The following is a 113691-nucleotide window of genomic DNA, read 5'->3' on the forward strand; positions in this document are numbered from 1 at the left end:
CCCCCAGCCGGCCCCCTCCACACCGGACGCCACCCCGTCCCCGGCCACCCTCCCGGCCCCGGCGACACCCCCCGCCACGCCGGAGCCGGCCGGGGCGGCGACACCGGCCCCGACCCCGGCGCCCACCACCCCGCAGGCCCCGCACTGCACCCTGCTGGACCTGGAGAAGTGGCTGGAGCAGCAGCTCGGCGGCCGGCTCTCCGCGTGCCTGGACTGGGCGGAGCGCTACCGCTGAGCCGCCGGCTCGGCGGCGTCCCGGCGCAGCACCTCCTTGGCCCGCCGCCGCGCGGCCGCCTCCGCGACCGCGGCCCCCAGGAGCGGGGCGGTGCGCCGCCGGGCCAGCAGGAACCGCTGGTTGACGACCGTCGTCGGCAGCCAGCGGTACTTGTACGGCTCCGCGCCCCGCAGCAGGCTCAGCGTGCGCAGCCCGTCCGACCCGAGATGCCCGGTCGCCCCGTGCAGCAGCATCGTCGCCACGTCCACCCGGCGCTGCCGCAGCTGCGGGTCGAAGCCGTACAGGTACATGCCGGCCAGCGCGCCCGACAGCAGCGAGATGTTGACCGCCACCACCGAGCCGTCCAGCACGAACTCCGTCGTCGCCACCTCCCCGGAGCGGGCCAGCGGGACCGCCGCGCGGACCAGGTGCTCCATGAACCGCGGCCGCAGATGCTCGGGCGACACCTGCCGGCCCTGCCACTGCAGCCGGTGCAGCTCCAGGAGCCGGCGCAGCGCGGCCTCCGTGTCCTCGTGGGGCACGACCCGCCACTGCACCCCGAGCCGGGACAGCTGGTTGACCTTGCTGCGGATCCGCCGGGCCCGGCCCGTCGGCAGCCGCCCCACCAGCTCCTCCATGGGGAGCGCGGGCAGTTCCAGGCAGAGCGAGTCGCGCAGCCGCTGCCGCGGACCGCGCCAGGACAGGAACACCCGCTCCATCGCGCCGCCCGGCCGCACCTCGCGGAAGTCCACCAGGGCCGTACGGGCCAGGTCGGCCAGGGCGTCCGCGAGCGCCGCCGCGGCCGGCGCGCCCGCCGCCTCGTCGACCAGCACGTCGCAGAAGTCCGTGATGGTGCCGCCGAGCGGCACCAGCGCCGGCAGCGGGCCGTGCACCCGCATCAGCGGCGCCGCCGCCACCAGTTCGTCACCCCGGCGCACCAGGACCAGCCGCAGCCGGCCCGGCCTGCCGTACGACAGCCACCACGAGTGCAGCCAGGCGTGGCTCTGGAACGCCGTCGCCGACGGGCAGGCCCGGTGCAGCCGGCCCCACGCCTCGGCGAGTCCCGCGAAGGCGTGCTCGTCGGTGCACACCTCCGCCGTCAGCCGCCGTGCGGACGCCGTCATCCGCGGGTCTCCTGGACGTCGGCGGCCCCGGCGGGACCCGGCACCGACGCCCGGCCCAGGTCCTCCTCCGCGCCCGGCCCACCGGACCGCCGGCGCGGCCGGGCCAGCATCGCCAGACCGCCGAGCAGCCCGCCGGCGCTCGCGCCCACCAGCGCGGTCAGCCCCGGCGACGCCGACGACGGCTCGCCCGGGCGCAGCGCACGGGACAGGTTCTCCAGCCGGATGCCGGTCCGGTCCTTGGCGTAGCCCGCCTCGGTGACCAGCGCGCGGGACACGGCGTTGGCGATGTCGACGGCCTGCCCGGGGCTGGACGAGGTCGCCGAGACCGCGACCATCGGCGCGTCCGGCGACGTGGCCACCTCCACGCTCTCGCGCAGCGTCGACACCGGCACATTCGCCCACATCTGGGCGTCCCCGAGCACCGCGAGCTGGGTGGCGACCCGGCCGTAGGCCTGCGCGAAGCCCAGCGCGTCGGTGCAGTCGGCCTCGGTCGTGCCGTTCGGCACGGCCACCACGGAACTGGTCGCCGTGTACTGCGGGGGCTTCACCAGCCCGTACACGCCACCGGCCAGGGCACCGGTCAGCGCGGTGGCGGGCACCAGCGCCCACACGGGCAGCCGTCCGAGCCGGGCACGGGCCCGGTCCCACAGCGGAGCGCGCTCAGCGGGGTTGTCTGTCATGAGGGACTCACTTCCAGGTTCGAGCCGGCCGAAGCGGCCGTGTACAGATCCATCAGCTGCCGCGCGGTCCGCGCGATGTCGTAGTGCCGCACCACGTCCGGGGCGCACCGCTCGGCGGGCCCGACCGCCCGCAGCGCCAGCAGTTCCCGCGCGTACGCCCCGGCCCCGCCGACGACCCGCCGCGCGCCGGGCACCGCCCGCGCCGGCAGGTCCTCGACGGCCGGGCAGCTCGCGTACCGCACGGGCAGCCCGGCGGCCAGCGCCTCCAGCACCGCCAGCCCGAAGGACTCCTCCGGCGACGGCGACGCGAGCACGTCCATCGCGGACAGCAGGGCGGGCAGATCGGGCGCGCCGTCGTGCGGGTCGGGCAGGTACGGCCGTTCACCGGTCAGCACCAGCCGGGCATCGACGCCCCGTTCCCGGGCGGCGCGGCGCAGCGCCGCATCCTCGGGCCCGCCGCCGACCAGCAGCAGCCGTACGTCGTCCGGGAGCTGGGCCAGCGCCGCCACCAGCAGGTCGAACCGCTTGCCGGGGGCCAGACGCCCCACACCGCCGACGACGTACGCGTCCTCGGGCAGCCCGTAGTACGCGCGCGCCTCCTTGCGGCGCACCTCGTCGTAGGAGAACCGGGACGCGTCGATGCCGTTCGGGATGACCCGGATGCGCTGCCCCGGCACACCCCAGCGCCGCAGCCGTTGCGCCACCGTCGGCGAGACGGCGACCGTGACGCGCCCGAGGCGCTCGCCCGCCAGGTACAGCGCCCGCACCCCGGGGCTGTGCGGGCGCCCCTCCAGCCGGGTCGCGCCGATCGAGTGCTCGGTTGCCACGACGGCCCGCACCCCGGCCAGCCGCGCGGCGAGCCGCCCGTACAGGCAGGCCCGGTACAGATGCGTGTGCACCAGGTCGTAGCCGCCGCCCCGGATCAGCCGGGTCAGCCGGGGCAGGACGTCCAGGTCCCGGTTGCCGCCCATCCCGAGGTGGGCGACCCGGACCCCGTCGGCCGCCAGACCGGCGGCGACCGGTCCGGGGTTGGTCAGCGTCACCACGTCGCAGCGCGCCGGGAGATGCCGCAGCAGCAGCCGCAGCTGCTGTTCCGCGCCGCCGACGCCGAGACCGGTGATGACGTGCAGGACCCTCACGCCGCCTCCAGGGCCCGGCCGTAGACGCGGGCCAGCCGCCGCTTGAGCTCCAGCCGCACCGAGTTGTCGGCCTGCCCCATGTGGATGCGGGGCAGCGCGAAGTCGCCGCGGGCCGGCGGGGAGGGCGCGATCGCGCACGCGTAGCGGTAGCCGGCCCGGCGCACGGCGTCGACGGCCCGCGCGTCGTGGTAGCCGTACGGGTAGCAGAACCCGACCACGTCGTCGCCGACGAGCGCGGCGAGCCGCTGCCGGCTCTCGGCGACCTCGGTGTGCAGCACCTCGTCGGGCGCGCGGGTCAGATCGAGGTGCGTCATCCCGTGCGAGGCGACCTCCATCCCGGCCGCCGCCGCCTCGCGCACCCCGTCCTCGTCCAGCAGCGCCTTGCGAGGGCCCGTCGGCTCCCACACGTTCGTGCCGCCGAGCAGCCCGGGCAGCACGAACACCGTGGCCGTGAAGCCGCGGCGGCGCAGCACGGGCAGCGCCTCGCCGACGAAGTCGGTGTAGCCGTCGTCGAAGGTCAGCCCGACCAGGCCGCGTTCGGTGCCCCGGTCCCGGGCCGCGAGCAGCTCGCGCACGCTCACCCCGCGCAGCCCGCGCCCGGCCAGCCAGGCGAGCTGCCGCTCCAGGCGTGCCGGGGTGACGGTCACGTTGTACGGGTCGTCGGGGTCGGTGGAGACCGAGTGGTACATGGCCACCCAGGCGGCGGAGTCCCGCCTGCGGCGGCCCCCCACGACGGGCTGGGGCACGGGTTCGGCCACGCGCGGCGCGGCGGAGATGTCAGCGACCATGACGGAGCTTTCGTGTGAGAGGGCTGCGGACGGAATGCGGGAGGGAAAGCAGCAGGGAGCGGACGCCCGCCGCGTCGAGGAGCCACGCCAGCGCCACGAACACGGCGCTCGCACAGGCGCAGCCGGCGGCGGCGGACAGCGCGGGGGCGTCGGCCAGACCGGCGCCGAACAGCCCGGCGAGGGTGGCGCCCACGGCGGCAGCCACCGGGCGGGCCAGCGCCCCCGCGACCCGGGGGACCCGCACCGGCACCGACTGCGGGCCCAGCCCGAGCAGCAGGAGCAGCGCGGTCAGGGTGATGCCGGCCGCGTTCGCGGCCGCGATCCCGCGCGCCCCCCACGGCCCCACGGCCCAGGCGCTCAGCCCGATGGTGGCGACCGCGCCGATGCCCATGACGGCCGGCGGGTACCAGCTGGTGCGGCCCGTCGAGAAGTACGACCGCACGAGCGCGCCCACCAGGGTGTGCCCCAGCAGCCCGAGCGCGTACACCCTCATGACCGAGGCGGTCGCGGCGGTGTCCCCGGCGGTGAACGCGCCCCGCTGGAACAGCAGCTGCACGATCCCCGGCGCGCAGGCCACCACCACGCTCGTGCCGAACAGCACCACGCAGGCCATCAGCACCAGGTCCCGCTCGACCCGGTCCCGCGCCCGCCGGACGTCGCCCTCGGCGACGGCCCGCGCCACCACCGGGAAGGTCACTACGCACACCATCATCGCCAGCGACATCGGCAACTGGGCGACCTTCTGGGCGTAGTTGAGGTGCGAGATGGCACCGGCCGGCAGCCCGGAGGCGAAGTACCGCTCGATGAGGACCTGCGACTGCCGGCCCACCGCGAACAGCAGCACCGCGCACACCAGGCCCACCGTGAAGGCCCGCACACCGTCCCGGTCCTGACCGGGTGTGCGCGGGGCACCGGTCCCGGCCGGCCGCCGCGCGAGGCGCCGCCACAGCGACGGCGCCTGCGCGAGCGCCATGGCGCACCCGCCGAGCGCGACCCCGAGCGCCGCCGCCCGCACACCCCAGCGCGCGGCGAGTACGGACATCGTCGCGATGATGACCGCGTTGTACGCGATGTAGATGGCGCCCGGCGCGAGATAGCTGCGGTGCGCGCGCAGCGCCGCGCTGCAGTACCCGGCCAGACCGAAGCTCAGCACACAGGTCCCGGTCAGCCGGGTGCAGTCCACCGCGAGCGACGCGTCGGACAGCCCCGGCGCGAGCACCGCGACCAGCAGCGGCGCCCCGAGCACGAGGAGGGCGGCCGCGCCGGCCAGGGCCAGGCACAGCCGCGGCAGCGAGGCGGCCACCAGGGCCCGCACCGGGTCGGGACCGGCCGGCCCGCGCCCACGCCGCGCGAGCGCCAGGCTGAACGCCGGTACGAGCACGAACGCCATGCCGTCCTCGATCAGCAGCGTCGACGCCATCTCCGGGACCGTCCAGGCCACCAGGAACGCGTCGGTCTCCGCCCCGGCGCCGAAGAGATGCGCGAGCGTCTGGTCCCGGCCGAGCCCGAGCACCGCCGCCGCCATCGACAGCGCGGCCGACAGCAGCGTCGCCCGCGCGAGGAAACGCCCCGACACGACCCCCGCCGCGCGGGGCGCGGCGTCCGGCGCGGGACCGGCCGGCCGCGGGACACCGTCGCCCGCCGCAGCGCCCCCGCTCCCCGCCGGGGCGTCCGAGCGTTCCTCCGCGCGGGACCTCACCGGGCCCCCGCTTCCCGGGCCGCGTCCCCGGACAGCGCCCACCAGCCGGCCAGCCCGAGGCAGACCGCCGTCAGCACGGTCGACGGCCCGCCGATGTCGGCGTACAGGAAGTTGACGAGCTGCCACAGCAGCAGTCCGCAGGACACCAGCGCGCAGTCCCGGACGCGGCCCGCACCGCGCCGCAGCCGGCGCAGCGCGCACACCAGCAGTGCCAGCCAGCTGCCCGCGACCGTGACCAGGCCCAGCAGCCCCTGCTCGCTCAGCAGCAGCAGATACATGTTGTGCGGCGACAGCAGCGGCTGCCGCACGAACGCCTGCCCGGCGCCCTCGGTGTCGCTGCCCGACGACAGCGCCAGCGAGGCGTGCCCGTCGCGGTGCGCGGGGAAGCCCTTCAGACCGACACCGGTCAGCGGGTGCGCGCTCCACATGTCCGTGGCGGCCGCCCACATCGTGTACCGGTCGACGACCGACTGGTCAGGGGCGTCGGTGACCTGCGTGATGCTGGTCAGCCGCTCCTCCAGCGCCGCCGCGCCCACCCCGAACCCGCCCACCAGCACCACGGCCGCCGCGACCACGGCCGCGAACACCTTCGCCGCCCGCCGCACCCCGGCCAGCAGCAGGACCACTGCGCAGGTCACGGCCGTGGCGATCCACGCGCCCCGGCTGAACGACACCGCGAGCGGCACGAGCAGCACCGCCGCGCACCCGGCCGCCACCAGCCGCTGCCGCACCGACCGCGTGCCGAGCGCCAGCCCGGTCGCGGCCACCACGCCGAGCGCCACGACGTTCGCCATCCCCATCACGTCGGACGGCCCGAACGTCCCCACCGCCCGGACGAACGCTCCCTGGTACGACGCCCCGGTGCCGGTCAGGTACTGCTTGACGCCGATCCCGCCCTGCCACAGCGCCAGGCCGACCAGGGACCACAGCAGCAGCCGCGCCCCGCGCCGGTCGCGCACCAGCAGCGTCACCGCGACCGGGATCAGCACGAACACCTGGAGGTGCCGGGCCAGTCCGGTCAGCGCGTCCCCGGAGGTCGCGGCGCCCGTCGCGGCCAGCGCGATGCCCACCACCGGCAGCCCGAGCACCAGCACGGCGGTCCGGGACAGCGGCCGCCGCCCGCGTACCACCGCCTGCCCGACGGCACACAGCACGGCCAGCGCCGAGGCCGCGTCGGCCGGAGTGACGGAACCGCCCGCCCGGACCGGGAGACCGAGCAGCACGACGATCGCCACGACCGGCAGCACCGGCAGCAGCGGCAGGACCGGGCGCAGCCGGGGCGGCACGGGCAGCGTGGGCGTGGTCCGGGTCAGGACCGCGGGGGACGTCGTCATCGTGGGCTCAGCTCCCCGTCGGCCGGACGAACTGGGCCGCCGTGCGCAGCAGGATGCAGACGTCCTGCCACAGCGACCATTCGTCGATGTAGGCGTTGTCGTAGCGGGCCCGGTCCTCGATCGAGGTGTCGCCGCGCAGCCCGTTGATCTGCGCCAGCCCGGTGATCCCGGTGCGCATCCGGTGCCGCGCCGGATAGCCGGGGTGCGCCTGGCTGAACCGGTCCACGAAGTACGGCCGTTCGGGCCGCGGGCCGACCAGGCTCATGTCCCCGCGGAAGACGTTCCACAGCTGGAGCAGCTCGTCCAGGGAGGTGCGGCGCAGGAAGTGGCAGAAGCGGCTCATGTCCTGCTGGTTCGCGACGCTCCAGCGGGTCGCCGCCTCGTGCTCGCTGGCGGGCCGGTGCGTGCGCAGCTTCAGCATCGTGAACGGCCGCCCGTCGCGCCCGATCCGCTCCTGCCGGAAGACGACGCCGGGCCCGTCCATGACCCGCAGCGCCAGCGCGCACCCCAGCAGCACCGGGCCGGTCAGGACCAGCAGCGCGCCCGAGAGCAGCACGTCCAGCAGCCGCTTGAGGCCCGCGCCGGGCCGCCGCCCGTCCTCCTGCCGCAGCGGCCTGCGCGCGAAGCCGGCCAGATGCCCGGTCCGCCCGCCCAGGCCGTACGGCCCGGAGTCGGCGTCCAGCTCCCACAAAGCGCACCCCGACGCGGCCAGCCCCCGCAGCACCGCCGCCTGTTCCACCCGGGTCGCGGCCCCCACGACCAGTACCGCCCCCACCCGGTCGCGGGCCAGCGCCCGGCGCGCCTCCAGAGCCGTCGTGAACACCGGCAGCCCCGTCTCGTCGGCCACGTCACCGGGCGCGTCCATGCCCTCGGCGACCAGCCCGACCGGCCGCACCCCGCACCCCGGGCGGCGCAGCAGTGCGGCGGCCACCTGCCGGGCCGTCGCGACCGGGCCGACGATCAGCGCCGGCGACGGCCGCCGCCGCAGCGCCCGGCGCCGCAGCCCCTGCACCACCGCCCGGCCCGCGCACGCCGCCGCACCGTGCACGGCGACGACGGCGACCAGGGCCGACGGCGACAGCGACCACGGCGACAGCGCCGCCACCACCGCCCAGCCGACCGCGATCCGGCCGCAGACGGCCGGCACGTCGTCCAGCGCCCCGCGTACCAGCGAGGTGTCGTACAGCCCGGCCCACCGGTTCAGTGCGAAGACCCCGACCGCCAGGACGGCGAGGACCAGCGGATCCCGGTGCGCGGCGGGCAGCGCCAGCGCCCCCGCCAGGACCGCGACGCCGTCGGCGAGCCACAGCGACAGCCGCGCGTCCGGCCGGCGGCGGCGCGGCCCGCGCCCGGCGGCCGGCCCCCGTCCGCCGGGGAGCCCGCCGGGGGCCGGAACGGAGAGGGCGCCCTCGGGCGCCCGATGCTGCCCCGCGGGCGAGGCGACGAAGCTTTCCGCGGTCATGAGGTGATGCACTTCCTGCCCTCGTAAGGTCCGACGACCGGCGCGGTGGGACCACCGAGCAGCTCGCGGTACACGTCGGTCACGGCGTCCGTGGCGCGCCGCAGATCGTGGGCGGCGAGCGTGTGCGCCCGGGCCAGCGCGCCGAGTTCCGCGCGCAGCGGCGCGTCGAGCAGCAGCGCCGAGAGCGCCCGGGCCAGCGCGGCGGGGTCGTCCGGCGGCACCAGACAGGCCGCACGCGCCGCGGACGGCAGGCTCTCGCGGGCCCCGTCCACGTCCGTCACCACGACCGGCCGGCCGCACGCCATCGCCTCCAGTGGCGCCAGCGCCATGCCCTCCCAGCGGGACGGCAGCACCACGACGTCGGCGGCCCGGTACCAGGGCGCGGCGTCCGCCACGGCCCCGGCGAACCGCACCGAGCCGGGGGCGCCGCGCCGCAGCCGCTCCCCGTCCGGACCGTCACCGACCAGCACCAGCCGGGCGTCCGGCACCCGCCGCACCACCTCCGGCCAGGCGCCGAGGAGCACGTCCTGCCCCTTCTGACGGCACAGCCGGCCCACGCACACCACCAGCGGCACGCCCTCCGCGTCCGCCCGCCCGCCCTCCGGCCGGAACCTCGCGGTGTCCACCCCGTTGGGGACCACCCGCCACTCGGCCCCGATCCCGCGCCGCCGCCCGGTGCGCCGCTCGGCCTCGCTCACGCACACCACCCGGGCCGCCCAGCGCGCCCCCCACCGCTCCCAGCCCAGCGCCACCCGGTTCACGACGGGACCGGCGGCCTCGAACGACCAGGCGTGCGGCTGGAACACCGTCGGCAGGGCGCCGCGCACCGCCAGCCGGGCGGCGAGCCCCGCCTTCGCGCTGTGCGCGTGCACCAGATCGGGCCGCACCTCGCGCACCAGCCGCGCCAGCCGCCGCACCTCGCCGGGCAGCCGGGGTCCCGGAGCACGGGTCGCGTCCCAGCGGCGTACGGCGCAGCCCAGCGCGGTCAGCGTGTCCGTCAGGGTGCCGCCGGGCGGCGCGGCCACCGTCACCCGCCAGCCGACGGCGAGCTGAGCCGCCGCCAGGTCCGCCACGACCCGCGCCACACCGCCCTCGACGGGCTGGGCGACATGCAGGATGTGCGGCGCAACACGCATGACCGAGGCTGCCCTTCCGCAGAAAAGAGTCCGAACCAGCAACACGATGTGTGGCGCGCGTCCCCGCTGTAAGATTCCGCACCCGTTCACCTGGCTCTGTGGTCCAAACGGCCTTTTGGACACATGAGATGAACAGCACCAGCCACTTATCCATATTTATCGCCGATAGGGTCGGCGATCGTGGAGCGGACCCGTTTCCCGAGTGGTTTCCCCTGCCGGACCACCCGTTTGGAGCCGTGGTCCTGGGTGGTTTCCCGCGTCCACCCGATCAGCAGGCCCCGTGCCCTGTTCGGTATCCCCGAATTCGACAGCCCGGTCGAGGGCGGAGACGGTGATCGCACGACCCGAAACTCGCCGGAGGGAAACTCCATTGCGTGCTCCGACCACACGGCACATCGCCTCCTCGGCCCTGTGCACGGCTCTCCTCCTGGGTGCGGTGGCGCCGGCCCTCGCCGCCGGCCCCGACGACACCCGCCCCGCTTCCCGGACGGCCGCCGCGGACCAGCGGGCGGTGCTCCGGGGCCAGACCGGCGCGCTGGCCGGCCTCGGCACCGTCCTGACACCCGTGACCCGCCTGCTGGACGCCGCGCTCGCCGCGGACGACGACCCGCTCACCGCGGCGGAGGCCAAGAAGCTCGCCGAGGCGGCCCGGGAGGCCGTCGCCCAGGCCCGCGAGGAGGCGCTGGCCGAGGCCGAGAAGGAGCTGGCGGCCGCCAGCGAGCAGGCGGAACAGGCCCGTGAGCAGGCGGAACAGGCCCGCAAGGAGGCCGCGGAGGCGCGCGAGGAGGCCCTCACCGAGGCCGGTGTGGACACGGGGACCACCGCCTCGAACCTCACGCCGGGCGCCCTCGACGGCCTGGGCAAGGCCGTGGAGGACCTCCTGGCCGCCCTGCTGTCGGGAGGGACCGGGCAGGTGGACCCGGCGGCCGACAACGTGGTGAAGAAGCTCGTGGACGTATCCGTCGCCACCCTGCTCGACCGCGGCCTGCCCGCCACGAGTCTGCCCGGCCTGCCGTCCACCGAGACCGGGACCGGTGCCTGAGGCGAAGCAGCCGCCGATTCCACGGCCCGTCGGTCCGGCCCCCGCCGGCCCGACGGGTCTTTTCGTATGAGTTCCGGGAACTTGACGACCCCGGGGTTTCCGGCGAGTTCCCGTGTCGTTAGCCCAGGAGAACGACGTATGGATTCACCTGGAAAGGCACATGATGAAGAATCTGAAGGCCGCTGCCGTGGTCGCCGGATCGCTCGCGATCGCCGGCGCCGCTGTTCCCGCCTCCGCCGTGAGCATGCCCGGGAGCGGCCTCGCCGACAACGGCACGGCGGTCACCCGGAGCCTTCCCTCCGCCACGAAGAACGTGCAGCGCACGGCGGAAAAGGTGAAGGCCAATGTCCAGGACTCCGGCGTCGTGAAGACCCCGGTCTTCGGTGGCACCCTGCCGAACCCGGTCGACGGCAAGTTGCTCGGTGGCCTTCCGATCAACAGGTGACGTCGCCGCGTCGTCCGGCGCGACGCGAAGGGCCGGCTCCGTATCGACGGGGCCGGCCCTTCGGCATGTGCGGGGGTGGTGCGGGCAGCGTCCGGACACGCCGATGGCGGCCCACCGGAGAACCGGGGACCGCCATCGGACGACGCTGTGCTCAGAACGGACCGCTCAGAACAGCAGGCCGCCGAGGTGCACCGAGTCACGGCCCTGCTCGACCTTGCCGGTGTTGCAGCCGACGTACTTCGAGTTCGGGGCGATGACAGCGCCGAGGACGGCACCGTTCGACCACGGGGCGATGCAACGACCGTCGATCAGGGTGCCGTTGACGACGGCGAGGCCCTGCTGGGCGTCGTTCACGACGACCGGGGAGGACGAGAAGCCGCTGCCGCCCTTGACGGCGGTGGTGTCGTTGTCCGCCGCGGCGGAGCCGCCGGTCGCGAGAACGATGCCCGCGGCGATGGCCGAAATGGCCGTAACCTTGTTACGCATGTACTGAGCCTTTCCGGGCTGCGTGTGGGTTTACCTGCTGCGAATTGCTCGGAGCAGGGGTCAGAAAAGGAGGCCGCCCTTGTGGAAGGAGCCGCGGCCCTGCTCGACGGTGCCGGTGTTGCAGCCGACGTACTTCGAGTTCGGGGCGATGACGGCGCCGAGGACGGCACCGTTGGACCAGGGGGCGATGCAACGGCCGTCGACAGCGGTGCCGTTGAGGACGATGACGCCCTGCTGCGGCTCGTTCACGACGACCGGGGAGGACGAGAAGCCGCTGCCGCCCTTGACGGTGGTGGTGTCGTTGTCGGCCGCGGCGGAGCCGGCGGTGGCGAGGACGATGCCCGCGGCGACCGCGGAAATGGCCGTAACCTTGTTGCGCATGTGCTGAGCCTTTCCTGGCTGCGTTGTGGTTTTACCTGCTGCGACGCGGTCGGAGCAGGAGTCAGAAGAGCAGGCCGCCGCCGTGGACGGCCTTGCGGCCCTGCTCGACCTTGCCGGTGTTGCAGCCGACGTAGTGCGAGTCGGGCGCGACGGCGGCCGCGATGACGGCGGCACCGTTGGACCACGGCACGGCGCAGCGAAGGTCGACGAGGGTGCCGTTGGCGATCAGAACGCCCTGCTGCGGCGCGTTCACGACGACCGGCGACGAGGAGAAGCCGCTCCCGCCCTTGACGGTGGTGCTGGAGCTGGTGGAGCCGTCGCCGCCGTAGCTGCCGCCGGCGGAGGCGATGCCGGCGCTGCCGACGACGGTGCTGAGGGCGAGGGCCGTGATGACCGCGAACTTCCTGGGCAACTCGGTTCCTTCCTGAATTCACGGTTGCGCACGCTTACGAAAAGGAAACCCGTATATGCAGGCATAAGTCACGGCGAGAACAATCAAACGCGCAGAGATTCCTTCGGATGGCTCAATGAGCGCGCCGTGCGGCACGGACCGCTTTAGGCTCATTCCGGGGTCGTCCGTGCTATTACCACCGAGGGTCGAATAGCGCTCCGCTCAGGCCCGTCGGGCGGCATGCGTCCGGCCCACCGGCAAGGGGAGGGCCGGTGGGCCGGAGAGTTGGTTCACGGGGTGCCGGTCGGCCGGCGGGCCCGTCGTCCACGGAGCTGGAATTGCGGGTCCGGATCCAGCGTCCGGGCCTGCCGCCGCGCTTCGGCCGCCGAGAACCGGATCAGAGTCTCGGAAATTCCGGAGCCGGCTTTCGCCGGCCTGCCGACGCGTGAGAAGGCCGGGCCGTCACTTCTTGGGGAGCAGGGTGCCGAGACCGGCGGAGGTCGGCGCCTTCAGCGGGTGCACCTCGACGGAGCCGCTGCCGGCCGGGTTCTTCACCGGGATCGTGGGCCGCTTGGCCGCGTTCGGGTCCATGCCGTCCAGGTAGATGCCGGACACCGAACCGGACTTCTGGTCGAACGCGGTGCCATTGGCGACCTTGCCCTCCTTGGCCAGCCGCGTCACTACATCCGTGGCCGGCAGGACCGCCGGGGACACCTTGGTCGGGGACGCCAGCCCCAGCGGACCCGTGGACGAGCCCGCACCCCCCGTGGCGGCCGACGCCGCGACGGCCGAACCGCCCACAAGACCCGCACCGATAGCCAACGCCGCAGTGGTGAAAACTGCCTTCTTCATGATTCACCTCGCATGAAAGTTCCTCTGATCCAACGGTGGGAGAACATAGCAGTCCCTCTGCGGCAAAAATGCGGCCCGTTGCTCCATACGCGTGAAACCGGTCGGGGTGAAGAATGCAATACGCAGAGGCATTCGGAGGGATTGGCATCTGGTCCGCGAATCAATTCATCGTATGGTGCCCCTAGTTCTGGTACACCACGTGCATGATCGGAAAGCTGAATTTCAGCGCGCTCGCCACCATGATCACGGAGGGTGTCAAGTTCGCGGCACCCCGGACCCCCGACCGGACCCTCGTCTGGGCGGAGGAGTTCGACGCCCCCCTCGACTGGGGCGCCCGATGGGTCGGTGACCGGACCAGCGCCTACCGCTACTGCGACCACAACCCGGACGACAACAAGCTCGACTGGCTCGACCCGCACTGCGTCACCGTCTCCGGCTCCGTGGCGACCTTCGCCGCCGCACCGTGCGGACGCACCCTGGAGAACGGCCTCCCCGCCTGGCGCACCGGCCTGCTCACCACCGAGTACTCCCAGGAGGGCTTCCAGGTCAGGACCGGCGACCACATCGAGACCCGGGTCCTGCTGCCCTCCGCCACCGGGGCCTGGCCCGCCCTGTGGACGTGGAAGGACGGCGCCAACGAGGTGGACACCTTCGAGTACCACCCGGACAACCCGCATCTGCTGGAACTGTCCAACCACGTCCGCGACGCCACGAGCTACCACACCGACGGCCGCACCATCGCCCCGGACACCTGGGTGACCATCGGCACCACCTACGGAGAACGCTGCGTCGAGTGGTTCGTCAACGGCGAGCGCGTCTACGCCGACGGCACCGGCGTCGGCCCCGACTGGTCGGCGTACCTGGTCCTCAACCTGTCGCTGTGCGCGGGGGAGCACCACCCGCCGCCCTGCGGCCCCGCGCCCATCACCTTCGGTGTCGACTACGTGCGCGTCCACCGCTGACCCCGGCTTCGCTCGATCGGGCGGCCGGCCCGAACCGGGTCGGCCGGCCGGGTGAGCGCGGGCCGGACCGCCGCCAGGCCGCCGGTAGGGTCGCGCGATGGCCACCGACACGAGGGCGCGCGGCAGCCGCCCGTTCGCCCTGCTGCTCGTCCTGTGCGGAGCGGCCGGGCTGCTCGCCTCCTGGGTCATCACGCTCGACGAGTTCAAACTGCTGGAGGACCCGGACTTCACCCCCGGCTGCAGCCTCAACCCGGTGCTGTCCTGCGGCAGCGTGATGGAGAGCGACCAGGCCCAGGTCTTCGGCTTCCCCAACCCCATGCTGGGCCTGGTGACGTACGGAGTCGTCGTCTGCGTCGGCACGAGCCTGCTCGCCGGGGCCGCGTTCCCGCGCTGGTACTGGCTGACGTTCGGGGCGGGCTGCCTCTTCGGCGTCGGGTTCGTCTCCTGGCTGCAGTTCGAGTCCCTGTACCGGATCAACGCGCTGTGCCTGTGGTGCTGCCTGGCGTGGATCGCCACCATCACGCTGTTCTGGTACGTCACGTCCTTCGTCGTCCGCGCCGGCCTCCTGCCCGCCCCCGCCCCGGTGCGGTCCTTCCTCGCCGACTTCACCTGGGTCCTGCCGGTCCTGCACGTCGGCGTCGTCGGCATGCTCGTCCTCACCCGCTGGTGGGATTTCTGGACAAGCTGACCATTGCTGCACTCGGGGCGACACGGCCCCCCTCGGGCGCCGGAGGTGACCGCGCGGCGACCCGGACTGTTACTCGTACGAACAGCCGACCAGTACGAGGGGTGAGCCATGGACTTCAGCGCGGGCCGGGAATCGTCGAGGGCACGGCGGACGGACACCTGCGCGACCGGTGAACCGGTGTCACGGACCCGCAGGGAGGCGGGCCGCTGGCTGCTGGCCTCCGCCGTCGTGACGCTGGCCCCGTTCATCACCGCGTCCCGTCCGCACCCCACCGGCCCCGACGCCCCCGTGCCCGGCGCCGACGCCCCCTTCGACGAGACCTACCTGGGCCGCCGTATCCGCGGCGCGCCGGTCGCCCTCGGCAGCCGGGCCGCCCCCGTCCTCGAATGGCGGGTCACCGTCGACGGGCGGCCCCTGCACCTGATGCGCCGCGCCGACGGCTCCTGGCTGAGCATGGTCGACCACTACGGCTGGTACCGGACCCCGCTGGAGGCGACCCGCGCGGCCGTCGACGAACTGGGCCCGCGCGGCCAGTTGCGCGACCTCGCCCCCGGCCCCCTCCACGGCGGGCACCCGCACGGGGAGGGACAGCATGGCGTACGTGCGTAAGGACGTCAGCCGGCTGACCCGCGCCGAGCGCCGCCGGTTCGTCGAGGCGCTCCTCGAGGTCAAACGGCGGGGCGTGTACGACGAGTTCGTACGGCTGCACATCACGCACTTCGTCGGCGACGGCGACCGGGGCCTGCGCGCCGCCCACATGACGCCGTCCTTCCTCCCCTGGCACCGCAGGTTCCTGCTCGACCTGGAGAACGCGCTGCGCCGCGTCGACTCCTCGGTGACGGTGCCGTACTGGGACTGGACGCGCCACCGCGGCACCACCGGTGTGCCCTGGACCGACGACCTGCTGGGCGGGAACGGCCGGCCCGGCGACCGGCAGGTGATGACCGGCCCGTTCGCCTACCGCGGCGGCCACTGGACGATCCGGGCGGGCGTCTCGGACGGCGTGTTCCTCACCCGCGACCTGGGCCGCTCCCGCGGACCGATCGACCTGCCCACGAAGGCCGACCTCCAGCAGGCGCTGGACGACCCGGTCTACGACGTGGCCCCCTGGAACTCCACCTCCCCGCGGGGCTTCCGCAACAAGCTGGAGGGCTGGGGCCGGGGCCGCGACTCGTGGCGCAACCACAACCGCGTGCACCGCTGGGTCGGCGGGCACATGGTCGGCGGCGCGTCCGTCAACGACCCCGTCTTCTGGCTGGTCCACGCCTTCATCGACCTGCAGTGGCAGCGCTGGCAGCAACGCCACCGCAAGCACCGCTACCTCCCCGCCCGCCCGCCCGGCAAGGACAGCGACCAGTACCGGCGGATCGTCTCCCGGAACGAGAAGCTGCCGCCGTGGGACGTGACCCCGGACGACCTGGAGGACGTCTCCACGATCTACAAGTACGCGTAGCGCCTGCCCCCGGTCGCCGGAAATTCGCTCGGCACGGCCCCGCCGGGCGCACTAGCCTCCCCGCATGGCCACCGAACCCGAGTCCGCGGAACAACTCGTCCGGCTGTTCGCCGAGGAGAGCCGGGCCCGCGCCTTCGCGGCCGTGGCACTCGGAGCGGGAACCACCGAACAGGTGGCGCGGACCGCCGCCCTCTCCCCGCGGGAGACGGCCGCGGCGCTCCGGCGCCTGCGCGAGCAGGGCGCGGTCACCACGGGCGACGACGGCGATCTGCGCGTGGCCTACGAGGTGTTCCGCGCGCGGGCCCGGGCGGACACCCGGACCGAACCCGGCACGGGCGAACGGGTGACCGGGCAGACCGACATGGTCCTGCGCGCCTTCGTACGCGACGGCCGGCTCGTACGGCTGCCCGCGCGCTGGACCCGCAAGAAGCTCGTCCTGCGCCACATCGCCGAGCAGACGTTCGAGCCCGGTGTGGAGTACCCCGAGCGCGCGGTCGACGCGAAGCTGCGCGCCTGGTGCGAGGACAGCGGCGAGATCGACCATGTGACCCTGCGTCGCTACCTCGTGGACCTGCACCATCTGCACCGCGGCGACGGCGTCTACCGGCGCCCGCCCGCACCCCCGCGCGACGGGACCGCCTGACACGCCCCCCGGCCGGCCTCAGGGAAGCCGCCGCACCGGAGACCCGTCCAGCCAGGCCCGGATGTCCTCCACGGCCTGCCCGTAGTACGTGGCGTAGTTGGCCTGCGAGACATACCCGAGGTGCGGGGTGGCGAGCAGCCGGGGAGCCGTGCGCATCGGATGATCGGCGGGCAACGGCTCGACGTCGAAGACGTCCACACCGGCACCCGCGATACGGCCCTCGTGCAGGGCGGCGAGCAGGGCGTCCTGGTCGACGATGGCCGAGCGGGACGTGTTGACCAGGTACGCCGTCGGCTTCATCAAGGCGAGTTCGGACGCGCCGAGCAGCCCCCGGGTACGGTCGCCGAGCGCGAGATGCACGGACACGAAGTCGCTGTCGGCCAGCAACTCCTCCTTGGACGCGGCCAGATGGACGCCCACCTCGTCGGCGTACTCCTTGCTGAGGTTCTGGCTCCAGGCGGTCACCCGCATCCCGAAGGCGAGGCCCACCTGGGCCACCCGGCTGCCGATCTTGCCGAGGCCCAGCAGCCCGAGGCGCCGCCCGTGCAGATCGCAGCCGACCGTGCTCTGCCACGGCCCGCCGGACCGCAGGGACCCGCTCTCCTCGACGATCCCGCGCGCGAGGCCGAGCAGCAGCGCCCAGGTCAGCTCGACCGGCGGCGTCGAGGAACTGGCGGTGCCGCACGCCGTGACGCCGTGCGCCTCTGCGGCGGCGTAGTCGATGACCGAGTTGCGCATGCCGGACGCCACCAGCAGCCTCAGCCGGGGGAGCCGGGCGAGGAGGGAGGCGGGGAAGGGGACCCGTTCGCGCAGGGTGACCACGATGTCGAAGTCCGCGAGCGCCGCCGCGAGGCTGTTTTCGTCCGGGAAGTGCGTGGTGAACGGCACGACCTCGACCTCGTCCGCGACCGGCGACCAGTCGGCGATGCCGGTGGCCACGTCCTGGAAGTCGTCGAGCAGGGCACAGCGCAGACGCACGGGATCACTCCTCCATCGGTTCCGATGAGGGGACTCTACGGAAGGGGGTGCCGGGACCGGCGGTTGTACGGTGATCACCGGTGATCGTCAGGGAGGGACACCGTGTCACCACGCGTACTCGTCACCGGGGCAAGCGGCTTCGTCGGAGGCCATGTCGCGGCGTCGCTGCGGGAGTTGAGGGACCCCGGAGGTGGCGGGCCTGAGATCCGGCTGCTGGTGCGGAGCGCGCCGGAACCGTCACCCGGGCCGGAGGCGGTACGGGCTGATCCGGATACGCCACCCGGGCCGGAGGCGGTACGGGCGGACCTGACCGCCCCGGAGACGCTGCGCGGCGTCTGCGACGGCGTCGACGTCGTGCTGCACTGCGCCTCGCACGTCGGCTCCGACGAACGGCTGACGCGGGCGGTGAACGATCACGGCACGCGTGCACTCGTCGCGGAGGCGGTGCGGGCCGGGGTGCGGCGGATCGTGTACGTGAGCACGGCGGCGGTGTACGGCCGGGGCCCCTTCACGCGCGCCGTTCCGGCCGACCTGTCACCGGCCCCGACCTCCCCGACGAGCCGTGCCCGGGCGGCCGCCGAACGGTACGTGCTGGACGCGGGTGGCGTGGTCCTGCGCCCCCACCTGGTGCTCGGCACCGGTGACCGATGGGTGGTGCCGGGTGTGGCGGCCCTGCTGGGGGCACTGGGGGCGCCCTTGAAGGACTGCGAGGCCCGGCACTCGTTCGTGGCCGTGACGGCGTTGGCGAAGGCGGTAGTGACCGTCGGGCTGGCGGAGAGGTCGTCGGTGGGGCTGTCGGAGGGGCTGCCGGACTCCGCCCTGACAGGCGCGCATCACGTGAACCACCCGCGCCCGGCACGCACGTCGGAGCTGCTGGAGGCGATCTCGAGGCACCTCGCCCTGCCCCTGCCGGGCGCGCCGCTCACGGTGGAGGAGGCACGCGCGACCCTGCGGGACCAGCCCCGACTGCTGCACCACCTGGACATGCTGGCGGTGGACCACTGGTTCGCGGACGACGAGTGGTGGGGAGCAGTGCCCGGGACCGGGAACGGGACCGGGACCGCGGACGTCTCCGTGGCTTCCTGCCTGGGAACGCCGTGAAGGCCGCCGTACGCCCGTTGACGGGCAAGGTGGCGCTGGTGACGGGAGCGGGCCGGGGCATCGGCGCGGCGATCGCCCGACGGCTGGCCCGGGACGGGGCACTGGTCGCCGTGCACTACGGACACAGCGAGGCCGCGGCACGGGACGTCGTCGCGGGGATACGCGAGGCGGGCGGGCGCGCGTTCACGGTGAGGGCGGTGCTGGGGGTGCCGGGGGACGCGGAGGCGGTGTTCGAGGCGTTCGACGCGGGGCTGAAGGAAGAAGAGGGCGCCGAGGGCGGTGCGCTCGACATCCTGGTGAACAACGCCGGGGTGAGCGGTTCGGGCCCGGTGGGGCAGGCGGTGCCCGAGATCTTCGACCGCATGATGGCGGTCAACGCGAAGGCGCCCTTCTTCCTGGTGCAGCAGGCCCTGCCACGGCTGCGGAGCGGCGGCCGCGTCATCAACATCTCGTCCCTCGCCTCCCGGCGGGCGTTCCCGGAATCGCTGGCGTACGCGATGTCCAAGGGCGCGCTGGACACGATGACACTGGCCCTGGCGAAGGAACTCGCCCCGCGCGGGATCACGGTCAACGCGATCGGCCCGGGGTTCATCGAGACCGACATGAACGCGCGCCGCAGGACGACCCCCCAGGCCCGCGCGTCCCTGGCCTCCCGCTCCGCCTTCGCCCGGATCGGCACCCCGGCCGACGTGGCCGACGTGGTGGCGTTCCTGGCGTCGGACGACTCACGCTGGATCACCGGGCAGTACGTGGAGGTGAGTGGGGGGACGGACCTGTGAGGACACGCGTGCCGGAGCTTCCCGTCCGCCACCGGCCACGGCGAACCCGGAGGCCTCGTCCCACGGGACCGCCTTCCACAAGCTGCTCAAGCCTCACGGCCGGGTACGACAGGGCAACTTCCCCACAGGGCCCGCGGTCCTTGGACCACCCTCACAACCACGTAAGGCAAGTTGTGCACCCACTACTCGGAGGCGGAGCTGTGGCACTGGTCCGCAAGGGATCACGACGGATCGTCATCGACGGCACGGCCTATCGCTGGAGGCTGCGCGGGAGGCCGACGTACTCCCAGGGACTGGGCTGGTCGCCATGCACGTTCGCGGTCGGGCACGCGGACACCGCGGGCATGACGCTCGTGGTTACCACCGACCAACCCCATCCCAGTAACTGGCTCGACCACGAGGCTCGCCCGGTACTGCCGTCCGCCGTTGCCGCGGCCGTTCGCCTTGCCTTGCGTGCGGGGTGGGCGCCGACGGAACCAGGGCCCCCGTTCCACCTCGACCGGTCCGCCGGATTCGAACCCTCGTCCTGGACGGTGTAGAGGCTTCGGACTTCGCCGGGTAAGGTGTCGATCTTCGGCCGGCGGAAGCCGTACGGAGTCCTCGAAAGCCAGGCACATCATGCGTATGGCCGACCACCCGGCACGCCGCCGTCTCGGCGCCGCCCTGGACAAGCTCTCCGTCACCTTCCGCGGCATGACCGACCGTCCGGACGAGCACAACTGCGAGTGTCACTGGGGAAGTCCGGAGGAACTGTCCCTCCTGAAGACGCCGGACGTGGAACTGGACCCGGACCTCTTGCACCGGACCTGGCGGGCGACCGACTGGTCCGACCACTCGGCCGTGCTGCGTCGCATCCTGCCGCAGTTCGCCAAGGCCCTGGTCGCCGGTCGCGTGGAGCCCTTGTTCGGGCTGGAGGAGGCCGGGTACTCCTTCGCCCGCGCCCGCTGGCAGCAGTGGCCCGACCAGCACGCCGATCCGGTACGGGAGTTCCTGCACGCATGGTGGCTGCAAAGCCTCACCGATCCGGACGCCGCCGTGCCGGCACACCAGGTCTTCGCCATGTGCGCCGAGGCCTCCGGAACGGTCGGCCCCTGGCTTGCCGACTGGGAGAAGGAGACCGGGTACCTCAGCGACCGACGTCTCGCCGAGGCGGCCGCGGAATGGGAGTACGAGCTTCTGGGAGACGGTCTGCCATGGCACGTCGACTGGTACGAGCACGACGAGGAGGCGACGCGCGTCGAACTGGTCGCCTGGCTCCTCGGCCCCGCCACCGTCCGGCTTCGCGAGTCGGGCGCCTCGGCGGATCTCCAGCACCGGATACGGCTGCTCGGCCTCACGGGCATGGACCGCTACATGGATCCGCACTGGCCCGGCCACCGCTACTGACGGCCGGCGGGTGGCGAGGTGTCCGCGAAGCGGTTCAGGCAAGGGACAGCCGGTGATCTTCTGTTCCAGAGGGGTGAGAACGGCGGCATCCTCGCTGGTTCCGTCATGCGCCGCGCCTGGCGGGGCGCTAGCGCGGCAGCACTGCCTCCCCACGTCTTCGAGTCGCCGACCGGTATGCGGGTGTACGACAACCGTCACACTCGCCTGATCAAGCGCCGCGAGGATTGGGTTCCGCCCGCTCAGGTGGCCGAGTGGGCCGGGAACAGCGTGCCTGTGCTGCTCGCCATCTACGCCCGATGCGTGGAACGGCAGCGTGTGGCTGAACCTGCCCTGAACAGCAAAAACGCCCTCCCGAGGGAGGGCGGAGACTGGGCGCCCCCGGCAGGACTCGAACCTGCGGCCAAGCGCTTAGAAGGCGCACTGTCGGTTTAGCCTCGCCAGGCGCCTGAGCTGCACAGTTGTGCAGCCTACCGAGTGCTCGTCGAAGAGCCTCGACACGCATTCGACAGGGCACCCAAACCCTGCCGACGCCCTCGCCGCATGCGGACGAACCTGACTGCCTTGTCAGTGCCGGATGCAACACTGTCTCGCTGCTTCATCATTGGGGAATCGATGGACGAGATAGAACGAGTAGTCGTTGCCGCTGGGCACCTGGCACTCAAACCGCGAGGCCCTCGGTGGGCCCATGCCTCCCTGTGTGTCCTGGACGCCGTCTTCTCTATCAACGCCCACTACGAGCGGCACACGGTCCCGACCTGCCACCGCTACGCGGCCTGGGCTGGCATCTCAGTTCCGCTGTCAGGAAGTGCGCAGCTCCCTGTCCCCGACGAGCAACCGCTTCAGGGCTTCGTTACGCACATCCAGACCCACGGAGCAGCGGCCTTCTCTTCCGAGGTCTTGCAGAACAGGCAGCGCACACGGGCAAACCGCGAAGCCCCACTGAAGGCGGAGGCCGCCCGTCAGTACGCCGAGATCCTGGTATCCCACGGCATCGCAACCCTTGCTGATGCCAACGCGCTACTCGCTGACTTGGATAAGCTGCAGGCCGTTGAGCGTGACCTCGCGGGGGTGGCCGGCCACGGATCAGGCGCACGTCTCGCCTACCTGTGGATGCTCTTGGGAGACGACAGCCGCATCAAGCCGGACCGCATGGTTCTTCGATGGTTGCAAACAGTGCTGCAGCGCACGGTGACCGCGGCCCAGGCGATCGGCCTCATCACTGAGGCTGCGGCACGCTCGAGGTGCACACCGTGGGAGCTAGACCACGCGATCTGGGAAAGCCAGCGGAAGGTCTGACCGCAGCGAGCGTGCGCGTCTCTGGGAGACCCGCTCGACAGCCATTCGCACCCGGCTCCGGAGGGCCTTACGGTCCCAGAGGTATGCGCTGGTCAGGGCTTCGTGGCCGACCAATGCGCGAGCACGGGTCCACAAGTAGTCCACTTCCGTCCGCTCTTGGAGGGCGTCACACTGTTAGGCCTGTGTCCAGCTCTGGGGGAGGGATTATGGACGCGGCGGGGACCTTCTGGGATGGCAGCGGGTCAGCCCTGGTTGGCTCTGCGCTCTCTGGCCTGCTCGCCGTGGGAACGTTCTACGCTACGCGGTGGCACGAGCGGAAGAGCGCGCGAGAGCAGTTGGCTTATCAGGCAGCAGAGGACATCGCGCGAGCCTTGCTTGATCTGGAGGCGGCTCTCAGCCCACCGCCCTGGAACGGGGAGCGCGGCGACTGGATGGCGTTATGGAGGGCTGCCGATGAGTTCGGCGACGTGTGTGTGGTCCGCAACGCAGCCTTGTCGGAAGTGCATCTCCTTCGCGCTGTGGCGGAGATCTACAACATGGTCTACGACGCTCTCTGGATCTTGAGGCGACAGGCAGGTGACAATCCGACGCCTGTGGCCGCTGTGGATGCCGATGAGATCCTCGGGGACACAACGCTGTACCTGGAAGAGGTCGTCAATGCTCTGCTCGAATGGCGACGCAAGGGCGTCGGTCGCATGCCGACAGTCCCTGATCTTCTGTGGCGGCGAGTGCTGGAGGTTGAGTCGCCACGAATGACCGTCTCGGCGCCTCCGCCTCGGCGAAGAATCTTGGGCAGAGGACGGAGGGGGTGAGATACACCCTGCCCGACCGCTACCCCTGGGGGGAAACCCGTATGGTCCGGGGATCTGACCTGGGGCTTCCTGAGTAGCGGCGCGGGCTCACCTGTCACTGTTGCTTGCCGTTGGTCAGCCTCGGGCGACCTCGCACGGCCCAGGGACGGCCCAGCCGTGCATCAGCAGTAGGGGATAGCCTTGCCCAGTGAGCGACCCAGGGTGCTGATCACCCGCCCCAACCGCTCGTTCGTTTCGTGAGGCAGCGGCGGGATGGTCCCGCCGGCGGCGAGGTGCTCGCCCACTAGCCAGAGCACTTCGTGCAGGTCCTCGGCACTGGCGCGGTCCAGTCGAAGCACAACGTCATCCGTCATGACGGCAAACTAGCCGTGCGACCAGGCACTTAGAAGATGCGGGCAAGCCTCGGTGGGGCCGCCTGAACGACCTACGCATGGCGCCATGCTGGGATGCTGAGTGCCGCTACCGTCCGCCGTCGTTGCCGTCACTGCCGTTGACACTGCTGCCGTGCGACACCCGCTTTAGGAGTTCGATCACCGGGGCCTTACAGCAGTTGGAACGGCGGGACGGGAGGCCGTCGTCAGCCGCTCAGGGCTGCTGCTATCCACCGTCGTTGATGTCAGCTGTGGATGTCAGAACGGGAGCTGTTCTGCCTCCTCAGGGATCCGCCGGGCGAACTCGTCGACGACCTGCGGTACGACTCGTTGGGCGTCTTCCTGCCGTAGTGCTTCGAGGAGGGCTTGCCGGACCGTCGCGTACGGCCGCCCGGCGTGAGAGGAACGGGTCCGGCTGACTGCCCGCTCGACCTTCGCCAGATGGGCCGCCACTATCGGCATCGCCTTGTCGTACTCGCTCGGGTCGGTGGCCACGGGACCAGCCGATCAGGGCGTACCCACGAGGTCAAGACGGGCGGTAGACCATCAGCTTGGGAAGCTTGGGGCTTCGGAGGGCGGTTGTGGGGCTGACTAGCGGCGAAGCGGCTGTACGACCTGGCAGGCCGACTTCCTGTTCCCCGCCATTCCCCGTGGTTCCCCGCACGACCTGGCACGGATCTGGCACGCGATTACCGTGTCTCTGGTGGCCTGGGGGCTTCTTTGTCGATCAGCCCGTTAACGAACTCGACTGCGAACCGGTGCGACTCGGTTGAAACGTCCGTGGCTGCACCGGCGTACCAGCGGAAGGTGTCTAGCTCTCGTTCGGCGGAGGTCAACCATCGGGCCAGGCGGTTAAGCCTCCCTTCGCTCAGCCTGATCGCTGCTTGGTGGACCCACGCCTCATCTGGCCCCGTGTAGGTCTCCAGAGCCATGACGGCCAGCTCTACCAGGCCCGGCCCGAACACGGACTGGCAGAGGCCGCGAGTGTCAGGGGAGATCGGCATACGATGAGGATGGTGCGTCCAGGGCTGTAGGACAACGAAGATTCGTCGCTGGCCACCACAACCTGGACTGTGCCACGCGACCTCTTCGTCTCGAAGCAACTTGGATGGGGGCTCTGCCCTGGGCTGGTGTGACCCTCACCTGCGCTGATGGTCCGTAGGCGTCCGCAGTTGTCCGCCGGTGTTCGTCGGCGTTGTCACGCAGTTAGACACTCAGTGCTGCGGCATGTCAGCTGCGGGCTAAGCGACTTGGCCAGGGGCGCCCATCGGGAGACTGGTCCGCATGCCGCCCCGCTCGAACGAAGTCGGCGTACTCGTCCTGGACCATGCCTTCGTTGACCCACCTCCCCGGCACTGCGCCCGTGGCCTCTTTGGCAGCAGTCAGTGCGTTAGACGGTTCCTCAGCCGTGGCAACGAGTCGGCCGAACTCCTCTTCGTCCTGGTCGGCGGCGAATGGTGGGAACTCCACCAGGTCGAAGGACCTCTCATGGCCGACGTCCTCAACGGTATGGAGGTAGACCTCATACGACGCCTTCGTTGGGCGGACCTCGACGTAGCTGACTCCGATCCGACCTGGAGCACCTACCGGACCGAGGAACTGTTCCACCGGACGACCTCGCTTCAGCGCCCCAGCAATGGCAGCCTCCGTCAGGTATCGCACCCTGCAAAGCCTACCCAGCACGCCTGGCCTGCGGTGCTGGCCAACCTCTCAGCTTGGGAAGCTGTGGGCATTTGGGGCCGGTTCGGGCTCTGATCAGGGCGGATGGCCGTTGAGCGGTATCGTCGGGCTGGCCACTTTCACCGTGATTCCCCCCTGTTCCCCGCTCGATCTGGTGCGCTTGTGGTGCGAGCCGCACGGAGCAACGGTCGAACTCGCGGGGACTGTTGTCAGTGCTCACGGCTAGGGTCGCAAGCGCGGCTGGTTCCAGAGGTGTCCAGCTCAACAGAGCAGCTGCATCCCCGACTCTGTCTGGGCGGCCCGGGTACGGCATGGGATCTAAGCGACGTCAGGGCAGTCCCACATGTTCAGTCGGCCCGAGGTGCTATCGCATGTCGGTATCGCGGCTAAAGATGGTCCAGTGCCAAGAGTCCCCGTGGTAGTCGGTGTCGAACTCGGTCACCTCGATCCATCCTGCCTTCCATTGCCCTTGACCGTGATACTTCGCTCGACATGAGCACTGACAGTCGGGCCGTGCTGCGTGACGGCAGGCCCCGTTGCACTTCTCGATCGGGTTGAACTCACGCCCAAGCATGATCACCTGGTCATAGCGCAGCAGGTGACGAGCCAGCTCTAGGAAGTGACGGGTAGGCACACTCCAGCAGCCCCGCTCCTCGTTCCACCTTAGGCCGTGTGTGCTCGGCAGGAAGCGGCCGATGAAACGCCGCTGTTCCCCTCGGGTCTTGCCTGGGAGCCACACATCTGCCGGGCCCGAGCCGGGAAGCATGACGGCCACGTAGAGGCGACCTTCGTACATGGGGAGCAAATCAGGCGCTGGAACCGGGTCGTCATCGTAGGGGTTCATGGCGCGGCGAACAGTGTCGTGGGTGGCTCGAAGCTGTTGGCTGCGACGGTTGGCCTTCCTCGCCCAGTTGAGCTGGTAGTGCTCTAACTCTTCGCCCCTCAGCCAGCGGACCTGGGCGGACTCACGGTAGGACGCAGGACACAGAGAAGAAGAGAAGCCCTCTCTCCAATGCGGGATGATGATCCCGCTCCTGAGTTGGACGACCTGGCGGCAGTAACCGCATATGGGTGCGGTATTCAAGATGCCTAACCTTCCGGCACGGCGGAAGTGGCCAGCCACCCCCTACTGCCACTTAGATATACCAACGCGGGGTCTGACCGCGGGGTACCGACGTGAAAAGATCTACCCCCATCGTGTTTCTGTGCGGGAGCGGTGGCCGCGCTCAACGGTTCCGACGGAGCAAAGCTGTCTGCCTTGTGCGGTGTTCCTAACGACTGTCGGGGCGGCCCGCCACCGTGTTCCTGGTCTGCTGCAAGCCCTAGGTCCGCGAACGCGCGGGTACGAAAGTGAGCGAGCACCACTATTCCTGCGGCACTGGGGACTGCCCAGATGTAGTCGGCTGATGCCAGACGCTGCTTCTTGATGTGCCGGGCCAGGACGGTGGTTTGCGTCCGGAGGATCTGGTGATGGGGGGCGGATCCGGCGTAGGCCTTCAGGGCGCGTGGGCCGGTGAAGCGGGTGTGGTCGTCGCCGAGTTCCGCCAGGACGCGGCCGCCGGTGACGAGGCCGAGGCCGGGGAAGCGGGTGATGATCTCGGCGTCCTAGTGGGTGGCGAAGGCGGCAGTGGTGGCTGCTTCCAAGTCCTCGGCACTGCTGCAGGCCACGTCGAACTGCCGCAGCAGCGCCAGTGTTTGGTGCCCATGCCTTGGCCGCTCTCTGCATCGAACCCCTGTAATGGCACCGCCTGCGGCAGGCGGACGCTCCCGCCAAGGCCGGGGAGAGCTGGCAGGAATCGAACTACGTCTTCACCATCCGGGCCGGTCGCCCGGTCGAGCCGCGGAATGTCTACCGGGTCCTTCACCCGCGTCGTCCGCCAGCCTCCGTGTGATCCGGCTGCACGGCGCTCGCCATGGAACGCCACCTTGCTCACGGCGACCGGAGCCGCGCCCCGCGTTGTGGTGGAGATCCTCGGGCACAGCCAGATCAGCTTCACGATGGACGTCTACACCCACGTCGTCCAGGACACGCAGCGCGAAGCCATGAGCCACATGGACCGTCTGCTCAGGAGACGCCCCATCCGCGAGTGACCGCCCCCGTTGATATCAGAAGTGGATGTCAGAGGCCCCGGACCATGATCGGTCCGGGGCCTCTTGGCCGGTGCCCCCGGTGTGACCTCCGTCCGGCGTTACGAAGCTGGCGCCGGTCAAGAATCGGATCTCGACCTCGGCCCATCCTCCGTGGCCTGCATCTCCCCCTTGGAGGCCGTTAGTTTCGACGTTCACTCGGAGCGCAGATGCTCCCAGAACTCACCCAGTGCGGAAGCCATGCCAACACCGTAGGTCTGTGTGGGAGCGGCAGCTCGGGATGTCGCGGCAGGGCCTTCGGTGACCAGCCATCTTTCATCCCGATAACGCAACCTAGTGACCTGAGTCAGAGATTCGTCGTTAGTCGGGCATGAGTCGTCCGGGGCCGAAGATTCCGCCGTTGTCGGTCACTGATGCCCAGCGGGCTGTGCTGGAAGGCTGGTTCGGCGCCGGACGACGGCCCAGGCGTTGGCTCAGAGGTCGCGGATCGTGCTGGAGTGCGCTGAGGGGCACTCGATCATGGAGGTGTCGCGCCGGCTGCGGATCGCTCCGGACACGGTCCGCACCTGGCGGCGCCGGTTCATCGAGCGCGGCCTGGACGGCTTGTGCGACGACCCCATGCCCGGCGTCCCGAGGAAGATCACCGACGCCGACGTCGAACGGGTGATCATCAAGACGCTGGAGGAGAAGCCGAAGAACGCCACCCACTGGTCGACCAGGTCGATGGCCGCGGCCACCGGCATGTCGCAGTCGGCGATCTCGCGGATCTGGCGGGCGTTCGCCCTGGCGCCGCATCGGTCGCAGACGTTCAAGCTGTCGACCGATCCGTTGTTCATCGACAAGGTCCGCGACGTCGTCGGTCTGTATCTAGATCCGCCGGAGAAGGCGCTCGTGCTCTGCGTGGACGAGAAGTCGCAGATCCAGGCCCTGGACCGCTCCCAGCCGGTCCTGCCGATGATGCCCGGTGTTCCGGAGCGCCGCAGCCATGACTATGTCCGGGCCGGCACCACGACCCTGTTCGCCGCCCTCGAAGTCGCCACCGGCAAGGTCATCGGCTCTCTCCACCGCCGCCACCGGGCGGCGGAGTTCAGGAAGTTCCTGGGCAAGCTCGACAAGGAAGTCCCGGACGACCTGCGGATTCACCTGATCCTGGACAACTACGCGACCCACAAGACACCCGACATCAAGAAGTCGCTGCTGGCTCACCCGCGGTTCCATCTGCACTTCACGCCGACCAGCGCGTCCTGGCTGAACCTGGTCGAGCGGTGGTTCGCCGAGCTGACCCAGAAGAAGCTCAAGCGCGGCGTCCACCGCTCGGTCCAGGCCCTCGAACGCGACATCCGAGCCTGGCTCACCGACTGGAACGAGCACCCAATGCCGTTCGTCTGGACGAAGACCGCCGACGAGATCCTCGACAAAGTCGCCGCATACTGCCGACGAATCTCTGACTCAGGTCACTAGCCGCAGTCACACGAATACCATGCGGCTATGAGTCGTTGTACGGCCCCACGCCAGGGGCACCGGACCGCCAGCGGACGTGCGGCGTGCCCCGCATGCGGCGGCGGAGGCTACGGGTACTCATCGCCCCGGCCCTACTACCCGCCGCCGGTTTACACGTTGCGGAGCAGTGGAGGGGGCGGCGCGACCAGTGGGAGCAGCTCCAGTACCGGCAGAACGCGGGCGCCTTGGTCCCCGAGTACCTCTTCCATGATTTACACGCCTGCCGAGGTGAAGGGGTTGGCTCCTGTTCGCGACGCGGCCGTGTTGCGCGCGCGTCAACAGCCAGACCTTCGCGATGTCTTCCTCTGCCACGCATGGGATGACCGGCGTGGTGCTGCCAAGGAGTTGTGCGGCCTACTGGAAGCAGAGGGCGTTTCGGTCTGGTTCAGTGAGAAGGACATCGCGCTCGGCCTACCGTTCATGCGGGAAATCGACAGGGGCCTGGCGAGGTCGCGTACGGGTCTCGTCCTGGTCACCCCTGCGCTACTGAGACGCCTCGAGCGCGGTGGCGTCTCTGACAAGGAACTCTCGGAGCTCCTTGCGCGTGACCTGCTGCTCCCTGTTATCCACGAGACGACCTACGGCGAACTCCGTGACGTTAGCCCCTTGCTGGCATCTCGAAACGGGTTGGACACGGCGGATGATTCGATGGCAGTAATTGCCACCAAGATTGCCGAGCTGGTTGCCGTTGATGACGACCAGCTCGATGCGAACTACGGGCGGGACGGTCGCTGAGCTCAGTCGGTCGTCCGGGGCCAATGTCGGTCGGCTGCGGTTACGGTGGTTGCTGTGCTTCGCTGTACAGCACCCGAGCCGGCGCTTAGAAGATGCGGGCAAGCCTTGGTAGGTCAATCCGATCGGCCTATGCCGGCGCCGTGCTGGGCTGCTGAGTGTCGCTGCCGTCAGCGATGCTGCCCTGTGACCACCGCATTAGGAGTTCGATCCATCGGCCACCCTGGAGCTTCAACGCGCTCGCCCGTCCGGCGTGTTCGGTCGCTCAAGGCTGCCTGTGTACGCCGTCGTTGATGTCGGGTGGTGATGTCAGGTTGGATGGTGTGATGGAGCGCGTTGAGGCAGAGCTGTTCACTGATGGTGGCAACGATGCTGTGGTTCGCCTGCCCGGCCGGAAGTTCCCGGGTGTGCTGATGCAGGGCGACTCCCTTCACATCCTTCGTAGTGACCTGGCCGAGGTGGTGGAAGCGTGCGAGCGGGGCGACCTGGCCGAAGCGCGGGACTCAGCCGGCCTGCTCCTGGTGGGCCTCGACGCTCTGCTGACGCGTTACGAGGACGCACTGCAGCAGCACGAGATCCCTCGGCCGTACTGATTAGCGGGGTCATGACCTCTTCGTCCCGAAGCAACTTAGGTGGGGGCTCGACCTTGTGATGGTGCGCCTGTCACCTGCTGCGATGGTCCGCAGATGTGTGCAGGTGTCCGCCGCTGTTTGTCGGCGTTGTCACGCAGTTAGACACTCAGAGTGCTTGATCTCAGGCGACCGCTGGACCAGCTCCATGACGTTCATAGAGCTGCTTCACTTGCTTGACCCAGAAGCCGAACTTCTCATCGGCCGACGCGCTCATGGGCAGAAGCTGGAGTTCCTTGGCCAACTGATAGAAGCCGGAGCCAGCGTCGTTGGCACCCAGGTAGTTCACTAGGGCCGAGAGCATGACAGGCGGGTCTGAGGGCGCGACCTCCTGGTCTCGTTCCACGATCAGCCCGAGCAGATGCCCCATCGCGGCCCGTTCGTCAGCACGCTCGAAGTCGAACGGACGGCAGCCTGTTCGCCTGGCCAGAGTCACGTTGAGCTCGGTGTACGAGGTGAGTTTGCCCAGCTTCGCTCGCTCGATGAGGAAGCCACGACCGGCATGTACCAGCTCTTCCCATTCACTGTCCGCGCGGCCGTATCCAGTCATCCCGCCCCCTGAGCTACATCCATCTGTGAGCGGGAACGTACAGCGCCGGCGCAGTGCCCACAATCACTCGATGGACTGAGCACTGCAGCTCGGTGCCAGGGCGAGAAACACCCCATCTTGCCTGAGGTCCACCCTCGGGTGGTAACCCGTATCGGCGCGGGCCCGTGACCTGGGCGTTCGCGGTTGACGACAGTGGCTCGACTGTCACTGCCGGGTGTCACCGAGTGGCCTCGGGAGCCTCGGACGGCCCAGGGACGGCCCGGGATCCCGATCACGTCCGCCACGTCACCGTGGACCCAGCCGCATCCACAGCGCCCTGAAAGGGTGATCGATAGACTCTGCACGGCGGGGGTCGGCCCGAGCCACAACAGCGCTTTAGCCATTTCTTGCCGGTCAGTGGCGCACAGACCCTAGGGTGTCATACATGAGGAACCGTCAGGAGCTGACCGCGGCATTCAATTCCATGCTGGGCAGATATACCGACCTTTGCGGCGAAGTCAGCTATTCCCTAGAACAGGGCATTAATGTCGCCGGAGTAAAGATTCACTCTGTATCCAGCCGCCCTAAAACGCTGGAAAGCTTCCTCGGAAAAGTGGATCGCAAAAAATACACCGAGCCATTTACGCAGTGCGAGGATCTCGCGGCTGCTCGCGTGGTCTGCCTCTTCATGTCAGACTTGGACCGAATCCGCGCCGTGATCGAAAGCCTATTTCAGGTCATTAGTCGCCAAGATAAGGTCCAAGATGGCGATGCCGCCACGTTCGGATACATGTCTCAACATTACATCTGCAAGCTTTCAGACGGGCATTCGGGCCCCCGTTATGACCACATCTCAGATTTGAAGTTTGAGATCCAAGTCCGCACCATCCTGATGGACGCTGGGCCAATATTTCACATTACCTTTCCTATAAAAACGAGGACAGCATCCCTCAGGATGTCACCAGAGATTTCCATGCCATGAGCGGCCTGCTGTACGTGGCAGATCGCCAGTTCGAAACGCTCGCGCGCGCATCCTCGCAGTACGCGGCAAGCGCGGAGAACGACATCGTGCACTCAGGTCAGACCGTATCAGAAATTAACGCCGATACAGTTGCGGCATTGCTCATGAAGCTATTCGGAGATCGCGAAGAAAGCGACGCATACGACATCTCTGACTTCGTTCAAGAGGTCGTCAGTTTCGGATATGCGGATCTCGGGACCCTGAGTGCGGATATTGAAGCCGGGCTAGCAGCTGCCCTGGAGGATGAATCGGAAGATCCTCCCATCGCCCAACCTGGAGAAACAGATAATGGCCTCTACTCGCGAGTAGGGCTCGCTCGAACGAGTTTGAAGCTCAGCAAACCTGAATACTACCAACTGCTGCGCGACAAGTGGGATTCGATGAATTTGTAGAGTGACCGACGCAGCTTGACGCGTAGGTCGGCGGAGCGGCTTTGGGCTGGAGCTGCTTTGGGGCGAGTGATCATGGCCCCTTAAGCTTCCGGCGAGTCGGGCAGTCTGTGGACCTGCCCGTTAAAGCACGACGTTGGGGCCATGATCTTAGAGGCTCGCCCCAAAGTGGCTGCCTAAAGCCGTGGAGCCGACCGCCCCAGCCACAGAGGGTGTCTCCTACCTTCTGCCCGCAGCCGCCGAGCGCGCCGCCGGGCGCGGCCAGCCGGGGCGAAGACAGGAGGCAGGCCGCGCCGCAGAGGCGGCGCGCGCCCGCGCCGTGCGCGGGCCGAGGCTGACGATCAGTGGTGCGAACTGATGATCCACACGGCGACTCCGGAAGTCGGGAAGCAGTGGACCGACACAGGAGAGATCCACGAGGAGCGCGACCTCAAGGGCCGGGCCGAGGGGGACACGCGTACCGTGCCGGGTCATCCCGCGCTGACTCGAATTCTGCGGCAGCACATCGAGGACGAGGGACTCAAGCCGGGTGATCTCCTGTTCCAGGGGGAGAACGGCGGCATCCTGGCGGGTTCCGTCATTCGCCGGGCCTGGCGGAGTGCTCGCAGGGCGACACTGCCTCCCCACGTCTTCGAGTCGCCGACCGGTAAGCGCGTGTACGACAACCGGCACACTCGCCTGACCAAGTGGCTCAACGACGGGGTTCCGCCCGCTCAGGTGGCCGAGTGGGCCGGGAACAGCGTGCCTGTGCTGCTCGCCACCTACGCACGATGCGTCGAAGGGCAGCTTCCGGACCTGAAGAGGCGGCTCGAAGCCGCAGGGGATCTGCCCGACCTGCCCGGCGCCGACTGAGCCGTCCGCCGGCGTAGGACTTCGACACGTATTCGACACAGCGACCCGCAGAAACCCGGTGACAGCCGGACAGCCCCGGAGTCTCCCCATGATCGGCAGGGGAGTGCCCGGGGCTTCGTCATGTCGGGCTGTACCTGCTCTGAACAGCAAAAACGCCCTCCCGAGGGAGGGCGGAGACTGGGCGCCCCCGGCAGGACTCGAACCTGCGGCCAAGCGCTTAGAAGGCGCCTGCTCTATCCACTGAGCTACGGGGGCCGGTTGTGGTGGCCTCGTTCGTGGTGCCCGGGTGTGGGCCGTTCCGTGACGTTGCCGGGGACAAGGATAGGGCTCCCGCATCCGTGTCCCTGTCGCTTCGCCTCCGTGGCTCGATGTGGAGGTTCGGTGAAGCGGTCCTGATAATCGCAGGCAGGTACGAATCGTGCACTGCTTTTGGCCTCTCGCGCACCGGGTGTTGTGCACTCGTTATGCCTGGACTATGCCTCTGTCCCGGTCGTCCCTTCCGTCCCTTGTGTCCTATCGGCACGCAGACATGGCCATATGCTTCAGAAATCCCCTAAAATTGGGCATTCTTCGCATGTGGTGACCTTGGACGTACGGCCTCAGTTGCTCGACGCACTTTCCGCCCTGCGCGACCGTGTCGCGGCCGCACGCTTCCCGCTGCCCCTGGCAGGGGCGCCACGCGCGCGTGCCAACCGTGACGAACTGCTCGCCCAGCTCGACGACTATCTGGTGCCCCGCCTCAAAGAGCCCGAAGCGCCGCTCCTGGCCGTGGTGGGCGGGTCCACCGGCGCCGGCAAGTCGACACTCGTCAACTCCCTCGTGGGCCGGCGCGTGACCGAAGCGGGGGTGTTGCGACCGACGACACGCACCCCGGTGCTGGTCTGCCATCCGGAGGACCATCACTGGTTCAGCGGAATGCGTGTCCTACCCGACCTCACGCGCGTGTGGGCCCCCGAACAGGATCCGGCCGAGGAGCTGATGCCGCCCGGTGAGGAGGCCGAGCGCGTCCTGCGGATCGAGACCGCGGACACGCTCCCGGCCGGCCTCGCCCTCCTCGACGCGCCCGACATCGACTCCCTGATCGCGGACAACCGCGCCCTGGCCGCCGAGCTCATCTGCGCGGCCGACATCTGGATCATGGTGACGACGGCCGCCCGGTACGCCGACGCCGTGCCGTGGCACCTGCTGCGCACGGCCAAGGAGTACGACGCCACCCTCGTGACCGTCCTGGACCGAGTCCCCCACCAGGTCGTCTCCGAGGTGTCCCGGCAGTACGGCGCCCTGCTCACCAAGGCCGGACTGGGCGAGGTGCCGCGCTTCACCGTCCCGGAACTGCCCGAGTCGGCGTGGGGCGGCGGACTGCTCCCGGCGACCGCCGTGGCATCGCTGCGCTCCTGGCTCACCCATCAGGTCCAGGACCCGGCGGCCAGGACGCACGCCATGGCCCGTACGGCCAACGGCCTGCTCGACTCCCTCAAGGCCCGCATGCCCGAGCTGGCCGGTGCCGCCGCCGCCCAGTACGCCGCCTCACTCCGGCTGACGGGCGCGGTCGACGCCGCGTACGACAGCGAGTACGCACGCGTGCGTGGCCGGCTCCAGGCCGGTGCCGTGCTCGCCGGCGACGCCCTGAAGCGGTGGCGGGCCTTCCCCCTCGACTGCACCGCGGGGGAACTCCTCGACTCGCTGGTCGAGAGCCTCAGCACCCTGCTGTTGTGCGCCGTCACCGCCGCCGACGAGCGCGTCGACGACGCCTGGCGGCGTGAACCGGCGGCTGCCACGCCCGAGCTGACGGTCCGGGACCCCCGGCCCGAGAGCGTGGAGCACCGCATCGGCGTGGCGGTACGGCGATGGCGCCGGGAGCTGGAGGAGTACGCCGAGGACGAGGTCGCCGAGCTCGACCGCAGCGTCGCCCCGGACCCCGAGGTCGTCACGGCGCTCGTCGCCACGGCACTGCTCGGCGGGCGGCGGGCACGCTCCGCCGGGGAGGGGCTCGCCGAGCGGATCGGGGCCCACGGGGCGCTGCGGCTCCGCGACCGTGCCGGACGGCTGCTCAACGAGCACCTGGACCGGGTCATGCTCAGCGAACGTGAGCGCCGGCTCGCCCCCCTCGACGCCCTGGAGGTCCATCCCGACCCCCAGGCCGAACTCATCGCCGCGTTGTCCGTACTGCAGAAGGAGAGGTGACCGGTGACTGCCGTCACTGACCAGGACCACACGGAACACGCCGATCAGCAGGAGGACGGCGGCCGCGGCGTCCCCGGAGACAGCGCCCGGCGCGGGGGCTCTCCGGCGGACGGCCTCCCGGCGGGAGGTGTGCGCGCGGTGGACCAGCCCGGTGCGGACGACGCCGTCGGCCACGAGACGGAGCGGCGCAAGCTCTGGAGGAAGCCCCCGAAGCGGGAGGTCCCGGCGGGCGGCGGGCCCGCCGACGACGGCCACACGCGTGTGGCGGCCGACAGCGATCCCGCGCGCGGGACCGCCGCCGAGGCACGGAGTCGTACCGCCGCCGACACGCCGGCGCCCGACGACGCCTCCGGCCACCCCGTCGGCGTACCCGAGCCGGGAGGTCGGCAGGAGGCGGAGACGAGGCCCGCGCGGGGCGGTGGGGAAGCGGGGGAGGGCGGCGGCCCGTCCCGTCGTACCGCCGCCGGTGGCGGATCCTCTTCGGCGCCCGCGCCGGCCGACGGCTCCTCGGCCGACACGTCCTCCGGTGGTACGGAGTCCTCGACGCCCTGGGACGACGGGCTGATCGCGCGGCGTGTGAACGAGACGACCGCCGCGGAGCAGACCGCGATCGTGGAGCCCCGCGTGTCCGTGGCGCCGCACGCCGTGACGCCGCTCGCCTACGACGGCCCGCTGCGCTCCCGGCTCGACGCGCTGCGCGAACTCGTCGGTCTGTCGCGTACGCGGCTCGACCACCGGACGCTGTCCGAGGCCGGACGGGTCCTCGACGAGGCGGCCGCCCGGCGCAGGCTGTCCGGGCAGCACACGGTCGTCGCCATCGCGGGCGCCACCGGCAGCGGCAAGTCCCAGCTGTTCAACGCCCTCGCCGGCGTCACGATCTCCGAGACCGGCGTACGGCGGCCGACGACCGCCTCGCCGCTCGCCTGCAGCTGGAGCGACGGCGCGGCGGGGCTCATCGACCGCCTCGGCATTCCGCCCCGGCTGCGCCGCCGGCCGGCGCAGAACGCGGCGGCGGACGGCCAGCTGCGCGGACTGGTGCTGGTGGACCTGCCGGACCACGACTCGGCTGCCGTCCAGCACCGGGAGCAGGTCGACCGGGTGCTCGGACTCGTGGACGCGGTCATCTGGGTGGTCGACCCGGAGAAGTACGCGGACGCGATCCTGCACGAGCGCTATCTGAGGCCCATGGCGGGACACGCCGAGATCATGTTCGTCGTCCTGAACCAGATCGACCGGCTGCCCGGGGAGGCGACCGACCAGGTCCTCGACGATCTGCGGCGGCTCCTCGACGAGGACGGCATCGCACTCGGCGAGCACGGCGAGCCGGGTGCCGTCGTCCTGGCGCTGTCCGCGCTGACCGGGGAGGGCGTCGGCGATCTGCGGGAGGCGCTCGGGCAGTTCGTGGCCGAACGCGGTGCCGCGGCGCGCCGGATCGCCGCCGACGTGGACTCCGCGGGGCTGCGGCTGCGGCCCGTGTACGCGGCGAGCCGGCGGACGGGGCTCAGCGAGGAGGCGCGGGACGAGTTCTCCGCCCGGCTCGCCGACGCCATCGGCGCGACCGCGGCGGGGGAAGCCGCCGAGCGGGCGTGGCTGCGCCACGCCAACCGTGCCTGCGGGACGCCCTGGCTGCGGCTGTGGCGGTGGTACCAGGACCGGGGCGAGTCGACGACCGGACGGCTGTCCCCCCGTGTGCAGGCGGACGAGGAGGCTACGGCGCGCCAGCGGGTCGAGCAGGCGGTGCGGACGGTGGCGGAGCAGGCCTCGGCCGGGCTGCCCACGCCGTGGGCGCAGGCGGTGCGGGAGGCCGCCGTACGCGGCGCCCAGGGACTGCCCGAGGCGCTGGACGACCTGGGGGCGCGGGCCGGACTGCCGCCCGGGCGGCCGCCGCGGCCGGGCTGGTGGCCGGCGGCCGTGCTGGTGCAGGCGTCGATGACGGTCCTCCAGGTCCTCGGCGGGCTCTGGCTGGGGGCGCAGATCATCGGCGTCATGGCGCCCAACCTGGGTGTGCCGGTGCTGCTGATGGTGGCCGGCATCATCGGCGGGCCGCTCGTCGAGTGGGGGTGCCGGATGGCGGCCCGAGGGCCCGCGCGGCGCTACGGCCAGGAGGCGGAACGGCGGCTGCGGGAGGCGGCGGCCGGGTGCGGGCGTGCCCGGGTGCTGGATCCGGTGGCGGCGGAGCTGCTGCGGTACCGGGAGGTCCGGGAGCAGTACGGGAGGGTGATGGGGGTGGGGTCACCGGCGAGGTGACGCGGCTGAGCGGACCGATGGTGGCGTGAGGGTCACCCACACGAGTGCCGGAGATATCCACAGGTCCGGCCATGGTCCACAGGGCTCAGCGGGCTCGGCCCGACGGAGGCAGTCTGGCTCCGCGGCGATCGCGACGGACGAGTTCGGTCGCGATCGGCCGCGGCGCCGGCCGCGCACCCCGGATGTACGGGGCGCTGCGGCCGGCAGGCCGGACGCAGCCGTACGGGACGGGCCCGTACGCGTTTCGGCCCGGCGCACAGGGGCCGGGCCGGGGAGGGGTTCGAGATGAACGAGACGATCATCTGCGCGGTGGGCAACGTGGCGACGCAGCCGGTGTACCGGGAGCTGCCGACGGGGCCGTCGGCGCGGTTCAGGCTGGCGGTGACCTCGCGGTACCTGGACCGCGCGAAGAACGAGTGGACCGACGGACACACCAACTTCTTCACGGTGTGGGCGAATCGGCAGCTCGCCACGAACGCGGCCGCGTCGCTGAACGTGGGGGACCCGGTCGTGGTGCAGGGCCGGCTGAAGGTGCGGTCGGACGTGCGCGACGGGCAGAGCTGGATGTCGGCGGACCTGGAGGCGACGGCGATCGGACACGATCTCGCGCGGGGCACCTCGGCGTTCCGGCGGGCGTCCAGGCCCGAGCCGGGCGCCGCCGCCGCGACCGCGCAGCCGGAACCGGAGTGGGAGACACCGCCGTCCGCGGTGCCGGAGAGTCAACAGGCGGAAGACACCGTCGCGGTGACGTGAGGTCAGTCACAGGCCCGAGCTGACCGGACTGCGGCTTATCGGCGAATGCGCGCCGAACGACCCCGGTGGATTTGTCGATAAGCCCTGCCCGCAATGGATCTTGGCGATAACGATTACGAGTCGGATCGGCCGTCCGGAGGGATCCCGGGGAAGCGTGGTGCGCCGCGTACCTAGGATGCCGGGCATAGCTCACGGGGCTTCTGATTCTGCTGGTGGGACCGTACCCCCCACGTCAACGGGTCCTGCTCGAAGGGGAATTTAGTGTTTGCTGCGTTCTCCGCGCTGTCGGTGCGCGGGCGAGGGGCGGCCCGTTTCGCCGCCACGACCCTGGTGTCCGGACTGGTCGCCGCCTCCGTCGCGGTCGGCGCCGGCACCGCCGCGGCCGACGGTGCGACGCTGAACCAGGGCGGGGCGATCGCCACCATAGGCGGCCTGAAGACGTACGGCGCCGCGGTCGTGCACACCGACACAGGGGACCAGCAGCTCTCGGCGGGCCTGTTCGAGATGTCCGTCGACGGCGGTGGCGCCCTCCAGACGTACTGCATCGACATCCACAACCCCACGCAGCGCGACGCGAGATACCACGAGACCCCGTGGAGCAGCACCTCCTTGGGCGCCAACAAGGACGCGGGCAGGATCCGCTGGATCCTGCGGAACTCCTACCCGCAGGTGAACGATCTCGCCGCGCTGGCCGGCCGGGCCGGGGTGGACGGTGTCCTCACCCAGCAGGACGCGGCGGCCGGCACGCAGGTCGCCATCTGGCGCTACTCGGACGGCGTGGACGTCGAGGCCGTGGACCCGCAGGCCGAGCGGCTCGCGGACTATCTGGAGGCGAACGCGCGGAACACGGCCGAACCCCGCGCGTCCCTGACGCTCGACCCGCCCGCGGTCTCCGGTCACCCCGGTGAGCGGCTCGGCCCGGTGACGGTGCGCACGGACGCGGCCAGCGTGTCCGTGGCCCCGCCCGCGGACGCCGCGACCAGCGGTGTGCGGATCGTGGACCGGGACGGCCGGGCCGTCACCTCGGCCGTGGACGGCAGCCAGCTGTTCTTCGACGTCCCCGCGGACGCCGCGGCCGGCCAGGCGGAGCTGACCGTGCAGGCCTCGACGACCGTGCCGGTCGGACGTGCCCTGGCCGCGGACAACCGCAGTCAGACGCAGATCCTCGCCGGTTCCAGCGAGTCGACCGTCTCGGCGACGGCGAGCGCGACCTGGGCGAAGACCGGAGCCATACCGGCGCTGTCCGCGGTGGAGAACTGCGACAAGGGCGGCGTGGACATCACCGCGTCCAACAAGGGCACCGAGGCGTTCACCTTCGAACTGCTCGGGATCGAGTACACCATCGCGGCCGGTGAGTCGCGCACGGTGACGGTCCCGCTGCAGGAGGACCAGGCGTACGACTTCACGATCCAGGGGCCGGGCGGCTTCCAGAAGCGGTTCGCGGGCGTGCTGGACTGCATGACGCGGGCCGGCGAGGCCGACGCGGCGGGCAGCACCACCCAGACCCTGAGCGAGCCCAGCCCCGTCACGGTCGGCTCCCCGTCCGACGACACCAACCTCGCCGCGACCGGCGGCTCGGACATGACCCCGCTGATCGCGGGCCTCGCGATCGGCCTGGTCGTGATCGGCGGCGCGGTGCTCGTCATCATCCGCAAGCGGGAAGCCCGGACGCAGGGCTGAGCCCGGGTGCCGGCCTGCGCCCCCAGGGGAACGCAGGCCGGCGGACCGCCGGGCCCAGGTGGACGGGCCCTTCCGAGGACGGATGCGGCGGGTGGCCACCCCGTAGTCACAGTCACAGCGCGTCCTCAGCACACTCCAGAGGCCCCGTACACCTCACGCAGCGTGTTCTGGTCATGCGTGTTCTGGTCATGATCCCCCGGAGTCGACGGGCGTCCTACGCGGCGTGAGCGTCCGCTGTGACGGTGGGGTCGCCTGGGGCGATGGGAAATCCCCAGGTCAGCGGCGCCCCGGTATACGCGTTTCCGCACAGGGGTGGCGGTGCGGCAAGATGGGGTGTATCTGCCCACTGCCTGATTTCAAGCTGCCGGACGGTTTCTCTTGGCTGAGTTCATTTACACCATGCGCAAGGCGCGCAAAGCGCACGGCGACAAGGTGATCCTCGACGACGTCACCCTGAACTTCCTCCCTGGTGCGAAGATCGGCGTCGTCGGCCCGAACGGCGCCGGCAAGTCGACGGTTCTGAAGATCATGGCGGGCCTCGAGCAGCCGTCGAACGGTGACGCGTTCCTGTCTCCCGGCTACACCGTGGGCATCCTCCTGCAGGAGCCCCCGCTGAACGAGGAGAAGACCGTCCTGGAGAACGTCCAGGAGGGTGTCGCCGAGATCAAGGGGAAGCTCGACCGCTTCAACGAGATCGCCGAGCAGATGGCGACCGACTACTCGGACGCGCTGCTGGAGGAGATGGGCAAGCTCCAGGAGGAGCTCGACCACGCCAACGCCTGGGACCTCGACGCCCAGCTGGAGCAGGCCATGGACGCCCTGGGCTGCCCGCCCGGCGACTGGCCGGTCGTCAACCTCTCCGGTGGTGAGAAGCGCCGCGTCGCGCTGTGCAAGCTGCTGCTCGAGGCGCCCGACCTGCTGCTCCTCGACGAGCCCACCAACCACCTCGACGCCGAGTCGGTGAACTGGCTGGAGCAGCACCTCGCCAAGTACGAGGGCACCGTCGTGGCCGTGACCCACGACCGGTACTTCCTGGACAACGTCGCGGGCTGGATCTGCGAGGTCGACCGCGGCCGTCTGCACGGCTACGAGGGCAACTACTCCAAGTACCTCGAGACCAAGCAGACCCGTCTCAAGGTCGAGGGCCAGAAGGACGCCAAGCGGGCCAAGCGCCTCAAGGAAGAGCTCGAGTGGGTGCGGTCCAACGCCAAGGGGCGCCAGGCCAAGTCCAAGGCGCGTCTGGCCCGCTACGAGGAGATGGCCGCCGAGGCCGACAAGATGCGGAAGCTGGACTTCGAGGAGATCCAGATCCCGCCGGGTCCGCGCCTGGGCAACGTCGTGGTCGAGGTCAACAACCTCACCAAGGGCTTCGGTGACAAGCTGCTCATCGACGACCTGAGCTTCACGCTGCCGCGCAACGGCATCGTCGGCGTGATCGGCCCGAACGGCGCCGGCAAGACGACGCTCTTCAAGATGATCCAGGGGTTCGAGACGCCGGACTCCGGCAGCATCAAGGTCGGCGAGACCGTCAAGATCTCGTACGTCGACCAGAGCCGCGAGAACATCGACCCGAAGAAGACGCTGTGGGCCGTCGTCTCCGACGAGCTGGACTACATCAACGTGGGGCAGGTCGAGATGCCGTCGCGGGCGTACGTCTCCGCGTTCGGCTTCAAGGGCCCGGACCAGCAGAAGCCGGCCGGTGTGCTCTCCGGCGGTGAGCGCAACCGCCTGAACCTCGCGCTCACCCTGAAGCAGGGCGGCAACCTGCTGCTCCTCGACGAGCCGACCAACGACCTCGACGTCGAGACGCTCTCCAGCCTGGAGAACGCGCTGCTGGAGTTCCCCGGCTGCGCCGTGGTCGTCTCCCACGACCGGTGGTTCCTGGACCGTGTGGCCACGCACATCCTCGCTTACGAGGGTGACTCCAAGTGGTTCTGGTTCGAGGGCAACTTCGAGTCGTACGAGAAGAACAAGATCGAGCGGCTCGGTGCGGACGCCGCCCGTCCGCACCGTGCCACCTACAAGAAGCTGACCCGGGGCTGATCGATCTTGCGGCACCTCTACCGCTGCCCGCTGCGCTGGGCGGACATGGACGCGTACGGCCACGTCAACAACGTGGTGTTCCTCCGCTATCTGGAGGAGGCCCGTATCGACTTCCTGTTCCGCCCGGAGAAGGACTTCAAGCAGGGGTCCGTGGTGGCGCGCCACGAGATCGACTACAAGCGGCAGCTCGTCCACCGGCACACCCCGGTGGACATCGAGCTGTGGGTCACGGAGATCCGGGCCGCGTCCTTCACCCTCACCTACGAGGTGAAGGACGGGGACGTGGTCTACGTCCGGGCGTCGACGGTGATCGTGCCGTTCGACTTCGAGGCGCAGCGGCCGCGCCGGATCACCGCGGAGGAGCGGGAGTTCCTCCAGGAGTACACGGACGACGGCCGGGAGAAGGCCGGCGAGGAGGAGGCCGTCGCCGCATGACGGTGCTCCAGCTCGCCGACGAGGGGGAGGCGGCGGATCTCGCGGCCTTCCTCTCCCGGCTGCTGCACTACGACCGCGGCGCCGCCGTCCGCCTCCAGGCGGCCGGTACGGCCCTCGCCGTGTTCGGGCGGCCGCCCTCCTTCGAGGTGCTGGCGATCCGCGCGGTGCGGCTGGCCAAGCCGTACGAGAACGGCCTGGACGTCACGCTGGACGTGACCGTCTCGGCCGGTGAACTGCTGGAGTGCGTCGACGAGTCGGCGGCGACGGCAGGCGTACCGGCGGCGGTCACCGGTCCGCCCTGGGCCGGGGTGCTGCCCCCGCGCGGCGGCTGGCGGCGCGAGCAGGGGCTGCCGGCGCCGGACGCGCTGCACGCCCTCGTCGGCGCGGCGGTCGCCGAGTTCCGCTCCCGCACCGGGGAGTTGCCGCCCGAGCGGCGCACCCGGGCCGAACTCGACCGCGTCGGGCGGGAGATCTGGTCCCGCACGGTCGGCGACACCGGGCTGCCGGTGCGGGCCGTGCACGCCGCGCAGTCGCTGGGCTTCCTGCGCGGCCGCGCGGGCGCGTCGCAGACCGACCAGCGGGCGATCGGGCTCTTCTCGTCGGGCGCCTGGCTCCGGCTGCGCACACCCTTCGGATCGGTCGCCGTACGACGGGCGGGACTCGGGGCGCTGGACGTGAGCGTCCGCTGATCACGGGGCCGCTGGCGCAGGCGTCCGCTGATCACGGGCACAGGGACGAGGTCAGCCAGCCGTGTTGACCATGGACGCCGCCGCGTACGTCAGGTAGTTCCACAGCGTCCGCTCGTGCTCCTCGGAGAGGCCGAGCTCGTCGACGGCGACCCGCATGTGCTTCAGCCAGGCGTCGTGGGCCGCGCGGTCCACGGCGAACGGGGCGTGGCGCATCCGCAGCCGGGGGTGGCCGCGGTTCTCGCCGTACGTGGTGGGGCCGCCCCAGTACTGGATCAGGAACAGGGTCAGACGCTCCTCGGCCGGACCCAGGTCCTCCTCGGGGTACATGGGCCGCAGCAGCGGGTCCTCGGCCACACCCTCGTAGAAGCGGTGGACGAGGCGGCGGAAGGTCTCCTCCCCGCCGACCTGCTCGTAGAAGGTCTGCTCCTGAAGCGTGCCGCGCCGAATCTCATTCACATCGTCCATGGTCTCAGACGCGGAGACGGAGGACTCCAGGCTTAGGACCAGCCGTCCCGGGCGGGCCCGGGGCGGTCGCCGCGGGGCGGCTTCCGCAGGACAGTGGACGTATGAGCGCGCAGGCTTCGGACCACGACCCGGACGACTTGGACGACTCGGCCGACCTCGACGGGCTTTCCGTCCCGGAGCGGGCCGCGCTGGTGCGCGTCATCGAGCGCAGCGGGGCGTGGGACGCCGACCCGGTGTGGCGGGACGCCTTCGAGCAGGTGCCCCGGCACCTGTTCGTGCCGTACTACTACGTCGGTGTCGCCGGCGGCTACGAGCGGCGCTGGGGCGAGAGCCCCGACCCGGCCGCGCGGACCCGCTGGATGCGCGGGGCGTACGCCGACATCCCACTGGCCACCCGGCTGCGCGACGGCGAACTCCTCTCCTCCAGCAGTCAGCCGTCCCTGATGGCGATGATGCTGGTGGCGCTGGAGGTGGCGGACGGGCACCGGGTGCTGGAGATCGGCACCGGCACCGGCTACAACGCCGCCCTGCTCGCGCACCGGCTCGGCGACGACGGCCTCGTCACCACCATCGACCTGGAGCCCGAGATCACCGAGTCGGCGCGACGGCATCTGGAGGCCGCCGGCCACCGTCCCGTCGTGGTGACGGGCGACGGGGCGCGCGGGGTGCCCGGACGCGCCCCCTTCGACCGGATCATCGCGACCTGCACACTGCCGTCCGTCCCGCGCGCCTGGCTGGACCAGTGCCGCCCCGGCGCGCGCGTCCTGACGCCGTTCGCCACCGGACTGGTCGTGCTGACCGTGGCGGACGCCGGGCACGCCGAGGGCCGCTTCCTGGCGACGCCCGCCTACTTCGTTCCGCTGCGCGGGGCGTCCCGGCCCGAGCCGGAGCCCGTCCAGGTCGGCGGGCTGCCGCGCGGCGCCCGGGACCACGAGCTGTTCCGCTTCCTGCTGGCGCTGACCCGGGGCGGCCTGGATCCCCAGGAGGCGTACGCGCTCTGGGAGCGGGAGGGCCGGCCGCCACGGGAGCGGTACGGGATCACCGTGCGCGGCGAGCGGGCGTGGGCCTGGCTGGACGATCCCGAGGGACCGTACGCCTGGCCGCTGCCCGGCTGACCCGGGTACAGGGCGAAGGGGCGGCCGTACGGCCTCCAAGCCGTACGACCGCCCCTCTAAGCGCTGGGCGCGCGAGCTAGCCGCGCCGGATCGTGATCGTCGTCCAGGCCCCGACGTGCACCCGGTCGCCGTCCTGGAGCGGGACGGGGACGAAGGGCTGGATCGGGTCCTCGGAGTTGTTCACCGTGGTGCCGTTCGTCGAGTTCTGGTCGACGACCGCCCAGGTGCCGTCCGGCTGCTGGACCAGTACCGCGTGCTGGTGCGAGACGCCCGGGTCCTCCGGCGGCACCGACAGGTCGATGTCGGGGGACTCGCCGGTGGAGTGCCGGCGGCGGCCGATGGTGACCTGGTTGCCGGTGAGCGTGCGCTGCTGCTCGGGCGAATACGCGGGCAGGTTCAGACCCGCGGCCTCCGGGCCCGACCGCTGCATCATCGCCATGAAGTACTCACGGTCCGGACCGATGGTCGCCGTCCAGGTCGCCGGCTGCTGCTGGTAGCCGGGGCCGGGCGGCGGGGCCTGGCCGGGGCCCGGCTGCGGGTAGCCGTAGCCGCCCTGTGCGGGGCCGCCAGGAGCGCCCTGCCCGGGACCGCCCGACGGAGGCGGGATCACCCAGTCGTCCCCGCCGCCGCCGAAGGACGGGCCGCCCTGCTGGGGGCGGTTGCCCTCCTGCGGGAAGCCGGGCGGGGCCTGCGGGGCCGAGGGGCCGGGACCGGCCGGGTGGAACGCCTGCGGGGCGCCGGCGCCGGGACCGGGCTGCGTGGGAGCGGGCGGCGGGGGAGCCTGCCGCGAGGGGTCGCCGAAGCCACCGGGACCGCCCGGACCGCCACCGGGGCCACCGGGACCGCCTCCGAAGCCGCCGGGTCCACCATGGCCGCCAGGACCGCCCGGTCCACCCGGTCCGCCAGGTCCGCCCTGGCCGGGTCCGGGACCGCCCGGGCCCTGCGGGTCCGCGCCGAACGGCGGGATCGGCTCGGCCGGGCGGTTCACCTGGGACGGGCGCGAGCCCTGGTAGTCGTAGGAGTCACCGCCGCCGAACGACGGCGGGGGGCCCTGCTGGAAGTGCGAGGGCAGGCCGGGGCCGCCGGGCGCCGGGGGGCGCGGGGCGGCGGGCGTGTACGAGGTCGCCGTGTTGGTCAGGAAGTTCCACCGGCACTCCTCGCAGAAGGGCGCACCGCCCTCGCGGGGCGTGCGGCACTGCGGGCAGAGCTCGGGCTCCCGGCCGCCGGGCATGGGCGGACGCCCACCCTGCTGGCCGGGGTGACCACCGGGACCGCCATGGCCGCCGGGACCGCCGGGCGGCGGGAAGCCGTAGCCGCCGGCGGGCGGGGGCGGCGGCGGAGGGGGAGGTACGGCACCGGCCATGCGGTGACCGCAGACCTCGCACCAGTCGTCGGAACCCGACTGGTGTCCGTTCGGGCAGGTCGGCATGTCGGCGCTTCCCCCTCTCCTTTCCGGTCGTTCCCGACCGGATTTCTTCCCACCCCGAGGGGCCAGGCTCGATGCTTCTACTGGGTCCTGCTGGTCACTTCTTTACACGAACAGTCTTTGTCGACCGCGTCTCGAGTGTCATCTCGTCGGCCTCCGCGACCTTCGCCTTCAGTCGCACAGTACCCGCCGCGACATCGACCACGTCCACCACCTTCGCAAGGAGTTTCGCCGTATCCGCGTTTCCGGAGGCCCCGGCGAGCTGAACGGCGCGGCCCAGTTTGGCCGTTGCTCCATCGATATCGCCCGCTTTGCGGAGATCCAGCCCTTCTTGGATGGCCTGGGCCAGTTCGGCCTGGCCGGTGTAGTGGGCGACTTGGGGGTTGATCGACGTCGAAGCGGTCATGTCGTCGGTCCATACGGCCCGTACGAGACCTTGTGCGCCCAGGTTCTGAGCACTTCCGTCCGGTTGTGGCACGACCAGGGAGACCCGGGCGGCGAGCATCTCCTGACCGAGGCCGGCCGCCGGGACCTCCACGCATACGTGGTAGTCACGGGACTCGTCGCCCCAGGAACCCGTGGGGTAGTCGCCGGCGCGCGGTCCCGCCTCGGTGCGGCGGCCGGTCAGGTCCTCGACGGTGGGCGCGACCTGCTTCACGAACCTGATCGTGGTGCCGACCGGGGTCCACACCCGCAGGGCGACGTCCGCGACCTCCTTGCCCATCGCGTTCTCCATCATCCGCGTGAAGTCGGCGGCGAGACCGGCCGGGTCGGCGACGATGTCGGCGCTGCCGAGGAGGGCGGATGCGATCGATGTGACTTCTTTCACTTCCCAGTCGGTGCCCACGCCCCGTGCGTCACACGTGAACCGCCCGGCACACGCGTCCAGCGCGGCCTTCAGGTCCTCGGCCGACTCGTGCTCGTTGCGGCCGTCGGTCAGCAGGATGCCGTGCCGGATGGCGACGTCGGCGGAGGAGAGCAGCCGGTCCGCGAGGCGCAGCCAGGTGCCGATGGCGGTGCCGCCGCCGGCGCTGAGCCTGCGCAGCGCCTGCTTGGCCTGCTCGCGGGTGGTGGCGTCGGCGACGGCGAGGCGGCCGCCGCCCGGGTACACCTCCTTGGCCACGTGGGTGCCGCCGATCACCGCGAAGTGGACGCCGTCGCGCAGGGTGTCGACGGCGGCGGCCGTGGCGTCGCGGGCGTTGCGCATCTTGGTCGGCGGATAGTCCATCGAGCCGGAGCAGTCGACCATGAGGGCGACGGCCGCGTCCGTGTCCGGTCCGGCGGAGCGGGTCGCGCCGGGCGCGCCGGCGAGGGTGCCGCCCCCCGTGGAGGTGACCGTCACGATCGCGTTGACCTCGCTGCCGCCCTCCGGCAGGTACTCGTTCTGGTACACGTCCACCGAGAACCGCGGCACGCTTGGCTTCGAAAAATTGGCCATTTCTATTCAAATCCCCCTGGACGACCCCGCACTGGGGTCATGGCTGCCGACGGACCGGTCCCCTCCGGTCCGTTGAGGCCGTCCCCGCGGCAGGCCTCAGGCCGATCCTGCCCCTGCCGGCGGTGCCGGGAACGGCAGGACGGCCACTGTTACGTTGTCGTGCCCGCCGCCGTCGAGGGCGTGACCCACGAGCACCCGGGCGGCGTGCAGGGGGCGCGCGGCGGCGTCGGCCGGGACGATCTCGGCCATGTGCTCGGCGGCCTCGGCGTAGTTCCACAGGCCGTCCGTGCAGACCACGGCGACCCCCGGGCGGTCGGGTTTGAAGGACGCGGTGTGCGGCTCCAGTTCGTAGGCGTCCGCGCCGAGCCAGCCCGTGATGGCGTGGGCGCGTTCGTCGGCGTACGCCTCGGCCTCGTTCATCAGGCCCGCCGCGACCATCTGCGCGGCCCAGGAGTCGTCCTCGGTGAGCCGGGCCGGGGGAGCGGAGCGGTCGGCCGGGACCCAGTAGACGCGGCTGTCCCCGACCCAGCCGACGACCAGCAGGTCGGGGGTGACGACGGAGCCGACGATCGTGCACGCCGGGGCGTTCTGGTGGGGGGCCTGCTCACGGGCCGTGGCCGGTTCGGCGGCGAGGGCGTTGACCGCGTTGGACGCGGCGACGATCGCCTCGTGCAGGGCCTGCTGCGGATGGGTGCCGCGGGGCAGCGCGGCCAGCAGCGACTCGATGGAGGCGCGGGCCGCGGCCAGGGAGGCGTCGTCGGGGCGGGTCGCCGAGGACACCCCGTCGCAGACCATCGCCAGGGTCGCCGGACGTCCGTCGGGCAGGGTGGTGCGGGCGACGGCGAACGCGTCCTCGTTGCGGTGGTGGCGCAGGCCGCGGTCGCTGACGGCGGCGACCGGGCCGGCCTCCTGCTCCATGTGGTCCCGTTCGCGGGGCTGGGCGTGGCCGCAGTTCTCGCAGTAGCCGTCGCGGTCGACCCGGCCGGCGCGGCAGGCGACGCACAGTTTGACGCCCTCCGGCGGGGTGGGCGCTCCGGTGCTCACCCGGGGGTCGGGGGCCTGCAGGGCGTACGCGTCGGGCTCGGCCGGCCGGTCGAGGCGTACGCCGGAGGACGGCGCGTCGGGGGACTCCGCCGGGACGGGGACGCCGTCCGGCACGGTCGGGGTGCGCGGTGCGGGGTCGCTCTCGCCGGCCTGTGCCGGGAACGGGGGCGGGCCGGGCTCGGGCGCGGCGGGAGCCGGGATGCCGGGCGGCGGCACCGGCGGCGGGGGAGGCGTGCCCGGGGGCAGGCCGTGGCCGCCGGTCCCGGTGCCCTGGGCGGCCGAACCGTTCAGGGCGATCGTGGGGTGGTCGTCCGGCCGTGCGGGCACGGTGGACAGGTCGTATCCGCACGCACCGCAGAAACGGTCACCCGAGTCGAGCGGCCAGGCGCAGCTCGGGCAGGCGGACAACTGGGGCATCTGCGACATCAACTACACCCACGTCCGGGGGCGGTAACGGTTTGCACGTTCCACCAGGTCGATCCTCTCCTCGCCGCCCGGGGCCAGCCGGGCCAGCATGCGGTACGAGCGCTCCAGGCCGAACCGCAGTCCCCGTTCGTCCAGGCCACTGCCGAGCAGCGTCCGTCCTCCGGGGGCGGACGGGGCGGAACCCTGGCCACCGGAGAGTATCCAGTCCAGCGCCGCACCGAGCACTTCCGCCGACAACTCCTCCCGGCGCGCCGGGTCCAGGCCGTACGCGTCCAGCGCCTCCACCTGCCCCGCCGCGGCCGTCAGGTCGTCCAGGAACGGTACGTCGCCGGCGACCGCCGTGCGTTGACGCAGCCGGGCCCGGACCGCCGCGACGCGCGCCGCCGTGTAGTGGATCGAGCTCTCCGGGACGGATTCCAGGGTCGCCACGGCCCCCCGGCGGTCGCCCGTCGCGAGCTGGACGCGGGCCAGGCCGAAGGCGGCGCTGACATGGCTGGGGTCGGTCGTCCAGACGAGACGGTAGTACTCGGCGGCGTTGTCCAACTGGCCCAGCACCTCGGCGCACAGACCGAGCGCCAGCTTCGGGGCCGGCTCCCCGGGAAAGGCGTCGTAGATCGCGTCGAAGGCGAGCGCGGCGCCCTCGTGGTCACCGGTGACGAGCGCGACCACACCCCGGTACCAGACGACCCGCCAGTCGTCGGGGCGTTCGTCCTCCAACTCCAGCAGGGCCTCGTGCGCGGCACCCGGGTCGCCGCCCTCCAGCCGGGCCCGCACCTGGCGCAGCCGGGACTCCGTCGACGGCGCCGGCACCGCGGCGAGCGCGCCGAGCAGCTCCGCCGGGGCGGTGGTCAGCAGGCCCGCGAGGAAACCGGCGTTCGGGTCCGCGGCGTCGACGTGGGGGACGGGCAGCGCCAGCGCGGCGGCGGGGGCGTCGGCCTCCTTGACGATCCGTGCGGGGGGCGGCGCGGTCACGGCCGGCGTCCGGCGGGCGGCGCCCCCGCGAGCCGGCACCGGGCGCGCCCCCAGCCGGGAGACCTCCCCGGCGGACGCCGGGAACAGCACCGTGTCGGTGACCCGCAGCTCCGGTCCGAACAGCGTGGACAGCGCGGGCCGCGCCCGGCCCGACTGGAGGGAGACGACCTCGCGCAGCACCCCCGTCAGCTGCTCCGCCATCTCCTGCGCGGAGGCGAACCGGCGGGCCGGCTCGGGGTCGGTGGCGCGGACCAGAAGCCGGTAGAAGGACTCGTACCGGCGGAACACCTCGATGTGGTCCGGGTCGGGCAGCGATCCGGCGTAGACGTTCGTGTAGCCCTGGAAGTCGAAGGCCAGCACGGCGAGGGTGCGGGCGACCGTGTAGAGGTCCGAGGCGACCGACGGGCCGGCCTCCGCGACCTCCGGCGCCTGGTAGCCGACCGTGCCGTAGACGGCCGACTCGTCGTCGTCCATCCTGCGCACCGCGCCCATGTCGATCAGCTTGAGCTGGTCCTCGGTCTGGATGGCGTTGTCGACCTTGAAGTCGCAGTACAGCAGGTTGCGGCTGTGCAGATGCCCGAGGGCCTCCAGGGCCTCGATGCCGTACGCGCACGCCTGCTCCACCGGCAGCGGATCGCGCCGCCCGGTCTCGGTGCGGCGCGCGTTCGCTATCTCCTTCAGGGACTTGCCGCCGACGTACTCCATCACGATGTAGCCGTCGAGGGAGCCGGTGCGCTGGTCGAGGTGCTCCACGAAGTTGTAGATCCGCACGATGTTGGCGTGCTCGATCTCCGCGAGGAAGCGCCGCTCCGATATCGCCGCCGCCATCGCGTCCTGGTCGCCGGTGTCGAGCAGGCCCTTGAGCACCACCCAGCGATCCGAGACGGCCCGGTCCACGGCCAGGTAGATCCAGCCCAGCCCGCCGTGCGCCAGACAGCCCACGACCTCGTACTGACCGTGCACGATGTCCCCGGCGCGCAGCTTGGGCACGAACGAGTACGGGTGCCCGCACTTCGTGCAGAACCCCTCGGTACGGCCCGGCCGGTCGCCGCGCGCCCGGCCGACGGGCGCGCCGCAGTCGGAGCGGGAGCAGAACCGCTTGCGCTCCGGCACCTCCGCGTTCTCCAGCACCATCGCGCGCGGGTCGGGACGTGGCACGTCCGGCACCTGGACCAGCCCGGCGCCGAGCCGGCCGCGCCCGCTGGAGCCGGCCGTGGAACCCGAGCTGCGCACCGACACCGAACGGCCCGTGGACCGCCCGGACACCGACCGCGACAGCCGCCCCGACACCGAGCGCCGGGACCGCGAGGACCGCGACGACTGCGAGGACGCGCGCGAGCTGCCCCGGCCCGTGGAGCGTGAACCACCGCTGCCCGAGGCGCCCTTGCCGCCCGCCGCGGCCCCGGTGGGCGGCGAGCCGACCGTGCCGGTCGCCGAGACGACCGGGGCCAGGCCGCAGGTGTCGCAGTACAGCTCGCCGCCGCCCATGTCCTCGTACGACCCGGTGCAGTCCGGGCGCTGACAGGTCTGCCCCGCCTGGCTCATGTCCTCCCCCTGCCCCTCATGCCCCGCTCCCCGGCCCGTCCTCGGGGGTGCGCGGACCCGGGATGCGGCCACCGCCGCCGCCGAGCAGCTCGGCCGCCGCCTGCTGGTAGCGCAGGACCGCCTGCTCGGCGACGCGCAGGTCGCAGGGCGCGCTCCACAGCATGCGGCGCGCCGCGTCGTAGCGCTCGACCAGCAGCGGGTCCTCCGCGAGGCCGTGCCGGGCCACCTTCGCCTTGTACGCGTCGAGCCGGCCGCGCAGCTCGGCGCGGACCGCCAGCGGCGCGGTGACCGCCGTCAACGACTCGCGCGCGCGCAGCAGTTCGTCCTCCGCCTTCTGCTCCAGGGACTCGAGGAGTGGCGACAGCCGGTGCCACTGGGCCTGCCGGCGGTACTCGGCGGCCGTCGCCAGCTGCTCCTGGAGCACCGTCGGGGGACCGCTGACGACCGGGACCTCGGTCGCGGCGATCTTCGCCAGCACCTCGCCGCGCGCGGTACGGGCCTCGGCGAGCGTGCGGTCCGCGCGGGAGAGCACGTCCCGAAGCCGCACCAGGCGCTGCTCCGCGTCCTGACGGACCGTCAGTACCGCGTCGATCTCCCGGCGCACGTCCTCCAGTGCGCGCGCCTCACGGTCGTACACGGTGGTGTCCGGACGGCCGCCGCCCGGCGCCGAACTGCCCTTCGTGGGCACCCAGTAGGCCAGCGGGTCCGACACCACCTCGGCGCGCAGCCGGGTCAGCGTGCGGGTGATCCGCTCCAGGTCGTCGCCCGCCGGATGCTCGCCGGGGCGCACCCCGACGGAGTGCGCGAGCCGGCGGGTGCGCTGGAGCTCGGCGGCGAGTAAATCGATCCGGGCGGGCAGCGCGGACCAGACGGCGTCGGCGGCCACGACCATGTCCAGCGAGGTCGCGTACAGCTCGTTCATCCGGTCCACGAGCGCGGCCAGCGAGAACCGCTCGCTCAGCCGGCCCGGACCGCCGTGCGGGGTCGGCGCGCCGGCGGCCGCGGCGGCCTGGCCGGCCACCGTCACGCACTCGCCGCGCAGCAGCTCCGTCAGCTCCGCCAGGTCCTCGCGGCTGGACCAGCGGCGCCGGGAGCGGATCTCCCGGGCCGAGCGCAGCGCTCCCGTGTAGGCGTCGAAGTACGCCCACAGCAGCGTGATCGACGCCTCCGCGGACGTCCAGCGCTCCTTGGTCACGCCGGTCAGCTCGGCCCCTTCGAGGAGTCTGCGGCCCGCGTGGTCCTGGAGTGCGAGCAGCGAGGTCTCGATCGCCTCGTGCTCCTGGCCGAGCCGCGCCAGCGCACGGTCCACCTCGTCCCGGTCCATCACCGGCCCGGCGGGGTCCGTGACGCCCATCGATCACCTCTCGCTGCGTTGAGTTCCGTCAGTCGCTCGTCCGTGCCGTCCCGCGCCGCGGGCCGCCTACGCGTAGTGGGCCTCCGGCGGGGTCGCCGACGCCGACTTCCTGCCGTCCGTGTCCATGGTCGGGTGGAGCCACTTCTCGTACGACGCCGCCCAGCCGCCGTCCTCGACGTAGTCCTCCAGGATCCGGTTGACCCGGCGGACCAGATCGTCGGATCCCCTTTTCATCGCCACTCCGTAGTATTCGTCGGTGAACAGCCCGCCCTTGAGCTCGACGGCCGGGTCCTGCGCCGCCTGGCTCGCCGCGAGCGCGCCGTCCGTGACGACCGCGTCGACCTCCCCGAGCTGCAGCTTGACCAGGCAGTCGAGCTGGTTGGGGACGGTGGTGCGGATGTCGGTGGAGGCGGGCAGGACGCCTTCCTTCCTGCCCGCTTCGAGGTTGTCGTACGCGGTCGAGCTCTCGGCGGAGCAGACCTTGCGGTTCGCCAGGGACTTGTCGAACCCGGTGATCTGCGAGGCCTTGGGCGCGAGGACCTGCTGGCCGGTGACGAAGTAGGGCGCGGAGAAGGCGACTTCGTCCAGCCGGGCACAGGTGATCGTCATGGTGCGCACGACCATGTCGACCTCGCCCTTCTGGACCGCCTCGATCCGCCGGCTGGTCGGGATGGCCTTGAACCGCACCGCGTCGCGGTCGCCCAGGATGTCCTCGGCGATCCGGTGGACCAGGTCGATGTCGAACCCCTCCAGCTCGCCCGAGGGGTTGTTCGGGTCGAGGTAGCCCCAGCGGTAGCTGTTGGTGTCGACGCCGACGACCAGACGCCGGTCCTCGCGGGCCTTGATCGCGTCGACGACCGGGCTCTTCCCGCCGCCGGACGGCGACAGGCTCCGGTCCTGCGGGTCCTCGCAGCTCTCCGCCCTGGCCTGCCCGGCGTGGGTGACGCGGTGCCCGGCCGGGTCGCTGTCGCCCGCAGGCTGGGACAGGGGCAGCAGCAGCGCCACGGTCACCGCCAGGGCGCACAGGAGGGCCATCGCGCCGACGCCGCCCCAGCCGCGCAGACCCGCCCGCAGGCGCCGCCACGGCTGCGCGGAGCCGTCACGGGCGCCGGCGTGTGCGTTCATCGTCCCGCCCCCTCTCACCGGTACTCCGACAGCCTGCGGCCGATGCCGAGGACCGCGCCCGCCGTGCCCAGCACCGCGAGGACGGCGGCGCCGGCCGGAACGCCCGTCAGCGCGTCCAGGCCGCCGCCCGCGGCCCGCCGGAACTCGCCCTGCTCGTGGGTGAGCGCGGTCGCCAGTGCCTTGTCGACGTTGTCGAAGCACACGCTCGTCGGCTCCTTCGCGGCGCCGATGACGCGGTCGCGGGCCGCCTGGTAGTTCCCGGAGTCGTTGTCCGCGCGCGCGAGGTCGTGGCGGTCCTTCCAGACCTTCATGAAGCCGTTCGCGTCCCGGACGGGCTTGCCGCCCGCGGCGTCGTCGGCGAGGTCCGCCGCGCGCGCGAGCGCCGTGCGCAGGGCGTCGATCTGATGGTCGTAGCCCCACTCGTAGGCGTCCGCCACGCTGCCGTCCTCCAGGGCACGGGTGTCGGCGCCGCGGCGGACCAGGGTGAGGTTCTCGTCGCTGCGGGCGGTCAGGGAGGCGATCCGGGCCTCGTGCAGCACCGTCAGGGAGCGCACGCCGTGCTCGTAGGAGTCGTCCAGGCCCGCGCGGGCCACGGTGTGACTCACCGTCAGCCACAGCAGGCCGACCGTGGCGGTCGCCGTCGCCGTGACGAGACCGTGGTTGAGGACCCGGTTGGTGCGCCGGTAGGTGCGGTGCTGGGCCCACCCCAGGGCGGCCAGCGCGAGCACGCCGAGGCCGAGCGAGGCCCACGGGAAGGACCGCGCGTCCGCGTAGTCGGCGCCCAGGCGCTGGTTCTCCGTGCGGTACAGCTTCTCGGCGGCCGGCAGCATCCGCTGCTGCATCATCTCGTTCGCCGCGCGCAGATAGGCGCCGCCCACGGGGTAGCCCTGGCGGTTGTTGGCCCGCGCCGTCTCCACCAGGCCCTTGTACTCGGGCAGCAGCCGGCTCAGCGAAGCGATCGTCCCGGCCGAGGCCGAGCCCGGTTCGGAGTTGGCGGCGGCGGTGACGAGCTTCGCGGCGGCCGTGCGGATGTCCTTCTCGTAGGTCGCGCGCGTCGCCGGCTTCTCCTGGAGGCCCGCGAGATAGCCGCTGGCCGCCGCGGTGTTCGCGTCGGCCAGGGAGCGGTAGATGTCCGCGGCGTCGGAGCTGAGCGGCTGGCTGCGGTTCAGGACGTCGTCGGCGGCGGCCGTACGCTCCGTCATCTGCCAGGCGGCGACGGCGCCGAACGCGACCACGAGCAGCGCGAGGACGGCCCCCAGGATGCGCAGCCGGCCCGGCTCGGTCGTCGCGGCGGCCCGGAGCTGGTCGAAGCCCTCCGCGAACGCGGTGCGGCGGGCGCGCGGGACGGACGCGGGCGCGGCGGGGGCGGGCGCCGACTCGGGCGCGGGAGGCCCCGGTTGGGCCGGCACGGACGGCAGCGTCGGCACGCGCGCGGCCGGGTCCTTGCCCGGTGGTGGCGGCGCGCTGCCGCCCGGTGTCCGTGTCATGCTGACCTCCCCCATGGCCATCCGTCGCGGGCCAGTATCGCCGCCCGGAACGGCATCCGCACCGGCCTCGCCCGATCTTGGTCCGGTCACGGCGGCGGCCCCGGCTCCCGGCACCGCCGAACACGCCCCCGCACCACCCCCTGCCCATGAGAACGCCGTGGGAATCGGTTCGGTTCCACCTCGTCGCGCCGGGCGGCCGGGGAGTGCGGGGGCGTGCCCCGGGAGCGCTCGGGGGAAGCGCCCCCCCCGGAACACGGGCTACCGCTCGAAGTGCCGCCGCAGCCGGGCGTGCACCTCCTCGGGGGCGCCCACCGCGTCCAGCCCGAGCAGGGCCGCGCCCAGCACCGGACGCGCCGCCACCACCCGAGGTACGGCCTTGGGGGCGCGGGCAGCCAGCAGGTCCCGTACGCCGTCGTCCAGTTGGGGGTGGCGGGCCGCCAGGACGCTCCCGCCCAGCAGGACCGGGGTCTCCTCCCCGAGCAGGCCCAGCCGGGTCAGGGCGACCGTCGCCAGGGTGACCACCTCGTCGGCCAACCGGTCGACGAGGGAGCGTGCGACCGGGTCGCCGGAGGCGGCCGTGGCGAAGAGCACCGGGGCCAGCTCGTGCCGGCGCCGCTCCGCGATGTGCCCCAGGTGCAGGGCCTCGATCAGCGCGTACATGGAGGGCAGCCCGAAGTGCGCGGGCAGCGTGCCGGCCAGGGCCGTGGCCGCGCCCCGCCCGTCCTCCGCGCGGGCCGCGTGCCACAGAGCCTCCTCCGCCAGGCCCCAGCCGCCGCCCCAGTCCCCGGAGAGCCGGCCGAGCGCCGGGAAGCGGGCGGTGCGCCCGTCGGGGCGCATGCCCACGCAGTTGATGCCGGCACCGCAGACGACGGCCACCCCGCGGGGCTCGGTGACCCCGGCGCGCAGGATCGCGAAGGTGTCGTTGCGTACCTCGACGCGGGTGCCCCACGCGCGTGCGTGCAGCGCGGCCGCCAGGGTCTCCTCCTCCACCGGCAGGTCGGCGTTGGCGAGACAGGCCGAGACGTGGTCGACGGAGGTGACGCCGGCGGCCGTGAACGCCTCCTCCACGGCCCCGGCGAGGGTGTCCATCGCCTGCGCGACGCCCACGGCGGGCGGCCGGAAGCCTCCCGCGCGGGCGGTGGCCAGGACGGTGCCGTCGTCCGCCACGACGGCGACGTCGGTCTTGCTGTTGCCCGCGTCGACGGCGAGGACACGTGCGGTCATGCCCACGCGAGGTGCTCCCGGTTGTGTGCGATCAGCTCGTCGGTGAGCTTCTCGGCGTACTCGAACTGGCCGACGAGGGGGTGGGCGAGGAGCGCCTTGAACACCCGGTCGCGGCCGCCGTGCAGGGCGGCGGAGAGCGCCAGGTCCTCGTAGGCGGTCACCTGCGCCATCAGACCCGAGTACAGCGGGTCGAGGCGGGGCACGGGCAGTGGCGCCGGGCCGTTCTGCCCGACGGCCGCCTGCACCTCGATCACCGCGTCGTCGGGGAGGAAGGGCAGCGTGCCCCGGTTGAGGGTGTTCACCACCTGGTAGGGGCTGCCGGCGCCGTTCAGCAGGGCGGCCGCGAGGTCCACCGCCGCCTCCGAGTAGTACGCCCCGCCCCGCTTGGACAGCAGTTCCGGCTTCTCGTCGAGCGCCGGGTCGGCGTACAGGGCGAGCAGTTCGCGCTCCATCGCGGCCACCTCGGCGGCGCGGGACGGCTTGGTGCGCATCTCCCGGACGACCGCGTCGTGGGCGTAGTAGTAGCGCAGGTAGTAGGACGGGACCACGCCCAGCCGGTCCAGCAGGACGCGGGGCAGGTGCAGGTCGGCGGCGAGGGCGTCGCCGTGCTCGGCGAGCAGTTTCGGCAGGACGTCCGCGCCCTCGGGGCCGCCCAGGCGCACCCCGGTCTCCCAGGTGAGGTGGTTGAGGCCGACGTGGTCGAGGTGGATGTCGGCGGGGGAGGCGCCGAGGAGGGCGGCGAACTTGCGCTGGAAGCCGATCGCCACGTTGCACAGGCCGACCGCCCGGTGCCCCTCCTGGAGCAGGGCGCGGGTGACGATGCCGACCGGGTTGGTGAAGTCGATGATCCAGGCGCCCGGGTTGGCGCGCCGGACCCGCTCGGCGATGTCCAGGACGACCGGCACGGTCCGCAGGGCCTTCGCGAGGCCGCCGGCACCGGTCGTCTCCTGGCCGACGCAGCCGCACTCCAGGGGCCAGGTCTCGTCCTGCTGCCGGGCAGCCTGGCCGCCCACGCGCAGCTGGAGCAGGACCGCGTCGGCCCCGTCGACGGCCGCGTCCAGGTCGGTCGTCGTGGTGATCCTCCCGGCGTGGGCCTGGCGGGCGAAGATACGGCGGGCGAGGCCGCCGACCAGCTCCAGACGGTCCGTCGCCGGGTCCGTCAGGACCAGTTCCTCGATGGGCAGGGTGTCGCGGAGGCGCGCGAAGCCGTCGATGAGTTCCGGCGTGTAGGTCGAGCCTCCGCCGACCACGGTGAGTTTCACTTGAGATTCAGCCCTTTACTCCGGTGAGCGTGACGCCCTCTACGAACGCTTTCTGGGCGAAGAAGAACACGAGGATCACGGGGGCCATGACCAGTACGGTCGCTGCCATCGTGAGGTTCCAGTCGGTGTGGTGCGCCCCCTTGAACGACTCCAGTCCGTACGACAGGGTCCAGGCGCCCGGGTTCTCGGACGCGTAGATCTGCGGCCCGAAGTAGTCGTTCCAGGCGTAGAAGAACTGGAAGAGGGCCACTGCGGCGATACCCGGTTTCGCCATGGGCAGCACCACCCGCAGCAGGGTGCGCAGTTCGCCGCAGCCGTCGACCTTCGCCGCGTCCAGGTACTCGTCGGGGATGGTGGTGAGGAACTGGCGCAGCAGGAAGATCGAGAAGGCGTCGCCGAACGCCATGGGGATGATCAGCGGCCACAGGGTGCCCGACAGGTCCAGCTGCTTCGCCCAGAACAGGTACATCGGGATGATGACGACCTGCGGCGGCAGCATCATCATCGAGACGACCAGCATGAGCGTCAGATTCCGGCCCCGGAAGCGGAACTTGGCGAGCGCGTACGCCACCGGGACGGACGAGACGACGGTGAGGACCGTGCCGAGCCCGGCGTACAGCAGCGTGTTGCGCCACCAGGTGAGGAAGCCGGGGGTGTCGAAGACCTGGGCGTAGTTGCCCCACTCCCAGGTCCGCGGGATCAGGTCCCGGGTCAGCGCCTGCTGGTCGCTCATCAGCGAGGTCAGCACGACGAACACGAACGGCAGGACGAAGAAGAGGGCGGCCGCGACGCCCAGGGAGTGCACGGCGATCCACTCCAGCACCGCCCGGCGGCGCGCGGTGCGTTCGGCGGCGGTCGGGGCGGCCGGCCGCACCGGTCGTTCCAGCACCTGGGTCATGGTCAGTCACCTGCCTGGATCAGTCCGCCCCGGCGCCGCATCAGCAGCGCGGTGAACGCCATGGCGAGGGCGAACAGGACGAGCGCGACCACACAGGCGGAGCCGTAGTCGAAGCGCTGGAAGCCGAGGTTGTAGACGAGCTGGGGAAGGGTCAGCGTCGACTTGTCGGGGTAGCCCGGCTCGAACTGCTGGCCGGAGCCGCCGATGACACCGGAGGCGACCTTCCCGGCGACCAGCGGCTGTGTGTAGTACTGCATGGTCTGGATGACGCCGGTGACGACGGCGAACATCACGATCGGCGAGATGTTCGGCAGGGTCACGTAGCGGAACCGTTTCCAGGCCGAGGCGCCGTCGAGCTCGGCGGCCTCGTACTGCTCCTTCGGCACGTCGAGCAGGGCGGCCATGAAGATGACCATGAGGTCGCCCACCCCCCACAGCGCGAGCGCGGTGAGGGCCGGCTTGGACCAGGCGGGGTCCGTGAACCAGCCTGGCGCCGGCAGACCGAGGTCGCCGAGCACGGAGTTGACCGGGCCGGTGCCGGGGTTGAGCAGGAAGACGAAGGCCAGCGTCGCGGCGACCGGCGGGGCGAGGTAGGGCAGGTAGAACAGGGTGCGGAAGACCCCGACACCGGTCTTGATCTTCGTGATGAGCAGCCCGACGCCCAGTCCGAACACCACCCGGCAGGTCACCATGACCAGCACCAGCCAGAGCGTGTTGCGCAGCGCCGGCCAGAACATCGGATAGTCCTGGAAGACGTAGGACCAGTTGTCCAGGCCCCGGAACACGGGGGTGCCGAAGCCGTCGTACTTCATCAGCGAGAAGTACACGGTGGACACCAGCGGATAGGCGAAGAAGACGCCGAACCCGATGAGCCACGGTGACAGGAAGGCCACCGTCCGAAGCGCCGACCTGCGGCGCTTCGCGCGGAGTGTGTGCGTCGCCATCGGGGGCTACTTCGCCTGCTCGATGTCGCGGTCGATCTGCCGGGCGGTCTTCTCCAGGCCGGCCTTCAGATCCGTGACCTTGCCGGACTCGTACTGGAAGCCGAAGTCCTGCAGCGTCGTCTGGTAGGTCGAGCCGTTGACGGACGCCGGCGGGGTGTTGGAGTGCGGGTTCTGCGCTATGTCGAGGAAGGTCTTGAAGCCGGGCTCCACCTTCAGATCGGGCGACTTCAGCGCCTCGAAGGTGGAGGGCACGTTGTGGATGGCGTTGGCGAAGGACACGACGGCCGCGGTGTCGGTCGTCAGGTACTTCACCAGCTCCCAGGCCGCGTTCTGCTTCTCGCTGCGCGGGGCGATGCCGATGATCGTGCCGGAGAGGAAGCCCTTGCCGTATTCGTCCACCTCGTCGTCGGCCACGGGCATCGGCGCGGTGCCGATCTCGAAGTCCGCGCCGGCGTCCTTCGCCATGCCGAGCCGCCACTCGCCGTCGAGCTGCATGGCCACCTGACCGGTGTGGAAGGGGTGCTTGGCGCCCCACTCGTCGCCGAAGGTGTTGCGGTACTTCTCCAGCCTGGTGAAGCCGCCGAGGTCGTCGACGAGCTTCTTCTGGTACGTGAACATCTCGGCGAACGCCGGGTCCTTCGCGACGGAGGACTTGCCGTCGTGGCCGAAGTAGGCGTGGTCCCACTGCGCCATGTAGTGGTCCACGACCGTCTCGTAGCCGTGGTACGTCGGCATGAAGCCGAGCTGCTCGTAGCCGTCGCCCTTGGTCTTCGTGAGCTTCTTCGCGACCTTCGCGAACTCCGACCACGTCTTCGGCGGGGACTCGATGCCCGCCTTCTCGAAGGCGTCCTTGTCGTAGTAGAGCCCGTAGGCGTCGCCGAGCAGCGGCAGGGCGCAGCGCGTGCCCTCGAACTGGGTGTAGTCCAGCATCGGCTTCGGGATCAGCTTGCCGAGGTCGAGCTTCGACTTCTCGATGAAGGGCTTGAGGTCGAGGAAGGCTCCGGAGGAGCAGAACTTGCCGACGTTGGAGGTCGTGAACGACGACACCACGTCGGGTCCGTTCGAACCGCCCGCGCGCAGCGCCTGGTTGAGCTTGTCGTCGTTGATGTTGCCGACGACCTTCACCGTGATGTTCGGGTGGGCCTTCTCGAACGCGTCGACGTTCGCCTGGATCGCCTTCACCTCGGCGGGCGCGCTCCAGCCGTGCCAGAAGGTGATCGTGGAGCGCGCGTTCGGGTCGTCGTGCGCGCCGGCCTCCGAGGAGCCCGTACAGGCCGTGGCGAGCAGGGCCAGGGAGGCGGACGCGGCGAGGGCCGCGGCGGACCGGCGGGACATCGAGGATATGACTTTCCTGGACTTTCCGGGCATGGCGAGGTCTCCCAAGGGCGGGACGGGGTGGGTGTGGGTGGTGGTGCGGGAGCGGGGTGCGGGTCAGCGCGAGGTGTCGAAGACCTCGTCGCGTGTGGCGGCGAGGGCGCTCTCGAGCGCGCCGCGCAGCACGGGGTGTTCACGGACCTCGCCGACGACGAGCCGGGGCCGGGCCGCGGCCAGTTCCTCCAGCTCGTCCTGGACGAGGGTGCGCAGGGTGTCCCCGCCGGCGGTCAGCGAGGCGCCGCTGAGGACGACGAGTTCCGGGTCGAGGACGGAGACCAGGGAGGCCAGACCGGTGGCCAGCCGGGTCGCGTAGGTCTCCAGGAGCTGCCGGTGGGGGCCGTCGTCCCGGGCGGCGGCCCGCTCGACGAGGGCGGCGGCCACCTCGGCGTACGGCCCCGACGGGATGTCCGGGACGCCGAGTTCACGGGCGAGCCGGGGCACGGCCTGGGAGCCGGCCAGCTCCTGGTAGCCGCCGCTGTTGGCCTTGGTCACCTGGCGGACGAGGGGGGCGCCCGGCACGGGCAGGAAGCCGACCTCGCCCGCGCCGCCGGTCCAGCCGCGGTGCAGCCGGCCGCCGAGGACCAGGGCGGCGCCGAGACCGCCCTCGTTCCACAGCAGCACGAAGTCCTCGTGGCCGCGGGCCGCGCCGAGCCGCTGCTCGGCCACCGCCGCGAGATTGACGTCGTTCTCGTACTCGACCGGCATCGGCAGCGCCGCCGCGAGCTCGTCGAGCAGCGCGGGGGAGTGCCAGCCGGGCAGGTGGGAGGCGTAGCGCAGGCGGCCCGTGTTGGGGTCGAAGGCGCCGGGGGTGCCGATGACGAGCCGGTGGACGTCGGCCCGGGTCAGGCCTGCCGCCTTCACCGCCCCGTCGAGGGCGTCGGTGACCTGCCGCACGACCGGCTGTGCCGGCCGTCTGCCGGGGGTGGGCAGTTCGTACGAGCCGACGGTGCGGCCGGTGACGTCGGCCACGGCGGCGAGGACGCGCTCCGGGGTGACGTCGAGGCCGGCGGCGTACGCGGCCTTCGCGTTCACCTCGTACAGCTGGGCGTTGGGGCCGGGCCGGCCTTCCGTGGTGCCGGTGGCCAGGACCAGCCCGGCGGCCTCCAGGCGGGCCAGCAGCTGGGAGGCGGTCGGCTTGGAGAGGCCGGTGAGCTTGCCGATCCGGGTGCGCGACAGCGGCCCGTGCTCCAGCAGGAGGTCCAGGGCGGCGCGGTCGTTCATGGCGCGCAGGACGCGCGGGGTGCCCGGCGTACCGGCGGTTCCTGCCATGGGGTTCGACACCTGCCTCTCGGCTGCCCAGCTTCCCAGTGATCACCGGGTGACGTCCATCCCGGACGCCTCGCGTGATCACTGTTAGGAAAGTTTCCTATCCGCTGCGGAGGAAGCTAAGCCGGTGGGGAAGGCGGAGTCAAGGGATTCGCTTCGGCGGGACCTGCTCGTCAGCCGGGGAGGCCGGACCGCGGCGCGCCGGGGGCCGTGGCACCGGGACGCGGGGCGGGCGTCCGCTCACGCCAGGGCAGCAACAGAGGCGTCGCCAGCAGCAGGACACCGGCGAGCGCGATCGCGGCCCGGGGGCCCGTCAGCATCGCCAGCACGCCCCACAGCGCGGTCATCGCGGCCGTCACCGCCTTGCTCGTGATCGACCACGCCGTCAGGGTGCGGGTCACCCGGTCCGGCGGGGTCCCCTCCAGGCGCCGGGTGGCGAGCACCGGGGTGAACACCGCGGAGCTGGTGATCAGGCCGAACTCCACCGCCATCACGAGCACCAGACCGGCCGTGCCCGGCCCCACGAAGGCGAGGCCGACCGACCAGCAGGCGCGCAGCGTGCCGGCCACCAGCAGCACCCGGCGCTGCCCGTGCCGGGCGACCAGCCGCCGGGACAGCCGGGAACCCAGCAGACCGCCCAGGCACGGCACGGCGAAGGCCAGCCCGTACTGCCAGGGCGTGAAGCCGAGCCGGCCCAGCATCAGCACGGCGAGGAGCGGGGACGCCACCATGATCAGGGCGTTCACCAGGACCGTGTTGAGGAACAGCGGGCGCAGCACGGCGTGGCCGAGGATGTGCCGCCAGCCCGCCCGCAGGTCGTCCAGCCGCGGGCCCCGTCCGCCCTCGGGGCGCTTCGGATGCTCCTCCGTCCCGCCCACTGCCCGCAGTCCCAGCGCCGACAGAAGGTAGCTCGCCGCGTCCGCCAGGACCGTGGCCACCGGCCCGAAGACCCCGACGGCCACACCGCCCACCGGCGGGCCCAGCGCCGTCGCCGTCCAGGCCGTCGCCTCGAAGCGGCTGTTGGCCGCGAGCAGGTCCTCCGGCGGCAGCAGGGACTTCAGGAACGCCCCGCCGGCCGCACCGAACGTGATGTCGGCGGCGGCCGTCAGCACCGACACCACCAGCAGCTGGCCGAGGCTCAGCACGTCGAGTGCGTACGCCACGGGCACGCTCAGCAGCGCCACGCACCGCAGCAGGTCGGCCGCGATCATCACCGGCCGCTTCGGGCGGAACTCCACCCAGGCGCCGAGCGGCACCGCGAGCACCGCCCCCACCGCGAGCCCGGAGGCCGCCAGCAGCGCCACCTCGGTCGGTCCGGCGTGCAGTGCGAGGACCGCGATCAGCGCGAAGGCGTCGAAGGCGAGCCGTGTGCCGAACGTGCTCACCGCGTACGCGGCCCACAGCCGGTTGAAGGGCCGCCCCAGGGGCCGCTCGCCCGTCGCCTTCACCATCCCCTCCCGCCCGCCGTCGCCCCCGGCATCCAAGCGAGTCCGGGCCGCCGGGGCAAACCGGCGGGTCACGGCGTGCCGGACGCACCGAAGCGGCCCGGGGCCGCTACTTCGTCACGCTGGGCGGTGTCAGCGGCGTGGCCGCCAGGGACTGCGGCGAGGTGGTGCTGGCGTAGGCGGAGGGGGCCGCCACCGCGGCGCTCGGGTCGGCCGCGGGCGTGTCGTCCGGGGCCGGCGCCGGTCCGCCGATGATCGGGATGTCGGCGGCGCCGAAGGCGCGCTTGACCCGCCAGCGCAGTTCGCGTTCCACCGTCACGGACTTGCCCGGCATGGTCTTCGCGGACAGCCGCACCACCATCGAGTCCAGCTGCACGCTGTCCAGGCCCAGCACCTCGACGGGCCCCCAGAGGAGCTCGTTCCACGGCTCCTCCTTCGTCATCTTCTCGGCGACCTCGTCGAGGGTGGCCTTGACCTTGTCCAGGTCCTCGTCGGCGCGGACCTGGACGTCGACCCCGGCCATCGACCAGCCCTGCGACAGGTTCCCGATGCGCTTGACCTCGCCGTTGCGGACGTACCAGATCTCGCCGCCCTCCCCGCGCAGCTTCGTCACACGCAGGCCGACCTCGATGACCTCGCCGGAGGCGACGCCCGCGTCGATCGTGTCGCCGACGCCGTACTGGTCCTCCAGGATCATGAAGACGCCGGACAGGAAGTCGGTGACCAGGTTGCGGGCGCCGAAGCCGATGGCGACGCCCGCGACACCGGCCGACGCCAGCAGCGGGGCCAGGTTGATCTCGAAGGTGCCCAGGACCATCAGGGCGGCCGTGCCGATGATCAGGAAGCTGGCCACCGACCGCAGCACCGAGCCGATCGCCTGCGAGCGCTGGCGGCGGCGCTCGGCGTTGACCAGCAGACCGCCCAGCGCCGTGCCGTCCACCGCCTGCGCGGTGCGGCTCATCCGGTCGATGAGCTTGGTGATCGCGCGGCGCACGAAGACTCTCAGCACCGCCGCTATCACCACGATCAGCAGGACGCGCAGACCGATCGCCAGCCAGGTCGACCAGTTCTGCTCGACCCAGGTGGCGGCCTCGGCCGCGCTCTCGTGGGCGTCCCGGATCGAGGGGACCGCCGGGGTCGTCGTCTCCGAGGGGACCGGCGACGGCGTGACGTCGGCGGCCTGCAGGACGGCGGGCAGGGACACAGCGGGTACCTCCAGTGCAGCGGCCCGCCCCGCCGGCAGTGGTCAAGGTCGGCCAAGGTCACGAAAAGGTCACCGGCAGGGCAGGCTCACCACACTATCGGGGCATCGCACGCACATCGTCCCCATGTTCGGGGGAGGAAGGCCGCTCACGTGGGGATGAACTGGTGGGATGAACCGTTCATCGCCCTGGGGAGGCATCGGATGTGGTCGAAAACACTCCCAGCCCGTTACCGGGACATGGTGGCGCCATCACCAGGCATGAGGGGAAACTGACTACAGATCGTCCCGGCGCGAGCCACGCGCCGCCGACGCCCAAGGAGGCATCCGTGCCGCATGTCCTGGTCCTCAACGCGTCGTACGAGCCGCTCGGCGTCGTACCGCTCCGCCGCGCGCTCGTCCTCGTCCTCGAGAACAAGGCCGTATGCCTCGAGGAGTCCGGCGCCTATCTGCACAGCGCGACCGTCACCGTCCCCGCCCCCAGCGTGGTCCGGCTCAAGCGATTCGTGCGCGTCCCCTACCGGGGGCCCGTTCCTCTCACCCGCAGGGCGCTCTTCGCGCGCGACGGGGGCCGGTGCATGTACTGCGGTGGCGTCGCAACCAGCGTCGACCACGTCATCCCGCGCAGCCGCGGGGGGAAGCACGTCTGGGACAACGTGGTGGCGTCCTGCCGGCGCTGCAACCACGTGAAAGCCGACCGCCACCTGTTCGAGATCGGCTGGCGGCTGCGCCACAAACCGGCTCCGCCGACCGGTCTGGCCTGGCGCATCATCGGCACCGGGCATCGCGACCCACGCTGGTTGCCGTACTTGCAACCGTATGGGGCGGATGACGCCTTGGCCCGGATCGACGGCATTTCTGCCTGAGGTTCCGGGCCTTCGCGTATCCCAGGCGCGCGGGGGCGCGGCCTGCTCCTCAGGGAGTTCCGCGCGCCCCCTTCACCGCGTACGCGCCGCCTCCCAGGGCGAACAGCACCGCGGCCGTCGCCCACGCGCCGCCGCCGGCACCCGGCTCCAGCAGCCATGCCCAGGCGGGCAGTGAGGTGCCCCGCAGACCCGACACCCCCATGTACATCGCGCTGACGTAGCCGAACACCGGCAGCCAGCTCAGCCGCGCGCCGAGCACCACCGCCGCGCCCGCCGTCAGGCCGGTGCAGCCCAGGACGTTGCGGACCATGGCGGGCGGGCCGAAGATCTGCGCGCTGGACAGGACCGCGAGCGGGAGCAGCGCGGCGGCCAGCGCCGTCAGGCAGAGCAGATGCGTCAGCCGGCGGCGCCACCAGGGACGCACCGCCGTGCGGTCCAGCTCCTCGGAGGCGGAGTGCAGGCTGGAGCCGATGGCCGTCGCGGCCACCAGCGGGGCCAGGGCCACCACCGGGACCCTGCGTTCCGGGTCGAGGTAGGAGTCCAGGGAGTGGGTCGCCCATACGGCCAGCACGGTGGTCGCGGCGAGCGCGGCGACGGTCTGCGGAAGGGCCCGGGAGCGGGCGTAGAGGACGATTCCGGTGCTGGTCACAGGGTCGGCACCCCGCTCGGATCGCAGTCGCCCGCCGTCGCGAAGTACTCCGACAGCCACACCCGGCGCTCGTCCTGCGCCATCCCCAGCAGCCGGGCCCGGGCCCGCTGCCTGTCCTTCAGCGCCGCGCGGTCGGCCGCGGAACCCCGGGCGTCCAGCTCGTCGAAGTACTTCTCCTGCGGACTCGGGGCCAGGTAGTGTTCCACGGCGGCGTCCGCGCGGGCGACGGCGGGTTCGGTGTCGTCGCAGTCCGCGCGGCTGAAGAGGGCCATCCCCGCCTCCCAGGCGTACTGCCCGGGCTCGGTGAGCTTCCCCCGGACGACCGACCAGCCGAGCGGGGTGACCATCGGCAGCTCGGCCTCGTCGGCGCGCGGGCGGCCCCGGCGGTCCTCGAAGCGGACGGGTACGTGGTCCACGCCCTCCAGACGGCCCGTCAGCCCGGACAGGGCCTCGGCGATCTGGGGCAGCAGCCGCTCGTACCGGGCGTTCACACACACCTGCGGGGTCGTGGAGGTGTCGCAGACCTGGCGCCCGGCGACCGGCGCGGGTCGGGTGAGCCCGTCGGCCCCCACCAGCAGGACCGCGGCGGCCGTCGCGCAGGCCAGCGGCACCAGGGCGACGGCCCGGCGGCGGGCGGTGAGGAACAGCACCGCGGCCGCGGCCAGCCCGCCGACCCACACCACCGACACCCACGGCTGCCACCACACCGGCATCCGGTCGGCGGAGGCGTCGGTCAGCGGGGACAGCGCGGACCAGGCGTTGTCGTGGTCGTAGGAGAGGAAGCCGAGCACGGCGTACCCGGCCGTCGCCAGCACCGGGGCGGCCAGCCGCCAGGGCACGGCCCGGCCCACCACCTGGCCCGCGAGCGCCGCGCAGCCGAGGAGGAGCGAGTCGCCGAGCGGGACGACCAGGTACGGGCTGTCCCCGGTGGCGCAGTACCAGGTGGCCAGCAGCGCGCACCCGGCGGCGAGGAGATGCCCCACGGCCACCCAGACGGCGACGGGCACCGCCGACGCCAGGAAGCGGGGGAGCGCACCGCGTACGGCCGTCTCCAGCAGGTCGCCGGTCCCGCGCCGGCGCTCCCGTCCCCCCTGCCAGCAGCCAGCGGCCAGCGACAGCGGGATGCCGAGCAGGACCGCGGCCGCGTGCGTGCGGTCCCGCGTCTCCGCCCAGCCGCCCTGCCAGCTCTCCGCCGGCACGGCGAGGGCGACGGTCAGCGTGAGCAGGACGGCGGCACCGGCGAGCGGGGCGAAACCGCTCCGGAACTCCGGGCGCAGCGGGGCGGCCTCGGCGGCCGGGCGTCTCCTCTCCATGAGCGTCGTCATCGGGCCGCCACCTCGCGGTGGGCGCGCAGGGCCGCCGTGTAGCCGCGCTCGATGGGGTGGTCGCCGACGCCGTCCGAGGCGGCGCCGAGTGCGGTCAGCGCCTCGGGGGTGCCGCGGTAGGCGAGCCGGCCCCCGGCGATGAGCGTGACCTCCGTGCAGGCGGCCGCCACGTCCTCCACCAGGTGCGTGGAGACCAGGACCGTGGACCCGGCGCCGAGTTCGCGCAGCAGCTCGCGGAACTCCACGCGCTGTTCCGGGTCCAGGCCCGCCGTCGGCTCGTCCAGGAGCAGCACCGCCGGGTCGTTGACGATGGCCTGGGCGATGCCGACGCGGCGGACCATGCCGCCGGACAGCGTCCGGATCTTCACGTCGATCCGGTCGGCCAGACCCACCCGGGTCACGGCACGCTCCACGGCGGCCGGTGTCCGCGCCGCCGGCATCTCCTTCAGCCAGGCCATGTAGGCGACGAACTCGCGCACGGTGAAGCCCGGGTAGTAGCCGAAGTCCTGCGGCAGATAGCCGAGCCTGCGGCGGACCTCGGTGCGTCCGCGCGGGTCGGCGATGTCCTCGCCGAGCATCCGCACCCGGCCGCCGCTCGGGGCGGCGACCGTGGCGAGCACCCGGATCAGCGAGGTCTTGCCCGCGCCGTTCGGGCCGAGCAGCCCGTGCACGCCCCGGCCGAAGCCGAGGTCGAGGGAGTCGAGGGCGACGGTCCTGCGGTGCCGGACATGCAGACCGGCCACCTGAATGGTGGTCAAGGGAACTCCAGAGCCGAGAGGTCGGGGGGTCAGTGCCGTTCGAGGCGGTCGTACGCCGTGCGCCGGACCGCCAGCAGGGCCGCGCACAGCGCCGCTGCCGCCGCCCAGCCGCCCTGCGCGGCGCCGCCGCCGACATAGAGGGAGAGCTGGTCCGACAGATGCCGGGAGACCGCGCCGTCGGGGGTCGCCAGCACCGGTGCCAGGACGGCGCACAGCCAGCCGCCGCCGGTCACCGCCGTCGCCGCGCGCAGCCCCAGCCAGCCGCCGAGGGCCAGCGCGGCCAGCGTCAGCGTCAGTCCGGGCAGCAGCCAGGCGGCGGCGCCCGGCGCGCCCGAGGACGGCACGACGACACCGGCGAGGGTCAGCAGCGGCAGGCTCACCGCCAGGACCACCGCGGTCCGCACCAGCGCCAGCCGCAGTCCTGCCGACGGGGTCGACGCGGCCAGCTCGTGCAGCGGGTCCGCGTGCCGGCCGTACGACAGCGCCACTCCGGCGACCGGGACGACCGGTGCGACGGCCAGCAGCAGGGGGCGGGCTCCCGAGAAGTCGGCGACGTGCGCGAGCAGTACCGCGCCGAGCGCCACGAGCAGGACGGCGGGCAGCCAGGCACCGCGCACGGCGGGGGCGGCGGCCCACAGGAGACGGGGGGCGCGCAGGGGCCTGGGCTCGGCCGCCGGTGCCCGCGGTGCCGCGGCCAGGACCGCCTGCCTGAGGTCGGTCAGGACCGGTCCCGCCGCGGTGGCCCGTACCGCCCGCGACACCCGGCCCGCGCAGGCGGCGCACGATTCCAGGTGCTTCTCCAGGGACCAGGCGTCGGCGTCGGGCAGGGAGCCGTCGGCGTAGCCCGCGATCAGACGGTCGGGTGCGTGCCAGCCGGTCATGCCGGTCCTCCCATCGGGTTCGGGGTCAACTGGGCGAGCGCGGCACGCAGTTCGGCGCGGGCGCGCATCGCCCGGGACTTGACGGTGCCCTCGGGGATGCCGAGCAGCCGGGCGGTCTCACGGGTCGTCAGGCCGTCCACCACCGTGGCGCGCAGCACCTCCCGCAGCTCCGGGGAGATCCGGTTCAGGGCGGTGCCCACGTCGCCGTACTCCAGCCCCGTCAGCGCCCTCTCCTCCGCGGAGGGCGCTGACAGGGCCGGTCCGGCGCCGGCCGGGGCCGTGTCGATCGGCGTGGTCTCCAGCCGTCCGGCCCGCTCCTGCGCCCGGCGCGCGTCGATCAGCCGGCGGGCCGCGATGGTCCACAGCCAGCCGCCCGCCTCCTCGCCCCGGTGCGCCCCGGCCGACCGCCACACGGTGACGAACGTGTCCTGGAGCACCTCGCGCACCACCTCTGGGTCGGCGCAGCGCCGGGTGAGCCGGGCATGCAGCCAGCCCGCGTGCCGGTCGTACAGGGCGGCCATCGCCGCCGGGTCGCCGGCCGCGACGGCCCGCAGGAGGGCCCCGTCCCCCTCGTCCTTCTCCCGATGGCCCCCCATGGGGCGGAACAGTCTCACACCCCTTCTATCGGAGGCCCCGGCGGCGCCGGTTCACGTCCGGGCGACGGAATGGATGTGACCCAGACCACGTTGTCCCGTGAGTTACGTCTGCCTTCGCGCCCGCTGGGTAGGGCTGCCGTATCCCGCCGCCGTACCGACACCCCAGGAGGCCCCCGTGCCCACCGCTCCGGCCCTGTCCAAACCTGAGGCGCCCTTCGCGCCCGACACGCACGCCTGTGTCTTCAGCGCCGAGGGCGCCCGCGCCGTCACCCCCCTCACCAGCGAACCTCCGCTCCCCGACGCCGAACCCCTCACCAGCGAGCCGCCGCTCGCCGACGCCGTGCCGCTGACGAGTGAGGCCGCCTACTGGGACATGGACGTGGATCCGGGTATGGACACCGGTATGGACATGGACATGAGCGCCCCGAGGCCGTAGATGACACAGACGCGGTCGGCCGACATCCCTGCCGAAGGGTCCGGACAGCCCCAGGACCCGCCCTCCGACGATCTGTCCCGGCTCGCCGACCTGCACGGCGTCGCCCCCTCCTACCGGCCGTCCCCCGACCGCACGGTCACGGCCTCCGCCACCGCCCTCACCCGCGCGCTGACCGCCTTGGGCGTCGACGCGAGCACCCCGGCCGCCGTCGCCGCGGCCCTCGACGCCCGCGAACGCGCCCTGCGCGAGCGTCTGCTGCCCCCGACGGTGGTCTGCTGGAGCGGCACCGAACCACCCGCCCTCGACGCGCTGCCGCCCGGCACCCGGCTGACCGTCACCACCGAACAGGGCGGGACCCACGAGGGCACCGTCCGGCTCCCGCCCGGCGTGCACCGGCTCACCGCGGCCGCGCCCGACGGCCGCACCGCCCACAGCCACCTCGTCGTCGCCCCGCCCCGGCTGCCCGCACCCCCCGGACGGACGTACGGACTCCTCGTCCAGCTCTACTCCCTGCTGTCCCGCCGCTCCTGGGGCATGGGCGACCTCGGCGACCTGGCCGCCCTCGCCGACTGGGCCGGACGCTCGCTCGGCGCCGGCTTCGTCCAGGTCAACCCGCTGCACGCGGCCGTGCCCGGACCGCCCACCGACCCGTCCCCCTACCGGCCCTCCTCCCGGCGCTTCCCCGACCCGGTCCATCTGCGGGTCGAGGACGTCCCCGAGTTCGCCCGGGTCGAGGACCGCGACCGGGTGGCCGCACTGCTGGAACGAGCCGCGCGGCTGCGCGAAGGGGTGCTGGAGAAGGGCGCGCTGATCGACCGGGACGCCGTGTGGGAGGCCAAGCGCGAGGCGCTCGAACTGGTCCTGGAGGTGCCGCTCGACCCCGGGAGGCAGGACGCGTACGCCGCCTTCCTCGCCCGCGAGGGGCAGGCGCTGGAGGACCACGCCACCTGGTGCGCGCTGGCCGAGGCGCACGGCCCGCACTGGCGGCGCTGGCCGGCCGGCCTGCGGGACCCCCGGTCCGCCGGGACCGCTCGCGCGCGGCGCGACCTGGCCGGCCGCGTCGACTTCCACCGGCGGCTCGCCTGGCTCACCGACACCCAGCTGACCGCCGCCCAGCGGGCCGCGCGGGAGGCGGGGATGCCCGTCGGGATCGTCCACGACCTGGCCGTCGGGGTGCACCCGGACGGCGCGGACGCCTGGGCACAGCAGGAGTACTTCGCGGCCGGGATGTCGGTCGGCGCGCCCCCGGACGCCTTCAACGCGCGCGGCCAGGACTGGGGGCTGCCGCCCTGGCGCCCGGACCGGCTGGCCGCCTCGGGCTACGAGCCCTACCGGATGCTGCTGCGCGCCCTGTTCGGCCACGCGGGCGCCCTGCGCATCGACCACGTCATGGGGCTGTTCCGGCTGTGGTGGGTGCCCGAGGGGGAGCCGCCGACCGAGGGCACGTACGTCCGCTACGACGCCGAGGCCATGCTCGCCGTCCTGGTGCTGGAGGCGTCCCGCGCCGGAGCCGTGGTGATCGGCGAGGACCTCGGCACCGTGGAGCCCGGCGTACGGGAGCGGCTGCGGGCGCGCGGGGTGCTCGGCACCTCCGTTCTGTGGTTCGAGCGGGACTGGGAGGGCGACGGCCGCCCGCTGCCGCCCGGATCCTGGCGTGCCGACTGCCTGGCCACCGCCACCACCCACGATCTGCCGCCCACCGCGGCCCGTCTCACCGGCGAGCACGTCGAACTGCGCGACCGGCTCGGCCTGTCGACCCGCCCGCTGGAGGAGGAGCGCGCGGAGGCGGCGGCCGACGCCGCCGAGTGGCTGGAGCTGCTGTCCCGGCTCGGACTGACGGACGGCGGCGACGGAGAAGCCGGAGATGCCATAGAGGCCGGAGAAGCCGGAGAAGCCGGAGAAGCCGGAGAAGTGGGCGGGATCGGCGAGGGCGTCCGCGAGATCGGCGAGATCGGCGAGGAGGCCGGCATCCGGGCCGTGCACCGCTTCCTGCTGCGCACCCCGGCCCGCATGGTCGGCGTCTGGCTGCCGGACGGTGTGGGCGATCGCCGCCCGCAGAACCTGCCGGGGACGTGGGACGAGTACCCCAACTGGCGCCTGCCGATCGCCGACGCGAACGGCAGGCCCGTCACCCTGGAGGAGCTGACGGCCTCGCCCCGGGTCCGCGCGCTGCTGGAGGTGCTCCGCGAGGACACCGCCCGGTCCGGTCCACCGCACGGCACCGGCCGCCATGACGCCGGCCCCTGACAGCACCCCCGGACGCGCGGGCCCCGGCGGCGTTCGGTACTTTTGGGCCCGTGGACAAGAAGAACGCCCTGCGCGCCGGCGCCCTGGCCTCCGGTACGACGCTGATGATGCTGCTGATGTCGTCCCCCGCCCTCGCGCTCACGCGCGACGACGGCGACGACCCCGGTCAGGGCCTGAGCGTCATGGAGACGCTGGCCCTGTACGTGATCGCCCCGATCGTGATCTTCGCGGTCATCACGGGCCTGGTCATGGTGCTGGACAAGTCGCACAAGAAGAAGGACCCGACCAGCTCCAACATCACCACCAAGGCCGACGCCACGGCCTGACGCGAGCTCTTCCGAGTCCGCCGCGCGCTGTCGAGGGCGCCGGCCCCGTTCCGGGTACGCACAGGCGTGCACCGGCCAGGGCCGGCGCCCTCGTGCGTGCGCCTCGCTCCCGCCGCTACGCCGGGTGCGGCGCGGTGAGGTACCGCTGCACCGTCGGCGCCAGCCACGCCACGATCTCCTCGGGGGACAGCGCCACGGCGGGCGGGAAGCGCAGCACATAGCGGGTGAGCGCGAGGCCCAGCAGCTGTGAGGACGCCAGCGCTGCCCGCGCCGGGGCCTGTTCGGGGTCGGGGCACACCCGCCGGGCCAGCGGCAGCAGCTGGTCCGCGAAGATTCCCTGCATGCGCTCGGCCCCGGCCTCGTTGGTCGCGCCGACCCGCAGCAGGGCCGTGAGCACCTCGTTCTTCTCCCACATCGTCAGGAAGTGGGTCACCAGCGCCTGTCCCGCCGTGTCGCGGCTGACGGCCGCCGGGTCCGGCAGCTCCAGGTCGATCGCCACGGCCGCCGCGAACAGGCCCTCCTTGTTGCCGTAGTAGCGCATCACCATCGACGGGTCGATGTTCGCGTCGCGGGCGATGGCGCGGATGGTGGCCCGGTCGTAGCCGTCGGCGGCGAAGCGTTCGCGGGCCGCCTCGAGGATCGCCGTGCGGGTCGCGTCGGAGCGGCGGGGGGTCCGGGGCTTGCTCTCGTTCATATCAACAACCGTAGGCCAACATGCATGGGCCAACAAGCGTTGACAGTTCTGTGTGGTGCCTCTAGCGTTGTCCACAAGCGTTGGCCTACAGGTGTTGGCCAGTGGACGTTGGCATAGGGAGGTCCCCCATGAGCGGCATCCGCACCGACCGCACCACCCCCGGCGCCGTGATCGTCGTCGGCTCCGGCCCCACCGGCCTCCTGCTCGCCGGTGACCTCGCCGCCGCCGGCGTCCCCGTCACCGTGCTGGAGCGTCGCCCGCACGCCATCAGCAATCTCTCCCGCGCCTTCGGTGTCCACGCCCGCACCCTGGAGCAGCTCGACGCCCGGGGGCTGGCCGACGACCTCCTCGCCACCGGCACCACCATCACCGCCCTGCGCCTCTTCCGCCGTCTCACCCTCGACCTCGGTACCCTCCCCTCCCGCTTCCCCCACCTCCTCGTCACCCCGCAGTACGAGGTCGAGCGGCTGCTGGAGCGGCGCGCCCGCGACCTGGGTGTCGACTTCCGCCACGAGCACGAGGTCACCGGGCTGCGGCAGGACACCACCGGCGTCGACCTGGACGTGCGCACCCCGGACGGCACGGCCGCCACGCTCCGCGCCGCCTACGTCGTCGGCACGGACGGGCACCGCAGCGCCGTACGCCGGGCGCTCGGCCTGCCCTTCCCGGGCACGTCCGTCATCACGTCCCTCTTCCTCGCCGACGTCCGCCTCGCCGAGCCGCCCGAGGGCGTGCTCACCGTCGACGGCCGCGGGGGCACCTTCGCGATGATCGCGGCCTTCGGCGACGGCTGGTACCGCGTGATGGGCTGGGACCGCCGCCACGAGGTGCCCGACGACGTCCCGCTCGGCCTGGAGGAGGTCAGGGAGGTCACCCGGCGGGCCCTCGGCACCGACCACGGCATGCACGACGCCCGCTGGCTCTCCCGCTTCCACAGCGACGAGCGGCAGGTGCCGCAGTACCGGGTGGGACGGGTCTTCCTCGCCGGCGACGCCGCGCACGTGCACTCGCCCGCCGGCGGCCAGGGCATGAACACCGGTCTGCAGGACGCCGCCAACCTGAGCTGGAAGCTGGCGGCGGCCGTGCGGGGCCGGGCGCCCGAAGGGCTGCTCGACAGCTACCACGCCGAGCGCCACCCGGTCGGCCGGGCCGTGCTGCGCAGCAGCGGCGGGCTGGTCCGGCTCGCCCGCGCCCAGCACCCCGGGCTGTGCCTGGTGCGGGCCGGGGTCTCCGCCGTCGCCCGCGCCGCCCGCCCGGTCCGCACGAAGGCGCTCGCCCAGGTCTCGGGCATCGGCTACCGCTACCCCGCCCCGCGCGGCTCCCACCCGCTGACCGGCGCCCGCGTCCCCGACGCGGCCCTGCGCGGCGGCGGCCGCCTCTACGAGGCCCTGCGCGACGGGCGTTTCGTGCTGGTCGCCCCGGTGGCGAACGAGCGGGCGGCCTCCGGGGACGAGTCCGTCGGCGTCCGCCGGGAGCAGTGGGCGGACGGCGGCCGCACCACCGTCCTGGTGCGGCCCGACGGATACGCGGCGTGGGCCGCGGACGACGCCGGCCCGGCGGCCGTCGAGGCGGCGCTGAAGGCCCACCTGGGCTGACCGCGCCCGTCGAGGCGGCGCTGAGCGCCTACCTGGACGACCGCACCCGCCCGCTCAGCCCCTGCGCACCTCGTAGAGGAAGCAGCCGTACTCCACGGCCCGCACATGGACGAACTCCACCGCCGGATCGGCGAACGCCCGCGCGAACGCCGCTTCGAAGGTGCCCGGCTCGACCAGGTCGCCGCCGAGGATCCGCCCGTCCGCCGCGTAGCGGCGCACGACCCGGTGGGCCCGGTCGAAGGGCGGCGCCTCGGAGGCGGGGCCGCCGCACTCGCCGCGGTGCACGAACACCGGTCCCTGCTCGTCGTAGGCGCCCGGGTCGACGCCCGCGCCGGCCGCCCAGCGGCGCAGCGGGGCGTACGACACGAGGGCGACGTGCTCGCCGGGTTCGCTGCGGCGCAGGCAGCAGCGCAGCGGCGCACCGCCCTCCTCGTCCGGCACGGGAACCATCCGGCGTCCCGCGTCGTCAGTGGAGCGCAGTTCCTTCAGGACCGCCGGACCGATGGCATGCACGAGGAAGGTCGTCATGGCCCCAGCCTCCCGTGCGCGGACCCCGCCCACCGGCGGGTAATGGACATCGCGTTCGGGTCAGGTCCCATGGAAGGATGACCGAACCCACACATATCGAGGAGATGACCGCGTGCCTGGCACAAACCTGACCCGCGAAGAGGCACAGCAGCGCGCGAAGCTGCTCACCGTTGACTCGTACGAGATCGATCTCGACCTCTCCGGCGCGCAGGAGGGGGGCACGTACCGGTCCGTCACGACGGTGCGTTTCGATGTCGCCGAGAACGGTGCCGACTCCTTCATCGACCTCGTGGCACCGACCGTCCACGAGGTGACCCTGAACGGAGACCAGCTCGACCCGGGCGAGGTCTTCGAGGACTCCCGCATCACCCTGCCGGGCCTGCTCCAGGGACGCAACGTCCTGCGCGTCGTCGCCGACTGCGCGTACACCAACACCGGCGAGGGCCTGCACCGCTTCGTCGACCCCGTCGACCAGCAGGCGTACCTGTACACCCAGTTCGAGGTGCCCGACGCCCGGCGCGTGTTCGCGTCGTTCGAGCAGCCCGACCTGAAGGCCACCTTCCAGTTCACCGTGAAGGCGCCCGAGGGCTGGACGGTCGTCTCCAACTCGCCGACGCCCGAGCCGCAGGACAACGTCTGGACGTTCGCGCCGACGCCCCGGATCTCGACGTACATCACCGCGCTCATCGCCGGCCCGTACCACTCGGTGCACAGCGTGTACGAGAAGGACGGCCAGTCCGTGCCGCTCGGCATCTACTGCCGCCCCTCCCTCGCGGAGTACCTCGACTCGGACGCCATCTTCGAGGTCACCCGGCAGGGCTTCGACTGGTTCCAGGAGAAGTTCGACTACGCCTACCCGTTCGAGAAGTACGACCAGCTCTTCGTCCCGGAGTTCAACGCGGGCGCCATGGAGAACGCGGGCGCGGTGACCATCCGCGACCAGTACGTCTTCCGCTCCAAGGTGACCGACGCGGCGTACCTGGGCCGCGCCGAGACCATCCTGCACGAGCTGGCCCACATGTGGTTCGGCGACCTGGTCACCATGGAGTGGTGGAACGACCTCTGGCTGAACGAGTCGTTCGCCACCTACACCTCCATCGCCTGCCAGGCGCACGCCCCCGGCACCCGCTGGCCGCACGCGTGGACGACGTTCGCCAACCAGATGAAGACCTGGGCGTACCGGCAGGACCAGCTGCCCTCCACGCACCCGATCATGGCCGACATCCGCGACCTGGACGACGTCCTCGTCAACTTCGACGGCATCACCTACGCCAAGGGCGCCTCCGTCCTCAAGCAGCTCGTCTCCTACGTCGGCCAGGACGAGTTCTTCCGGGGCGTGCAGGCGTACTTCAAGCGGCACGCCTTCGGCAACACCCGCCTGTCCGACCTGCTCGGCGCCCTGGAGGAGACCTCCGGCCGCGACCTGAAGACCTGGTCGAAGGCATGGCTGGAGACGGCCGGCATCAACGTGCTGCGCCCCGAGATCGAGACCGACGACAGCGGCACGATCACCTCCTTCGCGATCCGCCAGGAGGCCCCCGCGCTGCCCGCCGGCGCCAAGGGCGAGCCGACCCTGCGCCCGCACCGCATCGCGGTCGGCCTGTACAACCTCGACGAGGCCTCCGGGAAGCTGCGCCGCGACGAGCGCATCGAGCTGGACGTCGACGGCGAGCTGACCGCCGTGCCGCAGCTCACCGGCAAGCCCCGCCCGCAGGTCGTCCTGCTCAACGACGACGACCTGTCGTACGCCAAGGTCCGCCTGGACGAGCAGTCCCTCGCCTTCGTCACCGAGCACCTCGGCGACTTCGACTCCTCGCTCTCGCGCGCCCTGTGCTGGGCGTCGTCCTGGGACATGACCCGCGACGGCGAGCTCGCCACCCGCGACTACCTCTCCCTCGTCCTGTCGGGCATCGGCAAGGAGTCCGACATCGGTGTCGTGCAGTCGCTCCAGCGCCAGGTGAAGCTGGCGATCGACCTGTACGCCGCCCCGTCCGCCCGCGAGGCGCTGCTCAACCGCTGGACGGACGCCACGCTGGCCCACCTGCGCGCGGCCGAGCCCGGCGGCGACCACCAGCTGGCGTGGGCGCGCGCGTACGCGGCCACCGCCCGCACGCCGGAGCAGCTGGACCTGCTGGAGGCCCTGCTGGACGGCTCCCAGTCCGTCGAGGGCCTGACCGTCGACACCGAGCTGCGCTGGGCGTTCGTGGAGCGCCTGGCCGCCGTCGGCCGCTTCGACGAGTCGGAGATCGCCGCCGAGTACGAGCGGGACCGCACGGCCGCCGGCGAGCGCCACGCGGCGACGGCCCGTGCCGCCCGCCCGAGCGCCGAGGCCAAGGCCGAGGCGTGGGCGTCCGTCATCGAGTCCGACAAGCTCCCGAACGCCGTCCAGGAGTCGGTCATCGCGGGCTTCGTCCAGACCGACCAGCGCGAGCTGCTCGCCCCGTACACCGAGCGGTACTTCGAGGTCGTCAAGGACATCTGGGGCTGCCGTTCGCACGAGATCGCCCAGCAGATCGCCATCGGCCTGTACCCGGCGCTCCAGGTCTCCGAGGAGACGCTGAACCGGACCGACGCGTGGCTGGCGGAGGCCGAGCCCAACGCGGCCCTGCGCCGGCTGGTCTCGGAGTCCCGCTCCGGGGTGGAGCGGGCGCTCAGGGCCCAGGCCGCCGACGCGGCGGCCGAGCAGGAGTAACCGCTCCCGCCGAAGCCGAAGCTGAAGGAAGCCCAAGGAAGCCGAAGCCGAAGCCGAAGGGGCGCCCACCGCAGCCGGTGGGCGCCCCTTCGCCGTGCCGGCGCGGCGGTCAGGCCTTCAGCTCGGCCGCGACCAGCTCCGCGATCTGCACCGCGTTCAGCGCGGCGCCCTTGCGCAGGTTGTCGTTGGACAGGAACAGGGCGAGACCGTGCTCGACCGTCTCGTCCTGCCGGATCCGGCCGACGTACGACGGGTCCTGGCCGGCCGCCTGCAGCGGGGTCGGGACGTCGGTCAGGGCCACGCCGGGCGCGCCCGCCAGCAGCTCCTTGGCGCGCTCCACGCTGATCGGGCGGGCGAAGCGGGCGTTGACCTGGAGGGAGTGGCCGGAGAAGACCGGGACGCGCACACAGGTGCCGGAGACCTTCAGCTCGGGGATCTCCAGGATCTTGCGGGACTCGTGGCGGAGCTTCTGCTCCTCGTCGGTCTCGTTGAGGCCGTCGTCCACGATCGAACCGGCCATCGGCAGCACGTTGTACGCGATCGGCGCCACGTACTTGTTCGGGGCGGGGAACTCCGCCGCCGAACCGTCGTGGGTGAGCTTCGGCGCGTCGTCGCCGACCTTCTTGACCTGCTCGAACAGCTCGTCGACACCGGCGAGGCCCGAACCGGACACCGCCTGGTAGGTGGCGACCACCAGGGCCTGGAGGCCCGCCTCGGCGTGCAGCGGCCGCAGCACCGGCATCGCGGCCATCGTGGTGCAGTTCGGATTGGCGATGATGCCCTTGGGGCGGTCCGCGATGGCGTGCGGGTTCACCTCGGAGACCACCAGCGGCACCTCCGGGTCGCGGCGCCACGCGGAGGAGTTGTCGATCACCACGGCACCCTGCGAGGCGACCTTCGGGGCCAGCGCCTTCGAGGTCGCGCCGCCCGCCGAGAACAGCACGATGTCCAGGCCGGAGTAGTCGGCCGTCGCCGCGTCCTCCACCGTCACGCCGTCCAGGACCGTCCCCGCCGAACGGGCCGAGGCGAACAGGCGCAGCTCGGTGACCGGGAAGTCGCGCTCCTTGAGGATGCTGCGCATGACCGTGCCGACCTGACCGGTGGCTCCGACGATTCCGACCCTCACGGCGACTCCTTCTGAGTGGCTTGTCTGTCTCTGCTGCATGGCCGAGGCCTTTCCATCATGCGTCCGACCTCGGGCGACCTGTCCAATTCTTTGCCCCAGGTGCCCACACAATGGGACGCCGCGGGAGCGCCCTCCGGCTCCAGTTGTTCCGCTCACACCCGTGCTGAGCTGGAAGAACCGGCCCGTCGGCGGTCCCGCGCCGCAAGCTCGCCTGCCCACCGCCCCCACCGCTACGCGAAGGTGTGACGTACGCCTCTGTTCGGTGCCGGGAAAACGGGGGACCGCACCGAACGTTTCCCTGCCTCCCGGCGTCATAGGCACAACACGGCGAGGGGAGGGGTGGCTGTGCTGCGCAGAAAGGCCCGCCGCGGCCAGGCGGGCGGTGCCGTCCGGGACACGGACGTCCTGGACGACCCGCTGGACGCGGCCCAGGAACGCCGGGTGCGGGCGGTGCTCGCGCTGGGCGGGGTGCCGCAGGCGGACCTGCCGGACGGGGTGCAGCAGGTCCGTCTGCGGCTGCTGGAGCGGGCCGCGGGCGGCCACGAGGCACCGCGTGACGTGTCCGCGTGGGCGGCGGTCGTCGCCTCCAACCTGGCGATGGACTGGCACCGGGCCCGCAAGCGGCAGGAGCGGCTCGGCGAGCGGCTCGCCGCACTGCGCCAGCCCGCGGCGCACCCCTCCGGCGAGGAGACCAGCCTGCTCTCCCTCGCCGTCGCACGCGGCCTGGACGAACTGCCCGACATCCTGCGCCAGGTGGTGGTCCTGCGCTTCTTCGCCGACCTCCCGGTGCGCGGGATCGCCGAGGAGCTCGGCATCCCCGAGGGCACGGTCAAGAGCAGGCTGCACACGGCGGTACGCGCGCTGCGGGCCCGCCTGCACGAGGACGAGGTGGTGTGACATGTCCGCCGAACACGACGGGGCCGACGCCCTGATGACCGCGATCACCGGCGACCCGCTGCCGCCCGACGCCCACGCGGACGCCGCCTTCCTGGCCGAGTACCGGGCCGCCGAGGCCGACCTGGCGGTGCTGCGCGAACAGCTCGGCGTCGTCGGCCGCGCCCTCGCCGAACCGCCCCCACCGGCCCCCGCTCCCGAGCCCGTACCGCCCGTGCGCGCACCGTCCCGGCCCCGTCGCCGGGCCTTCTCCCTGGCCCTCGGCGGGCTGGCGGTGACCGCGGCCGCCTCGGTGATGGCGGGCCTGGGATGGCTGATCGCGGGCGGAGCGGGCGAAGGCGACAGCGCGAGCGCGGACGCCGGCTCGGCGGCGGAGAAACAGTCGGACGCGGCCGCCGCCCCGGCCTTCGGCAGCCCCCGCTATCTCGCCTGCGCCCGGCTGGTCGCCGAGGGCGAGACCACGGCGGTCGAACGGCTCCCCGGGACGACCACCGTACGGATCACCGTGCGCCTGACCCGCGTCTACCACCCGGACGGGGACACGCCGGGGAGGAAGCCCGACGCTGAACAGGTGTTCGTGGTGGACGAGAGCGTCGTCCCCGGCATCCGGGCAGGCGACCCGTTGCTCGTCGGCGTCCCGCGCGGCGCGGGGCAGCCGGACTTCTGGGCGGTCGGCGAACGCCAGATCGCCCCCGAGCGGGCGATGGTCACCGCCTCTCTGCCCGAGGCCCGCGAGCTGACGTGCGGATGACGAAGGGGCGGGCGCCCAGCCGGACGCCCGCCCCGAAGGCCCTGCCCCGTGGTTACGGAGTGACCTTCTCGATCTTCACGCTGGCCACGCCCGCGGTGGTGCCACGCGCGTTCAGCAGCTGCACCTGGCCGAAGAACTCACGGCCGGCCGGCGCCTCCGCGGCCGCGGTGACCGTGGCGTCGACCTCGACCGAGGCACCCGTGGCGAGCTTCACCGGCGCCGACTCGTCCACCGTGACGGTGCCGAGGGAGGCGGAGAAGAACACGTCCAGGTAGTCGTACGCCGTCGTGCCGCTCGGCACCGAGTAACCGGCCACCTCGATGGTGTACGTGCCGGCGGCCGGCTTCGCGATGGAGACGGCCTCCTCGGAGTCGCCGTCCGCGGAGCTGGCGACCTGGTTGCCGGCCGCGTCGTAGACGGCCAGGTCGAGGTCGGCGGCCGTGTCGGAGACGTTGCCGATGGAGACGTCCAGCGACGCGGCGCCCGCGGGCACCTCGACCGTGGTGGCCTGCGTGTCGCCCTCCGTGATCGACGGACGCGCCGACTTCGAGGAGCCGAGCGGACCGCCGGTCAGCTTGCCGTCGATCGCGGCGTACTTGTTCGTCACCTTCCAGGAGGCGGCGGCCGGGGTGCCGACCTTCGCCTCGGGGATGGTCACGGTCGCCGGGTCGAACGCCGCGCCGAGCACGGTGACGTCCAGCTTGAACGGGTTGTCGAGCAGCGGCGAGGTGCGGCGCGCCTCGACCTCGATCTCCCAGACGCCGGGCTGCGGGTCGGCGTACGCGCGCACGTCCGGCTTGCAGCCGTTGCCGTCGAGGTAGTTGTTGTAGCAGTACGGGGTGCCCGTGTTGTCCGACGGGACGCCGTAGGGGTGGATGGCGATGAACCGGGTCTGGCTCTTGTCCTTCAGCCCGCCGATCGCGACCTCCAGCGACTTGGCGCCCTCGGGCACGGTCACGAAGTGGGAGACGGTGCTGTTGCGCTGGACCGAACCGGACGCCGCGTAGGTGTACTTCAGCGGCGCCGAGACCACGACCGTGTTGAGGACCAGCTTGTCCGTGCCCACGGTGCGCGGGTCGTCGACCTCGAGGATCGCGCTCTTGATGCCGGCCGAGGACGGCTTCGCGGAGATCTGGACGGTGACCGGCTTGTTCAGGCCGAGACGGATCTCGTCCGAACCGACGATCTTGAAGGTGCCCCCGGCGTTGTTCTCCAGGTGCAGCTCGTGGCGGATCGCCTTGTCCTCACCGGACGTACGGGTGATGGTGACGTCGTACGTCTTCTTCTGGCCGGCCTTGAGGCCGCCCTCGCGGTCGTAGATGCCGGTGCCGTGGCCCGGCGTCTTCAGGAACTGGTCGATCGCGGTGTCGACCGGCGCGTCGACCGTGTACTCGTGGGCGGTGGCGCCCTTCTTGATGGACTTCCAGGCGTCCACGATGTTGATGAGGCCGGCACCCTCCTCGTACGCCTGCACACCCTTGATGTGGTCGGCGGTCGAGGTCAGCGCGGTGCGCAGTTTCGCCGGGGTGAGGGCGATGCGGTCCTGCTTGGCGGCGCTCAGCAGCAGCGCCGAGGCGCCGGCGGCCTGCGGGGACGCCATCGAGGTGCCCTGCAGCATCGAGTAGCCGGCCGGCAGCGCGTAGCCCGCCTCGGCGACCGGGCCGCCGGGCAGCCAGGTCTGCGTGGTGTTGATCGCGGCACCCGGGGCGGAGAGCGTCGGGGTGAAGCCGCCGTCCTCACGCGGACCGCGCGAGGAGAACGGCATCATCGCGTACTTCTTCTCCACGGCCGAGCCGTAGTTGGCGGCCCACGTCTCCTTGGAGATGGTCGCGCCGACCGAGATGACCTTGTCGGCCAGACCGGGGTCGCCGATGGTGTTCGCGCCGGGGCCGGAGTTGCCCGCGGAGATCACCAGCTGCACGCCGTAGGTGTCGATGAGGCGCGTGTAGAGCTCGGCGCGCGCGTTGTTGCCGTCGTTCAGCGCCGGGAGGCCGCCGATGGACATGTTGACGATGTCGACGCCGCGGTTGACGACGAGGTCGATCATGCCCTCGGTCAGCGCCACGTTGGTGCAGCCGCCGGACCAGGTGCAGGCGCGCGAGGCGACCAGCTTGGCGCCGGGCGCCGCGCCGTTCATCTTGCCGCCGAACAGGCCGTTCGCGGCGGTGATGCCGGCGACGTGCGTGCCGTGCTCCGACTCGATGACGCCGATGTTGACGAAGTCGACCTTCTTGCCGACCCAGTCGCCGCCGTACGGGTCCATCGGCACGTCCTTGCGGATCTGCACGACGAACGGCTGGCGCTCCACCACGTCGGTGGACGGGTCGTCGGTGCCGAAGTACCCGATCTGGTAGCCGTCCTTGTACGGCTTCATCGGGGTGTCGTCACCGAAGTCGGCGTTGTTGTTGAGGTCGACGCGGACCGTGCCGTTCGCGGCGTCGTACAGGACGCCCCAGGTGTCGGTCGTGTCGCCGTCGCGGTTCGCGTCGCCGGCGGCGTCACCGCCGGTGGTGTACGACTCCGCGAAGGTGCTCACCTGGTACGAACCGGCGGGCGCCTTCCAGGTCTTGCCGCCGTAGGTGAAGGAGGGGCCGGAGACGGAGGTCGTCATCGGCCGCCAGGTGCGGTCGCCGTCGACGATCGGGTCGGTCGCGGTGACCCAGTCGACGATCTTGCGCTCGCCGGTGGTGGTCTTCTGGAGCGCGGGGTGACCCAGGTCGATACCGGAGTCCAGGATGCCGATGGTGATGCCGCGGCCGTCCGCCTTCGGGTTCTTCTTCACGAAGTCGACGGCGCCCGTCTCGAAGGACGGGTTGTACGGGTTCTCCGCGGGGGTCCGCTTGTCCGGACCGGCGTACTTGGCCGCCGAGGCCGTCGACTTCTTCGTCGAGACGGCCGGGTCGTCCAGCGGGATCTCCTGGCGCAGGTCGATGCCGTGCACGGAGGAGAGCTTCGTCGCGGCGGAGATCGCCGCTTCGGCCTTGCGGGTGGGGACCGTCGCCCGGACGTAACCGAGCTTGTCGTAGCTCTGGCCCACCGAGCCGACCGCGTCCAGCTGCTCGGCGACCTTCTCGGTCTGGCCGGGCGCGGTCGCGACCATCATGGTGACGTACTTCTCGCCGGACGCCTTGGCGTCGGCCAGGCGGTCGGCGTCGTCCGAACCGAGCTTGTCGTGCGCGGACTTCACACTGGGGTCCGCCGTCGCGGGAGCGGTGTCGGCCGCGACGGCGAGGGGTATCGGCCCTGCCGCGGAGAGCGCGGCGACCAGGCCGGCGGCCACGGCTATGCGCACCGCGCGTCTCGCGCCCGGCTTCGGTTCGCGCTGGGGGCTGTTGATCATCGGCATCCCTTGGAGGTAAAGGAGCATCGGGCGTCCGGAATGCGATCCCGAACGATCGCACAGCTTTATGCAAGGGAAGGGCGATAGGGAAGAGTTGACCGAATCGAAATGGACTGATGGGGAAAACCCCCTATGACTTTGCGGGTGATCAGCCGTCAAAGAGGGCAAGCCGCACGAGGGGTTCCGGCACCCCTCGGCAGCCCTCATCCGTCTCAGTATCCGGACACGAGGTCACGGCCGTCCGCCCGTCCGCACCTGACCGAAACGGGCTCAACCCCCGTCCCCCGCTCAACTCCCGCCGCTCCCGCCCGGTCTCTCCCCCCGACCGCGCTCGACGTGAGCGCACGAAGGGGGAGAGACATGAACGTACGGACCACCCGCGCGGCCCTCGTGACGGCCACGGCGGTGGCGCTGTCGGCGGCCCTGGTGGCGCCGGCGGTGGCGGCTCCGTCCGGGACCGGGCACGCGGCGACGCGCGCGGCAGCCGAGGCCGTCGTCGAGGCGGGCGTGCCGGGCGTGACCGTCACCGCGAGGGACGGCCGGGGCATCTGGTCGGCGACGGCGGGCGTCGGCCGGATCGGGACGGGACAGCCGCGGTCGGCCGACGACCGGTACCGGGTCGGCAGCATCACGAAGACGTTCGTCGCGACCGTCGTGCTCCAACTGGAGGCGGAGGGGCGGCTGTCACTGGACGACACGGTGGAGAAGTGGCTTCCGGGCCTCGTGCGGGGCCACGGCCACGACGGGCGCCGCATCACCCTGCGGCAGCTCCTCAACCACACCAGCGGCGTCTCCGACTACACCACCGACCCCGGCTTCGTACGCGACCACTTCGCCAAGGACGGCTTCTTCGAGCACCGCTACGACACGAGGAGGCCGAGGGACCTGGTCGCCGTCGCCATGCGGCACGAGCCGGAGTTCGCGCCCGGCGCGCGGTGGAGCTATTCCAACACCAACTACGTGCTCGCGGGCCTCGTGATCGAGAAGGTCACCGGGCACTCGTACGGCACCGAGGTCGAGCGGCGCGTCATCCGGCCGCTGCGGCTGACGGCCACCTCCGTGCCCGGCACCCGGGTGACCATGCCGCGCCCCAGCAGCCGCGCCTACGGCAAGCTGGCCGACACGGCGACGGGGCCGACGTACGACGTCACCGAGCTCAACCCCTCGATCGCGTACGCGGCGGGGGAGATGATCTCCGACTCGAAGGATCTCGACCGCTTCTACACGGCTCTGCTGCGCGGCCGGCTGCTTCCGCGCGAGCAGCTGAACGAGATGACCGCGACCGTGCCCGCCGTCGCGAACGTCCGGTACGGACTGGGCCTGATGCGCGTCGAGCTGTCCTGCGGGGTCACGGTCTGGGGCCACGGCGGCGGCATCCACGGCTCCGTCTCGGACGTGGCCGTCACCCGGGACGGCCGGCACGCCCTCGCCGTCAACCTCAACGGCGACTGGGCGGGCGGCACCGAGGCGGTCGTCGAGGCCGAGTTCTGCGGCAAGGACGCCGGGACCACCGCCGCCAAGCAGGTCCACCCGAGCCGTCCCGCCCTGCGCTGACCTGGCGAGGGGGGCCGCGTGATGGCGGCCCCTCCTTCCCCCTCCCCTGCCCCCTGACCGGCGTTCAGGTGGGTCACTAGCGGGGCAGCACCACGACGTACGCGGCCGGATCGCGGTCGACCGCCGCCATCAGGGCCGTACGGACCACCGCCGCCTGCTGCTCCATCCCGTGGCGCAGCTTCTTCGGGGTGATGTGGACGACCGTGATGCCGAGGCGCTCCAGCGTCTCCCGCTTGCGGGCGTACTCGGACCACTCGGTGTCGTCGTCGCCCCGATCGCCCTGGCGGGGCGCGCGGGTGTCCAGTTCGACCGCCACCGAGTGCTCCGGCCAGAAGGCGTCCAGGCCGCCGAGGTGGGGGCCGCCGGGCAGCCGCAGGTCCACGTTCCACACCGGGTCCGGCAGGCCGTGCTCGCGGACCATCGTGTAGAGCAGGTCCTCCGCGCGGGCCCGGCCCTCGGCGAGCAGGGAGTCCACCGCGTCCACCACGTGCGGGCGGTTCAGCAGCTTCGCCTGCGTCAGCTCCCGTACGACCGCGGCCGGTTCGCAGTGGCCGCCGCGCACGGCCTCGGTGAGCAGCCGGCGGACGGCGCGGGCGTCCTTCAGCTCCGCCACCGCGTCGGCCAGCGCGCGCGGCACCGGCGCCACCGGCAGCCCCGTGACCTGCTCCGGGACGGGCAGCGCGGCGGTGCGCAGGACGCGGGCGCAGCCCGTGGAGCGCAGCCGGCGCAGCCGCGGCACCAGGACGTCGACGGTGTCCAGCGCGGTGAGCGGCGGGGCGGCCGAGAAGCCGTGCAGGGTCAGGGCGGCGAGCCCGGTGATCATCGCTTCGGCGTAGGCGGGCGCGGCGGGCGCCTCGCCCCCGCTGGGCTGGGCGGGCACCCCGGCCGCCCGCTCGCGCGCGGCGTACATCAGCACCGCGTGCAGCCGCTCCTCGCTGGTGGGCGGCCCGGGGTGGAGCAGGTAGACGCCGGGCAGGAGCTGCTGCCAGGGGCCGCCCGGCCGGCACTGCTCGTTCGTCTCGGCGGCGGAGACCCCGTGGGCCTTGAGGCGGGCGGCCGTCATGACTCGGCGGTGGACCTCGGAGAGGTGGTGCAGGGGGCGGGGGGAGAGGGGGGAGAGCGGGGTGTTGTGGTTCATGCCCCGGAGGCTTCCGCGTCCGATGAGCCCTTTAACCGCTGTTACACGCCCGTCGACAAATGCGGACAACACCGCACTAAAGGACGGGTGTTCGGATGCCGACTAGGCACGGAAAACCCCTGGTCCGTTCGGGTGGGACCAGGGGTTACGGCTGCTATTGCCTGAATTCCGTAACGGTCACGGACCGCCGTGATCGTTGGCCAAAGGTGTCAGTCGGTTGACGCCGTCGCGTCGCACTCCTGCGCCCGCAGCGCCCGCGCCAGATCGTCCCGCGACTCCAGCACCAGCCGCCGCAGAGCCGGCGCCGCGTCCTCGTGGGCCGTGAGCCACGCGTCCGTGGCGTCCAGCGTGGCCCGCGACTGCTGGAGCGCCGGGAACAGGCCCCGGACCACGTCCATGCCGATCTGGATGGACCGCTCCTGCCACACCCGCGCGATCGCCGCGAAGTACCTCTCCGAGTACGGCGCGAGCAGGTCCCGCTGCGACGCCTGCGCGAACCCGCCGATGGTGGCCTCGACCAGCGCGTTGGACAGCGCGTCCGACTCCACGACCTGCGCCCACGCCTGCGCCTTCACCGCCTCCGAGGGCCGGGCGGCGAGGCAGCGCACCTGGTGGCGCTTGCCCGACGCCGTGTCGTCGCGGGCCAGTTCGTCCGCCAGCTCCGACTCGCCGACCACGCCGTGCGCGGCCAGCGGCTCCAGGAACGCCCAGCGCAGCTCCTGGTCCACCACGAGCCCCTCGACGGTCGCCTTGCCGTCCAGCAGGCCCGACAGCAGCTCCAGCCCCTGCTCGTCGGTGACCCGGGCGAAGAACCGCGCCCACGCCAGCTGCTGCTCGCTGCCGGGCCCGGCAGCGAGCAGCAGCTCCGACGCGCCCTCGGTCAGCAGCCGCGCCCCGCGCTCGCGCCACTCGGGCGCCGCGTAGTGCGTCAGCGCCGAGTCGGCCCACGCGTGCAGCATCTGGAGCACGCCGATGTCCGACTCACGGCCGCCGAACCGCAGCACCAGGCCGATGAACTCCCGGGCCGGCAGCAGCGCGTCCCGCGTCATGTTCCACAGCGCCGACCAGCACAGGGCACGCGCCAGCGGGTCGGTCAGCTCACCGAGGGCCTCCCGCAGCGTCGCCAGCGACGTCTCGTCGAACCGGGTCTTGCAGTACGTCAGGTCGTCGTCGTTGACCAGCACCAGGTCCGGCGCCTCGGAACCGGAGAGCTCCGCCACGACCGTCCGCGGCCCGTCCACGTCCGCCTCGGCGCGCGCGTAGCGCTCCAGCGCCCCGTCCGCGCCCCGCCGGTACAGGCCCACCGCCACCCGGTGCGGACGCAGCTCGGGGTGCGATTCGGCGGCCTCCTGCACCACCGCCAGCTCGTCGACGCGGCCGTCGGCGTCCAGCAGCACCTGCGGGGTGAGGGCGTTCACGCCCGCCGTCTGGAGCCAGGAGCGCGCCCAGGCGCCCATGTCCCGGCCGCTGGTCTCCTCCAGCACCGCCAGCAGGTCGCCGAGCCTGGTGTTGCCGTACGCGTGCCGCTTGAAGTAGCGGCGGGCGCCCTCCAGGAAGGCGTCCTGGCCGACGTACGCCACCAGCTGCTTGAGCACGCTCGCGCCCTTGGCGTAGGTGATGCCGTCGAAGTTGAGCTTGGCGTCCTCCAGGTCACGGATGTCGGCCGTGATCGGGTGCGTGGAGGGCAACTGGTCCGCGCGGTACGCCCACGCCTTGCGGCGGTTGGCGAACGTGATCCAGGCGTCCTTGAAGCGGGTCGCGCCGACGTTGGCGAACGCGCCCATGAAGTCCGCGAAGGACTCCTTCAGCCACAGGTCGTCCCACCACTCCATGGTGACCAGGTCGCCGAACCACATGTGCGCCATCTCGTGCAGGATCGTGTTGGCGCGGCCCTCGTACGACGCCCGGGTCACCTTCCCGCGGAAGATGTACTCCTCCCGGAAGGTCACCAGGCCCGGGTTCTCCATCGCGCCCAGGTTGTACTCGGGCACGAACGCCTGGTCGTACTTCCCGAACGGGTACGGGTAGTCGAAGTGGTCGTGGAAGAAGTCCAGCCCCTGCTTCGTGATCAGGAAGACGTCGTCGGCGTCGAAGTGCGGGGCGAGCCCCTTGCGGCACATGGCGCCCAGTGGGATCTCCAGCCGGCCGCCGTCGGCGAGCTCGCGCGTGTATGAGTCCGTCACATAGTGGTACGGGCCCGCCACCACACACGTGATGTACGTCGAGATCGGCTTGGTCTCCGCGAACCGCCAGACTTCGTCCGCCCGTTCACCGGCGCCGTTGCTCCACACCGTCCACTGCTCGGGCGCCCGCACCTCGAACCGGAACGGCGCCTTGAGGTCCGGCTGCTCGAAGTTGGCGAAGACCCGGCGCGAGTCGGCCGGCTCGTACTGCGTGTAGAGGTAGACCTCGCCGTCCTCCGGGTCGACGAAGCGGTGCAGGCCCTCGCCGGTGCGGGAGTACGCGCACTGCGCGTCGACGACCAGCTCGTTGTCGGCGGCGAGGTCCTCCAGGACGATCCGGGAGCCGTCGAAGACCTCGCGCGGGTCGAGGTCGCGCCCGTTGAGGGAGACGGACGTCACACTCGGGGCGATCAGGTCCGCGAAGCTGGACGCGCCGGGCTCGGCACAGCGGAAGCGGATCGTGGTGACCGAGCGGAAGGTGCGCGGCTCACCGCCCCCGGGCCCCTCGCCGAGGGCGGACCGCACGTCGAGGGACACCTCGTACCCGTCGACGGCCAGCAGGGCGGCCCGCTCCCGGGCCTCGTCGCGGGACAGATTCTCACCGGGCACGCGTGGCACTCCCTTGTGTCGTGGATGCGGCCGAACCCGATACGGCTACGGCTACGGCTGAACAGGACCGATCCTGCCATGCGCCCCTGACGCGGGGCAGCCGGGAATGGGCGGGCGGACCGGCGTTGTTCCCGTGGAAAACGTTTCCTCCTGAGGAGAGACATGTCGGACAAGACCCCCGTCGACTTCTGGTTCGACCCGCTGTGCCCCTGGGCCTGGATGACCTCCCGCTGGGTCCTGGAGGTGGAGAAGGTCCGTGACATCGAGGTGCGCTGGCACGTGATGAGCCTCGCGGTGCTCAACGAGGACAAGCTCGACGAGCTGCCCGAGGAGTACCGCGACATGCTCGCCACCAAGGCGTGGGGTCCCGTCCGTGTCGTCATCGCCGCCCAGGAGGAGCACGGCGCCGACGTGCTCGGCGACTTCTACACCGCGCTCGGCACACGCATCCACAACAAGGGCGAGGGCCCCGGCCGCGAGACCGTCGCCGCCGCCCTGAAGGACGCCGGGCTGCCGGACTCCCTCATGGAGCACTGGGACGACACCCCCTACGAGCCGCAGCTGCGCGCCTCCCACAAGGAGGGCATCGACAAGGTCGGCCAGGAGGTCGGCACCCCGGTCATCGCCGTCCCGGGCGACGACGGCGAGCAGATCGCCTTCTTCGGCCCCGTCGTCACCCCCGCCCCGAAGGGCGAGGACGCCGCCAGGCTGTGGGACGGCACCCTCGCCGTGGCCTCCGTGCCGGGCTTCTACGAGATCAAGCGGACCCGTACGAAGGGGCCGGACTTCAGCAACCTGTAGGGATCACGCAGACTCCGGGGCGGCGGCCCGGATCTTCAGCTCCTCCGGGAGCAGGCCGCCGTCCCCCTGCTTGTACCAGGGCTGGTACCAGCGGCAGCCCTCGGCCGTGCAGCGCCACAGGTCGTGGGTGTACGGGTGCCTGTCCTTGAGCGCGGCGCGCTCGCCGGTCTCGAGTCGGCGGAAAACCTGCCTGCTGCCGCAGGTCGGGCAGTTCTTGTCACGGAAAAACACTCAGTCCCTCCTCGCCATCACCGCCAGGTCCGGGAAGTCGGTCACCACCGCGTCGACCCCCAGTCCGTAGTACAGCGCGTACTCGGCGAACGCGTCCCCGAAATCGTTCGGTCCGGTTCCCCGCCGCAGGTCCGCGGGCAGGAACTGGTTCTCCGCGCGGAAGGTGTACGCCCCGACCCGCAACCCCGCCGCGTGCGCGTCCGCGACGAGGGACGTCCCGGCCACCGAGGACTTGTCGGGCCCGATCCAGCCGGCGTACTGCGCGATCCGGGCGAGCCCGGCCGGCGTCATCATGTCCCGGTACGTCGTCGGATCCCCGGCCGACACCAGGTCGTACGGCCCGCCCGTGGTCCCCAGCGCCTGCCACAGCTCCAGCCCCAGCCGCGCCGCCGCGATCCGCTTCAGGCTGGTCGGCTCGAACGACTGCACCACACACTCGCGCCGGCCCAGCCGGTTGCGCCGCACCGCCTCCACCAGCTTGGGCTCCAGCGGCAGCCCGATCGAGCGGAAGTAGGTCGGGTGCTTGGTCTCCGGGAACACCGCGATCGTCCGGTCGTGCTCCTTCGACAGCCGGCGCGCCAGGTCGACCACCTCCTGGAAGGTCGGCACCTCCTCGCGCCCGTCGAAGACGGTGTTGCGGTTGCGGACCTGCGGCAGCCGTTCGACCGCCCGCAGCGTCTTCAGCTCCGCCAGCGTGAAGTCCTCCGTGAACCAGCCGGTCACCGCCCGCCCGTCCACCGTCTTCGTCGTCCGGCGGTCCGCGAACTCCGGGTGCGCGGCCACGTCGGTGGTCCCCGAGATCTCGTTCTCGTGCCGGACCACCAGCACATGGTCCTTCGTCGGCACCAGGTCCGGCTCGATCCAGTCGGCCCCGGCCCGCACCCCGTACGTGTAGGCGGCCGCCGTGTGCTCCGGACGCCAGCCGGCCGCGCCGCGGTGGCCGATGACGAGGGGCCGGCCCGGGCGGGCCGGCGCGGCGGGGGCGGCGGGGGCGGGCACGGCGGCCACCGCCGGGCCGGCGGCCGCGGCGAGCAGCAGCGATCGACGTCTCACAGGCATGGGAGGTCCCTTTCCTGGTGGGGGAGTTGCCGAGCCGTTCCACATGACGGGTGCGGGAGTCAAGCGTGCGCCCGCTGCCGGGCCACCGCCAGCCGTTCCAGGTGCTCCTCGTACGCCCGCGCGTAGTACGCGGTGCGTTCCGCGTCGGGTTCGATCAGCGACGTCGGCCGGGTCCAGGCCGCCGTGTCCAGCGGTACCCCGCACCGCCCGGCCGCCGCGAGCACCGCGCCCCGCGCGCCGACCTCGCCCTCGACGACCCGCAGCGGCCGGCCGAGGACGTCGGCCAGCAGCCGCGTCCAGGCGGTGCTGCGGGTGCCGCCGCCGCAGACGGCCAGAGTGCCGGTGAGCCCGGCCGCCGCCAGGCAGTGCCGGGCCGCGAACCCGATGCCCTCGCAGGTCGCCCGGATCAGGTCGGCGGGCGTCGACTCCAGGGAGACACCGGTCAGTTCGGCGCGCAGCCGGGGCTCGACGAACGGCGCCCGCTCACCGGACGGCGCGAAGTACGGCAGGACCCGCACGCCGTGCGCCCCCGGCGGGGTCGCGGCCAGCAGCCCGTCGACCTCCGCGTGCCGTACACCGGTCGTCGTCAGCACCCAGTCCAGTGCCGCCGTGCCGACCATCGCCGGCATCGCCCGCAGCCAGTGCCCGGGGCGGTCGGTGCCGATGTACAGGCCGGCCGGCTCGCCGCCGAGGTCCAGCTCGGTGGTGGCGACCAGCGCGGCCAGGCACGTCCCGACGATGAGCAGACCGTCGCCGGGCGCGGTCGCCCCCGCGCCCAGCGCGCAGGCCGGCAGGTCGTAGGGCCCGTTCACGACCCGTGTCCCGGCGGGCAGCCCCTCACCGAGCGCCGGGGCCGTCGCCACCGGGTCGCTGACGGGAGCGAGCAGCCCGCGCCGGTGGGTGAGCCCCAGCAGCTCCACCACCTTGTCGTCGTAGGCCCGGGTCCGCGGGTCGAGGAACGGCATCGACGCGTCCGAGACGTCCGTCGTCGCGTCCGCGCCCGTCAGCCGCCGGAACACCATGTCCTTGCAGTACAGGGCGACGGCAGCGGCGTCCAGCGCCTCCGGCTCGTGGGCGTCCAGCCAGGCCAGCAGCGGGCCCGGGGAGCCCGGGAACATCGCGCCGCCCGTACGCCGGAACACCGCCTCGGCGGTGCCGTCCGCCAGCCACCGGCCGAGCAGTCCGTGCGCCCGGCCGTCCATCCAGGAGGCCGCGGGCCGCACCGGCCGCCCCCGGCCGTCGACCAGCCACACCCCGTCGCCCTGCCCGGTGAGCCCGGCCAGCTCGACCGACTCCGGGACCCGGGCTGTCAGCTCCTCCAGGACGGCGACGACCGCCCCGTACACCTCGTCCATGTCCTGCTCGACGACCCCCTCGCGCAGGGTCAGCTCCACCGGGCGGGCCGCCACGCCCCGTTCGCGTCCGTCGCCGTCGAAGGCCGCCGCCTTCACCATGGACGTGCCCACATCGATACCGACGTACATGCCAGCCTCCTCGGGTCCCGTCATGTCAGGCGGTGCGCCTGCGGTTCGCCGCGCACCCAGCGCCCCACCTCCGCCGCGGCGATCGCCGCCGCCTTCTCCGCCACCGCGCGGGACGCGCCGCCCAGATGCGGGGTGAGTACCACCCGGTCGGTGAGCGCGCGCAGCCGGGACCCGGCGGGCAGCGGCTCGGTCGCGTACGTGTCCAGGGCCGCCGCCGACACCTGGCCGCTCTCCAGTGCGTCGCACAGCGCGTCCTCGTCCAGGAGCGGGCCGCGGGCCGCGTTCACGACGACCGCGCCCCGGGGCAGCAGGGCCAGTTCGCGGGCGCCGAGCAGCCCGCGGGTCTCGTCGGTGAGCCGGGCGTGCAGGGTGATCGCCCGCGAGGCGCGCAGCAGCTCGTCGAGCGAGGCGACCCGCAGGCCGTGGATCTCGCCCCGGACGTACGGGTCGTGCACCAGCACCCGGGCGCCGAACGCGCACAGCGCGCGGGCCACCCGGCTGCCGACGGCCCCGTAGCCGACCAGGCCGACCGGCAGGTCCTCCAGCTCCAGGCCGCTGTGCGCGTACGTGTAGTAGGTCGCCCCCTCCCAGCTGCCCCGCCGGGCGAGCAGGTCGTGGGCCTGCGGGATGCGGCGCAGCGCGGACAGCAGCAGGCCGACGGTGAACTCGGCGGTGGCGGCGGCGTTGCGGCCGGGCGCGTAGCAGACGCGGACGTCGTGCCGTTTCGCCGCGTCCAGGTTGACGTTGACCGGGCCGCCCCGGCACACCACCACCAGCCGCAGGGCGGGGCAGGCGTCCAGGACCCGTTCGGTCACCGGGCCCATCTGGGTGACCAGCACCTGGGCGCCGGCGAGTGCGGCGATCAGCTCGTCCTCGGCGTCGCTGGCCTCGGTCACCTCGGCGACCGGACCGAACGGTTCCAGCGGCCAGCCGAGGGTCAGTTCGGCCGTCTCGCAGTCGACCTCCCGGGCGAGGGCCTCGCGGATCAGGGACGGCAGGATGAAGTGGTCGCCGGCGGCCACCACTCGCACGCGCTTCCCGTGGGTCATCGCAGGGCATCTCCTGTCTCGGCGTCGAAGACATGGGTGAGGCGGGGATCGGCGGTGACCTGGACGCGGTCGTCGTGGGCGAGACGTACCTCGGGGCCGGTGAGGACCACCAGGGGCCGGTCGACCCCGTCCACGGCGAGGGTGGCGAGGCCCGACTCCAGCAGCGGCTCGTGGGCGACGACCCGGGCGGCCAGGCCGTCCTCGCCGCCGAGCGCCAGGTCCTCCGGCCGGACGCCGACCACCACCTCGCGGCCCGCCGCGACCGGCACCGGCAGCGCGATCCGGGCCGTGGCCGACAGCCGGGCGTGCCCGTCGGCGGTCGCCGTGCCGGGCAGCAGGTTGATGGCGGGTTCGCCGACGAAGTCCGCGACGAAGACGGTGGCGGGGGTGTCGTAGATCTCGTACGGGGTGCCGAGCTGCTGGATCACGCCGTCCTTCATCACGGCGATCCGGTCGGCCAGCGACAGGGCCTCCTCCTGGTCGTGGGTGACCAGGATGGTGGTGTGGCCCAGGTCGCGCTGGATGCGTTTGAGTTCGCGGCGGGTGGTGTCGCGCTGGGCGGCGTCGAGGTGCGACAGCGGCTCGTCCAGGAGGAGCACGTCGGGTTCGCGGATCAGCGCGCGGGCCAGGGACACCCGCTGTTTCTGCCCACTGGACAGCCCGGCCGGCCGGGCGTCGAGCACGTCGGTCAGGTCGACGCGTTCGGCGATCTCCTTCACGCGGCGGGCCACGTCCGCCCGGTCGGCGCCCCTGCGGGCCCGCAGGCCGAACGCCAGGTTCTCCGCGACCGTGAGCGGCGGGTACAGCGCGTAGTTCTCGAAGGCGACCCCGATGTTGCGCCGCTGGGCGGGGAGGCCGGTCACCGACGCGCCGCCGACCAGGATGTCCCCGCCGGTCACCGTCTCCAGCCCGGCGATCATCCGCAGGGTGGTGGACTTCCCGCAGCCGGACGGGCCCAGCAGGCCGAGGAGTTCACCCGGGCGCAGGGCCAGGTCGATGCCGCGGACGGCGGCCACGGGCGGGCGGCCCCGCGCCCGGTAGGTCTTGCGCAGGTCACGAAGCTCCAGCTCGGTCATCGCCGCCCCTCGTCGCGGGTGAAGTGCACACCTCGTAGCGGACCTTGTGCTCGTCCAGGTCCCGCAGGGCCTCCGCCGACGCCCCGTCGTCCACGAGGAGCAGGTCGAAGCGGGACAGCGGGACCACCCGGTGCAGGGCGGCGCGGGCGAGCTTGGTGTGGTCGATCAGCAGGACGTTGCGCGCGGCCGCGTCGAGCATCGCGCGCTTCACCGACACGATGTGCTGCTCCTGGTGGTAGGCGAAGCCGCCGCGCACGGCCGACGTGGAGGCGAAGCAGACGTCGACGCGCAGCTGCTCGATCGCCTCGACGCAGGACACGCCGAGGAAGGACGAGTGCAGCGGGTCGTAGTCGCCGCCGAGGGCGATCAGGTGGATGCCGCGCTGGTAGGCGAGCAGGTTGACGGCTTCCAGGAAGTTGGTGACGACCGTCAGCGGGGTGACCTCGCCCAGCCGCAGCCTGCGGGCTATCTCCAGGGTGGTCGTGGAGTCGTCCAGCATGATCGCCATGCCGGGCTCCACGAGCTGCAGGGCGCGCTCGGCGACGGCGGCCTTCTCGGCGCGCATGGTCTTCAGCCGGTACTGCACGTTGGACTCGAACACGCCGGAGGGCTGCGCGGTCACGCCGCCCCGGAACTTGCGGACGATGCCCTGCCGTTCGAGCTCGTCCAGGTCCCGGTGGATGGTCATGAGGCTCACACCGAACCGCTCGGCCAGGTCGGCGGCGGTCGCCGTCCCGTCGGCGAGGACCTGCTCGGCCATCGCGGTCTGACGGGCGGCGGGGCCCTGCTGTGCGTGGTTCATGGTCCGATCCTTCGTCCTGGACGCTCCGGCCGGTCGGCCTCGAACAGCAGCAGGTTCTCAGGCCGGACCGACAGTCGTACCGGATCGTCGGGACGAAGACCGGCCGCCTCGCCGCGCGGGACGACGAGCGCCACCTGCTGCTCGCCGAGCCGGACGGTGACCTCCACCGAGCGGCCCAGCACCTCGGTGACGTAGACCGTGCCGGTGAGCGGGTGACCGGGGCCCGTGCCCAGGGTGAGATCGCGGGGCCGGACGCCGACCAGCACCCCGGTGCCCGGCGCCGCCTCGGCCCGCAGGCGCAGGTCCAGCTCGACCGCGCCGTCCGCCGACCGGAAGCCGCCGCCGGGGGTGACGGTGCCGGGCAGCAGGTTGATCCGGGGCCGGCCGAACGCCCGCGCCACCTCCGTGTCGTGGGGCCGGTACCAGATCTCCTCCCGGGTCCCGGTCTGCACGATCCGCCCGTCCCGGATGACGCCGATCCGGTCGCCGAGCGCCAGCGCCTCCACCGAGTCGTGGGTGACGTACAGCGTGGTGGTGCGGCGCACCGACCCGATCGCCTTCAGCTCGGCGCGCATCTGCTGCCGCAGCTTGGCGTCGAGGTGGGAGAGCGGCTCGTCCAGCAGGAAGGCCCGGGCGGGGCGGACGAGGACCCGGCCGAGCGCGACCCGCTGGCGCTGCCCGTTGGACAGCTGCCCGACGGACCGGTCCAGCAGGCCCGCGATGCCCAGCAGTTCCGCCACCTCCCCGATCCGCTCGCGCGCCCTTGCCGCGGGGAGGCGGTGGCGCGGCGAGCGGAGCGGGAAGGCGAGGTTGTCGTACACCGACTTGTGCGGGTACAGGGCGTAGCTCTCGAAGCACATGGCCACGCCCCGGTCGTACGGCTCGACCCCGCGCTGGTCCCGGCCGTCGAGCTCGACGGTCCCGGCGTCGGGGAGCTCCAGCCCCGCGACGGTCTTCAGCGTGGTGGTCTTCCCGGCGCCGGACGGGCCGAGCAGGCAGAAGAACTCGCCCTCACGCACGTCGAGGTCCAGCCCGTCGAGCGCCCGGACGGCACCGAACGCCTTGGAGACCCCCCGCAGCCGGATCACGACTTCACCGCCCCGAACGACAGCCCCCGCACCAGATACCGCTGGATGGTCAGCGCGAGCAGCAGCGGCGGGACGACGGAGACGAGCGCGGCGGCGGCCGTCAGGTTGTACTTCGGCCGGTCGCCGCCGAGGAAGGACAGCGCGCCGACGGTCACCGTCTGGGCCTCGCTGGAGGTGAGGATGAGCGGGAAGACGAAGTTGTTCCAGGCGAAGATGAAGGCGAGCAGCGACACGGCCGCCACCCCGGGTTTGACCAGCGGGAGCGCCACCTTCACGAACGCCTGCTTGCGGCTGTAGCCGTCGAGCAGGGCCGCCTGCTCCAGCTCGGGGGTGAGGTCCGCGAAGTACGACCGCATGATCCACACGATCAGCGGCAGCGTGACCAGCTGGAGCACCCACACCATGCCGACGTAGGTGTCGAACAGCCCGAGCTTCTGGTACAGCACGAAAAGCGGGATGATCACGGTGAGTTCGGGTGCGAACCGGAACGACAGCAGCGTGAACATCAGGTTCTCGGAGCCCTTGAACCGCCAGCGGGCCGAGGCGTACGCCGCCGGCAGCCCGACGAGCAGCGACAGGAGCACCGCGCCCACCGACACCACCAGGCTGTTGACGAAGAACCGCACGAACGGGATGCCCTCGCTGTCGCCGAGGACCGTGCGGTAGCCGTCGAGGGTGGGGGAGAAGGAGAAGTAGGTGGAGAACAACTGGTTCGCCGGCTTCAGCGACAGGATCACCATCCAGGCGACGGGGAACAGCGCGAATACGAAGTAGAGGATCAGGGCGGCGTCGGCCAGCCACCCCACCAGGCGCCTGCGCACGGTCATTTCGCCTCCGCCGCCTTCCGCTGGATCTTCCCGAGGTGCTTCACCAGCACCATCGCCGCGAGGTACACCACGGCCCAAAGCACGATCGTGTAGCTGATGCCGAACGAGTAGCGCTGGAAGCGGATCGCCTCCAGATAGGCCCGGATCTGCAGGACGACGGTCGAGTCGCCGGGCCCGCCCTCGGTGAGGGCGTAGATGATGTCGAACACCTTCAGCGAGTCCATGAACCGGAAGATCACCGCGACCAGGACGTACGGCCACAGCATCGGCAGGGTCAGCCGGCGGAAGGTGTACCACCAGCCCGCCCCGTCGACGGCCGCCGCCTCGAACGGCGAGGTGGGCAGGGAGCGCAGCCCGGCCAGCGCGAGGATCGCCACGAACGGGGTGTAGACCCAGACGTCCACCGCGATCGACGACAGCAGGGCCCCGGTCGGGGTGTCCGTCCACTGGACGCCGCCCAGACCGAAGGGCCGCAGCAGATGGTTCACCACCCCGACCGACGGCTGGAGCATCAGCTTCCAGATGATCGCCGCGATCACCGGCGCGATCATCAGCGGCAGGATGAGGATCTTCTCCAGCACCCGCCCGACGACGGACGACCGGTGCAGCAGCAGGGCGACGGACACCCCGAGGACCGTCTCGGCGGCGGCGGCGCCGACCGCGTACAGGACCGTCACCCAGGCGGAGTTCCAGAACGCCTCCTGGGTGAACACGGTCGTGTAGTTCTCCAGCCGCACCAGGTCCGGCTGCGGCTTGCTCGCCGAGAAGTCGAACAGCGTGTAGTACAGGCCGAGCCCGAAGGGGTAGAGGATCCCGCAGGTCAGCAGCAGGGCCGGGACGATCAGGAGGTACGGGCGCAGGGCGGGCCGCCATCCCATCGGGTCAGCCCAGCTTGGCGGCGAGGTCGCCCGCCAGGTCGTCGAGCACCGGCTTCGCGCCCTGGCCGCCGTAGATCTCCTGGAGGGCGGCGGCCCAGCTGGTGGTGGCGTCGAAGAACTGCTCCTGCGGGGTGAACTGGATCTTCGTCTGGTCGACGACGGTCTCGAAGGTCTCGATGAAGCCGGGCAGGTGCCTCATCTTGTCCTTGTAGGCGGGGTCGTCGGCGACCGACCTGCGTACCGGGTCGATGTGGTTGTGCCGGATCGCGCTCCGGCGCAGGTGCTCCTTGCCGGTCGCCCACTGCAGGAACAGCCAGCTGGCGCTCTTCTTCCTGCTCCTGGCGTTCATGCCGAGCGACCAGATCCACATGTTGGTGGCCAGCGAGCCGTCGGGCCCCTTGGGGCCGGGATGGAAGGCGATCTTCCCGGAGGCCGGGCTCGCGCCCTCGACCGCCTGGAAGTAGGCGGCGGTGTCCGCGTCGAACAGCATCCCGGCCTTCCTCGCGCCCAGGTCGCTGGAGCACTGGTACCAGGTGTACGACGTCCACGACGGCGGCCCGCCCTGCTTGACCATGGCGGCCCAGTCCCGGGTGAACGCCACGGCCTCGGGGCTGTTCATCGCCGGTGTGAGCTTCCCGCCCTCGACCGTGAAGTCCCTCAGCCCGTTGCGGGCGTACATGGTCATGAAGCCGGGGTGGATGGTCGCCCAGCTCCGCGAGCCGCGCACGGCGATCCCGTACATGCCGTCGTACCCGGCGCCCGGCGCCTTCCGCTTGATGGTCCCGGCGATGTCGCGCAGCTCGTCGAAGGTCTCGGCGGGCCGCAGGCCCAGTTTCCTGAACACGTCCGTGTTGTAGGCGACGACGTTGGTCTCCCAGCCCCACGGCAGCGCGTACTGCCCGCCCTGCCCGAGCGGTGCGCCCGCCTTCAAGGACCACTGGTCGGCCTGGAGGAGGTTGGGGAAGAAGTCGGCCTGGTCCCATTCGCCGCCGGTGGCCGAGGAGTTGCGCATCCAGGGGCCCAGGTCCTCCAGCCAGCCGGGCGGCCCGTACTGCCACACCATGTACGCGCCCAGCATGAAGACGTCGTAGGAGGCGCGTCCGCTGGACAGGTCGACGGTGAGCTTGTCGAAGTAGTTGTCCTCGGGGAAGACGTCGTACTCGACCTCGATGCCGGTCTTCTCCGTGAACGACTTCAGGTCGGCGATCAGCGCGTCCGTGTACGGGTGCTTGTTCAGCAGGGCCTTGACGGTCGTGCCCTTCTCCCGCCGCCAGTCGAAGGAGCCGGTGACGTCGTCCGCCGCCGATCCGTCGCCCTTGTCGTCCCCGCCGCCGAACCCGGTCCCGCAGGCGCTCAGCAGGGGAGTGGCGGCCAGGGCGGCGCCCAGCGCCAGGAAGCGCCGGCGGTCGTGCGCGTGCGTGTCCATCCGTGACCTCCACGTGGGGCTCGGGCCATACGGGTGCGAGGGGGGGTGCAACACGGCGAGTCGACTCGTTAACAGAGGGTGGAACCGCGGAAGTTGGGCGTCAATCCCTCGCGCACGGGAAAATATCGGTGCAGAGTGAGAAGTTAACGTTTCCAACTGTGCGGGAGACCGGATGGCGGACCGGGACGACGTGGCCTGGCTCGGGATCGACCTGGGCACCCAGAGCGTGCGCGCCCTGCTCGTCACCGGGGACGGCACGGTCCTCGGCAGCGGCTCGGCGCCGCTGTCCGGCCGGCGCGACGGCGTACGGCACGAACAGGATCCGGCCTCCTGGTGGGACGGCCTGTGCGTCGCCACTCGTGCAGCCCTGCGCGGCCGGTCCGGCACCCCGGTCGGCGGGCTCGCGCTCTGCGGCACCTCCGGAACCGTCCTGCTCACCGACGGCGCCGGCCACCCGACGAGCCCCGCGCTCATGTACGACGACGCCCGCGCGACGGAACAGGCGGCGCGGGCGCGCGCGGCGGGCCTCGCCGTGCAGGACACCTGGGCGCTGCCGAAGGCGCTGTGGCTGACCGGGACCCACGGGCCGGGCCGGATCACCCACCAGCCGGACCTGATGGTCCTGCTCCTCACCGGCGCCCTGCCGCCGGCCGACTCCAGCCACGCGCTGAAGACCGGCTACGACGCCGAGCGCGGCGCCTGGCCGGCCGGGCTGGCCCGGCTCGGGCTGCCCGACGGGGCGGTCCCGGACGTCGTGCCGCCCGGCACCCGGCTCGGCGAGGTGTCCGCGTCCGCCGCCGACGCCACCGGCATCCCCGCCGGCACCCCCGTCGTCGCCGGCATGACCGACGGCTGCGCGGCCCAGATCGCCTCCGCCGCGCTGCGCCCCGGCGCCTGGAACTCGGTGCTCGGCACCACCCTCGTCCTCAAGGGCGCGTCCCTCACCCCGGTCCGCGACCCGGCCGGCGTGGTCTACAACCACCGTGCCCCCGGCGGCGGTTGGCTGCCCGGCGGCGCCTCCAGCGTGGGTGCGGGCGTCCTCACGGCCGCGTTCCCCGGCGCCGACCCCGCCGCCATGGACGAGCGGGCCGCCGCCCACGAGCCGTCCCGCGCCGTCACCTACCCGCTGGTCTCGCCCGGCGAGCGGTTCCCGTTCCTGGCCCCCGCCGCCACCTCGCTCGTCCTCGGCGAACCGGAGTCGGACGCCGACCTGTGGGCCGGCCTCCTCCAGGGCGTCGCCTTCGCCGAACGCCTGTGCCTGGACTATCTGCACCACCTCGGCGCCCCGGTCGACGGCCCGCTCACCTTCACCGGCGGCGCCGCCCGCAGCCCGTACTGGAACCAGCTGCGCGCCGACGTCCTGGGCCGGCCCGCCCGGGTGCCCCGGCAGACCGAACCGGCCCTCGGCATGGCCGCGCTGGCGGCCTACGGCACGGGCGCGGCGCCGGCGCTCACGGACGCGGCGGAGGCCATGGTCCGCCTCGGCCCGGCCGTCGAGCCCCGCCCCGGGCGCACCGCCCTCTTCGCCGAGCCGTACGCCCGGCTGGTCGACGAGCTGACCGCCCGAGGCTGGCTGCCCCCGCCGGTCGCGGCGCACGCGCACGCACGCCTCGACGGGGATACTGACGGCTGATGACCACGCCCACGAGCACGACACTGCTGCTGGCCCGGCACGGGCAGACGATCTGGCACGCCGAGAACCGCTACGCCGGGGTCAGCGACATCCCCCTCACCGGCACGGGACGGGACCAGGCCGAGGCACTGGGCCGGTGGGCCGCCGGCCACCCGGTCGACGCGATCTGGACCTCGCCGCTGTCCCGCGCCGTCGTCACCGCCGAGCCCGCCTGCCGCGCCCTCGGCCTGACCCCACGGCGTGAACCCGGCCTGCGCGAATGCGACTTCGGGGCCCTGGAGGGCCGTACGCTCGCCGAGTTCGCCGCCGAGGACCCCGATGCCGCGGCCGCGTACCGCGCCGACCCGGTGGCGCACCCGTTCCCGGACGCCGAGGACCCGACGGCCGCCGCCCACCGCGGAGTCACCGCCCTGCGGGAGATCGCCACCGCCCACCCCGGGGAACGGGTGCTCGTCGTCGCCCACAACACCCTGCTGAGGCTGGTCCTGTGCACCCTGCTCTCGATCCCGCCCCGCGAGTACCGCCGCGTACTCCCGCGCCTGCGCAACACGGCCCTCACCGAACTCCGCCTGAGTCCCGGTGGACAGGCGGCACTTCTCTCCCTCAACGTCCCCTGCGAACCGGACCCGCGTAGCACGATGACCCGCGGGGAGGAGCCCGGTCCGATCGGCCGGCACGGCGGGCCGGCCCGCGAGCCCTGAGGCCCGACGCACCGGAGGCCCCCGCGAGTCACGTCCTCGCGGGGGCCTCCGTCCTTCCGCCTGCCCTGCGTGAGCGGTGAGAAGACGATCACGAGGCAGGACGACTCACGGGGTCAGGGGGCGAGCAGCAGCACGTCGGCGCGGGAGCGGGCGGCCGTGTACCGGGCGGCCACGTCCTGCCAGTTCACGACCTGCCACATCGCCTCGATGAAGTCCACCTTCTGATTGCGGTACTGCAGGTAGAAGGCGTGCTCCCAGGCGTCGAAGACCAGGATCGGGGTGGCTCCCTGGCCGACGTTGCCCTGGTGGTCGTAGACCTGCTCGACGATCAGCCGGCCGCTCAGCGGCTCGTACGCGAGCACTCCCCAGCCCGAGCCCTGCGTGGTCGCGGCCGCCTTGGAGAGCTGCGCCTTGAAGCGGGCGAAGGAGCCGAAGGACTCTGCGACGGCGTCGGCGAGTTCGCCCACGCCGTCCTTCTCCAGCGGCTCGCCGCCTCCGTCGCCGGACATGTTCCGCCAGTAGATGCTGTGCAGGATGTGCCCCGACAGATGGAAGGCCAGGCTCTTCTCCAGCCCGTTGATCGCCCCCCACGTCTCCTTGTCCCGCGCCTCGGCCAGCTGCTCCAGCGTGTCGTTCGCACCCTTCACATAGGCCGCGTGGTGCTTGTCGTGATGCAGCTCGATGATCTCGGGGCTGATCACGGGCGCGAGCGCGGCGTAGTCGTAGGGCAGGTCAGGGAGTGTGTAGACGGGCATGGAGGTCCCCTCGGAGCGCTTGTTGCAAGTAGCTTGCAATAACAAGCTAACAGCAAAAAGCCCCCGTGTGGATCACACGGGGGCTTCGCGGGTGAGCCGGACCGGTCACACCCTGGCGCGCGAACGCTGCCAGGCGTACCCGGCCGCCGCCAGGAACAGGGTCATCCCGCCCGTCGAGTACAGCTGCACCCGGGTGTCCGGCTCGCGGGCCATCAGCACGAAGATCGCGGCCATGCCGGCCAGTGCCACCCACGTCAGTGCCGGGAACGCCCACATCCGCACGACCAGCTTCTCCGGGGTCTCGCGCTCCAGCCGCCGGCGCAGCCGCAGCTGGGAGACGGCGATGAAGATCCAGACGACCAGGATCACCGCGCCGATCATGTTCAGCAGCCACGGGAAGACGTCGTCGGGACGCCAGTACGACAGGACGACGCACACGAAGCCGAAGACGGACGACGCGAGGACCGCGACCCTCGGCACACCGCCCGCGACCTTGCCCAGCGCCGCCGGGCCCTGGCCCCGCTGCACGAGGGAGTAGGCGATCCGCGAGGAGCCGTAGATGTTGGCGTTCATGGCGCTCAGCAGGGCCACCAGGATCACCACGTCCATCAGTTCCCCGGCGCCGGGGATGCCGAGCCGGTCGAGGGTGGCCACGTACGGTCCGTCCTCCACGACCGCCGGGGAGTCCCAGGGGACCAGCGTGACCACGACCGCCATCGAGCCGATGTAGAACAGGGCGATCCGCCACATGGCCGTGCGCACCGCGCGCGCCACCCCGCTGACCGGGTCCTCCGACTCGGCGGCGGCGATGGTGACCGTCTCCATGCCGCCGTAGGCGAACACCGACGCCAGCAGGCCGATGATCAGTCCCTCGGTGCCGTTCGGCAGGAAGCCGCCCTCACCGGTGAGATGGGCGGTCCCGGGAGCGTCGGTGCCGGGCAGCAGACCGGCGATGGCCAGCCCGCCCAGCACCAGGAACAGCGCGATCGCGCCGACCTTCAGCGCGGCGAACCAGAACTCGAACTCGCCGAAGTTCTTCACGGCGGCCAGGTTCGCGCCACAGAACACCACCATGAACAGGGCCACCCAGGCCCACTCCGGGGTGCCCGGCAGCCAGCCCGTGACGATCTTCGCCGCGCCGATGCCCTCCAGCCCGACGGCCGTGCACAGCAGGACCCAGAAGGACCAGCCGGCGGTGAACCCCGCCCAGGGGCCGATCGCCCGCTCGGCGTGCGCGGAGAAGGACCCGGAGGAGGGATACGCGGCCGACATCTCGCCGAGCATCCGCATCACCAGCATCACGAGGAGGCCGGAGACGACATAGGCGACGACGATCGACGGCCCGGCGGCGGCGATCCCCGCCCCGGACCCGACGAACAGGCCGGCGCCGATGACACCGCCGAGGGCGATCATCGACAGATGGCGCTGCTTGAGGCCGTGGGACAGGGGGGCGTCGGCCGCCTTCGGGGGCGACGGCTCGGTGGTGCTGTTCTGCATGGGCGCGGCTCGTCCAATGCGTGAGAGGGCAAAAAACCCCCACAGCATGGGCAGCCTCTCCGCTCAGGAGGAGAGGCTGCCCACTATGCGGACACCGGCCGCACCCTGTGTGATTCCCGTGTCACGCGGCGACGGCCGTGTAGTGCGACGCGTCCCCCTCGATCGAGTGGCTCGCCTCGCCGTCGATACCGACGGGCACGTCACCGGCGACGGTCACCCGGTGCAGACGGCGCGGCAGACCGTCGTAGTTGTCGACCGCGTAGTGCTGCGTGATGCGGTTGTCGAAGACGACCAGCTGGTTCTCCGACCAGCGGTGGCGCAGGATGTTCTCCGGCCGGGTGACGTACGCCTGGAGCAGGTCGAGGATCTTGCGGGACTCGCCCGGCGACAGACCCACGATCCGCTGCGCGAACCCGCCGATGAACAGCCCGCGTTCACCGGTCAGCGGATGGACGCGCACCACCGGGTGGACCGTGCGGTACGTGATCGAGGTGAACTGGGCGCGCTGCGCGGCCTGCCGCTCGTCGATCTCCTCGTCCGGCACCGCGTAGTCGTAGTCGTTGGTGTGCTCCGCCCACAGGGTGTCCGCCAGCTTCCGCAGGGGTTCCGGCAGTTGACGGTAGGCGGCCGCCGCGTTCGCGATCAGCGTCTCGCCGCCGTACGGAGGCAGGGTGATGCTGCGCAGGGTCGTGGCCTGCGGCGGGTTCAGGACGAACGTGACGTCGGTGTGCCAGTGGTTGGCGGCACGGCCCCGCTCGCTGTCCACGGGCAGCACGTTCGGGGCGCCGGCGATCGAGGAGACCGTCGGATGGGCGGTGGTGACGTCGCCGAAGTGCCGGACGAAGTCCTGGTGGCGGGCGTCGTCCAGGTGCACGTCGTCGAACACGAGCGCCTTGTGGGCGTTGAGGGCCTCGCGCAGCGCGGTGACGGTGTCCTCGGCGAGCGGCCGGGAGATGTCGACGCCGGACACCCGGGCGCCGATGTGCGCGGTGATCTTCTGGATCTCGATGTCTGACACGGGCGGGTCCTTTCGGTAGGGCTGACTCGGTGACTCGGGTGACTCGGGTGACTCAGACGAGGGCGTTCTCGCGGACGGTGTACTGGTTGGCGGGACGCGGCAGGCCGTAGCGCTCGCGCAGCGTCCGGCGCGGCCCGTACGCGGTGCGCAGCAGACCGCGCTCGCGCAGGATCGGCACCACGTGGTCGACGAAGGCGTCCAGACCGGAGGGGAGCACCGGCGGCATGATGTTGAAGCCGTCGGCCGCTCCTTGCGTGAACCACGTCTCGATGGCGTCGGCGACCTGCTCCGGGGTGCCGGCGAAGGTGAGGTGGCCGCGACCGCCGCCGAGCCGCCCGATCAGCTGCCGGACCGTGAGGCGTTCACGCCGGGCCAGCTCCACGACCAGCGTGTACCGGCTCTTGGCGCCCTCGACGGCGTCCTCGGACGGCAGGTCGGCGGGGAGCGGGCCGTCCAGCTCCAGGGTGCCGGGCTCCAGCTGCAGCAGGCTCTCCAGCCGGGCCACCCCGTGCGTGTGCACGATGTGGTCCTCCAGCACCTGCTCGGCGGCCCGCGCCTCGGCCTCCGTGGAGCCGATCACCGGGACGATGCCCGGCAGCACCTTGATGTGGTCGGGGTCCCGGCCCGCCTCGGCCGTACGGGCCTTCAGGTCGGCGTAGAACGAACGCGCGTCCTCGATGGTCTGCTGCGCGGTGAACACGGCCTCCGCGTAGCGCGCGGCGAAGCGCTTGCCGTCCTCGCTGGACCCGGCCTGCACGAGCAGCGGGTAGCCCTGCGGGGTGCGCGGCACATTGAGCGCCCCCTCGACCCGGAAGTACATCCCCCGGTGCCGCGGCGGATGGATCTTCGCGTCGTCGCCCCACACACCGGTCGCCTTGTCGGCGACGATCGCGTCGTCCTCCCAGCTGTCCCACAGCTTCTGGGCGACGTCCAGGAACTCGGCGGCCCGGGCGTACCGCTCGGCGTGCGCGGGCTCCGCGTCCAGGCCGAAGTTCCGGGCGGCCTCGGCACCGGCGGTGGTGACGATGTTCCAGCCGGCCCGGCCGCCGCTGACGATGTCCAGCGAGGCGAACTTGCGGGCCAGGTTGTACGGCGAGTTGTAGGACGTGGACGCGGTGGCGATCAGCCCGATGTGCTCGGTGGCCGTCGCCAGCGCGGTCAGCAGCGTCAGCGGCTCCAGGGCGCCGGCGGGCCTCTGCGCGAGATTGCCCCACAGCTGCGGGCCGTCGGCGAGGAACAGCGAGTCGAACGTGCCACGCTCGGCGGCCCGCGCCAGCCGTACGTAGTGCGCGAGGTCGACGTGCGCGTACGGATCGCTCTCCGGGAGCCGCCAGGAGGCCTCGTGGTGGCCGGTGTTCATGAGGAAGGCGTTCAGATGGAGCTGTCGGGTCATGGGATTCCTCGGTCGGGGGGAGAAGGGGGCGCGATGGCGGGGGTCGGTCACCTCGGGTCCTCGGTCACGCCGAGCGCCGCGAGCAGCCGTTCCCGGTACGCCGACCGGGGCGTGTCGCGGTCGATCCTCACGTCGAGCCCGATCCGGCCGTGCTCCAGGACGAGCACCCGGTCGGCGAGCACGATCGCCTCGTCGACGTCGTGGGTGACCAGCAGGACCGACGGGCGGTGGCGCTCCCACAGCTCCCGCAGCAGGTGGTGCATCCTGATCCGGGTCAGGGCGTCCAGCGCCCCGAACGGCTCGTCGGCCAGCAGCAGTTCGGGCTCGCGCACCAGAGCGCGCGCCAGGGCGGCCCGCTGCGCCTCACCGCCGGACAGCTCGTTCGGCCAGGCCCGCTCCCGGCCCTCCAGCCCGACCTCGGCGAGGGCCTCGCGGCCCCGCCGCTCCGTGTCCTTGCCGTCGAGGCCGAGGAGGACGTTGTCCAGGACCCGGCGCCAGGGCAGCAGCCGGGAGTCCTGGAAGACCACGGACACCCGCGCCGGCGCGGTCAGCTGCCCGCCGACCTCGGGGTCCAGTCCCGCGACGGCCCGCAGCAGCGTGCTCTTCCCGGAGCCGCTGTGCCCGAGCAGCGCCGTGAACTGGCCGGCGGGCAGATCGAGGTCGATGCCGTCGAGGACGGTCCGTCCTTCGAAGGACCGCGTCAGGCCGCGCAGTTGCACGGCGGGACGGGTCAGCTGCTCAGTGTGCGGCGCCACGACAGCACCCTCCGTTCGATGAGGCGGACCGCGCTGTCGGAGACCAGGCCGAAGACGCCGTAGACGACGAGCCCGACGAGGATGACGTCCGTCTGGCCGTAGTTCTGCGCCTGGAACATCATGTAGCCGAGGCCGCTGGTGGCGTTGATCTGCTCCAGCACCACCAGGCCCAGCCAGGACCCGGTCACCCCGAGCCGCAGCCCGACGAAGAAGCCGGGGAGCGCGCCCGGGACGACGATCTGTCGGATGAAGCGGAGCCGGTTCAGGCCCTGCACCTCGGCGAGTTCCACGAAGCGGCTGTCGATGCCGGACAGGGCGGCATGGGTGTTCAGATAGATCGGGATGTAGACGACGATGGCGATGATCGCGATCTTGAAGGTCTCGCCGATGCCCAGCCACAGGATGAACAGCGGGATGAGACCCAGCGTCGGGATGGCCCGGTTGAGGTTGACCGTCCCGTCGATCAGCGCCTCCCCGGTCCGGGTCAGCCCGGACGCCAGTGCCAGGACGACCCCGGCGGTGAGCCCGATGACGAACCCGGTCGCGGCCCGCTGCAACGACGTCAGCACGTCGTCCGGCAGGGTCCCGTCCGTCCACAGATGGGCGCCGGTCTCGACGACCGTCCAGGGTGCCGGGATCGCGCCGGGGTCGAGGGCTCCGGCGGCGGAGGCGGCGGCCCACAGCACGACGAGCAGCAGGGGGCCGGCGAGCCGGGCGGCGGGGAGACGCCGGCCGGGGGTCAGGGGGCGGCGCCGGCGGACGCGGCGGTCCGGTCCGGTCCGGGGCGGTGCCTCGGTCACCGTCGTGGTGGTCGTGGTGGTCATGGCGGTCACCTCCGGTATTCCGCGGGGACGGACTTGGCCGCGATGCCCTCGAAGCGGTGGTCGAAGAGCTCGCCGACGTCGAACTTCTTCACGAAGCCGCCCTCCGCGAGCAGATCGGCGGTCTCCTGCTCCCACTCGATGGCCTCGCGCCAGGACGGCGGGAACAGCGGCTTGTTGGCCAGCTCCGTGATCGCCTCGGCCTGCGCGAGGGACAGGTTCTGCGTCTTCACGTAGAACTCCCGGTTCCAGACGTCCGGGTGCTCGTACGCCCACACCTGGCCCTTGGCCCAGTACGGGATGTAGGCGGCCACCGCGGCGGCCTTCGCCTTGTCGTTCAGCACCGGGACCGGCGCCCACAGCAGGCTCAGCAGGTCGACGACGTCGGTGACGACGGTGCGGGCGCCCTTGCCCTCGTACTGCTTCAGATAGGCGGGGGCCTGGCTGTTGGCGAGCGGGGCGACGTCGACCTGGCCGGACTGCAGGGCGGTGAGGAACTGGTTGCTGGTCAGCGGGACCAGTTCCACGTCGTCGTACGCCAGGCCGGCCTTCTTCAGCGCCCGCAGCAGGACGACGCCCTGCGCCTGGCCCTGCGAGAACGCCAGCCTCCTGCCCCTGAAGTCCGCGACCGAGCGGATGTCGCTGCCGGGCTTGGTGGCGAAGAGGTAGTTGGGCTTGCGGGTGATGTTGATCGCCACGATCTTCGCGTCGAAGCCCTGGTAGTGGGCCTGGATCGGCGGGATGCCCGCGTTGTTGGCCACGTCCAGGGACCCGGAGCGGAAGGCGTTGATGACGTCGGGCCCCGCGCCGATGTTCAGCCAGCCGCCCACTTCGAACGGTGGATCACCCAACTTGGCCAGCTTGAACTGGAGTTGCTGGGTGTTCTGGTACGAGGCGATCTTCAGCGAGGTACCCGCGGGCACCTTGCCGGCGAGCGGGGCGGTCGAGGCGGCCTCGCCATCGGCGGCCGCGCTGCCGGCGCAGCCGCTGAGGCCCGCGACACCGGCCACGGTGCCGAGCACCGAGGTGAGGAAGAGCCGTCGGTCGAGACCGGACACGGGGGAGGAAGGCATGGGAGTACTCCATGGGATGCGAAAGGAAATGAGCATGCGGAATTCAGTGAGCGGGCCGGAAAAGGGCCGGGAAAAGAGAACTCACGCAGGGGAGGATGAGCGCTTCACACGCGGCGATGTGTCAGCAACAGTGGGTGCGACAGCTCACGAACAGGCTCATGACCAGCATGTTCCCGGTCGCGGGTGATCCCTGTCAATATTCGGAGTTTCTGAATTAAATAGCATCAGGTCGCGTGTCCGCGGACGCACCCAAAGGGTCCCGGTAGAGCACGTCCAGAGCCACCGAACCACCCGCCACCGCCAGCACGGAATCCGGGAAACTCGACGGCACGACCGACGCCGCGCGCCCGTCGCCCACCCCGGCGCGCAGCGCCCCGAGACAGTCCTCCCGGCTGAGGACACCGATCTCCGTGACCACCACGGTCTCCGGGTTGAGCACGTCGAGCAGCAGCCCCACCGCCCGGCCCGTCGCCCGCGCCCGCTCGGTCAGCAGCCGCACGGCCACCGGGTCCCCGTCACGCGCGGCACGCACGACGTGCTGCGGGTTCATGCCGCCGATGACCCCGGCCGCCCGCGCCCGGCGGCACAGCGTCCGCTCGCTCAACTCCGCCTGGAGACAGCCGGTCCGGCCGCACGCGCACCTCTCCGTGCCGCCCGGCACCGGCAGATGCGCGATCGTGCCGGCCTGTGACCGGGGGCCGTGGTGCACCTCGTCGTTCGTCGCGAACGCCGCGTCGACCACGTTGCCGACGAACAGGTGCAGCACACTGCCGCTGCCGCGCGCCCGCCCGAACAGCCGCTCCGCGTTCACCAACGCCCGCGCGTGCCCGTCCACATGGACCGGCAGCCCGGTGCGCGTGCCGAGCGCGTCGCGCACCGGCACCTCGCGCCAGCCCAGCAGCGGATGCTCGACCACCACCCCCGAGGCCCGGTCCACCCAGCCGCCGGCGGCGAAGCCGACCCCGAGCGGCCGGACACCGGGCCGCGCGCCGAGCAGCCCGGCCAGCGCGCCCGCGGCCCCGTCCAGGATGTCGTACGGGTCGGCCGCACCGGAGTGCGGCACCTCCCGCCGTGCCACGACCCGGCCGCGCAGATCGAGCAGCGCCACCGTGGTGTACGGCACCGCCACATGCACTCCGCCGACCACGAGCCGCGAGTCGTCCAGGTCGACGGGGACGTGCGGGCGCCCCACCCCGCCGGACGGCCGGGGCGACGCCGCCTCGCGGATCAGCCCCAGCCCGGTGAGCCGGGCACAGTGGCCGGTCACCGACGCGGGGGACAGCCCGGTCAGCCGGGCGATGGTGCTGCGCGCCACGGGTCCGTGCTCCAGCACCGACCGCAGGACGACGCTGGCACTGGTCCGGCGCCGGTCACGGTCGGCGACACGGGGGATCGGGGACGAAAGAGTGGGTGCCGCGGTACGGGGCATGGGGGAACTTCCTCGGGATCCGGTCCGACACTGCGCCGTTCTGAACGGCGAGCCGGGCCGGGTCACCCGGGCCGGCTCACCCCGGACGGCGACAGGCGGCGGCGCCCACGCGTCGCAGGTCGACGTGGCGACGCGACGTGAAGTTCCGGGACTGGGCGACCATGCGTTCGAAGCTAGCAAAGCGGGCCCGCCCTGCCCAGACGGCGACCGACGGGCGAGACGGTTCTTCATACACAGGCAACATGATTGGCGGAACCCTACAGTCGCCCCGGACCCCGCCCCTGTGAGCCGAACGTCCCTGCCTCAGTGACCGGCGTCACCCCGCACGGGGTGTACCGCACCGCCTTTGTCCGGAGCCCACCAAGCCCATGATCCCGCCTTTGTCGACCACTGACGGTGAGGGACCGCGACACCCTGGGATAGCGTCGCAGCGTCCCGTACCGCCCTCACCTCGCGGAGTCCCCATGAGCACCGCTGCCGCAGCCCCCGCACGCACCGGGCAGGTCCTCGCCGACCTGCTCCCCGCCTCCCGCGTCCGCGACATCGCGCTCGTCGCCGGCGGCGCGGCCCTCACCGGCCTGGCCGCCCAGATCTCCGTGCCCGTGCCGGGCTCCCCGGTGCCCGTGACCGGCCAGACCCTCGCCGTGCTGCTCGTCGGCACCGCGCTCGGCGCCGGCCGCGGCTTCCTCTCGCTCGCGCTGTACGCGCTGGCCGGCATGGCGGGCGTGCCGTGGTTCGCGCAGGGCACCTCCGGCGCCACCGCCCCGTCCTTCGGCTACATCCTCGGCATGATCCTCGCCGCGACCGTCGTCGGCGCCCTGGCCCGCCGCGGCGCCGACCGCACCGCGCTGCGCACCGCCGGCGCGATGCTGCTGGGCGAGGCGATCATCTACGCCGTCGGCGTCCCCTACCTGGCCCTCGCCACCGGCATGTCGGCGTCCGCCGCGATCGCGGCCGGCCTCGTGCCGTTCCTGATCGGCGACGCGGTGAAGGCGGCCCTGGCGATGGGCGCGCTGCCCACGGCGTGGAAGTTCATCAACCGCTGATCACACGGCACATGAGCGCGAGGCTCGCCGGTCGCACGCCGACCGGCGAGCCTCCGCTCTTTTCCCGCGGGGCCCTCAGCCCTGCGGGGACCTCCGGGGCCGGCGCAGCTGCGACCACCACAGCCCCGCCGCGCCCGCCGCGAGCAGGGCCGCCCCGGCCGCGCCCAGCGGCAGGACGTCCCGGCCGAGACCGGTCTTGGGCAGCTCGTCGGCGCCCGGTGCCACGGGCTTGTTGTCGGTACCGAGCAGCAGCGGTGTGGCCGGGGCGTCCGGCGACGGGTTGGTCGTGCCGAACGGCACCGGGCCCTGCTGCCAGTACGTCTTCTTGCCGTCCCCGGTCTGGACGGGCAGGCAGATCTTGCCCTCCTTGCGCACGTCGAACGTCGCGTCCACGGCGTAGGACTTCGACTCACCGGCGGGGAGATTGTCGAGAGGGCAGGCGAAACCGCTGTTCGAGCCCTCGGGGAGATTTTTCTGGTCGATGGCCGAACAGCCCTCGACATTCTTGACCGTCAGGCCGTCGAACCCGACGACCAGAAGCTGGATCTTTCCGCTGT

103 protein-coding genes, 2 tRNA genes and 3 pseudogenes (1 of these 108 only partly in view) are annotated in these 113691 nt (G+C 72.2%); 41 read left to right on the plus strand and 67 right to left on the minus strand.

Going from position 1 to position 113691, the window contains the following annotated elements; translation table 11 throughout:
- Positions 1-235, plus strand: a pseudogene (locus tag ADL34_RS11680) (hypothetical protein); the annotation flags it as partial.
- Here the strand turns inward: ADL34_RS11680 and ADL34_RS11685 are convergent.
- From ADL34_RS11685 to ADL34_RS11720, 8 genes are read right to left on the minus strand one after another with little or no spacing between them, the layout of a single operon-like run.
- Positions 226-1338, minus strand: a complete 1113-nt coding sequence (locus ADL34_RS11685) for a GNAT family N-acetyltransferase (RefSeq protein ID WP_062666088.1) — start codon at positions 1336-1338, stop codon at positions 226-228. The pseudogene ADL34_RS11680 and the gene ADL34_RS11685 overlap by 10 nt on opposite strands.
- Entirely contained in the window at positions 1335-2018 is a 684-nt protein-coding gene (locus tag ADL34_RS11690; RefSeq protein ID WP_062666091.1) for a lipopolysaccharide biosynthesis protein, read from the minus strand. Before ADL34_RS11690 ends, ADL34_RS11685 begins: the two co-directional genes overlap by 4 nt.
- Positions 2015-3157 (minus strand): glycosyltransferase, encoded by a 1143-nt coding sequence (locus ADL34_RS11695; RefSeq protein WP_062666093.1) that lies wholly within the window; start codon positions 3155-3157, stop codon positions 2015-2017. The genes ADL34_RS11690 and ADL34_RS11695 overlap by 4 nt, the downstream gene beginning before the upstream one ends.
- Complete coding sequence (locus ADL34_RS11700) at positions 3154-3945, minus strand: polysaccharide deacetylase family protein (protein WP_062666095.1); 792 nt, start codon at positions 3943-3945, stop codon at positions 3154-3156. Before ADL34_RS11700 ends, ADL34_RS11695 begins: the two co-directional genes overlap by 4 nt.
- Positions 3935-5644, minus strand: a complete 1710-nt coding sequence (locus ADL34_RS11705; RefSeq protein WP_062666097.1) for a lipid II flippase MurJ — start codon at positions 5642-5644, stop codon at positions 3935-3937. The genes ADL34_RS11700 and ADL34_RS11705 overlap by 11 nt, the downstream gene beginning before the upstream one ends.
- Positions 5641-6978 (minus strand): O-antigen ligase family protein, encoded by a 1338-nt coding sequence (locus ADL34_RS11710; protein ID WP_062666099.1) that lies wholly within the window; start codon positions 6976-6978, stop codon positions 5641-5643. Before ADL34_RS11710 ends, ADL34_RS11705 begins: the two co-directional genes overlap by 4 nt.
- Before the next feature lie 7 nt (positions 6979-6985).
- Positions 6986-8440, minus strand: a complete 1455-nt coding sequence (locus ADL34_RS11715; protein ID WP_062666101.1) for an exopolysaccharide biosynthesis polyprenyl glycosylphosphotransferase — start codon at positions 8438-8440, stop codon at positions 6986-6988.
- The gene (locus ADL34_RS11720; RefSeq protein ID WP_062666103.1) at positions 8437-9576 is read right to left on the minus strand and encodes a glycosyltransferase; all 1140 of its coding nucleotides are present in this window, start codon (positions 9574-9576) and stop codon (positions 8437-8439) included. The genes ADL34_RS11715 and ADL34_RS11720 overlap by 4 nt, the downstream gene beginning before the upstream one ends.
- Positions 9577-9946: 370 nt before the next feature.
- On the opposite strand from ADL34_RS11720, the gene ADL34_RS11725 reads away from it, so the two are divergent.
- Positions 9947-10618, plus strand: a complete 672-nt coding sequence (locus ADL34_RS11725; RefSeq protein WP_062666105.1) for a hypothetical protein — start codon at positions 9947-9949, stop codon at positions 10616-10618.
- A 163-nt stretch (positions 10619-10781) separates the two neighbouring features.
- Entirely contained in the window at positions 10782-11063 is a 282-nt protein-coding gene (locus ADL34_RS11730; RefSeq protein ID WP_062666266.1) for a hypothetical protein, read from the plus strand.
- A 165-nt stretch (positions 11064-11228) separates the two neighbouring features.
- Here ADL34_RS11730 and ADL34_RS11735 read toward each other — a convergent pair whose 3' ends face one another.
- The 4 genes from ADL34_RS11735 to ADL34_RS11750 all read right to left on the minus strand — a co-directional run bounded on the left by ADL34_RS11735 (position 11229) and on the right by ADL34_RS11750 (position 13173).
- Positions 11229-11549, minus strand: a complete 321-nt coding sequence (locus tag ADL34_RS11735) for a hypothetical protein (RefSeq protein ID WP_062666107.1) — start codon at positions 11547-11549, stop codon at positions 11229-11231.
- A 60-nt stretch (positions 11550-11609) separates the two neighbouring features.
- Positions 11610-11930 (minus strand): hypothetical protein, encoded by a 321-nt coding sequence (locus ADL34_RS11740; RefSeq protein WP_062666109.1) that lies wholly within the window; start codon positions 11928-11930, stop codon positions 11610-11612.
- Positions 11931-11991: 61 nt separating this feature from the next.
- Positions 11992-12342, minus strand: coding sequence for a hypothetical protein (locus ADL34_RS11745; protein ID WP_062666111.1), 351 nt, complete (start codon positions 12340-12342; stop codon positions 11992-11994).
- Positions 12343-12783: 441 nt separating this feature from the next.
- Positions 12784-13173: a hypothetical protein gene (locus tag ADL34_RS11750; RefSeq protein WP_234374996.1), complete on the minus strand. Its 390-nt coding sequence runs from the start codon at positions 13171-13173 to the stop codon at positions 12784-12786.
- Positions 13174-13376: 203 nt separating this feature from the next.
- Here ADL34_RS11750 and ADL34_RS11755 point away from each other — a divergent pair, with 203 nt between their 5' ends.
- From ADL34_RS11755 to ADL34_RS11775, 5 genes are all read left to right on the plus strand, one after another.
- Complete coding sequence (locus ADL34_RS11755; RefSeq protein ID WP_400090185.1) at positions 13377-14135, plus strand: beta-glucanase; 759 nt, start codon at positions 13377-13379, stop codon at positions 14133-14135.
- A 97-nt stretch (positions 14136-14232) separates the two neighbouring features.
- Complete coding sequence (locus ADL34_RS11760) at positions 14233-14823, plus strand: vitamin K epoxide reductase family protein (RefSeq protein WP_062666115.1); 591 nt, start codon at positions 14233-14235, stop codon at positions 14821-14823.
- A gap of 108 nt (positions 14824-14931) precedes the next feature.
- On the plus strand, positions 14932-15432 hold the full coding sequence (locus ADL34_RS11765; protein WP_062666117.1) for a tyrosinase family oxidase copper chaperone: 501 nt from the start codon (positions 14932-14934) through the stop codon (positions 15430-15432).
- Complete coding sequence (locus ADL34_RS11770) at positions 15416-16276, plus strand: tyrosinase family protein (protein WP_062666119.1); 861 nt, start codon at positions 15416-15418, stop codon at positions 16274-16276. The genes ADL34_RS11765 and ADL34_RS11770 overlap by 17 nt, the downstream gene beginning before the upstream one ends.
- A 64-nt stretch (positions 16277-16340) precedes the next feature.
- Complete coding sequence (locus ADL34_RS11775) at positions 16341-16919, plus strand: DUF2087 domain-containing protein (protein WP_062666121.1); 579 nt, start codon at positions 16341-16343, stop codon at positions 16917-16919.
- Positions 16920-16937: 18 nt separating this feature from the next.
- On the opposite strand, the gene ADL34_RS11780 is transcribed toward ADL34_RS11775, so the two are convergent.
- The gene (locus tag ADL34_RS11780; protein ID WP_062666124.1) at positions 16938-17897 is read right to left on the minus strand and encodes a D-2-hydroxyacid dehydrogenase family protein; all 960 of its coding nucleotides are present in this window, start codon (positions 17895-17897) and stop codon (positions 16938-16940) included.
- Positions 17898-17999: 102 nt separating this feature from the next.
- Between ADL34_RS11780 and ADL34_RS11785 the strand changes: the two genes are divergently transcribed.
- The 3 genes from ADL34_RS11785 (at position 18000) to ADL34_RS11795 (ending at position 21163) form a co-directional block, all read left to right on the plus strand.
- Entirely contained in the window at positions 18000-18998 is a 999-nt protein-coding gene (locus ADL34_RS11785; protein WP_062666126.1) for an NAD-dependent epimerase/dehydratase family protein, read from the plus strand.
- Entirely contained in the window at positions 18995-19777 is a 783-nt protein-coding gene (locus ADL34_RS11790) for an SDR family NAD(P)-dependent oxidoreductase (RefSeq protein WP_199835558.1), read from the plus strand. The genes ADL34_RS11785 and ADL34_RS11790 overlap by 4 nt, the downstream gene beginning before the upstream one ends.
- Before the next feature lie 618 nt (positions 19778-20395).
- Positions 20396-21163: a hypothetical protein gene (locus tag ADL34_RS11795; protein ID WP_062666128.1), complete on the plus strand. Its 768-nt coding sequence runs from the start codon at positions 20396-20398 to the stop codon at positions 21161-21163.
- A 373-nt stretch (positions 21164-21536) separates the two neighbouring features.
- Here the strand turns inward: ADL34_RS11795 and ADL34_RS36070 are convergent.
- A tRNA-Ser gene (locus ADL34_RS36070) sits at positions 21537-21608 on the minus strand.
- 95 nt (positions 21609-21703) lie between these two features.
- Between ADL34_RS36070 and ADL34_RS11800 the strand changes: the two genes are divergently transcribed.
- The gene (locus ADL34_RS11800; RefSeq protein ID WP_159038912.1) at positions 21704-22459 is read left to right on the plus strand and encodes a hypothetical protein; all 756 of its coding nucleotides are present in this window, start codon (positions 21704-21706) and stop codon (positions 22457-22459) included.
- A 281-nt stretch (positions 22460-22740) separates the two neighbouring features.
- Entirely contained in the window at positions 22741-23271 is a 531-nt protein-coding gene (locus ADL34_RS11805; RefSeq protein WP_159038913.1) for a hypothetical protein, read from the plus strand.
- Between the two features lie 161 nt (positions 23272-23432).
- Here the strand turns inward: ADL34_RS11805 and ADL34_RS11810 are convergent, their stop codons facing one another.
- The 5 genes from ADL34_RS11810 to ADL34_RS34760 all read right to left on the minus strand — a co-directional run bounded on the left by ADL34_RS11810 (position 23433) and on the right by ADL34_RS34760 (position 26918).
- A complete protein-coding gene (locus ADL34_RS11810; protein WP_062666134.1) occupies positions 23433-23624 on the minus strand; it encodes a hypothetical protein in 192 nt (63 codons plus the stop codon).
- A gap of 276 nt (positions 23625-23900) precedes the next feature.
- Positions 23901-24137 carry a hypothetical protein gene (locus tag ADL34_RS11815; protein ID WP_062666136.1) on the minus strand — a complete coding sequence of 79 codons (237 nt, stop codon included), beginning with the start codon at positions 24135-24137 and terminating at the stop codon, positions 23901-23903.
- Between the two features lie 735 nt (positions 24138-24872).
- Positions 24873-25250, minus strand: coding sequence for a hypothetical protein (locus tag ADL34_RS11825; protein WP_234374997.1), 378 nt, complete (start codon positions 25248-25250; stop codon positions 24873-24875).
- Positions 25251-25686: 436 nt separating this feature from the next.
- Positions 25687-26406: a hypothetical protein gene (locus tag ADL34_RS36075; RefSeq protein ID WP_159038914.1), complete on the minus strand. Its 720-nt coding sequence runs from the start codon at positions 26404-26406 to the stop codon at positions 25687-25689.
- 5 nt (positions 26407-26411) lie between these two features.
- Positions 26412-26918, minus strand: a complete 507-nt coding sequence (locus ADL34_RS34760) for a transposase (RefSeq protein WP_079034070.1) — start codon at positions 26916-26918, stop codon at positions 26412-26414.
- 113 nt (positions 26919-27031) lie between these two features.
- On the opposite strand from ADL34_RS34760, the pseudogene ADL34_RS11830 reads away from it, so the two are divergent.
- The 4 genes and pseudogenes from ADL34_RS11830 to ADL34_RS11845 all read left to right on the plus strand — a co-directional run.
- Positions 27032-27413: pseudogene (locus ADL34_RS11830) on the plus strand (tyrosine-type recombinase/integrase); the annotation flags it as partial.
- 367 nt (positions 27414-27780) lie between these two features.
- A pseudogene (locus ADL34_RS11835) lies at positions 27781-28871 on the plus strand (IS630 family transposase).
- 246 nt (positions 28872-29117) lie between these two features.
- Positions 29118-29645: a toll/interleukin-1 receptor domain-containing protein gene (locus ADL34_RS11840; protein WP_234374998.1), complete on the plus strand. Its 528-nt coding sequence runs from the start codon at positions 29118-29120 to the stop codon at positions 29643-29645.
- A 323-nt stretch (positions 29646-29968) separates the two neighbouring features.
- Entirely contained in the window at positions 29969-30235 is a 267-nt protein-coding gene (locus tag ADL34_RS11845; RefSeq protein WP_062666144.1) for a DUF6959 family protein, read from the plus strand.
- A gap of 160 nt (positions 30236-30395) precedes the next feature.
- Here the strand turns inward: ADL34_RS11845 and ADL34_RS11850 are convergent, their stop codons facing one another.
- Positions 30396-30821 carry a hypothetical protein gene (locus ADL34_RS11850; protein WP_199835559.1) on the minus strand — a complete coding sequence of 142 codons (426 nt, stop codon included), beginning with the start codon at positions 30819-30821 and terminating at the stop codon, positions 30396-30398.
- Between the two features lie 424 nt (positions 30822-31245).
- On the opposite strand from ADL34_RS11850, the gene ADL34_RS34765 reads away from it, so the two are divergent.
- From ADL34_RS34765 to ADL34_RS11855, 3 genes are all read left to right on the plus strand, one after another.
- Positions 31246-31782, plus strand: a complete 537-nt coding sequence (locus ADL34_RS34765) for a GTP pyrophosphokinase (RefSeq protein ID WP_079034067.1) — start codon at positions 31246-31248, stop codon at positions 31780-31782.
- Positions 31779-32213: a hypothetical protein gene (locus ADL34_RS36080; protein WP_159038915.1), complete on the plus strand. Its 435-nt coding sequence runs from the start codon at positions 31779-31781 to the stop codon at positions 32211-32213. The genes ADL34_RS34765 and ADL34_RS36080 overlap by 4 nt, the downstream gene beginning before the upstream one ends.
- 354 nt (positions 32214-32567) lie before the next feature.
- The gene (locus ADL34_RS11855) at positions 32568-33062 is read left to right on the plus strand and encodes a hypothetical protein (RefSeq protein WP_234374999.1); all 495 of its coding nucleotides are present in this window, start codon (positions 32568-32570) and stop codon (positions 33060-33062) included.
- A 182-nt stretch (positions 33063-33244) separates the two neighbouring features.
- On the opposite strand, the gene ADL34_RS11860 is transcribed toward ADL34_RS11855, so the two are convergent.
- Positions 33245-33317: transfer RNA gene (locus ADL34_RS11860), tRNA-Arg, on the minus strand.
- A gap of 321 nt (positions 33318-33638) precedes the next feature.
- Between ADL34_RS11860 and ADL34_RS11865 the strand changes: the two genes are divergently transcribed.
- From ADL34_RS11865 to ADL34_RS11895, 7 genes are all read left to right on the plus strand, one after another.
- Positions 33639-35246 (plus strand): dynamin family protein, encoded by a 1608-nt coding sequence (locus ADL34_RS11865; RefSeq protein WP_062666146.1) that lies wholly within the window; start codon positions 33639-33641, stop codon positions 35244-35246.
- A 3-nt stretch (positions 35247-35249) separates the two neighbouring features.
- Positions 35250-37493: a YfjP family GTPase gene (locus tag ADL34_RS11870; protein ID WP_062666148.1), complete on the plus strand. Its 2244-nt coding sequence runs from the start codon at positions 35250-35252 to the stop codon at positions 37491-37493.
- A 285-nt stretch (positions 37494-37778) separates the two neighbouring features.
- Complete coding sequence (locus tag ADL34_RS11875) at positions 37779-38246, plus strand: single-stranded DNA-binding protein (RefSeq protein WP_062666150.1); 468 nt, start codon at positions 37779-37781, stop codon at positions 38244-38246.
- Between the two features lie 261 nt (positions 38247-38507).
- Complete coding sequence (locus tag ADL34_RS11880; protein ID WP_062739786.1) at positions 38508-39926, plus strand: Cys-Gln thioester bond-forming surface protein; 1419 nt, start codon at positions 38508-38510, stop codon at positions 39924-39926.
- Between the two features lie 378 nt (positions 39927-40304).
- The gene (ettA, locus tag ADL34_RS11885; RefSeq protein WP_062666154.1) at positions 40305-41969 is read left to right on the plus strand and encodes an energy-dependent translational throttle protein EttA; all 1665 of its coding nucleotides are present in this window, start codon (positions 40305-40307) and stop codon (positions 41967-41969) included.
- Positions 41970-41975: 6 nt separating this feature from the next.
- Positions 41976-42404, plus strand: a complete 429-nt coding sequence (locus ADL34_RS11890; protein WP_062666156.1) for an acyl-CoA thioesterase — start codon at positions 41976-41978, stop codon at positions 42402-42404.
- Complete coding sequence (locus ADL34_RS11895) at positions 42401-43093, plus strand: hypothetical protein (protein WP_062666158.1); 693 nt, start codon at positions 42401-42403, stop codon at positions 43091-43093. Before ADL34_RS11890 ends, ADL34_RS11895 begins: the two co-directional genes overlap by 4 nt.
- A gap of 51 nt (positions 43094-43144) precedes the next feature.
- Here ADL34_RS11895 and ADL34_RS11900 read toward each other — a convergent pair whose 3' ends face one another.
- The gene (locus ADL34_RS11900; RefSeq protein ID WP_062666160.1) at positions 43145-43558 is read right to left on the minus strand and encodes a globin; all 414 of its coding nucleotides are present in this window, start codon (positions 43556-43558) and stop codon (positions 43145-43147) included.
- A 101-nt stretch (positions 43559-43659) separates the two neighbouring features.
- Between ADL34_RS11900 and ADL34_RS11905 the strand changes: the two genes are divergently transcribed.
- Positions 43660-44673 (plus strand): methyltransferase domain-containing protein, encoded by a 1014-nt coding sequence (locus ADL34_RS11905; RefSeq protein ID WP_062666162.1) that lies wholly within the window; start codon positions 43660-43662, stop codon positions 44671-44673.
- A gap of 76 nt (positions 44674-44749) precedes the next feature.
- Here the strand turns inward: ADL34_RS11905 and ADL34_RS11910 are convergent, their stop codons facing one another.
- The 15 genes from ADL34_RS11910 to ADL34_RS11980 all read right to left on the minus strand — a co-directional run bounded on the left by ADL34_RS11910 (position 44750) and on the right by ADL34_RS11980 (position 65107).
- Positions 44750-46102, minus strand: coding sequence for an FHA domain-containing protein (locus tag ADL34_RS11910; RefSeq protein WP_062666164.1), 1353 nt, complete (start codon positions 46100-46102; stop codon positions 44750-44752).
- 94 nt (positions 46103-46196) lie between these two features.
- Positions 46197-47537, minus strand: a complete 1341-nt coding sequence (locus tag ADL34_RS11915) for a VWA domain-containing protein (protein WP_062666166.1) — start codon at positions 47535-47537, stop codon at positions 46197-46199.
- Between the two features lie 96 nt (positions 47538-47633).
- Positions 47634-49010: a PP2C family serine/threonine-protein phosphatase gene (locus tag ADL34_RS11920; protein ID WP_062666168.1), complete on the minus strand. Its 1377-nt coding sequence runs from the start codon at positions 49008-49010 to the stop codon at positions 47634-47636.
- The gene (locus tag ADL34_RS11925) at positions 49011-51524 is read right to left on the minus strand and encodes a serine/threonine-protein kinase (RefSeq protein WP_062666171.1); all 2514 of its coding nucleotides are present in this window, start codon (positions 51522-51524) and stop codon (positions 49011-49013) included.
- Positions 51525-51540: 16 nt separating this feature from the next.
- Complete coding sequence (locus ADL34_RS11930; protein ID WP_062666173.1) at positions 51541-52878, minus strand: hypothetical protein; 1338 nt, start codon at positions 52876-52878, stop codon at positions 51541-51543.
- A gap of 66 nt (positions 52879-52944) precedes the next feature.
- On the minus strand, positions 52945-54003 hold the full coding sequence (locus ADL34_RS11935) for a glutamate ABC transporter substrate-binding protein (protein ID WP_062666174.1): 1059 nt from the start codon (positions 54001-54003) through the stop codon (positions 52945-52947).
- 14 nt (positions 54004-54017) lie between these two features.
- Positions 54018-55490 (minus strand): hypothetical protein, encoded by a 1473-nt coding sequence (locus ADL34_RS11940; RefSeq protein ID WP_062666275.1) that lies wholly within the window; start codon positions 55488-55490, stop codon positions 54018-54020.
- A 258-nt stretch (positions 55491-55748) separates the two neighbouring features.
- On the minus strand, positions 55749-56720 hold the full coding sequence (locus ADL34_RS11945) for an N-acetylglucosamine kinase (RefSeq protein WP_062666176.1): 972 nt from the start codon (positions 56718-56720) through the stop codon (positions 55749-55751).
- Positions 56711-57976, minus strand: coding sequence for a 6-phospho-beta-glucosidase (locus ADL34_RS11950; RefSeq protein ID WP_062666178.1), 1266 nt, complete (start codon positions 57974-57976; stop codon positions 56711-56713). Before ADL34_RS11950 ends, ADL34_RS11945 begins: the two co-directional genes overlap by 10 nt.
- A gap of 7 nt (positions 57977-57983) precedes the next feature.
- Entirely contained in the window at positions 57984-58874 is an 891-nt protein-coding gene (locus ADL34_RS11955; protein WP_062666179.1) for a carbohydrate ABC transporter permease, read from the minus strand.
- Between the two features lie 2 nt (positions 58875-58876).
- Positions 58877-59818 (minus strand): carbohydrate ABC transporter permease, encoded by a 942-nt coding sequence (locus tag ADL34_RS11960; RefSeq protein WP_062666181.1) that lies wholly within the window; start codon positions 59816-59818, stop codon positions 58877-58879.
- A gap of 6 nt (positions 59819-59824) precedes the next feature.
- Complete coding sequence (locus ADL34_RS11965; RefSeq protein WP_062666182.1) at positions 59825-61153, minus strand: ABC transporter substrate-binding protein; 1329 nt, start codon at positions 61151-61153, stop codon at positions 59825-59827.
- A gap of 96 nt (positions 61154-61249) precedes the next feature.
- On the minus strand, positions 61250-62461 hold the full coding sequence (locus ADL34_RS11970) for an ROK family transcriptional regulator (protein WP_062666184.1): 1212 nt from the start codon (positions 62459-62461) through the stop codon (positions 61250-61252).
- 170 nt (positions 62462-62631) lie between these two features.
- Positions 62632-63909 (minus strand): MFS transporter, encoded by a 1278-nt coding sequence (locus ADL34_RS11975; protein WP_062666186.1) that lies wholly within the window; start codon positions 63907-63909, stop codon positions 62632-62634.
- Between the two features lie 103 nt (positions 63910-64012).
- Positions 64013-65107, minus strand: a complete 1095-nt coding sequence (locus ADL34_RS11980) for a mechanosensitive ion channel family protein (RefSeq protein WP_062666188.1) — start codon at positions 65105-65107, stop codon at positions 64013-64015.
- Positions 65108-65433: 326 nt separating this feature from the next.
- Here ADL34_RS11980 and ADL34_RS11985 point away from each other — a divergent pair, with 326 nt between their 5' ends.
- Positions 65434-65970, plus strand: a complete 537-nt coding sequence (locus tag ADL34_RS11985) for an HNH endonuclease (RefSeq protein WP_019760491.1) — start codon at positions 65434-65436, stop codon at positions 65968-65970.
- 49 nt (positions 65971-66019) lie between these two features.
- Here ADL34_RS11985 and ADL34_RS11990 read toward each other — a convergent pair whose 3' ends face one another.
- The 5 genes from ADL34_RS11990 to ADL34_RS12010 are packed head-to-tail and all read right to left on the minus strand — an operon-like array spanning position 66020 to position 70179.
- The gene (locus ADL34_RS11990; RefSeq protein WP_062666190.1) at positions 66020-66619 is read right to left on the minus strand and encodes a hypothetical protein; all 600 of its coding nucleotides are present in this window, start codon (positions 66617-66619) and stop codon (positions 66020-66022) included.
- Positions 66616-67944, minus strand: a complete 1329-nt coding sequence (locus ADL34_RS11995; protein ID WP_062666192.1) for a hypothetical protein — start codon at positions 67942-67944, stop codon at positions 66616-66618. The genes ADL34_RS11990 and ADL34_RS11995 overlap by 4 nt, the downstream gene beginning before the upstream one ends.
- Complete coding sequence (locus tag ADL34_RS12000) at positions 67941-68702, minus strand: ABC transporter ATP-binding protein (RefSeq protein WP_234375000.1); 762 nt, start codon at positions 68700-68702, stop codon at positions 67941-67943. Before ADL34_RS12000 ends, ADL34_RS11995 begins: the two co-directional genes overlap by 4 nt.
- 29 nt (positions 68703-68731) lie before the next feature.
- Positions 68732-69583: a zf-HC2 domain-containing protein gene (locus ADL34_RS12005; RefSeq protein ID WP_062666195.1), complete on the minus strand. Its 852-nt coding sequence runs from the start codon at positions 69581-69583 to the stop codon at positions 68732-68734.
- Positions 69580-70179, minus strand: coding sequence for an RNA polymerase sigma factor (locus ADL34_RS12010; protein ID WP_062666197.1), 600 nt, complete (start codon positions 70177-70179; stop codon positions 69580-69582). Before ADL34_RS12010 ends, ADL34_RS12005 begins: the two co-directional genes overlap by 4 nt.
- Positions 70180-70354: 175 nt before the next feature.
- On the opposite strand from ADL34_RS12010, the gene ADL34_RS12015 reads away from it, so the two are divergent.
- From ADL34_RS12015 to ADL34_RS12025, 3 genes are read left to right on the plus strand one after another with little or no spacing between them, the layout of a single operon-like run.
- Entirely contained in the window at positions 70355-70615 is a 261-nt protein-coding gene (locus ADL34_RS12015; protein ID WP_062666199.1) for a hypothetical protein, read from the plus strand.
- Complete coding sequence (gene malQ, locus ADL34_RS12020; RefSeq protein ID WP_062666200.1) at positions 70616-72862, plus strand: 4-alpha-glucanotransferase; 2247 nt, start codon at positions 70616-70618, stop codon at positions 72860-72862. It begins immediately after the preceding gene.
- 50 nt (positions 72863-72912) lie between these two features.
- The gene (locus ADL34_RS12025) at positions 72913-73188 is read left to right on the plus strand and encodes a hypothetical protein (RefSeq protein ID WP_062666202.1); all 276 of its coding nucleotides are present in this window, start codon (positions 72913-72915) and stop codon (positions 73186-73188) included.
- 115 nt (positions 73189-73303) lie between these two features.
- On the opposite strand, the gene ADL34_RS12030 is transcribed toward ADL34_RS12025, so the two are convergent.
- The gene (locus ADL34_RS12030; protein WP_062666204.1) at positions 73304-73882 is read right to left on the minus strand and encodes a TetR family transcriptional regulator; all 579 of its coding nucleotides are present in this window, start codon (positions 73880-73882) and stop codon (positions 73304-73306) included.
- 128 nt (positions 73883-74010) lie between these two features.
- Here ADL34_RS12030 and ADL34_RS12035 point away from each other — a divergent pair, with 128 nt between their 5' ends.
- Complete coding sequence (locus ADL34_RS12035; protein ID WP_062666206.1) at positions 74011-75477, plus strand: FAD-dependent monooxygenase; 1467 nt, start codon at positions 74011-74013, stop codon at positions 75475-75477.
- Positions 75478-75531: 54 nt separating this feature from the next.
- Here the strand turns inward: ADL34_RS12035 and ADL34_RS12040 are convergent, their stop codons facing one another.
- On the minus strand, positions 75532-76005 hold the full coding sequence (locus ADL34_RS12040) for a DUF1203 domain-containing protein (protein ID WP_062666208.1): 474 nt from the start codon (positions 76003-76005) through the stop codon (positions 75532-75534).
- 112 nt (positions 76006-76117) lie between these two features.
- On the opposite strand from ADL34_RS12040, the gene pepN (ADL34_RS12045) reads away from it, so the two are divergent.
- A complete protein-coding gene (pepN, locus tag ADL34_RS12045) occupies positions 76118-78697 on the plus strand; it encodes an aminopeptidase N (RefSeq protein WP_062666210.1) in 2580 nt (859 codons plus the stop codon).
- A gap of 109 nt (positions 78698-78806) precedes the next feature.
- Here pepN (ADL34_RS12045) and ADL34_RS12050 read toward each other — a convergent pair whose 3' ends face one another.
- On the minus strand, positions 78807-79823 hold the full coding sequence (locus ADL34_RS12050; protein WP_062666212.1) for an aspartate-semialdehyde dehydrogenase: 1017 nt from the start codon (positions 79821-79823) through the stop codon (positions 78807-78809).
- 339 nt (positions 79824-80162) lie between these two features.
- On the opposite strand from ADL34_RS12050, the gene ADL34_RS12055 reads away from it, so the two are divergent.
- Together ADL34_RS12055 and ADL34_RS12060 are read left to right on the plus strand one after the other, a co-directional pair.
- Positions 80163-80720, plus strand: coding sequence for an RNA polymerase sigma factor (locus tag ADL34_RS12055; protein ID WP_370686500.1), 558 nt, complete (start codon positions 80163-80165; stop codon positions 80718-80720).
- Between the two features lies 1 nt (position 80721).
- The gene (locus ADL34_RS12060; RefSeq protein WP_062666216.1) at positions 80722-81468 is read left to right on the plus strand and encodes a hypothetical protein; all 747 of its coding nucleotides are present in this window, start codon (positions 80722-80724) and stop codon (positions 81466-81468) included.
- Positions 81469-81520: 52 nt separating this feature from the next.
- Here the strand turns inward: ADL34_RS12060 and ADL34_RS12065 are convergent, their stop codons facing one another.
- Positions 81521-84808 carry a S8 family serine peptidase gene (locus tag ADL34_RS12065; protein ID WP_062666219.1) on the minus strand — a complete coding sequence of 1096 codons (3288 nt, stop codon included), beginning with the start codon at positions 84806-84808 and terminating at the stop codon, positions 81521-81523.
- A gap of 360 nt (positions 84809-85168) precedes the next feature.
- On the opposite strand from ADL34_RS12065, the gene ADL34_RS12070 reads away from it, so the two are divergent.
- Complete coding sequence (locus ADL34_RS12070) at positions 85169-86362, plus strand: serine hydrolase domain-containing protein (RefSeq protein ID WP_199835561.1); 1194 nt, start codon at positions 85169-85171, stop codon at positions 86360-86362.
- 76 nt (positions 86363-86438) lie between these two features.
- Here ADL34_RS12070 and ADL34_RS12075 read toward each other — a convergent pair whose 3' ends face one another.
- Together ADL34_RS12075 and pepN (ADL34_RS12080) are read right to left on the minus strand one after the other, a co-directional pair.
- Complete coding sequence (locus ADL34_RS12075; RefSeq protein ID WP_062666221.1) at positions 86439-87500, minus strand: hypothetical protein; 1062 nt, start codon at positions 87498-87500, stop codon at positions 86439-86441.
- 209 nt (positions 87501-87709) lie between these two features.
- Entirely contained in the window at positions 87710-90292 is a 2583-nt protein-coding gene (pepN, locus tag ADL34_RS12080; protein WP_062666223.1) for an aminopeptidase N, read from the minus strand.
- A gap of 162 nt (positions 90293-90454) precedes the next feature.
- On the opposite strand from pepN (ADL34_RS12080), the gene ADL34_RS12085 reads away from it, so the two are divergent.
- Positions 90455-91093 (plus strand): DsbA family protein, encoded by a 639-nt coding sequence (locus ADL34_RS12085; RefSeq protein WP_062666225.1) that lies wholly within the window; start codon positions 90455-90457, stop codon positions 91091-91093.
- Between the two features lie 3 nt (positions 91094-91096).
- On the opposite strand, the gene ADL34_RS12090 is transcribed toward ADL34_RS12085, so the two are convergent.
- The 10 genes from ADL34_RS12090 to ADL34_RS12135 are packed head-to-tail and all read right to left on the minus strand — an operon-like array spanning position 91097 to position 101013.
- Entirely contained in the window at positions 91097-91324 is a 228-nt protein-coding gene (locus ADL34_RS12090) for a hypothetical protein (RefSeq protein WP_062666227.1), read from the minus strand.
- Entirely contained in the window at positions 91325-92383 is a 1059-nt protein-coding gene (locus ADL34_RS12095) for a glycerophosphodiester phosphodiesterase family protein (protein ID WP_062666229.1), read from the minus strand.
- Between the two features lie 59 nt (positions 92384-92442).
- The gene (locus tag ADL34_RS12100; RefSeq protein ID WP_062666231.1) at positions 92443-93867 is read right to left on the minus strand and encodes an FGGY-family carbohydrate kinase; all 1425 of its coding nucleotides are present in this window, start codon (positions 93865-93867) and stop codon (positions 92443-92445) included.
- 20 nt (positions 93868-93887) lie between these two features.
- Positions 93888-94916, minus strand: a complete 1029-nt coding sequence (locus tag ADL34_RS12105; protein WP_062666234.1) for a 2-hydroxyacid dehydrogenase — start codon at positions 94914-94916, stop codon at positions 93888-93890.
- Positions 94913-95992, minus strand: coding sequence for an ABC transporter ATP-binding protein (locus ADL34_RS12110; protein WP_062666236.1), 1080 nt, complete (start codon positions 95990-95992; stop codon positions 94913-94915). Before ADL34_RS12110 ends, ADL34_RS12105 begins: the two co-directional genes overlap by 4 nt.
- Positions 95970-96794 carry a DeoR/GlpR family DNA-binding transcription regulator gene (locus ADL34_RS12115; RefSeq protein ID WP_062666238.1) on the minus strand — a complete coding sequence of 275 codons (825 nt, stop codon included), beginning with the start codon at positions 96792-96794 and terminating at the stop codon, positions 95970-95972. The genes ADL34_RS12110 and ADL34_RS12115 overlap by 23 nt, the downstream gene beginning before the upstream one ends.
- Complete coding sequence (locus ADL34_RS12120; RefSeq protein WP_062666240.1) at positions 96791-97882, minus strand: ABC transporter ATP-binding protein; 1092 nt, start codon at positions 97880-97882, stop codon at positions 96791-96793. Before ADL34_RS12120 ends, ADL34_RS12115 begins: the two co-directional genes overlap by 4 nt.
- The gene (locus ADL34_RS12125) at positions 97879-98709 is read right to left on the minus strand and encodes a carbohydrate ABC transporter permease (protein WP_062666241.1); all 831 of its coding nucleotides are present in this window, start codon (positions 98707-98709) and stop codon (positions 97879-97881) included. Before ADL34_RS12125 ends, ADL34_RS12120 begins: the two co-directional genes overlap by 4 nt.
- Complete coding sequence (locus ADL34_RS12130) at positions 98706-99587, minus strand: carbohydrate ABC transporter permease (RefSeq protein ID WP_062666243.1); 882 nt, start codon at positions 99585-99587, stop codon at positions 98706-98708. Before ADL34_RS12130 ends, ADL34_RS12125 begins: the two co-directional genes overlap by 4 nt.
- A gap of 4 nt (positions 99588-99591) precedes the next feature.
- Positions 99592-101013, minus strand: a complete 1422-nt coding sequence (locus ADL34_RS12135; protein ID WP_062666245.1) for an ABC transporter substrate-binding protein — start codon at positions 101011-101013, stop codon at positions 99592-99594.
- A 172-nt stretch (positions 101014-101185) separates the two neighbouring features.
- Between ADL34_RS12135 and ADL34_RS12140 the strand changes: the two genes are divergently transcribed.
- Positions 101186-102646 carry an FGGY-family carbohydrate kinase gene (locus ADL34_RS12140; RefSeq protein ID WP_062666246.1) on the plus strand — a complete coding sequence of 487 codons (1461 nt, stop codon included), beginning with the start codon at positions 101186-101188 and terminating at the stop codon, positions 102644-102646.
- A complete protein-coding gene (locus tag ADL34_RS12145; RefSeq protein ID WP_079034068.1) occupies positions 102646-103347 on the plus strand; it encodes a histidine phosphatase family protein in 702 nt (233 codons plus the stop codon). The genes ADL34_RS12140 and ADL34_RS12145 overlap by 1 nt, the downstream gene beginning before the upstream one ends.
- Positions 103348-103460: 113 nt before the next feature.
- Here ADL34_RS12145 and ADL34_RS12150 read toward each other — a convergent pair whose 3' ends face one another.
- From ADL34_RS12150 to ADL34_RS12185, 8 genes are all read right to left on the minus strand, one after another.
- Positions 103461-104102, minus strand: a complete 642-nt coding sequence (locus ADL34_RS12150) for a superoxide dismutase (protein WP_062666249.1) — start codon at positions 104100-104102, stop codon at positions 103461-103463.
- Between the two features lie 105 nt (positions 104103-104207).
- Positions 104208-105599: an amino acid permease gene (locus ADL34_RS12155; RefSeq protein WP_062666251.1), complete on the minus strand. Its 1392-nt coding sequence runs from the start codon at positions 105597-105599 to the stop codon at positions 104208-104210.
- A gap of 121 nt (positions 105600-105720) precedes the next feature.
- Positions 105721-106617 carry a TauD/TfdA dioxygenase family protein gene (locus ADL34_RS12160; RefSeq protein ID WP_062666252.1) on the minus strand — a complete coding sequence of 299 codons (897 nt, stop codon included), beginning with the start codon at positions 106615-106617 and terminating at the stop codon, positions 105721-105723.
- Between the two features lie 52 nt (positions 106618-106669).
- The gene (locus ADL34_RS12165) at positions 106670-108010 is read right to left on the minus strand and encodes an LLM class flavin-dependent oxidoreductase (protein ID WP_062666254.1); all 1341 of its coding nucleotides are present in this window, start codon (positions 108008-108010) and stop codon (positions 106670-106672) included.
- Positions 108011-108057: 47 nt separating this feature from the next.
- A complete protein-coding gene (locus tag ADL34_RS12170) occupies positions 108058-108765 on the minus strand; it encodes an ABC transporter ATP-binding protein (RefSeq protein ID WP_062666256.1) in 708 nt (235 codons plus the stop codon).
- Positions 108741-109589: an ABC transporter permease gene (locus tag ADL34_RS12175; RefSeq protein WP_062666283.1), complete on the minus strand. Its 849-nt coding sequence runs from the start codon at positions 109587-109589 to the stop codon at positions 108741-108743. Before ADL34_RS12175 ends, ADL34_RS12170 begins: the two co-directional genes overlap by 25 nt.
- A gap of 5 nt (positions 109590-109594) precedes the next feature.
- Complete coding sequence (locus ADL34_RS12180) at positions 109595-110659, minus strand: ABC transporter substrate-binding protein (protein ID WP_062666258.1); 1065 nt, start codon at positions 110657-110659, stop codon at positions 109595-109597.
- A gap of 214 nt (positions 110660-110873) precedes the next feature.
- The gene (locus ADL34_RS12185; RefSeq protein ID WP_062666260.1) at positions 110874-112088 is read right to left on the minus strand and encodes an ROK family transcriptional regulator; all 1215 of its coding nucleotides are present in this window, start codon (positions 112086-112088) and stop codon (positions 110874-110876) included.
- 464 nt (positions 112089-112552) lie between these two features.
- On the opposite strand from ADL34_RS12185, the gene ADL34_RS12190 reads away from it, so the two are divergent.
- Entirely contained in the window at positions 112553-113134 is a 582-nt protein-coding gene (locus tag ADL34_RS12190) for a biotin transporter BioY (RefSeq protein ID WP_062666262.1), read from the plus strand.
- Between the two features lie 75 nt (positions 113135-113209).
- Here the strand turns inward: ADL34_RS12190 and ADL34_RS12195 are convergent, their stop codons facing one another.
- Positions 113210-113691: the 3' portion of an LPXTG cell wall anchor domain-containing protein gene (locus tag ADL34_RS12195; protein WP_062666264.1), read on the minus strand. The gene runs 247 nt beyond the window's last position; 482 of the gene's 729 nt are visible here — the last part of the coding sequence; its start codon lies off the right edge, out of view — the gene reads right to left on this strand; the stop codon is at positions 113210-113212.

Origin of the sequence: Streptomyces sp. NRRL WC-3605 (assembly GCF_001509795.1) — a bacterium.
Lineage (GTDB): Bacteria > Actinomycetota > Actinomycetes > Streptomycetales > Streptomycetaceae > Streptomyces > Streptomyces viridochromogenes.

Excerpts from the sequence above, each read along its gene's own strand:
- ADL34_RS11685 (WP_062666088.1), bottom strand. The coding sequence starts at position 1,338 with ATGACGGCGTCCGCACGGCGGCTGACGGCGGAGGTGTGCACCGACGAG.
- ADL34_RS11690 (WP_062666091.1), bottom strand. The coding sequence starts at position 2,018 with ATGACAGACAACCCCGCTGAGCGCGCTCCGCTGTGGGACCGGGCCCGT.
- ADL34_RS11700 (WP_062666095.1), bottom strand. The coding sequence starts at position 3,945 with ATGGTCGCTGACATCTCCGCCGCGCCGCGCGTGGCCGAACCCGTGCCC.
- ADL34_RS11710 (WP_062666099.1), bottom strand. The coding sequence starts at position 6,978 with ATGACGACGTCCCCCGCGGTCCTGACCCGGACCACGCCCACGCTGCCC.
- ADL34_RS11715 (WP_062666101.1), bottom strand. The coding sequence starts at position 8,440 with ATGACCGCGGAAAGCTTCGTCGCCTCGCCCGCGGGGCAGCATCGGGCG.
- ADL34_RS11720 (WP_062666103.1), bottom strand. The coding sequence starts at position 9,576 with ATGCGTGTTGCGCCGCACATCCTGCATGTCGCCCAGCCCGTCGAGGGC.
- ADL34_RS11730 (WP_062666266.1), top strand. The coding sequence starts at position 10,782 with ATGAAGAATCTGAAGGCCGCTGCCGTGGTCGCCGGATCGCTCGCGATC.
- ADL34_RS11735 (WP_062666107.1), bottom strand. The coding sequence starts at position 11,549 with ATGCGTAACAAGGTTACGGCCATTTCGGCCATCGCCGCGGGCATCGTT.
- ADL34_RS11740 (WP_062666109.1), bottom strand. The coding sequence starts at position 11,930 with ATGCGCAACAAGGTTACGGCCATTTCCGCGGTCGCCGCGGGCATCGTC.
- ADL34_RS11750 (WP_234374996.1), bottom strand. The coding sequence starts at position 13,173 with ATGAAGAAGGCAGTTTTCACCACTGCGGCGTTGGCTATCGGTGCGGGT.
- ADL34_RS11755 (WP_400090185.1), top strand. The coding sequence starts at position 13,377 with ATGATCGGAAAGCTGAATTTCAGCGCGCTCGCCACCATGATCACGGAG.
- ADL34_RS11760 (WP_062666115.1), top strand. The coding sequence starts at position 14,233 with ATGGCCACCGACACGAGGGCGCGCGGCAGCCGCCCGTTCGCCCTGCTG.
- ADL34_RS11765 (WP_062666117.1), top strand. The coding sequence starts at position 14,932 with ATGGACTTCAGCGCGGGCCGGGAATCGTCGAGGGCACGGCGGACGGAC.
- ADL34_RS11770 (WP_062666119.1), top strand. The coding sequence starts at position 15,416 with ATGGCGTACGTGCGTAAGGACGTCAGCCGGCTGACCCGCGCCGAGCGC.
- ADL34_RS11775 (WP_062666121.1), top strand. The coding sequence starts at position 16,341 with ATGGCCACCGAACCCGAGTCCGCGGAACAACTCGTCCGGCTGTTCGCC.
- ADL34_RS11795 (WP_062666128.1), top strand. The coding sequence starts at position 20,396 with ATGCGTATGGCCGACCACCCGGCACGCCGCCGTCTCGGCGCCGCCCTG.
- ADL34_RS11800 (WP_159038912.1), top strand. The coding sequence starts at position 21,704 with ATGCGGACGAACCTGACTGCCTTGTCAGTGCCGGATGCAACACTGTCT.
- ADL34_RS11810 (WP_062666134.1), bottom strand. The coding sequence starts at position 23,624 with ATGACGGATGACGTTGTGCTTCGACTGGACCGCGCCAGTGCCGAGGAC.
- ADL34_RS11840 (WP_234374998.1), top strand. The coding sequence starts at position 29,118 with ATGATTTACACGCCTGCCGAGGTGAAGGGGTTGGCTCCTGTTCGCGAC.
- ADL34_RS11845 (WP_062666144.1), top strand. The coding sequence starts at position 29,969 with ATGGAGCGCGTTGAGGCAGAGCTGTTCACTGATGGTGGCAACGATGCT.
- ADL34_RS11850 (WP_199835559.1), bottom strand. The coding sequence starts at position 30,821 with ATGACTGGATACGGCCGCGCGGACAGTGAATGGGAAGAGCTGGTACAT.
- ADL34_RS34765 (WP_079034067.1), top strand. The coding sequence starts at position 31,246 with ATGAGGAACCGTCAGGAGCTGACCGCGGCATTCAATTCCATGCTGGGC.
- ADL34_RS36080 (WP_159038915.1), top strand. The coding sequence starts at position 31,779 with ATGAGCGGCCTGCTGTACGTGGCAGATCGCCAGTTCGAAACGCTCGCG.
- ADL34_RS11855 (WP_234374999.1), top strand. The coding sequence starts at position 32,568 with ATGATCCACACGGCGACTCCGGAAGTCGGGAAGCAGTGGACCGACACA.
- ADL34_RS11875 (WP_062666150.1), top strand. The coding sequence starts at position 37,779 with ATGAACGAGACGATCATCTGCGCGGTGGGCAACGTGGCGACGCAGCCG.
- ADL34_RS11895 (WP_062666158.1), top strand. The coding sequence starts at position 42,401 with ATGACGGTGCTCCAGCTCGCCGACGAGGGGGAGGCGGCGGATCTCGCG.
- ADL34_RS11900 (WP_062666160.1), bottom strand. The coding sequence starts at position 43,558 with ATGGACGATGTGAATGAGATTCGGCGCGGCACGCTTCAGGAGCAGACC.
- ADL34_RS11905 (WP_062666162.1), top strand. The coding sequence starts at position 43,660 with ATGAGCGCGCAGGCTTCGGACCACGACCCGGACGACTTGGACGACTCG.
- ADL34_RS11910 (WP_062666164.1), bottom strand. The coding sequence starts at position 46,102 with ATGCCGACCTGCCCGAACGGACACCAGTCGGGTTCCGACGACTGGTGC.
- ADL34_RS11915 (WP_062666166.1), bottom strand. The coding sequence starts at position 47,537 with ATGGCCAATTTTTCGAAGCCAAGCGTGCCGCGGTTCTCGGTGGACGTG.
- ADL34_RS11925 (WP_062666171.1), bottom strand. The coding sequence starts at position 51,524 with ATGAGCCAGGCGGGGCAGACCTGTCAGCGCCCGGACTGCACCGGGTCG.
- ADL34_RS11930 (WP_062666173.1), bottom strand. The coding sequence starts at position 52,878 with ATGGGCGTCACGGACCCCGCCGGGCCGGTGATGGACCGGGACGAGGTG.
- ADL34_RS11935 (WP_062666174.1), bottom strand. The coding sequence starts at position 54,003 with ATGAACGCACACGCCGGCGCCCGTGACGGCTCCGCGCAGCCGTGGCGG.
- ADL34_RS11940 (WP_062666275.1), bottom strand. The coding sequence starts at position 55,490 with ATGACACGGACACCGGGCGGCAGCGCGCCGCCACCACCGGGCAAGGAC.
- ADL34_RS11955 (WP_062666179.1), bottom strand. The coding sequence starts at position 58,874 with ATGACCCAGGTGCTGGAACGACCGGTGCGGCCGGCCGCCCCGACCGCC.
- ADL34_RS11960 (WP_062666181.1), bottom strand. The coding sequence starts at position 59,818 with ATGGCGACGCACACACTCCGCGCGAAGCGCCGCAGGTCGGCGCTTCGG.
- ADL34_RS11965 (WP_062666182.1), bottom strand. The coding sequence starts at position 61,153 with ATGTCCCGCCGGTCCGCCGCGGCCCTCGCCGCGTCCGCCTCCCTGGCC.
- ADL34_RS11970 (WP_062666184.1), bottom strand. The coding sequence starts at position 62,461 with ATGGCAGGAACCGCCGGTACGCCGGGCACCCCGCGCGTCCTGCGCGCC.
- ADL34_RS11975 (WP_062666186.1), bottom strand. The coding sequence starts at position 63,909 with ATGGTGAAGGCGACGGGCGAGCGGCCCCTGGGGCGGCCCTTCAACCGG.
- ADL34_RS11995 (WP_062666192.1), bottom strand. The coding sequence starts at position 67,944 with ATGACGACGCTCATGGAGAGGAGACGCCCGGCCGCCGAGGCCGCCCCG.
- ADL34_RS12005 (WP_062666195.1), bottom strand. The coding sequence starts at position 69,583 with ATGACCGGCTGGCACGCACCCGACCGTCTGATCGCGGGCTACGCCGAC.
- ADL34_RS12010 (WP_062666197.1), bottom strand. The coding sequence starts at position 70,179 with ATGGGGGGCCATCGGGAGAAGGACGAGGGGGACGGGGCCCTCCTGCGG.
- malQ (WP_062666200.1), top strand. The coding sequence starts at position 70,616 with ATGACACAGACGCGGTCGGCCGACATCCCTGCCGAAGGGTCCGGACAG.
- ADL34_RS12030 (WP_062666204.1), bottom strand. The coding sequence starts at position 73,882 with ATGAACGAGAGCAAGCCCCGGACCCCCCGCCGCTCCGACGCGACCCGC.
- ADL34_RS12035 (WP_062666206.1), top strand. The coding sequence starts at position 74,011 with ATGAGCGGCATCCGCACCGACCGCACCACCCCCGGCGCCGTGATCGTC.
- ADL34_RS12040 (WP_062666208.1), bottom strand. The coding sequence starts at position 76,005 with ATGACGACCTTCCTCGTGCATGCCATCGGTCCGGCGGTCCTGAAGGAA.
- ADL34_RS12060 (WP_062666216.1), top strand. The coding sequence starts at position 80,722 with ATGTCCGCCGAACACGACGGGGCCGACGCCCTGATGACCGCGATCACC.
- ADL34_RS12065 (WP_062666219.1), bottom strand. The coding sequence starts at position 84,808 with ATGATCAACAGCCCCCAGCGCGAACCGAAGCCGGGCGCGAGACGCGCG.
- ADL34_RS12070 (WP_199835561.1), top strand. The coding sequence starts at position 85,169 with ATGAACGTACGGACCACCCGCGCGGCCCTCGTGACGGCCACGGCGGTG.
- ADL34_RS12075 (WP_062666221.1), bottom strand. The coding sequence starts at position 87,500 with ATGAACCACAACACCCCGCTCTCCCCCCTCTCCCCCCGCCCCCTGCAC.
- ADL34_RS12085 (WP_062666225.1), top strand. The coding sequence starts at position 90,455 with ATGTCGGACAAGACCCCCGTCGACTTCTGGTTCGACCCGCTGTGCCCC.
- ADL34_RS12095 (WP_062666229.1), bottom strand. The coding sequence starts at position 92,383 with ATGCCTGTGAGACGTCGATCGCTGCTGCTCGCCGCGGCCGCCGGCCCG.
- ADL34_RS12100 (WP_062666231.1), bottom strand. The coding sequence starts at position 93,867 with ATGTACGTCGGTATCGATGTGGGCACGTCCATGGTGAAGGCGGCGGCC.
- ADL34_RS12105 (WP_062666234.1), bottom strand. The coding sequence starts at position 94,916 with ATGACCCACGGGAAGCGCGTGCGAGTGGTGGCCGCCGGCGACCACTTC.
- ADL34_RS12110 (WP_062666236.1), bottom strand. The coding sequence starts at position 95,992 with ATGACCGAGCTGGAGCTTCGTGACCTGCGCAAGACCTACCGGGCGCGG.
- ADL34_RS12115 (WP_062666238.1), bottom strand. The coding sequence starts at position 96,794 with ATGAACCACGCACAGCAGGGCCCCGCCGCCCGTCAGACCGCGATGGCC.
- ADL34_RS12125 (WP_062666241.1), bottom strand. The coding sequence starts at position 98,709 with ATGACCGTGCGCAGGCGCCTGGTGGGGTGGCTGGCCGACGCCGCCCTG.
- ADL34_RS12130 (WP_062666243.1), bottom strand. The coding sequence starts at position 99,587 with ATGGGATGGCGGCCCGCCCTGCGCCCGTACCTCCTGATCGTCCCGGCC.
- ADL34_RS12135 (WP_062666245.1), bottom strand. The coding sequence starts at position 101,013 with ATGGACACGCACGCGCACGACCGCCGGCGCTTCCTGGCGCTGGGCGCC.
- ADL34_RS12140 (WP_062666246.1), top strand. The coding sequence starts at position 101,186 with ATGGCGGACCGGGACGACGTGGCCTGGCTCGGGATCGACCTGGGCACC.
- ADL34_RS12145 (WP_079034068.1), top strand. The coding sequence starts at position 102,646 with ATGACCACGCCCACGAGCACGACACTGCTGCTGGCCCGGCACGGGCAG.
- ADL34_RS12150 (WP_062666249.1), bottom strand. The coding sequence starts at position 104,102 with ATGCCCGTCTACACACTCCCTGACCTGCCCTACGACTACGCCGCGCTC.
- ADL34_RS12155 (WP_062666251.1), bottom strand. The coding sequence starts at position 105,599 with ATGCAGAACAGCACCACCGAGCCGTCGCCCCCGAAGGCGGCCGACGCC.
- ADL34_RS12165 (WP_062666254.1), bottom strand. The coding sequence starts at position 108,010 with ATGACCCGACAGCTCCATCTGAACGCCTTCCTCATGAACACCGGCCAC.
- ADL34_RS12175 (WP_062666283.1), bottom strand. The coding sequence starts at position 109,589 with ATGACCACCACGACCACCACGACGGTGACCGAGGCACCGCCCCGGACC.
- ADL34_RS12180 (WP_062666258.1), bottom strand. The coding sequence starts at position 110,659 with ATGCCTTCCTCCCCCGTGTCCGGTCTCGACCGACGGCTCTTCCTCACC.
- ADL34_RS12185 (WP_062666260.1), bottom strand. The coding sequence starts at position 112,088 with ATGCCCCGTACCGCGGCACCCACTCTTTCGTCCCCGATCCCCCGTGTC.
- ADL34_RS12190 (WP_062666262.1), top strand. The coding sequence starts at position 112,553 with ATGAGCACCGCTGCCGCAGCCCCCGCACGCACCGGGCAGGTCCTCGCC.